Source organism: Prescottella sp. GW823-FHT02E09 (assembly GCF_058797375.1).
The window spans coordinates 624190-737176 of record NZ_JBXAJP010000001.1; the positions used below are offsets into that span (position 1 = coordinate 624190).

General features: G+C 67.4%; 115 protein-coding genes, 5 tRNA genes and 3 riboswitches (1 of these 123 cut by a window edge). Of the genes, 55 read left to right on the forward strand and 65 right to left on the reverse strand.

What is annotated here, in order from left to right; translation table 11 throughout:
* A partial coding sequence (locus AC1RIF_RS03010) for a YncE family protein (RefSeq protein ID WP_492599875.1) occupies window positions 1-560 on the reverse strand: 560 nt, incomplete at its 3' end.
* 253 nt (window positions 561-813) lie between these two features.
* Here AC1RIF_RS03010 and AC1RIF_RS03015 point away from each other — a divergent pair.
* The 9 genes from AC1RIF_RS03015 (at window position 814) to AC1RIF_RS03055 (ending at window position 8255) form a co-directional block, all read left to right on the forward strand.
* Window positions 814-1590, forward strand: a complete 777-nt coding sequence (locus AC1RIF_RS03015; protein ID WP_492599876.1) for a cyclase family protein — start codon at window positions 814-816, stop codon at window positions 1588-1590.
* Complete coding sequence (locus AC1RIF_RS03020; RefSeq protein ID WP_492599877.1) at window positions 1587-3227, forward strand: thiamine pyrophosphate-binding protein; 1641 nt, start codon at window positions 1587-1589, stop codon at window positions 3225-3227. Before AC1RIF_RS03015 ends, AC1RIF_RS03020 begins: the two co-directional genes overlap by 4 nt.
* A gap of 333 nt (window positions 3228-3560) precedes the next feature.
* The gene (locus AC1RIF_RS03025) at window positions 3561-4088 is read left to right on the forward strand and encodes an alternate-type signal peptide domain-containing protein (protein ID WP_492599878.1); all 528 of its coding nucleotides are present in this window, start codon (window positions 3561-3563) and stop codon (window positions 4086-4088) included.
* 40 nt (window positions 4089-4128) lie between these two features.
* Window positions 4129-4623, forward strand: a complete 495-nt coding sequence (locus AC1RIF_RS03030) for a hypothetical protein (RefSeq protein WP_492599879.1) — start codon at window positions 4129-4131, stop codon at window positions 4621-4623.
* A gap of 2 nt (window positions 4624-4625) precedes the next feature.
* Window positions 4626-5264: a signal peptidase I gene (locus AC1RIF_RS03035; protein WP_492599880.1), complete on the forward strand. Its 639-nt coding sequence runs from the start codon at window positions 4626-4628 to the stop codon at window positions 5262-5264.
* Window positions 5265-5277: 13 nt separating this feature from the next.
* Complete coding sequence (locus AC1RIF_RS03040; RefSeq protein ID WP_492599881.1) at window positions 5278-5877, forward strand: SipW-dependent-type signal peptide-containing protein; 600 nt, start codon at window positions 5278-5280, stop codon at window positions 5875-5877.
* An 8-nt stretch (window positions 5878-5885) separates the two neighbouring features.
* Window positions 5886-6479 carry a signal peptidase I gene (locus AC1RIF_RS03045; RefSeq protein ID WP_492600132.1) on the forward strand — a complete coding sequence of 198 codons (594 nt, stop codon included), beginning with the start codon at window positions 5886-5888 and terminating at the stop codon, window positions 6477-6479.
* Complete coding sequence (locus AC1RIF_RS03050) at window positions 6476-7570, forward strand: hypothetical protein (RefSeq protein ID WP_492599882.1); 1095 nt, start codon at window positions 6476-6478, stop codon at window positions 7568-7570. Before AC1RIF_RS03045 ends, AC1RIF_RS03050 begins: the two co-directional genes overlap by 4 nt.
* 85 nt (window positions 7571-7655) lie before the next feature.
* The gene (locus AC1RIF_RS03055) at window positions 7656-8255 is read left to right on the forward strand and encodes an alternate-type signal peptide domain-containing protein (protein ID WP_492599883.1); all 600 of its coding nucleotides are present in this window, start codon (window positions 7656-7658) and stop codon (window positions 8253-8255) included.
* 652 nt (window positions 8256-8907) lie between these two features.
* On the opposite strand, the gene AC1RIF_RS03060 is transcribed toward AC1RIF_RS03055, so the two are convergent.
* Entirely contained in the window at window positions 8908-9528 is a 621-nt protein-coding gene (locus AC1RIF_RS03060; RefSeq protein ID WP_492599884.1) for a hypothetical protein, read from the reverse strand.
* A 113-nt stretch (window positions 9529-9641) separates the two neighbouring features.
* On the opposite strand from AC1RIF_RS03060, the gene AC1RIF_RS03065 reads away from it, so the two are divergent.
* The 3 genes from AC1RIF_RS03065 to AC1RIF_RS03075 all read left to right on the forward strand — a co-directional run bounded on the left by AC1RIF_RS03065 (window position 9642) and on the right by AC1RIF_RS03075 (window position 11431).
* A complete protein-coding gene (locus AC1RIF_RS03065; RefSeq protein WP_492599885.1) occupies window positions 9642-9881 on the forward strand; it encodes a hypothetical protein in 240 nt (79 codons plus the stop codon).
* 34 nt (window positions 9882-9915) lie between these two features.
* Window positions 9916-10320, forward strand: coding sequence for a YccF domain-containing protein (locus AC1RIF_RS03070; protein ID WP_492599886.1), 405 nt, complete (start codon window positions 9916-9918; stop codon window positions 10318-10320).
* A 487-nt stretch (window positions 10321-10807) separates the two neighbouring features.
* Window positions 10808-11431 carry a resuscitation-promoting factor Rpf1 domain-containing protein gene (locus tag AC1RIF_RS03075; RefSeq protein ID WP_492599887.1) on the forward strand — a complete coding sequence of 208 codons (624 nt, stop codon included), beginning with the start codon at window positions 10808-10810 and terminating at the stop codon, window positions 11429-11431.
* Between the two features lie 70 nt (window positions 11432-11501).
* Here the strand turns inward: AC1RIF_RS03075 and AC1RIF_RS03080 are convergent, their stop codons facing one another.
* Window positions 11502-11690 (reverse strand): hypothetical protein, encoded by a 189-nt coding sequence (locus tag AC1RIF_RS03080; RefSeq protein ID WP_127955560.1) that lies wholly within the window; start codon window positions 11688-11690, stop codon window positions 11502-11504.
* A gap of 60 nt (window positions 11691-11750) precedes the next feature.
* Between AC1RIF_RS03080 and AC1RIF_RS03085 the strand changes: the two genes are divergently transcribed.
* Window positions 11751-14054 (forward strand): helicase-associated domain-containing protein, encoded by a 2304-nt coding sequence (locus AC1RIF_RS03085; protein ID WP_492599888.1) that lies wholly within the window; start codon window positions 11751-11753, stop codon window positions 14052-14054.
* Between the two features lie 16 nt (window positions 14055-14070).
* Here AC1RIF_RS03085 and AC1RIF_RS03090 read toward each other — a convergent pair whose 3' ends face one another.
* Both AC1RIF_RS03090 and AC1RIF_RS03095 read right to left on the reverse strand, forming a co-directional pair.
* Complete coding sequence (locus AC1RIF_RS03090; protein ID WP_492599889.1) at window positions 14071-14502, reverse strand: VOC family protein; 432 nt, start codon at window positions 14500-14502, stop codon at window positions 14071-14073.
* A gap of 102 nt (window positions 14503-14604) precedes the next feature.
* On the reverse strand, window positions 14605-14733 hold the full coding sequence (locus AC1RIF_RS03095; protein WP_492600141.1) for a hypothetical protein: 129 nt from the start codon (window positions 14731-14733) through the stop codon (window positions 14605-14607).
* A 130-nt stretch (window positions 14734-14863) separates the two neighbouring features.
* Between AC1RIF_RS03095 and AC1RIF_RS03100 the strand changes: the two genes are divergently transcribed.
* The 5 genes from AC1RIF_RS03100 (at window position 14864) to AC1RIF_RS03120 (ending at window position 17861) form a co-directional block, all read left to right on the forward strand.
* Window positions 14864-14989, forward strand: coding sequence for a hypothetical protein (locus tag AC1RIF_RS03100; RefSeq protein ID WP_492599890.1), 126 nt, complete (start codon window positions 14864-14866; stop codon window positions 14987-14989).
* Window positions 14990-15000: 11 nt separating this feature from the next.
* The gene (locus AC1RIF_RS03105) at window positions 15001-15201 is read left to right on the forward strand and encodes a hypothetical protein (protein ID WP_492599891.1); all 201 of its coding nucleotides are present in this window, start codon (window positions 15001-15003) and stop codon (window positions 15199-15201) included.
* A gap of 19 nt (window positions 15202-15220) precedes the next feature.
* Window positions 15221-15385: a hypothetical protein gene (locus AC1RIF_RS03110; RefSeq protein ID WP_492599892.1), complete on the forward strand. Its 165-nt coding sequence runs from the start codon at window positions 15221-15223 to the stop codon at window positions 15383-15385.
* 136 nt (window positions 15386-15521) lie between these two features.
* Window positions 15522-17180 carry a DNA repair helicase XPB gene (locus AC1RIF_RS03115; RefSeq protein ID WP_492599893.1) on the forward strand — a complete coding sequence of 553 codons (1659 nt, stop codon included), beginning with the start codon at window positions 15522-15524 and terminating at the stop codon, window positions 17178-17180.
* A gap of 12 nt (window positions 17181-17192) precedes the next feature.
* The gene (locus AC1RIF_RS03120) at window positions 17193-17861 is read left to right on the forward strand and encodes a DUF3239 domain-containing protein (protein ID WP_492599894.1); all 669 of its coding nucleotides are present in this window, start codon (window positions 17193-17195) and stop codon (window positions 17859-17861) included.
* 39 nt (window positions 17862-17900) lie between these two features.
* Here AC1RIF_RS03120 and AC1RIF_RS03125 read toward each other — a convergent pair whose 3' ends face one another.
* The 3 genes from AC1RIF_RS03125 to AC1RIF_RS03135 form a co-directional block, all read right to left on the reverse strand.
* Window positions 17901-18044, reverse strand: a complete 144-nt coding sequence (locus AC1RIF_RS03125; protein WP_492599895.1) for a hypothetical protein — start codon at window positions 18042-18044, stop codon at window positions 17901-17903.
* A gap of 191 nt (window positions 18045-18235) precedes the next feature.
* Window positions 18236-19150 (reverse strand): DNA alkylation repair protein, encoded by a 915-nt coding sequence (locus tag AC1RIF_RS03130; protein WP_492599896.1) that lies wholly within the window; start codon window positions 19148-19150, stop codon window positions 18236-18238.
* Between the two features lie 27 nt (window positions 19151-19177).
* Window positions 19178-19471: a hypothetical protein gene (locus tag AC1RIF_RS03135; protein ID WP_492599897.1), complete on the reverse strand. Its 294-nt coding sequence runs from the start codon at window positions 19469-19471 to the stop codon at window positions 19178-19180.
* Window positions 19472-19516: 45 nt separating this feature from the next.
* On the opposite strand from AC1RIF_RS03135, the gene AC1RIF_RS03140 reads away from it, so the two are divergent.
* The gene (locus tag AC1RIF_RS03140; protein ID WP_492599898.1) at window positions 19517-19945 is read left to right on the forward strand and encodes a CGNR zinc finger domain-containing protein; all 429 of its coding nucleotides are present in this window, start codon (window positions 19517-19519) and stop codon (window positions 19943-19945) included.
* On the opposite strand, the gene AC1RIF_RS03145 is transcribed toward AC1RIF_RS03140, so the two are convergent.
* The gene (locus tag AC1RIF_RS03145) at window positions 19942-21192 is read right to left on the reverse strand and encodes an MCE family protein (protein WP_492600133.1); all 1251 of its coding nucleotides are present in this window, start codon (window positions 21190-21192) and stop codon (window positions 19942-19944) included. The genes AC1RIF_RS03140 and AC1RIF_RS03145 overlap by 4 nt on opposite strands.
* A 178-nt stretch (window positions 21193-21370) precedes the next feature.
* On the opposite strand from AC1RIF_RS03145, the gene AC1RIF_RS03150 reads away from it, so the two are divergent.
* Complete coding sequence (locus AC1RIF_RS03150; RefSeq protein ID WP_492599899.1) at window positions 21371-22339, forward strand: sigma-70 family RNA polymerase sigma factor; 969 nt, start codon at window positions 21371-21373, stop codon at window positions 22337-22339.
* On the opposite strand, the gene AC1RIF_RS03155 is transcribed toward AC1RIF_RS03150, so the two are convergent.
* On the reverse strand, window positions 22266-22868 hold the full coding sequence (locus AC1RIF_RS03155; RefSeq protein WP_492599900.1) for a carboxymuconolactone decarboxylase family protein: 603 nt from the start codon (window positions 22866-22868) through the stop codon (window positions 22266-22268). The two genes, AC1RIF_RS03150 and AC1RIF_RS03155, sit on opposite strands and share 74 nt — an antisense overlap.
* A 128-nt stretch (window positions 22869-22996) precedes the next feature.
* Between AC1RIF_RS03155 and AC1RIF_RS03160 the strand changes: the two genes are divergently transcribed.
* Together AC1RIF_RS03160 and AC1RIF_RS03165 are read left to right on the forward strand one after the other, a co-directional pair.
* On the forward strand, window positions 22997-24181 hold the full coding sequence (locus AC1RIF_RS03160; RefSeq protein WP_492599901.1) for a pyridoxal phosphate-dependent aminotransferase: 1185 nt from the start codon (window positions 22997-22999) through the stop codon (window positions 24179-24181).
* Window positions 24178-25194: an AraC family transcriptional regulator gene (locus AC1RIF_RS03165; protein WP_492599902.1), complete on the forward strand. Its 1017-nt coding sequence runs from the start codon at window positions 24178-24180 to the stop codon at window positions 25192-25194. The genes AC1RIF_RS03160 and AC1RIF_RS03165 overlap by 4 nt, the downstream gene beginning before the upstream one ends.
* A gap of 44 nt (window positions 25195-25238) precedes the next feature.
* On the opposite strand, the gene AC1RIF_RS03170 is transcribed toward AC1RIF_RS03165, so the two are convergent.
* The 4 genes from AC1RIF_RS03170 to AC1RIF_RS03185 all read right to left on the reverse strand — a co-directional run bounded on the left by AC1RIF_RS03170 (window position 25239) and on the right by AC1RIF_RS03185 (window position 28525).
* Window positions 25239-26750 (reverse strand): alpha/beta hydrolase, encoded by a 1512-nt coding sequence (locus AC1RIF_RS03170; RefSeq protein ID WP_492599903.1) that lies wholly within the window; start codon window positions 26748-26750, stop codon window positions 25239-25241.
* 18 nt (window positions 26751-26768) lie between these two features.
* A complete protein-coding gene (locus AC1RIF_RS03175) occupies window positions 26769-27170 on the reverse strand; it encodes a WhiB family transcriptional regulator (RefSeq protein ID WP_492600134.1) in 402 nt (133 codons plus the stop codon).
* A 160-nt stretch (window positions 27171-27330) separates the two neighbouring features.
* Window positions 27331-27861, reverse strand: a complete 531-nt coding sequence (locus AC1RIF_RS03180; RefSeq protein WP_492599904.1) for a GtrA family protein — start codon at window positions 27859-27861, stop codon at window positions 27331-27333.
* 55 nt (window positions 27862-27916) lie between these two features.
* Window positions 27917-28525 (reverse strand): TetR/AcrR family transcriptional regulator, encoded by a 609-nt coding sequence (locus AC1RIF_RS03185; RefSeq protein WP_492599905.1) that lies wholly within the window; start codon window positions 28523-28525, stop codon window positions 27917-27919.
* Window positions 28526-28729: 204 nt separating this feature from the next.
* On the opposite strand from AC1RIF_RS03185, the gene AC1RIF_RS03190 reads away from it, so the two are divergent.
* A complete protein-coding gene (locus tag AC1RIF_RS03190; RefSeq protein WP_492599906.1) occupies window positions 28730-29848 on the forward strand; it encodes an alpha/beta hydrolase in 1119 nt (372 codons plus the stop codon).
* Between the two features lie 4 nt (window positions 29849-29852).
* On the opposite strand, the gene AC1RIF_RS03195 is transcribed toward AC1RIF_RS03190, so the two are convergent.
* From AC1RIF_RS03195 to AC1RIF_RS03215, 5 genes are all read right to left on the reverse strand, one after another.
* On the reverse strand, window positions 29853-30278 hold the full coding sequence (locus AC1RIF_RS03195) for a VOC family protein (protein WP_492599907.1): 426 nt from the start codon (window positions 30276-30278) through the stop codon (window positions 29853-29855).
* A 53-nt stretch (window positions 30279-30331) separates the two neighbouring features.
* The gene (locus AC1RIF_RS03200; protein ID WP_492600135.1) at window positions 30332-31363 is read right to left on the reverse strand and encodes a zinc-binding dehydrogenase; all 1032 of its coding nucleotides are present in this window, start codon (window positions 31361-31363) and stop codon (window positions 30332-30334) included.
* Between the two features lie 134 nt (window positions 31364-31497).
* Window positions 31498-33270, reverse strand: coding sequence for a BCCT family transporter (locus AC1RIF_RS03205; protein WP_492600136.1), 1773 nt, complete (start codon window positions 33268-33270; stop codon window positions 31498-31500).
* A gap of 412 nt (window positions 33271-33682) precedes the next feature.
* Entirely contained in the window at window positions 33683-34759 is a 1077-nt protein-coding gene (locus tag AC1RIF_RS03210; protein ID WP_492599908.1) for a 3-deoxy-7-phosphoheptulonate synthase, read from the reverse strand.
* Between the two features lie 241 nt (window positions 34760-35000).
* Window positions 35001-35639, reverse strand: a complete 639-nt coding sequence (locus AC1RIF_RS03215) for a TetR/AcrR family transcriptional regulator (protein ID WP_492599909.1) — start codon at window positions 35637-35639, stop codon at window positions 35001-35003.
* A gap of 183 nt (window positions 35640-35822) precedes the next feature.
* Here AC1RIF_RS03215 and AC1RIF_RS03220 point away from each other — a divergent pair, with 183 nt between their 5' ends.
* Genes AC1RIF_RS03220 through AC1RIF_RS03240 form a run of 5 tightly spaced genes read left to right on the forward strand, consistent with a single transcriptional unit; the run spans window position 35823 to window position 41801 of the window.
* Window positions 35823-37058 (forward strand): cytochrome P450, encoded by a 1236-nt coding sequence (locus AC1RIF_RS03220; protein WP_492599910.1) that lies wholly within the window; start codon window positions 35823-35825, stop codon window positions 37056-37058.
* 14 nt (window positions 37059-37072) lie between these two features.
* Window positions 37073-37882, forward strand: a complete 810-nt coding sequence (locus tag AC1RIF_RS03225) for an SDR family oxidoreductase (RefSeq protein WP_492599911.1) — start codon at window positions 37073-37075, stop codon at window positions 37880-37882.
* Between the two features lie 16 nt (window positions 37883-37898).
* Entirely contained in the window at window positions 37899-39041 is a 1143-nt protein-coding gene (locus AC1RIF_RS03230) for a phosphotransferase family protein (protein ID WP_492599912.1), read from the forward strand.
* Window positions 39038-40138: an Rv3169 family protein gene (locus AC1RIF_RS03235; RefSeq protein ID WP_492599913.1), complete on the forward strand. Its 1101-nt coding sequence runs from the start codon at window positions 39038-39040 to the stop codon at window positions 40136-40138. The genes AC1RIF_RS03230 and AC1RIF_RS03235 overlap by 4 nt, the downstream gene beginning before the upstream one ends.
* Before the next feature lie 49 nt (window positions 40139-40187).
* Window positions 40188-41801 carry an ABC transporter substrate-binding protein gene (locus AC1RIF_RS03240; protein WP_492599914.1) on the forward strand — a complete coding sequence of 538 codons (1614 nt, stop codon included), beginning with the start codon at window positions 40188-40190 and terminating at the stop codon, window positions 41799-41801.
* A 259-nt stretch (window positions 41802-42060) separates the two neighbouring features.
* On the opposite strand, the gene AC1RIF_RS03245 is transcribed toward AC1RIF_RS03240, so the two are convergent.
* Both AC1RIF_RS03245 and AC1RIF_RS03250 read right to left on the reverse strand, forming a co-directional pair.
* On the reverse strand, window positions 42061-42702 hold the full coding sequence (locus AC1RIF_RS03245; protein WP_492599915.1) for a TetR/AcrR family transcriptional regulator: 642 nt from the start codon (window positions 42700-42702) through the stop codon (window positions 42061-42063).
* A gap of 110 nt (window positions 42703-42812) precedes the next feature.
* The gene (locus AC1RIF_RS03250) at window positions 42813-44165 is read right to left on the reverse strand and encodes an MFS transporter (RefSeq protein ID WP_492599916.1); all 1353 of its coding nucleotides are present in this window, start codon (window positions 44163-44165) and stop codon (window positions 42813-42815) included.
* 56 nt (window positions 44166-44221) lie between these two features.
* Here AC1RIF_RS03250 and AC1RIF_RS03255 point away from each other — a divergent pair, with 56 nt between their 5' ends.
* Window positions 44222-44713, forward strand: a complete 492-nt coding sequence (locus tag AC1RIF_RS03255; RefSeq protein ID WP_492599917.1) for a hypothetical protein — start codon at window positions 44222-44224, stop codon at window positions 44711-44713.
* Between the two features lie 362 nt (window positions 44714-45075).
* On the opposite strand, the gene AC1RIF_RS03260 is transcribed toward AC1RIF_RS03255, so the two are convergent.
* Together AC1RIF_RS03260 and AC1RIF_RS03265 are read right to left on the reverse strand one after the other, a co-directional pair.
* Complete coding sequence (locus AC1RIF_RS03260; protein WP_492599918.1) at window positions 45076-46716, reverse strand: flavin-containing monooxygenase; 1641 nt, start codon at window positions 46714-46716, stop codon at window positions 45076-45078.
* Window positions 46717-46750: 34 nt separating this feature from the next.
* Window positions 46751-47695, reverse strand: a complete 945-nt coding sequence (locus AC1RIF_RS03265) for an alpha/beta hydrolase (protein ID WP_492599919.1) — start codon at window positions 47693-47695, stop codon at window positions 46751-46753.
* A gap of 658 nt (window positions 47696-48353) precedes the next feature.
* Here AC1RIF_RS03265 and AC1RIF_RS03270 point away from each other — a divergent pair.
* The 4 genes from AC1RIF_RS03270 to AC1RIF_RS03285 all read left to right on the forward strand — a co-directional run bounded on the left by AC1RIF_RS03270 (window position 48354) and on the right by AC1RIF_RS03285 (window position 54920).
* On the forward strand, window positions 48354-49808 hold the full coding sequence (locus AC1RIF_RS03270; protein WP_492599920.1) for an aldehyde dehydrogenase: 1455 nt from the start codon (window positions 48354-48356) through the stop codon (window positions 49806-49808).
* Window positions 49809-49842: 34 nt separating this feature from the next.
* A complete protein-coding gene (locus AC1RIF_RS03275) occupies window positions 49843-50952 on the forward strand; it encodes an NDMA-dependent alcohol dehydrogenase (RefSeq protein ID WP_492599921.1) in 1110 nt (369 codons plus the stop codon).
* Between the two features lie 408 nt (window positions 50953-51360).
* Window positions 51361-51538, forward strand: a riboswitch (cobalamin riboswitch).
* A gap of 164 nt (window positions 51539-51702) precedes the next feature.
* Window positions 51703-53964 (forward strand): 5-methyltetrahydropteroyltriglutamate--homocysteine S-methyltransferase, encoded by a 2262-nt coding sequence (gene metE / locus AC1RIF_RS03280; RefSeq protein WP_492599922.1) that lies wholly within the window; start codon window positions 51703-51705, stop codon window positions 53962-53964.
* A 110-nt stretch (window positions 53965-54074) separates the two neighbouring features.
* On the forward strand, window positions 54075-54920 hold the full coding sequence (locus AC1RIF_RS03285) for a siderophore-interacting protein (RefSeq protein WP_492599923.1): 846 nt from the start codon (window positions 54075-54077) through the stop codon (window positions 54918-54920).
* 7 nt (window positions 54921-54927) lie between these two features.
* On the opposite strand, the gene AC1RIF_RS03290 is transcribed toward AC1RIF_RS03285, so the two are convergent.
* On the reverse strand, window positions 54928-55842 hold the full coding sequence (locus tag AC1RIF_RS03290; RefSeq protein ID WP_492599924.1) for an NAD(P)-dependent oxidoreductase: 915 nt from the start codon (window positions 55840-55842) through the stop codon (window positions 54928-54930).
* 70 nt (window positions 55843-55912) lie between these two features.
* Window positions 55913-56278, reverse strand: a complete 366-nt coding sequence (locus AC1RIF_RS03295) for an Rv2640c family ArsR-like transcriptional regulator (protein WP_492599925.1) — start codon at window positions 56276-56278, stop codon at window positions 55913-55915.
* 94 nt (window positions 56279-56372) lie between these two features.
* Between AC1RIF_RS03295 and AC1RIF_RS03300 the strand changes: the two genes are divergently transcribed.
* Window positions 56373-56837 (forward strand): ArsI/CadI family heavy metal resistance metalloenzyme, encoded by a 465-nt coding sequence (locus AC1RIF_RS03300; RefSeq protein WP_492599926.1) that lies wholly within the window; start codon window positions 56373-56375, stop codon window positions 56835-56837.
* A 42-nt stretch (window positions 56838-56879) separates the two neighbouring features.
* On the opposite strand, the gene AC1RIF_RS03305 is transcribed toward AC1RIF_RS03300, so the two are convergent.
* The 5 genes from AC1RIF_RS03305 to AC1RIF_RS03325 form a co-directional block, all read right to left on the reverse strand.
* Complete coding sequence (locus tag AC1RIF_RS03305) at window positions 56880-57935, reverse strand: NAD(P)H-dependent flavin oxidoreductase (protein ID WP_492599927.1); 1056 nt, start codon at window positions 57933-57935, stop codon at window positions 56880-56882.
* A 59-nt stretch (window positions 57936-57994) separates the two neighbouring features.
* On the reverse strand, window positions 57995-58399 hold the full coding sequence (locus tag AC1RIF_RS03310) for an arsenate reductase ArsC (protein ID WP_492599928.1): 405 nt from the start codon (window positions 58397-58399) through the stop codon (window positions 57995-57997).
* 3 nt (window positions 58400-58402) lie between these two features.
* Window positions 58403-59497, reverse strand: a complete 1095-nt coding sequence (gene arsB / locus AC1RIF_RS03315) for an ACR3 family arsenite efflux transporter (protein WP_492599929.1) — start codon at window positions 59495-59497, stop codon at window positions 58403-58405.
* A complete protein-coding gene (locus AC1RIF_RS03320) occupies window positions 59494-59865 on the reverse strand; it encodes an ArsR/SmtB family transcription factor (RefSeq protein WP_492599930.1) in 372 nt (123 codons plus the stop codon). The genes arsB and AC1RIF_RS03320 overlap by 4 nt, the downstream gene beginning before the upstream one ends.
* A 120-nt stretch (window positions 59866-59985) precedes the next feature.
* A complete protein-coding gene (locus AC1RIF_RS03325) occupies window positions 59986-60159 on the reverse strand; it encodes a hypothetical protein (protein WP_492599931.1) in 174 nt (57 codons plus the stop codon).
* A 357-nt stretch (window positions 60160-60516) separates the two neighbouring features.
* Between AC1RIF_RS03325 and AC1RIF_RS03330 the strand changes: the two genes are divergently transcribed.
* Complete coding sequence (locus AC1RIF_RS03330) at window positions 60517-60978, forward strand: HIT family protein (RefSeq protein WP_492599932.1); 462 nt, start codon at window positions 60517-60519, stop codon at window positions 60976-60978.
* Window positions 60979-61039: 61 nt separating this feature from the next.
* On the opposite strand, the gene AC1RIF_RS03335 is transcribed toward AC1RIF_RS03330, so the two are convergent.
* Entirely contained in the window at window positions 61040-62464 is a 1425-nt protein-coding gene (locus AC1RIF_RS03335) for a short-chain fatty acyl-CoA regulator family protein (RefSeq protein ID WP_492599933.1), read from the reverse strand.
* Between the two features lie 172 nt (window positions 62465-62636).
* Between AC1RIF_RS03335 and prpD the strand changes: the two genes are divergently transcribed.
* The 7 genes from prpD (at window position 62637) to AC1RIF_RS03370 (ending at window position 71336) form a co-directional block, all read left to right on the forward strand.
* Window positions 62637-64139 (forward strand): 2-methylcitrate dehydratase PrpD, encoded by a 1503-nt coding sequence (gene prpD / locus AC1RIF_RS03340; protein ID WP_492599934.1) that lies wholly within the window; start codon window positions 62637-62639, stop codon window positions 64137-64139.
* 1 nt (window position 64140) lies between these two features.
* The gene (gene prpB / locus AC1RIF_RS03345) at window positions 64141-65055 is read left to right on the forward strand and encodes a methylisocitrate lyase (RefSeq protein WP_492599935.1); all 915 of its coding nucleotides are present in this window, start codon (window positions 64141-64143) and stop codon (window positions 65053-65055) included.
* Window positions 65052-66173 (forward strand): bifunctional 2-methylcitrate synthase/citrate synthase, encoded by a 1122-nt coding sequence (locus tag AC1RIF_RS03350; protein WP_492599936.1) that lies wholly within the window; start codon window positions 65052-65054, stop codon window positions 66171-66173. The genes prpB and AC1RIF_RS03350 overlap by 4 nt, the downstream gene beginning before the upstream one ends.
* Before the next feature lie 97 nt (window positions 66174-66270).
* A riboswitch (cobalamin riboswitch) is annotated at window positions 66271-66456 on the forward strand.
* An 11-nt stretch (window positions 66457-66467) separates the two neighbouring features.
* Window positions 66468-68057 carry an ABC transporter substrate-binding protein gene (locus AC1RIF_RS03355; RefSeq protein ID WP_492599937.1) on the forward strand — a complete coding sequence of 530 codons (1590 nt, stop codon included), beginning with the start codon at window positions 66468-66470 and terminating at the stop codon, window positions 68055-68057.
* The gene (locus AC1RIF_RS03360) at window positions 68054-69013 is read left to right on the forward strand and encodes an ABC transporter permease (protein ID WP_492599938.1); all 960 of its coding nucleotides are present in this window, start codon (window positions 68054-68056) and stop codon (window positions 69011-69013) included. Before AC1RIF_RS03355 ends, AC1RIF_RS03360 begins: the two co-directional genes overlap by 4 nt.
* Window positions 69007-69846, forward strand: a complete 840-nt coding sequence (locus AC1RIF_RS03365; RefSeq protein WP_492599939.1) for an ABC transporter permease — start codon at window positions 69007-69009, stop codon at window positions 69844-69846. Before AC1RIF_RS03360 ends, AC1RIF_RS03365 begins: the two co-directional genes overlap by 7 nt.
* 104 nt (window positions 69847-69950) lie before the next feature.
* Window positions 69951-71336 carry an ABC transporter ATP-binding protein gene (locus AC1RIF_RS03370; protein ID WP_492599940.1) on the forward strand — a complete coding sequence of 462 codons (1386 nt, stop codon included), beginning with the start codon at window positions 69951-69953 and terminating at the stop codon, window positions 71334-71336.
* Here AC1RIF_RS03370 and AC1RIF_RS03375 read toward each other — a convergent pair.
* The 5 genes from AC1RIF_RS03375 to AC1RIF_RS03395 all read right to left on the reverse strand — a co-directional run bounded on the left by AC1RIF_RS03375 (window position 71301) and on the right by AC1RIF_RS03395 (window position 76797).
* A complete protein-coding gene (locus AC1RIF_RS03375) occupies window positions 71301-72275 on the reverse strand; it encodes an LLM class flavin-dependent oxidoreductase (protein ID WP_492599941.1) in 975 nt (324 codons plus the stop codon). The genes AC1RIF_RS03370 and AC1RIF_RS03375 overlap by 36 nt on opposite strands.
* Before the next feature lie 151 nt (window positions 72276-72426).
* Window positions 72427-72647, reverse strand: a riboswitch (cobalamin riboswitch).
* Window positions 72648-72700: 53 nt separating this feature from the next.
* Window positions 72701-73567, reverse strand: coding sequence for a metal ABC transporter permease (locus AC1RIF_RS03380; RefSeq protein WP_492599942.1), 867 nt, complete (start codon window positions 73565-73567; stop codon window positions 72701-72703).
* Window positions 73564-74307, reverse strand: a complete 744-nt coding sequence (locus AC1RIF_RS03385; RefSeq protein WP_492599943.1) for a metal ABC transporter ATP-binding protein — start codon at window positions 74305-74307, stop codon at window positions 73564-73566. The genes AC1RIF_RS03380 and AC1RIF_RS03385 overlap by 4 nt, the downstream gene beginning before the upstream one ends.
* Entirely contained in the window at window positions 74304-75239 is a 936-nt protein-coding gene (locus AC1RIF_RS03390) for a metal ABC transporter substrate-binding protein (RefSeq protein WP_492599944.1), read from the reverse strand. The genes AC1RIF_RS03385 and AC1RIF_RS03390 overlap by 4 nt, the downstream gene beginning before the upstream one ends.
* 109 nt (window positions 75240-75348) lie before the next feature.
* The gene (locus tag AC1RIF_RS03395) at window positions 75349-76797 is read right to left on the reverse strand and encodes an MFS transporter (RefSeq protein WP_492599945.1); all 1449 of its coding nucleotides are present in this window, start codon (window positions 76795-76797) and stop codon (window positions 75349-75351) included.
* Between the two features lie 329 nt (window positions 76798-77126).
* On the opposite strand from AC1RIF_RS03395, the gene AC1RIF_RS03400 reads away from it, so the two are divergent.
* On the forward strand, window positions 77127-78611 hold the full coding sequence (locus tag AC1RIF_RS03400) for an MFS transporter (RefSeq protein WP_492599946.1): 1485 nt from the start codon (window positions 77127-77129) through the stop codon (window positions 78609-78611).
* Window positions 78612-78810: 199 nt separating this feature from the next.
* Complete coding sequence (locus AC1RIF_RS03405; RefSeq protein ID WP_492599947.1) at window positions 78811-79581, forward strand: IclR family transcriptional regulator; 771 nt, start codon at window positions 78811-78813, stop codon at window positions 79579-79581.
* 67 nt (window positions 79582-79648) lie between these two features.
* On the opposite strand, the gene AC1RIF_RS03410 is transcribed toward AC1RIF_RS03405, so the two are convergent.
* The 3 genes from AC1RIF_RS03410 to AC1RIF_RS03420 form a co-directional block, all read right to left on the reverse strand.
* Window positions 79649-80809 carry a 3-ketosteroid-9-alpha-monooxygenase, oxygenase component gene (locus AC1RIF_RS03410; protein ID WP_492599948.1) on the reverse strand — a complete coding sequence of 387 codons (1161 nt, stop codon included), beginning with the start codon at window positions 80807-80809 and terminating at the stop codon, window positions 79649-79651.
* 85 nt (window positions 80810-80894) lie between these two features.
* A complete protein-coding gene (locus tag AC1RIF_RS03415) occupies window positions 80895-81167 on the reverse strand; it encodes a hypothetical protein (RefSeq protein ID WP_492599949.1) in 273 nt (90 codons plus the stop codon).
* Between the two features lie 101 nt (window positions 81168-81268).
* Window positions 81269-82024 (reverse strand): SDR family NAD(P)-dependent oxidoreductase, encoded by a 756-nt coding sequence (locus AC1RIF_RS03420; protein ID WP_492599950.1) that lies wholly within the window; start codon window positions 82022-82024, stop codon window positions 81269-81271.
* 186 nt (window positions 82025-82210) lie between these two features.
* Here AC1RIF_RS03420 and AC1RIF_RS03425 point away from each other — a divergent pair, with 186 nt between their 5' ends.
* On the forward strand, window positions 82211-82792 hold the full coding sequence (locus tag AC1RIF_RS03425; protein WP_492599951.1) for a TetR/AcrR family transcriptional regulator: 582 nt from the start codon (window positions 82211-82213) through the stop codon (window positions 82790-82792).
* 63 nt (window positions 82793-82855) lie between these two features.
* On the opposite strand, the gene AC1RIF_RS03430 is transcribed toward AC1RIF_RS03425, so the two are convergent.
* Window positions 82856-85288, reverse strand: a complete 2433-nt coding sequence (locus AC1RIF_RS03430) for an ATP-dependent Clp protease ATP-binding subunit (protein ID WP_492599952.1) — start codon at window positions 85286-85288, stop codon at window positions 82856-82858.
* A gap of 265 nt (window positions 85289-85553) precedes the next feature.
* Here AC1RIF_RS03430 and AC1RIF_RS03435 point away from each other — a divergent pair, with 265 nt between their 5' ends.
* On the forward strand, window positions 85554-86990 hold the full coding sequence (locus AC1RIF_RS03435) for an MFS transporter (RefSeq protein WP_492599953.1): 1437 nt from the start codon (window positions 85554-85556) through the stop codon (window positions 86988-86990).
* On the opposite strand, the gene AC1RIF_RS03440 is transcribed toward AC1RIF_RS03435, so the two are convergent.
* From AC1RIF_RS03440 to AC1RIF_RS03450, 3 genes are read right to left on the reverse strand one after another with little or no spacing between them, the layout of a single operon-like run.
* Window positions 86991-87530: a VOC family protein gene (locus tag AC1RIF_RS03440; protein WP_492599954.1), complete on the reverse strand. Its 540-nt coding sequence runs from the start codon at window positions 87528-87530 to the stop codon at window positions 86991-86993.
* Window positions 87531-87535: 5 nt separating this feature from the next.
* Window positions 87536-88417 (reverse strand): oxidoreductase, encoded by an 882-nt coding sequence (locus tag AC1RIF_RS03445; protein ID WP_492599955.1) that lies wholly within the window; start codon window positions 88415-88417, stop codon window positions 87536-87538.
* Window positions 88418-88475: 58 nt separating this feature from the next.
* Entirely contained in the window at window positions 88476-89465 is a 990-nt protein-coding gene (locus AC1RIF_RS03450) for an alpha/beta hydrolase (protein WP_492599956.1), read from the reverse strand.
* 377 nt (window positions 89466-89842) lie between these two features.
* On the opposite strand from AC1RIF_RS03450, the gene AC1RIF_RS03455 reads away from it, so the two are divergent.
* On the forward strand, window positions 89843-90736 hold the full coding sequence (locus tag AC1RIF_RS03455) for a pseudouridine synthase (protein ID WP_492599957.1): 894 nt from the start codon (window positions 89843-89845) through the stop codon (window positions 90734-90736).
* 114 nt (window positions 90737-90850) lie between these two features.
* Window positions 90851-91627 carry an SDR family NAD(P)-dependent oxidoreductase gene (locus AC1RIF_RS03460; protein WP_492599958.1) on the forward strand — a complete coding sequence of 259 codons (777 nt, stop codon included), beginning with the start codon at window positions 90851-90853 and terminating at the stop codon, window positions 91625-91627.
* A 19-nt stretch (window positions 91628-91646) separates the two neighbouring features.
* Here the strand turns inward: AC1RIF_RS03460 and AC1RIF_RS03465 are convergent, their stop codons facing one another.
* The 4 genes from AC1RIF_RS03465 to AC1RIF_RS03480 form a co-directional block, all read right to left on the reverse strand.
* Entirely contained in the window at window positions 91647-92213 is a 567-nt protein-coding gene (locus AC1RIF_RS03465) for a TetR/AcrR family transcriptional regulator (RefSeq protein ID WP_492599959.1), read from the reverse strand.
* 11 nt (window positions 92214-92224) lie between these two features.
* The gene (locus tag AC1RIF_RS03470; RefSeq protein ID WP_492599960.1) at window positions 92225-93847 is read right to left on the reverse strand and encodes an FAD-binding protein; all 1623 of its coding nucleotides are present in this window, start codon (window positions 93845-93847) and stop codon (window positions 92225-92227) included.
* A 35-nt stretch (window positions 93848-93882) separates the two neighbouring features.
* A complete protein-coding gene (hsaA, locus tag AC1RIF_RS03475) occupies window positions 93883-95058 on the reverse strand; it encodes a 3-hydroxy-9,10-secoandrosta-1,3,5(10)-triene-9,17-dione monooxygenase oxygenase subunit (RefSeq protein ID WP_492599961.1) in 1176 nt (391 codons plus the stop codon).
* 306 nt (window positions 95059-95364) lie between these two features.
* Window positions 95365-95967, reverse strand: coding sequence for a TetR family transcriptional regulator (locus AC1RIF_RS03480; protein WP_492600137.1), 603 nt, complete (start codon window positions 95965-95967; stop codon window positions 95365-95367).
* Window positions 95968-96271: 304 nt separating this feature from the next.
* Here AC1RIF_RS03480 and AC1RIF_RS03485 point away from each other — a divergent pair, with 304 nt between their 5' ends.
* Complete coding sequence (locus tag AC1RIF_RS03485) at window positions 96272-97030, forward strand: IclR family transcriptional regulator (RefSeq protein WP_492599962.1); 759 nt, start codon at window positions 96272-96274, stop codon at window positions 97028-97030.
* Between the two features lie 39 nt (window positions 97031-97069).
* On the opposite strand, the gene AC1RIF_RS03490 is transcribed toward AC1RIF_RS03485, so the two are convergent.
* The 7 genes from AC1RIF_RS03490 to AC1RIF_RS03520 all read right to left on the reverse strand — a co-directional run bounded on the left by AC1RIF_RS03490 (window position 97070) and on the right by AC1RIF_RS03520 (window position 99590).
* Window positions 97070-97146, reverse strand: a tRNA-Phe gene (locus tag AC1RIF_RS03490).
* Between the two features lie 54 nt (window positions 97147-97200).
* Window positions 97201-97274: transfer RNA gene (locus tag AC1RIF_RS03495), tRNA-Asp, on the reverse strand.
* Window positions 97275-97393: 119 nt separating this feature from the next.
* A tRNA-Phe gene (locus tag AC1RIF_RS03500) sits at window positions 97394-97470 on the reverse strand.
* Window positions 97471-97525: 55 nt separating this feature from the next.
* Window positions 97526-97599 (reverse strand) — tRNA-Asp (locus AC1RIF_RS03505).
* 49 nt (window positions 97600-97648) lie between these two features.
* Window positions 97649-97721: transfer RNA gene (locus AC1RIF_RS03510), tRNA-Glu, on the reverse strand.
* Window positions 97722-97833: 112 nt separating this feature from the next.
* A complete protein-coding gene (locus AC1RIF_RS03515; protein ID WP_492599963.1) occupies window positions 97834-98490 on the reverse strand; it encodes a TetR family transcriptional regulator in 657 nt (218 codons plus the stop codon).
* 239 nt (window positions 98491-98729) lie between these two features.
* A complete protein-coding gene (locus AC1RIF_RS03520; protein WP_492599964.1) occupies window positions 98730-99590 on the reverse strand; it encodes a magnesium transporter CorA family protein in 861 nt (286 codons plus the stop codon).
* Window positions 99591-99868: 278 nt separating this feature from the next.
* Between AC1RIF_RS03520 and AC1RIF_RS03525 the strand changes: the two genes are divergently transcribed.
* Both AC1RIF_RS03525 and AC1RIF_RS03530 read left to right on the forward strand, forming a co-directional pair.
* Window positions 99869-100372: a tyrosine-type recombinase/integrase gene (locus AC1RIF_RS03525; RefSeq protein WP_492599965.1), complete on the forward strand. Its 504-nt coding sequence runs from the start codon at window positions 99869-99871 to the stop codon at window positions 100370-100372.
* Window positions 100373-100775: 403 nt separating this feature from the next.
* Window positions 100776-102041: an RCC1 domain-containing protein gene (locus tag AC1RIF_RS03530; protein WP_492599966.1), complete on the forward strand. Its 1266-nt coding sequence runs from the start codon at window positions 100776-100778 to the stop codon at window positions 102039-102041.
* 206 nt (window positions 102042-102247) lie between these two features.
* On the opposite strand, the gene AC1RIF_RS03535 is transcribed toward AC1RIF_RS03530, so the two are convergent.
* Entirely contained in the window at window positions 102248-103171 is a 924-nt protein-coding gene (locus AC1RIF_RS03535; protein WP_492599967.1) for a hypothetical protein, read from the reverse strand.
* A 401-nt stretch (window positions 103172-103572) separates the two neighbouring features.
* Here AC1RIF_RS03535 and AC1RIF_RS03540 point away from each other — a divergent pair, with 401 nt between their 5' ends.
* Genes AC1RIF_RS03540 through AC1RIF_RS03550 form a run of 3 tightly spaced genes read left to right on the forward strand, consistent with a single transcriptional unit; the run spans window position 103573 to window position 104227 of the window.
* Window positions 103573-103752, forward strand: a complete 180-nt coding sequence (locus tag AC1RIF_RS03540) for a hypothetical protein (protein ID WP_492599968.1) — start codon at window positions 103573-103575, stop codon at window positions 103750-103752.
* On the forward strand, window positions 103749-103955 hold the full coding sequence (locus tag AC1RIF_RS03545) for a helix-turn-helix transcriptional regulator (protein ID WP_492599969.1): 207 nt from the start codon (window positions 103749-103751) through the stop codon (window positions 103953-103955). The genes AC1RIF_RS03540 and AC1RIF_RS03545 overlap by 4 nt, the downstream gene beginning before the upstream one ends.
* Complete coding sequence (locus AC1RIF_RS03550) at window positions 103952-104227, forward strand: hypothetical protein (protein ID WP_492599970.1); 276 nt, start codon at window positions 103952-103954, stop codon at window positions 104225-104227. Before AC1RIF_RS03545 ends, AC1RIF_RS03550 begins: the two co-directional genes overlap by 4 nt.
* A 115-nt stretch (window positions 104228-104342) precedes the next feature.
* On the opposite strand, the gene AC1RIF_RS03555 is transcribed toward AC1RIF_RS03550, so the two are convergent.
* On the reverse strand, window positions 104343-105203 hold the full coding sequence (locus AC1RIF_RS03555) for a putative toxin-antitoxin system toxin component, PIN family (protein WP_492599971.1): 861 nt from the start codon (window positions 105201-105203) through the stop codon (window positions 104343-104345).
* A gap of 360 nt (window positions 105204-105563) precedes the next feature.
* Between AC1RIF_RS03555 and AC1RIF_RS03560 the strand changes: the two genes are divergently transcribed.
* Entirely contained in the window at window positions 105564-105695 is a 132-nt protein-coding gene (locus AC1RIF_RS03560; protein WP_492599972.1) for a hypothetical protein, read from the forward strand.
* Window positions 105696-105818: 123 nt separating this feature from the next.
* On the opposite strand, the gene AC1RIF_RS03565 is transcribed toward AC1RIF_RS03560, so the two are convergent.
* The 9 genes from AC1RIF_RS03565 to AC1RIF_RS03605 form a co-directional block, all read right to left on the reverse strand.
* On the reverse strand, window positions 105819-106325 hold the full coding sequence (locus tag AC1RIF_RS03565; RefSeq protein ID WP_492599973.1) for a GNAT family N-acetyltransferase: 507 nt from the start codon (window positions 106323-106325) through the stop codon (window positions 105819-105821).
* 230 nt (window positions 106326-106555) lie between these two features.
* Entirely contained in the window at window positions 106556-107440 is an 885-nt protein-coding gene (locus AC1RIF_RS03570; RefSeq protein WP_492599974.1) for a hypothetical protein, read from the reverse strand.
* Window positions 107440-109065, reverse strand: a complete 1626-nt coding sequence (locus tag AC1RIF_RS03575) for a hypothetical protein (protein WP_492599975.1) — start codon at window positions 109063-109065, stop codon at window positions 107440-107442. The genes AC1RIF_RS03570 and AC1RIF_RS03575 overlap by 1 nt, the downstream gene beginning before the upstream one ends.
* On the reverse strand, window positions 109058-109783 hold the full coding sequence (locus AC1RIF_RS03580) for a hypothetical protein (RefSeq protein WP_492599976.1): 726 nt from the start codon (window positions 109781-109783) through the stop codon (window positions 109058-109060). Before AC1RIF_RS03580 ends, AC1RIF_RS03575 begins: the two co-directional genes overlap by 8 nt.
* On the reverse strand, window positions 109770-110249 hold the full coding sequence (locus AC1RIF_RS03585; RefSeq protein ID WP_492599977.1) for a hypothetical protein: 480 nt from the start codon (window positions 110247-110249) through the stop codon (window positions 109770-109772). The genes AC1RIF_RS03580 and AC1RIF_RS03585 overlap by 14 nt, the downstream gene beginning before the upstream one ends.
* 3 nt (window positions 110250-110252) lie before the next feature.
* Window positions 110253-110858: a holin gene (locus tag AC1RIF_RS03590; protein WP_492599978.1), complete on the reverse strand. Its 606-nt coding sequence runs from the start codon at window positions 110856-110858 to the stop codon at window positions 110253-110255.
* Window positions 110859-110933: 75 nt separating this feature from the next.
* The gene (locus AC1RIF_RS03595) at window positions 110934-112058 is read right to left on the reverse strand and encodes an LGFP repeat-containing protein (protein ID WP_492599979.1); all 1125 of its coding nucleotides are present in this window, start codon (window positions 112056-112058) and stop codon (window positions 110934-110936) included.
* The gene (locus tag AC1RIF_RS03600) at window positions 112055-112438 is read right to left on the reverse strand and encodes a phage gene 29 protein family protein (RefSeq protein ID WP_175279439.1); all 384 of its coding nucleotides are present in this window, start codon (window positions 112436-112438) and stop codon (window positions 112055-112057) included. The genes AC1RIF_RS03595 and AC1RIF_RS03600 overlap by 4 nt, the downstream gene beginning before the upstream one ends.
* Before the next feature lie 13 nt (window positions 112439-112451).
* Window positions 112452-112987: the 3' portion of a Gp37-like protein gene (locus tag AC1RIF_RS03605; RefSeq protein ID WP_492599980.1), read on the reverse strand. It continues 1039 nt past the right edge of the window; the window shows 536 of its 1575 coding nt (coding positions 1040-1575); the start codon falls outside the window, past its right edge; the stop codon is at window positions 112452-112454.

Below are 112987 nucleotides of genomic sequence, written 5' to 3' on the forward strand. Positions count from 1 at the left end.
ACCCCATCCGGAAACGAGCCGACCGGGACGATCGCAGTGACGACGGGCAGGGTCTGCGTGGTGTCGATCACCGACACCGTGTCGCTGCCCTGGTTGGCGACGTAGGCGCGGTCACCGCTGATCGCCACCCCGACCGGATTCGCACCGACCGGGATGGGTGCACCGGTGACAGCGGGCGGGTTCGTGGTGGTGTCGATCACCGACACCGTGCCGCTGCCGAAGTTGGTGACGAAGGCGCGGGCGCCGTTCGGACTGATCGCCACCCCCGCAGGATTCGTGCCGACCGGGATGGGTTCGCCGATGACGACGGGCGGGTTCTGGGTGGTGTCGATCACCGACACCGTCTTGTCGTGAAAATTGGTGACGTAGGCGCGGTCACCGCCGACCGCCACCCCAGCCGGATTCGCGCCGACCGTGATCGTGTCGGTGACGGTGTCCGCGGCCGCCTGCCCGCCAACAGCGGTGGACAGGGCCGCGGCGAGGGTGAACGCGCCGACACCGAAGGCCGCGGCGGCACGAGACAGTCGCCCACGCGGGCGAGGCCGATCAACGATGGACATAAGGGTGTTCCCTTCCCGATGCAGTCCACACCCATCCAGGGGGTGCGCAGCAGCCACGGTCCGGTAGCCACCCGGCAAAGAACATAACGGACATCCGTCCAGAGGCTGACGGACTGACGTCGCTCTTCACCAACCCTCATTGCTTCTCGACAACCAGCCGGTCGGTCTGTCGACGCCGTGCCCGATACTGTCCCCCACAGTCCTGATGCCCGAATCGGTCATCAGGACACTCGACGACCGATAGGACGCCACCGTGACGACGCTGACCGACCTGCTCACCAAGATCGGCGCCAAGAGCATCGAGGTGCTCGACCTCACTGCGCCGCTCAGTTCCGAGACGCCCGTGCTGCATCTGCCGGAGCCGTTCGCGAACACCATTCCGGCGCGACTCGAGACGGTCAGCAACTTCGACGACGACGGTCCGGCGTGGGCGTGGAACAACCTTCACACCGGCGAGCACACCGGCACCCATCTGGATGCGCCGACGCACTGGATCACCGGGCGTGACGGCGCGAGCGTCGACCAGATCCCGCCGAGCCGGCTCATCGGCCCGGTCGCGGTCGTCGACGTCACCGCCGAGGTCGAGAAGAACCCGGACTTCGTGCTCGAGGTGGAGCACCTCGAGGCGTGGGAGGCCGAGAACGGCCCGCTGCCCGACGGCGCGTGGCTGATCCTGCGCACCGGGTGGGCCGAGCGCGGCGGCGATCCGGTGCGGTTCGCGAACGCCGACGCCGACGGCCCGCACACCCCCGGCATCTCGGCGGCGGCCGCCAAGTGGCTTGCCGAGCAGAGCCCCATCACCGGCCTGGGTGTGGAGACGGTCGGCATCGACGCGGGCATCGCGGCCGGCTTCGACCCGATGTTTCCGGCGCACTACTACCTGCTCGGCAACGACAAGTACGGACTGACGCAGCTGCGCAACGTCGACAAGCTGCCGACGGTGGGCGCGGTGCTGGTGGCGTCGCCGCTGCCGATCGTCGGCGGCACCGGAAGCCCGGCCCGCGTGTTCGCGCTGGTCGAGCGCGCATGAGCAGCTCCGTCGCGCAGCTGGTCGGTCGCACCCTCGCCGATCTCGGCGTCGGTCACGCGTTCGGGGTGGTGGGCAGCGGCAACTTCGCCGTCACCAACGCCCTGATCGCGGCGGGCGTGCCGTTCGTCGCGGCCCGGCACGAGGGCGGGGCCGCGACGATGGCCGACGCGTACTCGCGGATGTCGGAGCTGCCGGCGGTCGTGACCACCCATCAGGGGTGCGGGCTGACCAATGCGTTGACGGGGATCGGCGAGGCCGCCAAGAGTCGCACGCCGCTGATCGTGCTCACCGCCGACACCGCGGGTGCGGCGGTGCGGTCGAACTTCCGGATCGACCAGGACGCGTTGGCGCGCAGCGTCGGTGCCGTCGCCGAGCGGGTGCATTCGGCGGCGTCGGCGGTGGCGGACACGGTCCGCGCGTACCGGACCGCGGTGCGGGAGCGTCGGACGGTGGTGCTGAGTCTGCCGCTGGACGTGCAGGAGCAGGCGGCGCCGGACTCGTGGGCGGTGCCGCTGCTGCCGCCGGTGCAGCGGGTCCGCCCCGACGCGGCCGCGCTGTACGCGCTGGTGTCGGTGCTGGAGAAGGCGCAGCGGCCGGTGTTCGTCGCCGGGCGCGGCGCCCGCGACGCCGGACCGCAGATCGCGGCGCTCGCGGAGGAGGTCGGCGCGCTGGTGGCGACGTCGGCGGTGGCCAACGGCCTGTTCGAGGGAGATCCGTTCTCGCTCGGCATCTCCGGCGGCTTCTCGAGCCCGCTCACCGCGGAACTGATCGCCGGCGCCGACGTGATCGTCGGCTGGGGCTGTGCGCTGAACATGTGGACGATGCGGCACGGGTCGCTCATCGGCGCCGCGACCACCGTGGTGCAGGTGGACGTGGAGGACTCGGCGCTGGGCGCGAACCGTCCGATCGATCTGGGCGTGCTGGGCGACTGCCGGGAGACCGCGGCCGTCGCGCTCGAGAAGGTGCGCGACGGCGGCGACGGCTACCGCACCGCCGAGGTGCGCTCACGCATTGCGGCGCAGGGCCGTTGGAACGACGTGCCGTTCGACGACCTGTCCACCGCGACGACGATCGACCCGCGCCTGCTCTCCCGGGAGTTGGACGCGATCCTGCCGCGGGAGCGGACGGTGTCGGTGGACTCCGGCAACTTCATGGGCTATCCGAGCGCCTACCTGTCGGTGCCGGACGAGTTCGGCTTCTGCTTCACGCAGGCGTTCCAGTCGATCGGTCTGGGCCTGGCCACGGCGGTCGGAACCGCCCTGGCGCAACCGGATCGGCTGCCGGTCGCGGCGCTCGGTGACGGCGGATTCCTCATGGGCATCTCCGAACTGGAGACCGTGGTGCGGTTGGGCCTGCCGATGGTGCTGGTGGTCTACAACGACAGCGCGTACGGCGCCGAGGTGCACCACTTCGACTCCCCCGGCACCGACCATTCGGCGGTCACCTTCCCCGACACCGATCTTGCTGCCATCGCCCGCGGTTACGGCGCCGAGGCAGCCACGGTACGGTCTGTCCGTGACCTCGACGCGGTGCGCGCCTGGGTCGCGGGTCCGCGGACCCGCCCGCTGCTGATCGACGCCAAGGTCGCCTCCGACGGCGGCGCGTGGTGGCTCGCAGAGGCGTTCAAGGGGCACTGAGCAGGCGTTTCAACGGCCGATTCGTGCATTTCCGGCAACTGAACCGATTCGGGACAAAATTCCTTCTGGACAATTGACCAGTTTCGCCTTCAAGTAGGTCACGAAAGTGCTACAACTTACTCCGGCGCAGCTCGGGGGTTGCGCCGATCTGCTCCGCCAGTTCCGTCTGTTCTGCCAGTTCCATCTGCTCCACCAGCTCTGCCAGCGCCGGACAAGCGCCGACCAGGTGTTTGCGTGAAACAAAGTTTTGACTGGTCCAAGTGTCTGAGTGCCGACGCACCACCCCCTTGTAACGACCCCTCTCTCGGGGCCAGAAGAAACGAGAACACCCGCATGAACAAGAAGACCAAGGGCGCAATCGCCGCCGGCGCCGCGGCGCTGCTCCTCGCCGGTGGTGCCGGCACGTATGCCGCGTGGAGCGACACCGAGGATGTCACCGGCGGCACCATCACTTCCGGCAAGCTGCAGTTCACCGGAACAACCACCGGCGACTGGTACAAGGGAACCGACACCAGCGTCGCAGCGAACAAGATCGAAGACATTTCCACCTTCCGGATCGTTCCCGGCGACACCCTCACTTACCAGGCGACCGCGGGCATCCAGGCACAGGGCACCAACCTGAGCGCGACGCTCGACCTCGTCGGCGCCGACGTCACCGACGGCAACGGCTTCGACTGGAGCGACACAACCGTTTCGGTGGACGGTGTGACCCTCACCAGCAACGTCATCACCCCCAACGACGGCACGACCCAGAGTGTCGTCGTCACGAAGACGGTGTCGTTCGCTGCCAATGGCACCGATCATCAGGGCACGACGGCTGACCTCGAAGACCTCCAGTTGACGCTCGCACAGACCAGCTAGAGCCTTGTCCAAGAACCACCGTTGGTGGGCACTCGCAGCGGTGCCGGTCGTTGGGCTGATCTTCTTCTCAGCCCAGCAGACCGGCGCCCTGTGGAGTGACACCGAGAATCTTCCCGGCGGAACCATCACCGCCGGCACACTGGACATCGGCGTCGGCGCCGGCAGCTTCACCCTCAGTAACTTCGGGAAAACCGGCCTCGCAGTGGGCGGCTACTCGCAGACCCCGCTGAAGGTGTCGAATACCGGGGACGTGCCGATGAAGTATCGCCTGTCGAACGTGACGCAGTCCGACTCCGCGCTCCCGTTGACCCTCAAGGTCTGGGAAGTGGCAAGCGAGGCCGCATGCCCGGCGACTGGTGACCCGACCGGCACATCGCTCTACGACGGCGCCATGATCGGTGCCAACACCACGCTTCGCCCCGCACTCCAACCGGGCGACTCCAAGGTGCTGTGCCTGCGCGGAACCGTTGGCGCAGGAGCCGGAGAGGGCGTCGGCTCGACCACCCAGTTCACGTTTGACGCGAGCCAGGTCTGACTTTGAGCCGTGCAGCCGAGGGCGCCGATCAGCCGACCACTGTCTGGTGGTGGGTCAGGTCCGTCGTGTCTTGGCTGTTGCTCATCGCGATGGTCGGATTTCTGGCACTCACGATCGTGATTCCACGGGTCACCGGATCGACGCCCTACACGGTGCTGACCGGTTCGATGGAACCCACATATCCGCCCGGGACACTTGCCGTCGTCAAGCCGGCGGATCCCGCCTCTCTCGGGGTCGGTGACGCCATCACCTATCAGTGGGAGTCCGGCAAGACCGACGTCGTCACGCATCGCATCATCTCGGTGCAGCACTCAGCGAAGGGCGAATTGCGGTTCACCACGCAGGGCGACGCGAACCCGGTCCCCGACGAGAGACCTGTTGTCCCCGAGCAGGTCCGCGGAAAGGTCTGGTACGCGGTTCCGTACGTGGGGTACGTCAATAACTTCATCACCGGCAAGCAGCGCTCAGCCCTCCTCGTAGTGGTCGTCGGCGGTCTGCTGATCTACGCGGTGTCCATGTTCGTCAGTTCGAGCCGTGACAAGGCGCGCCAGCGCCGACACCAGGCGCTGTATGTGGACGACACAGCCGTCACCGCCGTCATCCCAGTGGTCGAAGCCGATGCGTCGACCAGACCGAAGTAAGAAGGGCCTCTTCATGTCTCGCGACGAGATTTCGAACTCGACCCCCTCCGTCGGCGCACGCTTGCGCAGGACGCTCGGTGGCGGCCGAGTGCGGGCTGCCCTCTCACTCGGCATCGTGCTCGGGCTCGGTTCGGTCGGAACCATGGCCGCGTGGAGCAATACCGCGACCGCCACCTCGGGAGAGTTCAAGACTGGCGTGATCGATCTGAAACTGGGACCGACACCCGGCGCCGACACCTACACGTTCAGCGCCTTCTCGGGGTCCGGACTCTTACCTGGCAGCACGGTGCAGGCGTCCCTCGACGTGAGAAACAAAGGTGACGTCGCCTTCAACTACGCGATGACTGCGAAGGCCACCGGAAACGCCAGCGTCCCAGCCCAGATTTCGCTACTGGTGTTCCCCAACTCCGGTTGCACCGGAAACGCGCTCGGAAACAGCACCACACTGTCAACCAGTGCCCAAACACTGATTTCAAACAGGGGCCAAGTGGCTGCCACGACGGGCGTCGACAACATCTGCATTCGCGCAACAGCCGGCAACGGCTTGACCAAGGCAATGCAGAACCAGTCGATCAACATCGTCTTCGAGTTCACGGCTACCTCGGTGGCGTGAGTCCGACCATGTCTGATCACACAAGAACTCCGCCCCACACCAGGTCGTCTGCTGCCCACACAGCCCGCGAAGTTGCACTCACCGTCGGTGCTGTCGCGGGACTGATCTGCATCCTCGCGACCGTGGCCAGCCTGCTGTTCAACATCAAGCCCCTGATCTTCCGGTCAGGGTCGATGTCTCCCGAGATCACCACCGGATCTCTTGCACTGGCACGCACAGTGCCTGTCACCGATCTTTCGGTCGGTGACATCGTGAGCGTAGAGAACACGGACGGCACACGAATCACCCACCGCGTGTATGCGATTCAGGCACAACCCGACGATGCCGCCTCCGTGACCCTCAAGGGTGACGCAAACGCCGATCCCGACGTCGAACCGTATGTCATCACCGAGGCCGACCGCGTCTTTTGGAACGCCGGGGGTCTCGGGTATGTCGCCGCATGGCTGTCCAGTTCGACTGCGACCTTCCTTGGTGGAGCACTCGTCGGCGCACTGCTCGTGATCGTTGCGCGACCGTCTGGGCACCGCGACAACACTGATGAACCCGATTCCACCGACCTGGACAACGAAATGCCCCACGGGGGAAGGACTCAGACGCCGTGAACGAAAAGCACTCACATGACTCCAAGCCGGCAGCTCGCCGGTTCACGCTGAAGTCCGTCCGTCCGGCGCTCGTACTCAGCGCCGTTGCCCTGTCCGTCTTTGGGCTGTCACAGGTCAATGGGACAAGCGCGGCCGGGCAAGACACCAACAACGTGGCGACGAGCGGCGGACTGACCGTGGCCGCGAATGTCCTGCCACCGATCACCGTCACCAATGCGTCTACGTCGGGCGGCATCTCCTACTGCCGCATTACCTGGACTCATCTGAATGCGGCCTACAAATACCGCGTGTACGTGAGGGAAACTACCGGCGGATTCAGAAAGGACTGGACTTACGATCCCACTGCAGACGGCACTCCTGCCGGGGCTTCGATCTACGACGATATCAACAACAGCGACACCACCTTCGCGCCCTGGAGTGACAAGTGGTTCGACATCGAGATTCACACAGTGAATCGCATTACGAACGAGGAGGGGTCTGACTGGCGCGGATACTCCGTTAAGCGCTACCAGTCCGGCCAGAGTGTGGCGTGCGGGTCGGCAGTATCGAATGTCGGTGGCGTCAGCGGCGCTCGGATGGCTGTACCGCATGAGAGCGCCCCCTCGATGACTGCGACCACTGCGCCATCCGATTCTTCGACATCTACCACCAGTGCCACAACGCCGGCTCCGCCCACGTCTACAACGAAGACAAGCCCTGCCACGACGACCACCACACCTCCGACATCGACGACGGAGACATCGGAAGCTACGGCAACCACAACCACACCTCCGAGAACTACGACCACGACGGTCGCCGACACCCCGGTAGGCGCGCAGGAGGAGTCCCAGTCCCGCGACTACTCGGCGCTATTGGTGGAGTCGGCCGAGACCTCACAGACCGAGATCGTGATCGAGGACTCGAACGGCGAAGAGCTCGAGCGGATTCCGGCGTCGGCGTCGGCGCACTACGAGTGGGATTCATCCACAGATGCCCTGTGGATTGTGGATAACGGGAAGCTCTACAAGGCAACAGGTTCCACATGGAACAAGACCGCCGTCGATCCGTCGTCCACCGACGTGCCGGCCTCCATCGCGGCCCTGATCGAATGACACCCTTGTTGCCCGGTCTCACCGCCGGGAGGGCCAATCAGGTCGGGAACCGGGAATCTTGCACGAGGGGAATGGAAGTAGTCCGATGAAGACACAGACCAAGGGCTTCAAGGTCGCTGTCGCGGTGGCGGCGCTCGGCTCCACGCTGACGCTGTCCGCTTGTGACTTCGGCAGCCTCGGCAGCGGTAGCGCCGGTGGCGGAACGACGACGACACCGTCGGCACCCACCACGACCGCACCACCCACCACGATCGGCGGTGGCGGAAACGGTTCGGGTTCCCTCGGCCTCACAGAGGTCACGCTGCCGGGCTGGAGCGATCAGAACGGTCCGATCGACATCGCGACGTTCCGGGTGGTACCTGGCGACGTCTTGACGTACCGAAGCAGCTACAAGGTCACCGTCAACGGCACCGGACTGCAGGCCAGGCTCACCGCCGACAGCATCACCTTCACGGGCGGCGGCCAACTCAAGGGCAAGCTGCAGCCGCAGGTCACCGCGACCATCGGCGGCACCGTCGTCCCGTCCGGCCCCACCGGTATCGTCGTCACCCCGGCACACAACAACGCGGTGGTCGACGTGGCGGCCGAGTTCACCTTCGATCCGCAGACGTCAGGCGTTGTCGGACAGTCTGATTCGGCAACCTTCGGCGACTTCAAGATCCGCCTCGAGCAGATCCTCTCGTAACCCCCGATCTCAGGGCCGCCGTCGGTCCCCCTCCCATCGGGCGGCCCTGATCCCCTACTTCCCGCAACTCCCCGATCCGGCACCGGAGGTCGGGTGGATGACACGCGCGGGGAAACGGGCGCGTGCGTTCCGGGTCGACGCACGCCACACAGCGCCGGTTGTTCTCTCACAGACAGGAGAACAGCCGGCGCTTCTCGTTCAGCAGTGCTGATTCACCCGCCCCTCGGGCCCCGTTGCACTGCATGCCAACGCACACAACTCGAGAGTCAGTCCCACTACAGAACGCAGCGTCCATCCGCCGTGCTGGCGGATCGTTTGCCGCCCGGAGCGAATCCAACGCATGATCTCGATCGGGGTGCTTCTCCTCGCCATCGGGACCGTCGGAACCCATCGGCTCGATCCTGTTCGGAGCCGCATTCGTCGGTCAGTGGGCGATGGCCCTCGCCGTGGTGTTCGTGATGATCGGAGTGACGGGAGCGCTCCTCATCAAGCCGCAACACCGAGACTAGGTGGCAAGTTCCGGTCGCACACGGGCGGCAGGTCCACTGGTAACAACAGTGCCGAACGCAAACAAATGGGCGGTTATCCGACCGTCGGCCGAGAGCCGAGTCGGATAACCGCCCGTTCGTTCGTCGGGGCTACCGGCGCCCGATCAGGAAGCGAAGCTGCCGGTGCCGAGGGAGCCGAGAGAGCCGAGGGAGCCGACGGGACCGGGACCGGTGGAGACGTCTCCGGGCCCGGGAGTGAAGCCGACGGACCACATCGGATTGGCGTGGCCGTTCTGCGTCTGGTTGCCGGCGTCGGCGGGCATGCCGACGACCAGGGAGATCGCCGCGGTCGCGTTCGGTGCGAGATGGATCGAGCCGAGCTCCGTTCCCGGGAGCACCGTGCGGGCCTCGGTCAGCGTCACCGGGGTACCAATTGTGCCGTCGATGTCGACGCGGGCGGTGGCGATCATGCCGGTGTCGAGCGTGTAGGGGCCCACCGAGAAGGCGACCCAGCCCGCCTCGCCGGCTACGTTGCGGACCTGGAAGGTGGTCGCGAGTTCCCGCCCGGGCACCAGCTCACCGAGATTCCAGGCGATCTTCTCCATGCCGCCCCAGGTGGCACCGTTGTCGGACGAGTACTCGACGGCGGGGGCCGGGGCGTCGGCACGAGCGACGGACGGGACCGCGATCACCGCGGCGGCCGCGAGGAAGAGCGCGAGCAGCACGCCGCCCAGAACCTTGCCCTGCCACGCGAGGGCTCCGGACACACGAGTGAAAGCAGTCATGGCGCGGAGCCTAAGCGAGCAAATGTGATCAAGCGTCCAATTCGGAGATTTTTCTCCGGCCTCACTTCGGAAGCGCGTGCACCCCGCCGCCGCGGGTGGCCTACCGTTGTGTTGTGACGAACGATTCGAACCGCAGCGACACCGACACCCCCGGCCGGACCGGCAAGGGACTGTTCTACGCAGCCATCGGCAGCTTCCTGATCGGGATCGCGGCGATCGTCGCCATCTTCTTCGTCCATTCCCTCTCCGAGGGCGACCCGGGTCTGGTGCTGTACTTCCTCACGCTCGCGTGCCCGCTCGGCTTCGTGCTCGCGATCGCCTACGCTCTGCGCTCCGGACGTCGAAGTCGCTGAGCCGGAGACTCCCGGACCACTGGAAGGAACCATCATGAGGATCCTGCTGAACATCATCTGGCTGATCTTCGGCGGCCTGTGGCTGGCACTCGGCTATTTCCTGGCCGGCCTGATCATGTGCATCCTCATCATCACGATCCCGTTCGGCATCGCGTCGTTCCGGATCGGCGTCTACGCGCTGTGGCCGTTCGGCAAGACCGTCGTCGACAAGCCCACCGCGGGCGTCGGATCGCTCATCGGCAACGTCATCTGGCTGATCCTCGCGGGCGTCTGGCTCGCGATCGGCCACATCGTCACCGCGGTCGCAATGGCGATCACGATCATCGGGATCCCCCTCGCGATCGCCAACCTCAAGATGATCCCCATCTCGCTGATGCCGCTCGGCAAGGAGATCGTGGACGTCGACAGCCGCAACCAGTCGCAGTGGACGCCGGCCTGACCGTTCCGAAATCTGGGACAAAGCAGACCACGCGCGTGTGATCTCCCTCACATAACGCGCCGATAACGGACAGGTGTCGAACCGTGACCCGAACGGGCGCGGCGCGACTACCTGGGCCGACGTCGTCTCGATCGAATCCGGCTCTCGACCAACACAAGACGCGCCGCGTTATCAACCGGTGACGTTCGGCGCCCGATCGTCGTACCGTCATGTCCGGCCGGAACCTCGGCCACATCCGGGCCCGCCGCGCCAAACCCCGTCCAGTGGATCCGGAACACCCACGAACCATCCATGGACGGGGACGGGGGACCCAAAGGTCCTCCGGGGAACAGGTCCCGCAAGGGACAACCCCGCAGGGCATCGGGAGAGCAATCTCCCTGGGGGTGAAGCCAGACCCGCTCCATCCATGAGCGGCGAGGCCGGGCGACCTCTCAGTCCGAACCCGACAGCTGACCTCGCAGGCGCGTGCGGAGAGGAACCAACCGACATGAGCGGACGCCATCGCAAGCCGTCTACCACCGGCCGCACCGTAGCCAAGGTCGCCGTCACCGGCGCCATCATGGGCGTGGGCGGTGTCGCTTTCGCCGGCACGGCCAGCGCGGCCCCCGACTCCGACTGGGACAAGCTCGCGCAGTGCGAGGCCGGCGGCAACTGGGGCATCAACACCGGCAACGGCTACCACGGTGGCCTGCAGTTCTCGCCGAGCACCTGGACCAGCCACGGCGGCGGACAGTTCGCCGCGACCGCGAACCAGGCCACCCGCGAGCAGCAGATCGTCGTCGCCGAGCGCGTGCTCGCCAACCAGGGCTGGGGCGCATGGCCGTCCTGCTCCTCCAAGCTCGGCCTGAGCAGCGCACCGACCCAGCGCAACGCCCCGGTCACCGAGGCCCCGAAGGTCGTCACCCCGGCACCGGTCGCCCAGGCACCGGCCCCGCTGCACCCCGCGCAGGGTGTCTTCGACCAGATCGACTCGCTGATCGACGCCGCCGAGGACCACGGCATCGTCATCGACCAGCCGATCCTCGACGCCTACGACGTCGCGAAGACGATCGACCTGAGCAAGCTGAACCTGCAGGACGTCGCCGGCGTGGCGAACCTGTCGCAGAGCTGAGCCGCTCCCCCCGAAACACGAAGTGGGCCCCTCGCCATCGGCGAGGGGCCCACTTTTCTGTGTGTGCGCGTCAGCGGTTGATCACGGTGTGCGGGTGCACGTAGGGCAGAGATTCCACCGGAAGGGGGAACTCCGTCTCCTCGCCGAACGGCGAGAGATTGCCGGCACGACTGGAAGACAACTCGGTCACCGCGTGATCTCCATCCGCAGTTTCCGGCCACCCTGGATCGACATAGCGCTTCTTCGAATTGTTAGCCACGCGCCCATTTTGACAGGAGCGTTCGCCGCGGTACAGCCCAGGTCACTAATCTCATAGTCGATGACCCCCACGCATGGCACCGAGGGCGCCCCGGAAACCGCAAACCCCGTGGCAGCACCCACACTGAACGGCTGGCTGAGCGCCCGCAAGGACGCCGAACTGACCGACCTGTTGCGGCTGCGCCCGGACCTCGCCGTGCCGCCACCGGCCACGGCCGCCGTCCTCGCCGGGCGCGCCGAGCAGCGGGCGTCGGTGATGCGGGCCGCCGACACCCTCGGCTCCCTCGAATTCACCGTGCTCGAGGTCCTGGCGCTGGAGCAGGCCGACCAGATGCCGGTGGCCCGTCGGCACATCGACGACGCCCTCGCCGGCCGGGTGCCCGCCAAGACCGTGGACAAGGCGCTGGACCGACTGCGTGCGCTGGCCCTGGTGTGGGGCGACGACGAGCGGCTGCGGATCGTCCGCGCCGCGGCCGACGCGATCCCCTGGCGGATCGGCCGCATCACCGCCGAGTCCGATGCGATGACCGAGGACGAGATCCGGGCCGCGCTCGACGGGATCGAGCCCGGCGAACGCGACCTGCTGGGCACGCTGGCCCGGTCGTCGCCGATCGGCCGCACCCGGGACGCCGCGCCCGGCACCGCCCCGGACCGACCGGTCCAACGTCTGCTCGCCCGCGGGCTGCTGCACTGGATCGACGCCGAGACCGTGGAACTGCCCGTCCAGGTGGGCCAGGTGCTGCGTGGTGAGGCCGTGTTCGATCCCGCGTCGCCCACCCCACCCCCGCTGACCGGACGCAAGCAGAAGCTCGCCGACGTCAATGCGGCCGCGGCGGGCGAGGCGCTGGAACTGGTGCGGCACTGCGAGGACCTGGTGGCCGCGCTCGGCGACGCACCGGCCCCCGCGCTCAAGGCCGGCGGGCTCGGGGTGCGGGAGTTGCGGCGGCTGTCGAAATCGACCGGCATCGACGAGGCCCGGATCGGCCTGCTGCTCGAACTGCTCGCCGGCGCCGGACTGATCGCGAGCGGGACACCCGACCCCGCACCGCTCACCGACATCGACGACTACTGGGCGCCCACCGTCGCCGTCGACGGCTGGCTCAACTCGGGGACCGCGCGGCGCTGGGCCACCCTCGCCGGGGCGTGGCTGACGCTGCCGCGGCGGCCGTGGATCATCGGCAGCCGCGACGCCACCGACAAGCCCATCTCGGCGTTGTCCGAGGAGGTGCGCGCACCGGGCGCCGCACTGGAACGCCGACTGCTGCTGGAACTGCTCGCCGAGGCGGGCAGCGGCAAGTCGGTGTCCTCGGCGGAGGCCAGTCGGCTGCTCGCGTGGCGTCGCCCCCGCTGGGCGGGCCGGCTCGGCCCGCACGTCGTGGAACGGACGCTCGGCGAGGCGCGCACGCTCGGGCTGGTGGCGCACGGGGGGCTCAGCTCCCCCGGCAAGGCGCTGCTGCACGGCGGCGACCCCGAGTCCGAGATGGACACCGCACTGCCCGCACCCATCGACTACGTGCTGGTGCAGGCCGACCTCACCGTCGTCGCGCCCGGGCCGCTCGTCCCGGACCTGCTCGAGCAGATCACGCTCGTCGCCGACATCGAGTCCGCGGGTGCGGCGTCGATGTACCGGGTCAGCGAGAACAGCATCCGCCGCGCGCTCGACTCCGGGCTGTCCGCGTCCGAGCTGCAGACGCTGTTCGCGACCCGCTCCAAGACGCCGGTGCCGCAGTCACTGACGTACCTGATCGACGACGTCGCCCGCCGGCACGGCCGACTGCGGGCGGGGGTCGCGGCGTCGTTCATCCGCTGTGAGGACCCGGCGCTGCTCGCGGAGGTCCTGGCCTCCCCCGTCGCCGAGCAGTTGGCGCTGCGGGCCCTGGCCCCCACCGTCGTCATCTCGCAGGCGCCGCTCAAGGAGGTGCTCACCGAGCTGCGCGCGGCCGGCTTCGCACCGGCCGGCGAGGACTCGTCCGGCGCGATCGTCGACCTGCGTCCGCGCGGGGCCCGCGTCAAGGCGGCCCGGGTGCCGCGGCTGCGCACCCCGGCCGTCCCCACCGACGAGCAGCTCGCGACGCTGGTGCGATCGCTCCGCGCCGGTGACCGCGCCGCCGCCTCCACCGGTGCCGGACTGCGCAGCGACGGCACCCGCGCGTCCAGCGCGGCGACGATGACGCTGCTGCAGACCGCCGCGCAGGTGCGGCGCAGCGTCTCGATCGGGTACGTCGACGCGCAGGGCATCGCGTCGCAGCGGATCGTGGAGCCGGTCAGCGTCGGCGGCGGTCAGCTCGACGCACTGGACCCGGCGACGGGTGAGGTGCGCCGCTTCACGCTGCACCGGATCACGTCCGTCGCGCTGGTGGACTGACCGCCGCCCCGACCGGTCAGTGCGGGAACTCCTCCCCCGTGTACTCGCGACGCTCCACGAGGACGAGCCAGTTGCCGGAGTTGTCACGCATCACGGCCTCGATGCCGTAGGGGCGGTCCGACGGCGGCTGGGTGAACTCGACCCCCTTGGCCACCAGCTCCCCGTAGGTCTTGTGACAGTCGGTGGTGCTGAGCCCGAAACCGTTCATGGTGCCGGCGGCGAGCGACCGGCGGATCGCCTCGGCCATGTCGGCGTCGAGCGGCGGTCCCGGCTTCATCAGCGTCACCTCGAGCTCCGGGTGGTCGGGGTGCGTGATCGTCACCCACCGGAACCCGTCCCCCATCGAGACGTCGGTGGCCTCGACGAATCCCAGCGTGTCGAGGTAGAACTTCTTGGCCTCGTCCTGATCCGTCACCCACAGCGTGACGAGCGAAACGTTCGTGATCATCGAAATCCCCTCGGGATGGTCGGCGTGTGCGGTTACCCCGAAACCTATGCCGTCGGCCCGGGCGCCCGCTTCTCGAGAATTGCGATGTTCAGCCGCGGTCGCTCACGACACCGCTGCCGATGCGGCCATCGCGTCGAGGTCGAGCGGTTCGGCGTAGTGCCGGTCGGCCAGATCCCGGGCGCGGCGCAGGTGCGGCAGCAGACTCTCGGGGACTCGAACCGGCGTCGTCACACCCCGAGTCTCGCACCGGACCGACGACCGGCACTACCGGAAAAAGCACCCCGAACTGCACGACTGGCTTTTTCCTGGAAATGACGTATGGTCTCGATCGAGTGATTGCCACTTCGAATTAGGAGCGACAATGGCCGAGAAGAAACCTGGAAAAAACCTGAAAAAACCCTCCCAGTCGATCAAGGAAAAGCGGGCGGAAAAGCGCGAGCGCGCTACTGATGCCGGCGAGTTGATCAAAAAGCGTAAGCGCCACTGACGGGACCTGACATGACCCGCGAGGCACCGGCGCGCGACGCGCCGGGCGTTCTGGACCACCTGCACCGGAAACTGGACCACCTGCTCGGCGACAGCACGCTGCCGGAACCCCGCTCCGACGGCTTCCGGTCCGGCATCGCGTCGGCGAAACTCTTCGTGCTCGACGAGCGCGCCCAGCATTCCGGATTTCCTTTCCCGCCGACGCACGAATAAAAGTGAAGGACCACCTACCGTGAAGCGGACCCTGCTCGCCCTGGACAAAATTCAGGCGCGACTGGAAAACGAGCTCGACACCATCTCCGTGAACAGCGAACGGGACGTCGGATATCGCGCCGGAATTTCCGAGGCGCTCGTCCAGGTGATGGAGACAAAGAAATCTCTCACGGCCGGACGCTGATCCGCTCCGGGGCCTGCGGCCCGTGCGTCTTTCCGGTAGGTCCCGCCACCGGAAAGGCGCACGGGCCGCAGGCCTACATGGCGGGACACCGCCGCCGTCTGGACAATGGTCTGGTTACCGTTGCTAGGAGGCGCACGTGACCGACGGCCCGCTGATCGTCCAGTCCGACAAGACACTGCTGCTCGAGGTCGATCACGAGCGCGCGAACGACGCCCGTCAGGCGATCGCCCCGTTCGCCGAACTCGAGCGTGCCCCCGAGCACGTCCACACCTACCGGATCACGCCGCTCGCGCTGTGGAACGCCCGCGCCGCCGGGCACGACGCCGAGCAGGTGGTGGACGCGCTCGTCTCGTTCTCCCGGTTCGCGGTGCCGCAGCCGCTGCTGGTCGACATCGTCGACACCATGGCCCGGTACGGCCGCCTGCAGCTGGTGAAGAGTCCCGTGCACGGGCTGACGCTGATCAGCCTCGACCGGGCGGTGCTCACCGAGGTGATGCGGCACAAGAAGATCGCCCCGATGCTGGGTGCCAAGGTCGACGACGACACCGTGATCGTGCATCCCAGCGAGCGCGGGCACCTCAAGCAGATGCTGCTCAAGATCGGCTGGCCGGCCGAGGACCTCGCCGGCTACGTCGACGGCGAGGCCCACCCCATCGACCTCGCGTTCGAGGAGGGGCACTGGCAGCTGCGCGACTACCAGGAGATGGCGGCCGACTCGTTCTGGGCCGGCGGCTCCGGCGTGGTCGTGCTCCCCTGCGGCGCCGGTAAGACGATGGTCGGCGCGGCGGCGATGGCCAAGGCCAAGGCGACGACGCTGATCCTGGTCACCAACACCGTCGCGGGCCGGCAGTGGAAGCGCGAGCTGATCGCGCGCACGTCGCTCACCGAGGAGGAGATCGGCGAGTACTCGGGCGAGAAGAAGGAGATCCGCCCGGTCACCATCGCGACCTATCAGGTGATCACCCGCAAGTCGAAGGGCGAATACAAGCATCTCGAGCTGTTCGACTCCCGCGACTGGGGTCTGGTGATCTACGACGAGGTGCACCTGCTGCCCGCGCCGGTGTTCCGGATGACCGCCGACCTGCAGTCGCGCCGGCGCCTCGGTCTCACCGCGACACTGGTCCGCGAGGACGGCCGCGAGGGCGACGTGTTCTCGCTCATCGGCCCCAAGCGGTACGACGCACCGTGGAAAGACATCGAGGCGCAGGGCTGGATCGCGCCCGCCGACTGCGTCGAGGTGCGGGTGACGCTCACCGACGCCGAACGCATGGCGTACGCGACGGCCGAGCCGGACGAGCGCTACAAGCTGTGCTCGACGGCGCGCACCAAGCACGCCGTCGTCCGCTCGATCCTGGACCGGCATCCCGGCGCCCCGACGCTGGTGATCGGCGCCTACCTGGACCAGCTCGAGGAACTGGGCGAGGAACTCGGCGCCCCGGTGATCCAGGGCTCGACGCGCAACAAGGAGCGCGAACTGCTCTTCGACAAGTTCCGGGCCGGCGAGATCCAGACCCTGGTGGTCAGCAAGGTCGCGAACTTCTCGATCGACCTGCCGGAGGCGTCGGTTGCGGTGCAGGTGTCGGGCACGTTCGGCTCCCGACAGGAGGAGGCGCAGCGGCTGGGTCGACTCCTGCGACCGAAGCACGACGGCGGTCAGGCACACTTCTACTCGGTGGTCGCTCGGGACACGCTCGACGCCGAGTACGCCGCCCACCGCCAACGCTTCCTCGCCGAACAGGGCTACGCGTACCGCATCACGGACGCCGACGACCTGCTCGGCCCGACCATCGGATAGGACTTCACCCCCGTGCGCCGCTTCGAGTTCCCCGTCGACAAGCATCACGCCAGGTCCGTCAACGAGACCCTCGGCGACCTTCGCCGCCTGCAGTGGTCGGCCGCGCTGATGGCCGTCCTGCTCGGCGGCGGGGCGGCGTGGCTGTTCGTCCTGGGTGAGCCGTGGTCGTACATCCTCGGAGTGGTGCTCGCCGTGTGCGCGCTGACCTCGCTGTTCATGGTCGTGTGGACGCCGCGCAAGGTCGGCAGCATCGACGAGCTGTACGCCAAGGGCAACCTGGTGCCGGCCGTGGTGTCGGAGATCCATCCGCGCGGGTACACGCTGCTCGCGCTGCTCGACATCGCCAAGCCCGACGCCGGCGAACCGCACTACGCGCTCGCGACCCGCACCATCCGCGGTCTGCCGGGCCAGGGCTACACCGTGGGCAAGAAGATCCCGTCGGTGTCGGTGCTGGGTGACCGCAACTCGCGGGGCAACGGCGACACGTGGCAGATGGTGAGCTTCATGCCGATCTCGTGGGGCACCCGTGACAGCAAGGTGCTCACCCAGGCCACCGCCCGCATCACCGATGTGGAGTGGAATCTGCTGCGCAAGAACATCTCGATGTCGGAGAAGGTGCGCGGCTCGGAGAACCAGTTCGTCCTGCTCGATCCGGCCGAGCTCCCGAAGGAATTGCACTGATGTGATTCGTCCCCGGCGCGCGCCGGGGTGGTGACGGCGTCAGATCATCAGGGCCGCAAGGCCGACGCCGCCGACAGTGACCAGAGCCATGACCATCGCGAGGGTCACCGAACCCATCAGCACGACCGTCGCGAGAGCCGGGACCACGGCGACCAGGAGCATCAGGGCAACCCACCACAGCACCGCTGGAATCGGGCTCGATCTCCTAAGATCGAAGTCCTGCAACAACGCTGGTCGAATATCTCTGGGTGTAGACCCATTCGATCGGAGTTCCATACGAGGCGACCTCCTGCTAGGGGTCACCTCAGTCTCTCGCACATCGACGATTTTCGCCGGCCAGTTCCGCATTGACCGCTGTGTCTCGTTGCGGCTCCTCACCGCTCAGGTGCGGGGAACGGCGAATCGGCGGCGGTGAGCTCGAACTCGGCCATCCCGTGCTGCACACCATTGACCTGAATCTGAACGTATTGCATCCCTGGGTAATAGCGCCTCGTCGTGATCGGTGCGAAGCTGTGGCGGCGGACGATGGACCACTCGGCTCCGGCCGCGAGGGTGCGTGTCGAGAGTTCGAACACCTTCGCCACATGGGATCCGTTGGCCCGAAGGAAATGTACGGAATAGTCCACGAGGTAGGTGGCCGGGCCGGGCCCGGTGTTCGTGACGGTGCAGTCGAATTCGAGGCCCTCACCGATCGAGACGAGCTCCGTCCGCACCGCGGGTCCCGCGACGTGCACCGGCGAATCAGTGGAGTACCCCAACAGCCCCAGAGCTCCAGGATGCCCGTTCTCGACCAGCGTTCGCAGGCCGCGGCGGAGGACCCGGGCGGTGGAGGTAGCGGGTACGAGCGCCCATCGAGTGGCGACGGCGACAGCCAGTTCCGGATGGTCGTGGCTGATGTCGTTGAGGTGGTTGGCCACCGAGCGCCGCACGTACTCGGAGTCGTCGCGATACAGGGCATCGAGGATCGGCAGCGTCGGCCGGGGATCGGCGATCAGGCCGGGGACCCGAACAGCCCATGGCAACCGGGGTCTGGTGGACTCGCTCGCGAGGCGCCGAACATGGGCATCGGGATGACGTGTCCACGATTCGACCACGGCCAGCGTGCGGTCCTGGGCGATCCGCAGGAAGGGACGAACGGCCGTCTCCGCGGTCAGCCGCGGCGTCAGTTCAGCCAGGAGTCCGAGTGCCGGTTCGACGAACTCGATGCCTCGCACAGCGACCGCCTCGGTTACCGGGAAGATCAACCATCCGGCGAACTTCTCGTCGTCGAGCCGCTGTAGGCACGGCACCGAACTCCCTTCCCTGGTTTGCCGGACCTATGCGGTGTGCAGGACGGTCGCGTGCCGCATCTCGTGGACGTCACCGATCTCGCGGAAGAACCCCCGAGCGCTCTCCTCCTCAGGCATCTCCCGCGCCGCACGCTCTGCGGCCTCCGGCGAGGCCCAGATCAGAAAGTCCATCAGCGATCCGTCATCGAATCGGGCGAGGTGCGCGCCCAGGAGGTCGCTGCCGTAGCGCTCCCCGAGAACCGACACCAGCAGGCCGCGGGCTGCCACCAGGGCGTCCGGGTCGGCAGCCTCGAATCGTACGTACTCGATCGTGGTGCTCATGCTTCTTCCAAGCGCTCTTTGTCACGGTTTTATACGTTCAAAACCATGACGTGGAGGCAACAGGTGTCGGATGGTCGACTGGCCGAGATGCCGCTGGACCGGCTCGTCGAACTCCGTTCCGTCGTGCGCGAGGCCCTCGAGGCGGCCGGAAACTCGGAACCGCTGTCGCAGCACCTACGTGCGCGGGTCAACAAACTGGCCTCCGATGCGCCATTGGTGCTCGAACTCGACCGGTCCGGCGTCCTCCGCCAGGTCGGATGCGGGGGCCCGGTCGACGCGGAAGTAGCGCGAGAGACGTTGCAGCTCATAGCCGCGCCCGATACGTTCACCGTCCGCCGTTGTCCCGCACCCAGTTGCGGGATGTTTTTCGTTCCGCGCCGCAGAAACCAGGACTGGTGCACCGTGCGATGTGGCTCCCGCGCCCGCTCGACCCGCCGCCACCGCAGCTCCAGTCGCGACGACTCCGGGAGCTAGCGCGCCGGAGCGATGCCCATCAGCGTCGCGATCGCGGACGCAATCGGGTTGAGGTTCAACGACTCCGGGGCCTGCTTCGGCTTCTGATCCCACGGCTGCGACACCGTCGGGTCGGCGAGAACCGCACGCTCGGCGTTGCGGACACCGGTGACGCTGCCCTGCGGAACGAGGCACCGCACGTCCGACGAGAACGGGAAGTCGTCACGGGTGTCGTCGAAGTCCGGGTCGCGGCGCTTCATCTCGGCGAGCGTCTCGTGGGTGCTCTCGTAGCCGATCGTGCACGCCGGCGGGTTGTTGGTCTCGAGGACGATGCCGAAGTGGATGGTGCCGTCGCCCGGCGCGACGGCCCGCGCCGCCACCGGCAGCGCCGGCAGCAGCTGCAGCGCGGTGCGCAGGTACGCCTCCCGGCCCGGCGCGAGCGCGGTGATCTGCCGGGTGTTCGACAGCACCTCGGTGAGGTCGGCGCCGCTGTCGCGGACCAGCGCCCCCACCTGGTCACTGGTGGCGGCGCCGGTGCCGATCAGCCTGCGCACGTCCGGGTCGCTCGAGCGCAGCTGCGCGGCGAGCGCGTCGAGGTCGGCGCTGAACGACCGGATCGACGACGCCTGGTCCGCCTGGCTGTCGAGCACGGTGCGGCCGTCGGAGACGAGGTCGAGGGTCTGCGGCAGCGCGGCGGAGGCCTCGCGGGTGAAGTCGGACAGCGAGTCGACGACGGTCCGCAGGTTGTCGCCCTGGCCGTCGAACGCCTTGCCCAGCTCGGTCGCGACGGTGTGCAGGCTGTCGGTGGGGACCGAGCGGGCGAGCGAGTCGACCGACGCGATGAGGTCCTCGACCGGGACCGGGACGCCGGCGTCGTCGACGGTGATCACCGAGCCGTCGGCCAGGTACGGCCCGGAATCCCGGTCCGGGCGCAGATCCACGTACTGCTCACCGATCGCCGACCGATTGGCGACGACGGCGGCCGCGGACGCGGGCACGTCCGGCCCGTCGTCGTCGAGGTGCAGTTCCACCCGGACCCCGTCGGCGGTCAGCGTGAGGTCGCCCACCCGGCCCACCGGCACGCCCCGGTACGTCACCTCGGCGTTGGTGAAGATGCCGCCCGACGACGGCAGATCCACGTAGACCGAGTACTGCCCGAAACCCATGAGGTTGTCGAGGCGGACGTAGCGACCGCCCACGAAGATCACGCTCAGGATGGCCAGCACCACGAACGCGCCCAGCTGCCACCTGGCCAGCTTCGACACCATGTTCAACGTCGACGGCCCTCCACCACTCGCCACCAGAGCATGTCGGCGAGATCACGCGAACCGCCCTGCTGTTACCCGGACAACACGCTATCGGTATCCGTTACCGATGTTCACATCAATGTGATCCGGCTTACAAAATGGACATTTGTCCGGCCCGGGGCGGACGTAGGATCGCGGCATGAGCGTCGCGCCACTCGCGGAATCGTTCGAGTCGCACCGCAGCCACCTGCTGTCCGCGGCGTACCGCCTCACCGGCAGCGTGAGCGACGCCGAGGACGCCGTGCAGGACGCGTGGCTGCGGCTGGCCGACGCCGACACCGCGGCCATCCGGGATCTGCGCGCGTGGCTGACCACCGTCGTCGGCCGGATCTGCCTGGACCGGCTCCGGTCCGCGACCGCGCGCCGCGAACAGTACGTCGGACAGTGGCTGCCCGAGCCGATCGTCACCGACCTGACACCGTCGAACATGCCGGATCCGCTGGAATCGGTTGTCCGGGAAGAAGCGAACCGGATGGCGGCGATGGTGGTGCTCGACGCCCTCTCCCCCGATCAGCGGGTGGCGTTCGTCCTGCACGACGGCTTCGCGGTGCCGTTCGACGAGATCGCCGCGGTGCTGTCGGTGAGCGTTCCGTCCGCCCGGCAACTCGCGTCCCGTGCCCGGCGCGCGGTCGCCGCCGCACCGCCACCGGTCGCCGACGCCGAGCACACCGCGGCCGTCACCCGCCTGCTGACCGCGATGTCGGCCGGCGACCTCGACGCGGTCCTCGCCGCGCTGCATCCGGACGCGACCACCATCGGCGACGCGGGCGGCACCACCCGCACTGCGGTCAACGTCATCACCGGCGCCGACCACTCGGCCCGGTTCTTCCTCGGCCTCGCCCACAAGTACGGCCTCGAGACGTTCCTCGCCGCGACGCCGGTACTGGTCAACGGCCAGCTCGGCTTCCTCAGCCACGGTTCCCCAGGCGACGACACCCACCCCGGATTCCCGGGTCGGGTCACCGCGTTCACCGTCCGGGACGGCAAGGTGTGGGCCGCCTACGACATCGCGAACCCCGAGAAGCTGCGCGGGATCAGGCTTTCCGTTCCCGATCCGCCGTCTCCTGATCCGTCGCCCACGGCACCCGGCACGCGTCACCGGAGTTGAAGCCCTGGTCGTGTATCCCGAGCGCCGAGTTCATCCGGGACCGCATGTTCTCGATCCCGATCTGGTAGGTCAGTTCCACGACCCCGTCGCGACCGAACCGCCGTTCGAGGTCGGCCACCTGGTCGTCGGTCGCGGTGGTGGGCGTCTCGGTCATGGCGTCGGCGTACGCGATCGCGGCCCGCTCGTCGTCGGAGTACAGCGGGGAGTCGGCGTACTCGCCGATGTGCTGCAACCGTTCGATGTCCAGGCCCTCGAGCCGCTGGAGCATGGTGCCGAAGTCGACGCACCACGAGCACCCGACCGTCCACGCGACCCGGTACACCGCGATGTCGCGGACGTTGGGCGGCAGCACGGTCGACGCCTTCTCGGTGCCCATCTCGTGCGCGGCCGACACCGCGAACAGCTTGCGATGGTTGGCGACCACCGCGAACGGCTCGGGCACCTCGCCGAACCGGCGGGCGGCGAACTTGTATGCAGCCTTGACCAGGGGGCCGGCTTCCTGCGGGGTCACCGGGGCAATTCGAGGCATGATCTCCTCCGTCGTCTCGACCGTCGGCGGGCACCGGGGTGCGCCCGTCCACCCCTAGGACGAGGCAGCCCCCGAGAACGTGACACACCGGGTTCGTTCGACGACGTCCACGCCGCTACGCTGGACAAATGCCCGCAGCGCCACGTTCCCGCACCGTCTCGCGACTGCAACCGTTCGCGTCCACGATCTTCGCCGAGATGACGGCGCTCGCCACCGAGCACGACGCGATCAACCTGGGCCAGGGCTACCCGGACACCGACGGACCGGCCGAAATGCTCGAGACCGCGCGACGCGCCATCGCGGACGGCCTCAACCAGTACCCGCCGGGCCCGGGCATGCCGGTGCTGCGCCAGGCCGTCGTCGCCGACCGCGCCGCCCGATACGGCATCGCGCACGACCCCAACTCCGAGGTCCTGGTCACCGTCGGCGCCACCGAGGCGATCAGTGCCGCGATCCTCGGACTCGTCGAACCGGGCGAGGAGGTGGTGCTGATCGAGCCGTACTACGACTCGTACGCGGCCGCCGTCGCGCTGGCCGGGGCGGTCCGCCGGGCCGTGCCGATGGTGCGCGACGGCGACAGTTTCGCCCTCGACCTCGATGCCCTGCGGGCCGCGATCACCCCGAACACTCGGATGCTGGTGGTCAATTCGCCGCACAACCCCACCGGGACGGTGCTCACCGAGGCCGAACTGCTCGCCGTCGCCGAGTTGGCGTGCGAGCGAGATCTGTTGGTGCTCAGCGACGAGGTGTACGAACACCTGGTCTTCGACGGTCGCACGCACACCCCGATGGCGTCGCTGCCGGGCATGTCCGAGCGCACCGTCACCGTCTCGAGCGCCGCGAAGACGTTCAACGTGACCGGATGGAAGACCGGCTGGGCGCTCGGCCCCGCCGCACTGATCGACGCGGTCCGCGCCGCCAAGCAGTTCATGTCGTTCGTGGCCGGCGGCCCGTTCCAGCCCGCCGTCGCGTACGCGCTCGAACACGAGCAGGCGTGGGTGCTGGCCATGCGCGACGAACTGCAGGGCAAACGGGACCTGCTCGCGACGGCGCTGCGGGACACCGGGTTCGACGTGTACTCGGGCGGCGGCACGTACTTCCTGTGTGCCGACATCAGCGCGTTCGGCACCCGCGACGGCGTCGAGTTCTGCCGGACGCTGCCGCAGAGGGTGGGCGTCGCGGCGGTACCGATCAGCGTGTTCACCGACCGCCCCGATCAGTGGAATCACCTGGTGCGCTTCGCGTTCTGCAAGCGTGAGGACGTGCTGTCGGAGGCGGTGTCGCGCCTACGCCGGCTCGAGGTGCCGCGGTGAGCCTGGCGACGATCCCGGCCGATTTCCTCCGTCGCGCCCTGCACCTCGCCGAGACGGCCGGAGCTGACCTGTCCGCGACGCTCGAGGCGTCGGGGATCGACGTCGCCTCGCTCGACAATCCCCGCACCCGGCTGACACCCGCGCAGGTCACGGCGTTCACCCAGGCCGCGTGGCAGCTCACCGACGACGAACTGTTCGCCATCGGTGCGTCACCGGTTCCGCGCGGGACGTTCCGGCTGATCTGTCTGTCGCTGATCCACCGCCCCGATCTGGGCAGCGCCCTCGAACGGATGACGGACGTGACGCGGGCACTGCCGGTGCCACCGCTCACGCTCATCCCCGGCGACGAGTCGACGCGGCTCGAGGTTCGGGTGGATGTGCGCGACGACACCGTCTCCCCCGAATTCGCCGACGAGGCGTTCCGGCTGGTCACCGACTTCGAACTGATCCTGCTGCACCGCTTCGCGGCGTGGCTGGTGGGCCGGCGGGTCAAGCTGCGGTCCGTGCTCATCCCCTACCCACAGCCCGAGGCCCAGTTCGCCAAGCACTACGACAGCATCTTCGGCGTCCCCGTCACGTTCGGCGCCGGCGTGGCCACCCTCGAGTTCGACAACTCGATCCTGCGCGCGCCGCTCATCCAGGACGAGCAGAGCCTCGCCGAGTACCTGCGCGAGTCGCCGAACCTCCTTCTCTCCGAACGCGACTACGACAGCACGGCGTCCGCCCAGGTGCGGCGGGTGCTGGAGATGGGGGTGCGCGGGCGGACCTGCACCGCGGAGGAGATCGCGGAGATGCTGTCGATCAGCGTGCCGCACCTGCGCCGGCTGCTGCGCCAGGAGGGCACCTCGCTCAACACCCTGCGTGAGGAGGTGCTGCGCGACGCCGCCGTCGCCGCCCTGCGCCGCAGCGAACCCGTCGACGAACTCTCGGCCCGCCTCGGGTTCTCCGAGCCCAGCGCCTTCCGCCGGGCATTCAAACGTTGGACGGGCTCGACTCCAGGCGCCTACCGCTAGAAGGCCGGATCTGGAGGCGGGATCGGCACACTGTCGGCCCCGTTCTAGTCGTCCGTGCAGACCGAGTTCTCGGGCGGCAACTCGCCGTCGAGCAGATATGCGGTCGCGACGTCGTCGGCGCACGACGAGCGGTCGGCGAACGAGGCGCCGTGCCCGGTTCCCTCGAGTGTGAGCAGTCGGGCGTTGCCGAGCTGCCGCACGAGCTCCTGTGCGCCCTCGTGGGGAGTCGCGTGGTCACCGGTAATGCCGATCACGAGGATCGGGGCGTCCGGGGAACCCGAGAACGAGTCGGTGATGTCGTCCCCGCTGTTCGGTAGTGCGGCGCAGGAGAGGTCGACGAAATCTCGCAGCGTGTCGTCGTTGATCTCGGGGCCGCCCAGCAGCTCGGGCAGCCCGGTCTCCTCGATGTGCTCGACCAGCCGCGGCAGACCCGGATCGTCCGGGAAGGAGTGGCACTGCACGATGCTGCCGTCGAACCGGACCGCGGCCCCGCCGCCCGTCATCTCCCCTGCGATCGTGTCGATCTGCTCCTGGCCACCGGTGATCGCAGTGCCGACGGTCTCGAGCACCAGTTCCCGTCCCGCCGATCGCTGGTAGAGAGCCGTGACGAGATACGCGTACAGCGTCTGCCCGCTGACCTCGGTGCCGTCGCTCGCAATCATCGGCTGATCGTCGAAGCGAGCCACCGTCTCCACGAGCGCGGACTGGCCACCGATGGGGCAGGCGGTCGCCTGATACAGGCTGCCGCACCCGTCGAGGAGCGCGCTCGTCTCCCGAGCGATGGCCGCCGACTGATTGAACCTCCCTACCGGACTGGCCCAGTCGCTGGCCGAGGCACTGTCCAGGAGCATGCGCCCGACCCGCTCCGGGAAGAGCGTCGAATAGGTGGCGCCGAGCATCGTGCCGTAGGAGTAGCCCAGGTAGTGCATCGAATCGTCTCCCGTGAGGGAGCGGAGCAGATCCATGTCGCGGGCGACCTGCGAGGTTCCCATCGACAGCGCGATCGGCTGGTCGACGGCACAGACGGCGAGGTTCAACTCCCGAATGTCCGACACCTCGTCACAGTCCACCGGCGTGCTCCGTCCGATCCCGCGCGGATCGAAGCCGAGCAGGTCGTACCGCTCCAGGATCGACCCGAATCGTTCCACCGTCGGCAGACCGAACGCCAAGGCCAGCCCGCTCTCCCCGGGTCCGCCGGGGTTGCTGAGCAGCGTGCCGATCGGTTCACCGGGGCCTGTTGCCGGAACATGCATGACCGCAAGCTCGATTGTCTCCCGGTTGCCGGGGTCGTTCCAGTCGAGCGGAGCCGTCACGGTGGCGCACTCGTACGTGTCGACCGGGGCGCCGTGTGCGGCGAGCCGCTCGGCGCGGGCGTCGCCGAGACCGAAATCGTCACCACACGCACCCCACTCGATCGTCTGCGCGTAGATCTCGGGGAACGCCGCGGCCTGTCTCGCGCTTTCCGATTCGTCGGGCGCGGCCGAGCACCCACTCACGACCAGTGTCACCGTGGCCGCGGCGAGCGCCGAACTCCACAACTTGGAAAACCTCGACACGGGACCCCTCCAGTCGGACTAGCGGAGATCGTAGCCGTTTTGGGCGATTCGCGCGCTTTGTGACGGAGAGTGTCCGGTGGCCGCCGTTATCCCGATTCCGTTGCACCCGATCGCGGGGTTCTTGCGCGGCCGACCGCGGGATCGCTTGTGGGCGACGACGACACCCGATCGGAGAATCTCACCGCCCCACACGCCCCACGGCTCGGCGCGGTCGAGCGCATCGGCCAGACAGCGGGAACGGATCGCGCATCCCCCGCACAGCCCCTTGGCCCGTTCGAGATCGTCCGACGACTCGGCGAACCACAGATCGGGATCGCCCGTCCGGCAGGGCAATCCTCGACCGGCCGACCCGGCGTCGCTCCGCCCGGCCGGAAGGGCGCAGTTCCCGCGGCGTACTCGGCCTGCCTCGATGACGATCATGTCGACCCGTGCCTCCTCGATTCGCGGCACGGGGTGCTCCCGTGTCCACCGGTACCGACCCGGTTCGGCCACGAAACTCATCACGTCCCACGACCGGGTCGAGGGAGAGGTCGAGGGAGAGAAGGTCGCAGGCGTCCGACGAGTAGCGAACACCTCGACGTCAGTGTTCGGCCTCCAGCACCGTTTCGTCGCATTCCGGTTGCGGCGCCACCGGATCCGGGAACACGAACTTGCGCATCGCCCACCAGCGGAACACCGTCGCGAGGAGGGTACCGACGACGGTGGCACTGATGAAGTCGGCAAGGTTCTCCACGACGATCGACACATGCGGTGCCTGGAGCGCGAAGACATACCGTGATACCGCCAGCGGTAGCTGGTTGATCGCCAGCCCGACACCGGCAACGACGAAGAACAGGGCTGCCTCGTGTCGGCGCTCTCGACCTCCACGGGCAGTGAACGCCCACTCTCGGTTGAGCACGTAGGACACAACGGTGGCCAGGAGCACCGCCACAACGTTGGCCGTCACCGGTTTGCCGTCCAGGATCGTCCACTTCAGACCGAAGAACAGCACGCACGTGACGACGAATGCGATCGATCCCACTGTCAGGAACTTCACCAGTTCCGCGTTGCGCACGAACACGGACAACAACCGGTTCGGCATCCGCTCGGCGACGATCCGGGTGAGGAACATCGGGACAGGCTAACCGACACCTCCGGACAACTCCCGGACGTTCGGAAGACGCGCCCTACGCGACCACCACGGGCCGAGCCGCCAGTCCGGCGAACATCTCCGCGAACGCCTCGAGTGACGCCTCGACCTCGTCGGCGCGGCGATCGGCCAACCAGCCGAGGATGAGTCCGTCGATGGCGGTCGTGACCATCCGGCTGAGCACCGGAATCGGTACGGACCACTCGATTCCCGCGGTCTCCGCGAGACGCGCGAGGAAGGTCCCGGTCGACGCGTAGTACTCGCGGTACTGCCACTCGGCGATGTCGCTGCGATTGGGTTCGCGCAGGGCGCCGACCGTCAGTTCGTAGAACACCAACTGCTTCTCGGGCTGCACGCTCACCGTCTGCCACAACCCGTACAGGCCCTTGTGGATCGATTCCCGGACGTCGGCGCCGGGCGACAAGCTCGCGACCGCGCCCTCGACCATGCTCGCGACCACCTCACGAGTGAGCTCCCGCAGCAACTCCTCCTTCGAGGAGAAGCAGTAGTGGAACACGCTCTGCTGCACGCCGGCCTCGGCACAGATCGCTCGGGTGCTCGCGGCGGCGAGCCCCACGTCGGCCGACACACGAATCGCCGCATCGATGAGATCCTTGCGTCGTTGTTCGACCGAAACGTATGGCATCGCAACCCTTCCCGACCATCACACACCCATGTTGTCGGCAGCGTAGTGTCCGATCGGTTCGAGGACCAGAATTAAGATCACTGAATGTGCCGGGCCCGCCCCATCTCCACTTTCACCCTTGTTTCCAAGTCGGTCAGTTGACAGACTTCGCTTGCATACCCGGGCGCACGACGGTCGGGCCCCGCTGCGAGAGGACGAATACCGATGAAGACGACTCTGCTCGAGTCAGTGCTCGAATCCGCGGTCCGCACAGCTGCCACGATCGCCGGCTCGCTGCCCTCCCCGATTCAACGGATCCTCTCCGGCCGCCCCGTCCGCGTCGACGGCCAGGAGCTGAACACCGAGATCCAGCTGATGCTGCGCATGCTTGCGCTGCTGCCGGACTCGGACTTCGAGGAACTGCCCCTCGAGCAGTCCCGCGCCCAGATCGACATGGAGGCACGGCTGGTCAGCGGACGCCCGATCCCGATGGCGTCGGTCGAGACCGTGACGATCCCCGGTCCCGCGGGCCAGGTCCCCGCGCGCATGTACCGACCGGAGGGCCTGCCCCCGGCGGCGCCGCTGCTCGTGTACTTCCACGGTGGCGGCTTCGTGCTCGGCAGCCTCGACAGCCACGACTCGCTGTGCCGGTTCCTCGCGCGGCACGCCGAGGTCGCGGTGCTGGCGGTGGACTACCGGCTCGCGCCCGAGCACGCGTTCCCGGCCGCGGCGGACGATGCGGTGGCCGCGTTCCGGTTCGCCGTGCAGAACGCCGCCTCGCTCGACATCGATCCGGATCGTGTCGCGGTGGCCGGCGACAGCGCCGGCGGCAATCTCGCCGCGGTGGTCTCCCAGATCACCCGCGCCGACGCCACTCGACCGGCGTTCCAGATGCTGTTCTTCCCGTGGCTGGACATGACTGCCAAGCGTCCGTCGTACGGCCTGTTCAGTGACGGCTTCTTCCTCACCGAAGCCCAGATGGACTGGTACACGGGCCACTATGTGCCCGACGAACAGGACCGCACCGATCCGCGCGCGTCGCCGATCCTCGCCGAGGACCTCACCGGGCTGCCGCCCGCCTACGTCGCGATCTCGGGCTTCGACGTGTTGCGCGACGAGGGCCTCGAATACGCCGAACGACTCCGCGAGGCAGGCGTGCCGACGACCCTGCGCGTCCACCGTGGTCTGGTCCACGCCTTCGTCAACCTCACCGGCTACGGGCGCGCCGGCGTCGACGCACTGCTCGAAGCGGCCGGTGCGCTGCGGGTGGGACTGTCGTTCGCGCCCCGCACCTCAACGGCACCGGATCTGGAGGCCGCGGACGCCCTGGAGACCCTGGACTGACCGCTCAGGCCACGCAGAACTCGTTGCCCTCCGGGTCGGTCATCGTGATCCAGACGCTCGGGCCCTGCTGCCCGCGGTGAAGGATCGACGCCCCGGCGGCAACGAGTTCGGCGGCCACCTCCTCGCGGCGATCCCCCACACGGACGTCGAGGTGCAGCCGGTTCTTCACCGACTTGCCCTCCGGGACCAGCTGGAAGAGCATTCGCGGGCGTTGCGGATGCTCGGGATCGCGGATGGCCGCGCCCTCCCGCCAGACGAGTACGCCCTCGAACACCAGGGTGTCCGACTCCTGCGCGTGACCGGCGTCGACGAGACCGCGGATGAACTGCTCGTCGCTGGGCTCGACCTGCCAGCCCAGCGTGTCGGCCCACCACTTGGCCTGCTGGTGCGGGTCCTTCGAATCGACTGTGATCTGAATTTCGTATCCCATGCGCCGACGCTACTGCCGGGCACCGACAGGATCGGGCCGTACGGGAACGATCGTCAGGGCTGCACGAGAATTCGGATCGGATTCCCTTCGTGGTTCTGCAGCTTCGCGATACCCTTCGCGACGTCCTCGAGGGGGATGATCTCGCTCACCGATCGGGACAGGTCGAGGCGGCCGCGGGACACCAGTCGGGCCAGCGTCTCGATGTCGGCCGTCTGGTAGCCGAGGTGACCCATGACGTGCTTCTTGGACAGCACCAGGGCCGCGGTCGATCCCAGGGAGACGTCCTGGCCGCTCATCCCGACCACCACCAGTCGGCCGCCGACGTCCAGGCAGTGCAGGGCCTGCTCGGAGGTGACCTTGAGGCCGGCCGCATCGAACGCGACGTCGAGCATCCTGCCGTCGGTCGCCGCCTTCACCTTCTCCCGCAGATCCTCGTCCCGCGAGTCGAACGCGTAGTCGGCGCCGAGCTCGAGGGCCCGCTCGCGCACCACCGGATTGATGTCGAAGGCGATGATCGGAACCGCACCGACCAACCGCGCGAGTTGCACGATGTGTGTGCCGATGCCGCCGACGCCCCACACGCCGACCGACTCACCGACCCTGACCTGACCGGTCCCCATCACGGCACCGAACGGCGTGGAGACCGCGTCGGCCAACAACGCCGCCTGCTCGAGCGGAACGTTGTCGGGCACCCTGGTGAGCCCGCCGGCCTGCGCCACCGTGTACTCGGCCCAGGCGCCGTCGTATGCGAATGCCATCAGCTGGATGTTCAGACAATGGGTGAAGTCACCACGACGGCAGTTGCGGCACTTCATGTCCGGCCTGCCGGCGGACGGGATCACCCGATCGCCCACCTGCCAGCCCCGCACGCCCGGACCCAGGGCTGCGATGGTGCCCGACGATTCGTGCCCCTGGGTCACGACAGGCAGCATCGCCGGGAAGGTGCCGTCGAGCAGGCTCAGGTCGGAATGACAGATGCCGCAGAACGCAACCTTGACCAGGACCTCACCCGGCCCGGGCTCGGGGATCGGAACATCCTCCACCACATTGGTTTTCGTATCCGCATGAAAACGCGCCGCGCGCATCGTCCGCTTGCTCTCCGCCACCGTGCATCCTTTCCGAATCACGGGCGCGTGGCACGAGATGGGTGATGCACGCACTCCGTGGAGTCGACAGACCCGAACGGTGCTCACCCTACGCCGATGGTTCCCGTGTCAGGCTAGGGCGTTTCGACTCCGACAGGCTGCCGGTTCTGCCCCTCGGCGGAGTCCGCGAACTCCGGGGTGTCGAACACCTCGCCGCCGAGCGGGTCGGTCGCCCTCGCATCGTCGTCGAGGGTGACGACACCCGACTCCGGATCGACGCTCACCGCACCGTTCGGAACCTCGTGCACGGCAATGATCCGGTGCCGATCCTCGCCCGGGCCGGATCGCCCGGGCGGGGACGTCGCCAGCCCGGCCAGCGTCGACGAGACGGCGGACCGTCGCCCACGGTCCCCGGCCGACCGGTCCGCGCCGGCCGACGAGATGCGGATGTAGCGCGGCGCGGCGGCGACCTCGTACCGGAACGCTCTGAGCATCGAGAGACAGGCGAGGACCAGCACCACCGAGAACGGCACCGCCGTCGCGATCGACGCCGTCTGCAACACCGTCAACGACCCACTGCCACCGATCAGCAGGAGCACCGCCGCGACCACACCCTGGAGCACCGCCCAGTACACGCGCGTCACCACCGGCGTCGCCGTGTCGCCGCCCGTTGCCAGGGTGTCGATGACCAGCGAGCCCGAGTCGGCCGACGTCACGAAGAAGAAGATCACGACCACGATCGCCAGGAGACATGTCACCGTCGCCAGCGGCAGCCCGCCGAGGAGCGTGAACAGGCTCGTGTTGGTGTCGACGGCACCGTCGGCGGCGAGCATGTCACCGTCGTTGCGCTGGCGGAGGATGCCGGAGCCACCGAAGATCGTGAACCACAACGAGCCGACCAGGGTCGGGGCGAGCAGCACACCGAAGACGAACTCGCGGATGGTGCGGCCCCGGGAGATGCGGGCGATGAACATGCCGACGAACGGAGCCCAACTCATCCACCACCCCCAATAGAAGATGGTCCAGGCGCCGGCCCACCCGTCCTCCGCGAACGGAGACGTCCGCAGCGCCATCTTCGGTAGCGCCTGGACGTAGCCACCGAGGTTCTGGACCCACGACTGCATGATGAACAGGGTCGGTCCCAGCAGCAGCACGAAGACGGCCAGCGCGACGGCGAGCAGCATGTTGATGTTGGACAGCCACTTGAGCCCCTTGGACACCCCGGACACCACCGAGAACGTCGCGAGCGCGGTCACGCCGACGATCAGGGCGATGACCAGCCAGTTGTCGACCTCCACCCACCCCAGGTACTCGAGACCCGCGGTGATCTGCTGGATACCGAACCCCAGCGAGGTCGCGATACCGAACAACGTGCCCACGATGGCGACGACGTCGATCGCATGCCCGATCGGCCCCTCGATGCGACGTCGGCCCAGCAGCGGCTCGAGCAGCCATCGCACCGACAGCGGCCGGCCCTTGCGGTAGGTCATGTACGCCAGGCCCAGGCCGACGACGACGTAGATGGCCCACGCGTGCAGACCCCAGTGGAACAGGGTCAGCTCCATGGCCTGGTTCGCGGCGGCGTCGGACGAGCCGTCGAGCCGTCCGGCCTCCGGCGGATTCACGTAGTGCGAAAGCGGTTCTGCCACGCCGTAGAACACCAGCCCGATGCCCATGCCTGCGCTGAAGAGCATCGCGAACCAGGACAGGATCGAGAACTCGGGTTCCTCGTCGTCGCGGCCGAGCCGGATGTTGCCGATCCGGCTGATGCCGCAGTACAACGCGAACACCACGAATCCGGTGGCGACGAGGATGTACCACCATCCGACACCGTCGGCGATAACCCGATTGAGCGACTCGAATGCGCCTTCCGCGGCGCCCGAGTAAACGACCGCGAACGCGATCATCGCGAAGATTGCGATCGACGCCGGCACGAACACCGGCTTCCTCAGCGCCCGCCAGGCATTGCGCACATTCACTTCCGCGAACTCCCTTCCGCACGATCTGCACGCCGGAAGAGGTGACAGACGGCAGAAGGCACTTGTCCAACGTAGGGGTCCGTCGCCGGATCTGCCCGATTCGATCGACGTACCGACCACCCCGGACCACCGATATCCGCAGGTCTGCGCCGCGCCAACGGCCAATGGTGTCGTCCGCCACCGGAGGGCGCAGGGACCGTGTCAGCCCCGACGGGGGAACCGAGAGAGCCCAACGAGCCGGACGACTCCGAGCTCGGCACGAAGTCGACCGATTCCACATGCGCGCGGGGCGCGCCATCCCCGAAGGGAGGACGCGCCCCCGGTCGATCTGCCGCTGAGATCAGTTGCGGCGAGCGGCAACTGCGCCTGCGAGGCGATCGAGAGTCGCCGCGGTGGTGTCCCAGTCGATGCACGCGTCGGTGATGGACTGACCGTAGGTGAGCTCGTCGGCCTGCCCGAGGGTCAGGTCCTGACGCCCGGCCTCGATGAAACTCTCGAGCATGATGCCGACGATGCCCTTCTCGCCGGCCTCGATGCGCTCGGCGATGTCGGTGACCACGTCGACCTGCTTGTTGTGGTCCTTGCGGCTGTTGCCGTGGCTCGCATCGACCACGACCCGCTCCGGCAGGCCCGACTTACGCAGCCGCGCAAGGGTATCGGCGACCGTCTCGGAATCGTAGTTCGGCCCGTCGGTGCCACCGCGCAGGATCACGTGACAGTCCGGGTTGCCGACCGTGTGGATCAGCGCCGCCTGGCCCTCGAGATCGGTGCCGGGGAACACGTGGCTCGCCGCCGCCGCGCGGGTGCCGTCGACCGCCACCTGAACGTCGCCCTCGGTGGAGTTCTTGATGCCCACCGGCATCGACAGCGCGCTGCACAGCTGACGGTGCACCTGGCTGGCCGCGGTCCGGGCACCGATCGCGCCGTAGGTCACCAGGTCCGCGATGTACTGCGGGATGATCGGGTCGAGGAACTCGCAACCGACGGGCAGGCCGAGACGGGAGATGTCGAGCAGCAGCTTGCGCCCCATCCGCAGTCCGGTGTTGATGTCGTAGGTGCCGTCGAGGTGCGGGTCGTTGAGCAGGCCCTTCCAGCCCAGCGTCGTGCGCGGCTTCTCGAAGTACACGCGCATCACGATCTGCAGGTCGTCGCGCAGTTCCTCGGCCTTCGCGGCCAGACGGCGCGCGTAGTCCATCGCGGCCTCGGGATCGTGCACCGAGCACGGGCCCACCACGACGACCAGGCGGTCGTCCTCACCGTTGAGGATGTTGACGGTGTCGGCGCGCCCCGAGCGCACGGTGGCGGCGGCCACCTCGTCGGGGGTGTGCTCGCCGCGCACGACGGACGGCGCGACGAGCGGGCTGATGCTGACGGTGCGCTGATCGTCGAGACGCTGATCATTGGCGATAACGGTCATGGGGTTCGGTTTCCTGTTCTCAGGCCGACCCTCGAAGACTGTGAAGAATCCCAGCGAGCCGGTCTGTCATCCGGCTCTGGGGTGGATTGTCAGCGCGTGGTTACGCCGACCGACCCACCCGGGGCCGGCCTGCTAAACCAGAAATAGGTCGCTGACACGTCCGCCAGGATAGCGGGTGTCCGCCGGGGACGCACATCGCCCGCGGCGCGGGCCGTCGAAGACGACTCACGGTGCGCCGACGTCAGTCGGGGAAGAGCGGTCCATCAGGCAGTTCGGCCAGGCATGCCATCGTGCCCATCTCGACGAGGTTGACGACGAAGGTGTCGTGGTCGAGGGGGAACTCACGTTCGGCGTCGTAGGCCCGGGCTCGCGCGGCCATACCCGAGACCATGAAGTTGATCGCCAGGCGGTAACGCTCCTCCCGCACGGCGTCACTCATCCCGATCATGGATCGACGAACGAGGTCCTTCGCGATCTCACTGGCAGGTATGTACTGCGCGTCGGCCAGACCGCCACGCCGCTCGTACACCTCGGCCACGATCTGCATGAAGTCGCGCCCCCGGTCGTCGAGGAGCTTCGCGGCGAACGGGACCGTCAGCGCACCGATCGAGTCGCGCAGAGCGGACTTCGAAGGTTCGCGGCCCACGCAGTACCGCTCGACCATCTCCTCGATGCGATCCTTGATGTCCCCCATGTGGCGCATCACGATCGCTTCGAGCAGGCCCTCCCGGGAGCCGAAGTAGTAGTGCACCGCCGAATCGTTCCGAACCTCAGCCAGATCGTTGAGGTCCCGAATGCGAGCCCGATCGATACCTTCGCGCGCGAAGAGGTACTCCCCCGCCCGCAGCAACCTCTCCCTCGCGGGAATGTCCGCAGCCATGCTTGACAGCCTAACGAAGTCGGTTAATGTGTTGCACATCACTCTTAACGAATTCCGTTAAATGCTTGTTTGTCCCGGGTCGACGCCCTGGTCAGGGCCGGTCGACCCGCACTTCACACTCCCGTTCTCGCCGCTCTGCCGCTCTCCCTGCACTCCCTTTTCCGATCACGCGGAAGGAACTTCATGGGACTACCCGAAGGAATCGACTTCACCCACCCATCGACATTCGAGAACGGGATCCCTCACGACTTGTTCGCCGAGCTGCGCCGGACGGCGCCGATCTGGTGGAACCCGCAGCGTCGCGGCGCCGCCGGCTACCAGGACGACGGGTTCTGGGTGGTCTCCACGCATGAACTCGTCCAGGAGGTGTCGCGGTCCGACGGGATCTTCTCGTCGTGGGAGAACACCGCGATGGTCCGCAACGCGGACGACATGCCGCGCGAGCAGATCGAGGCCGGCCGGGCGATCATGTTGAACAAGGACGAACCCGAGCACGCCGCGCTCCGGCGGGTCATCTCCCGGGGATTCACCCCACGGGCGATCAACGGGCTTCGGGACGCCCTCGCCGCGCGTGCACGGGAGATCGTGCGCGACGCAGCCGCTTCCGGTGCGGGGAACTTCGTCGACCAGGCGGCGTGCGAGCTGCCACTGCAGGCGATCGCCGACCTCCTCGGTGTGCCCCAGGAGGACCGGCGCAAGCTCTTCGACTGGTCCAACACCATGACCGGGCGGGACGACCCCGATGTCGACGGCGATCCGCTCGTCGCCGTGCAGGAGATCATGGGCTACGCCCACGGCGTTGCGAGCGAACGCCGTGCCTGTCCCGCGGACGACATCGTCACGAAACTGGTGCAGGCCCAGGTCGAGGACGGTGCGCTGACACCCGAGGAGTTCGCGTACTTCATGATCCTGCTCGTGGTGGCGGGCAGCGAGACCACCCGCAACTCGATCACCCACGGCCTGATGGCGTTTCACGACAACCCGGACCAGTGGGAGCTGTACAAGCGCGAGCGTCCCGCGACGGCGATCGACGAGATCATCCGCTGGGCGAGCCCGGTGCTGTCGTTCCAGCGGACGGCAACCCGCGACACCGAACTCGGCGGGCAACACATCCGCAAGGGTGACCGCGTGGTGATGCTGTACGCCTCCGCGAACTTCGACGAGCGGGTCTTCGACGAACCCCGACGGTTCGACATCACGCGCTCACCCAACCCGCACCTGGCGTTCGGGGGCACCGGTATCCACTACTGCATCGGCGCCAACCTGGCCCGGCTCGAGATCGACCTGATGTTCGGCGCGATCGCCGATCAGGTCCCGGACATCACGATCCTCGGCCCACCGGTCCGCATGCGCTCGGCGTGGCTCAACAGCATCAAGGCGCTGCCCGTCGACTACGGGACCTGTCCCGTCGCCCACTGAACAGGAGACTCATCGTGCACAGCTTCGAAGGCAGAACCGTCGTCGTCACCGGTCATGCGTCGGGTATCGGGGCGGCGACAGCGACCAAACTGACCGATCTCGGCGCCACCGTGATCGGCGTGGACCGCGCGACACCCGACTCCGCACCGCGCGTGGCCCGCGCAATCGTCGGTGACCTCTCCACGCACGACGGTGTGCGCGCGATCGCCGATGCGATCGACGGGCCGATCGACGTGCTGGTCAACAACGCCGGTGTCGCGGCCACACAGCCGTGGCGAACGGTCCTGGCCGTCAACACCCTCGCGCCGCGCGATCTGACCCGGCTGCTGCTGCCCAAGTTCGGACCACGGCCCGCCGTGGTCACCACGGCATCCCAGGCCGGCTTTCAGTGGCAGCGGAACTACGCCCGCGCCGACGCGTTCCTGGCGATCGACGACTGGGACGAGGCGCTGGACTCGATCGCGGACCTGCCCGACATCGATCGACTCTGCTACTCGCTGTCCAAGGAAGCGGCCATCGTGAACTCGGGCAGCCTGGCGGTGGACGGCAAGCCCCTAGGACTGCGCTCCAACACCGTCTCCCCCGGCACGGTGGGTACGCCGCTGCTGCCGGAGTTCACCGCGACGATGGGCGAAGCGGTCATCGACGGCGCGGCGGCGTGGGCCGGCCGGCACGCGGCACCCGAGGAGATCGCCGACGCCATCGTCTATCTCGCGTCCGACGAGGCCTCGTGGATCAGCGGCGTCGACCTTCCCGTCGACGGCGGCTACGGATCTCTCGTGTTCCGCACGCTCGTCGCGCCCGCCACGAGCACCGCGCAGTGAACCGGAAAGTACTGCGATGACAAGCAATCCCGCTCCGCCGCAGGGCGTGAACACCGTCGTCACGACCACCGCAACCGATGTCGCCGACCTGCACGACGGGCTCGAGCGCTGGATCCGGGATCGGCTCTCCGACCCCACCGCAGCGGTGTCCGGACTACGCAAGCCGTCCGAGTCCGGCATGTCGAGCGTCTCGGTGCTGTTCACCGTGGACTGGCTCGAGGACGGGGCGCGGCACCACGCCGATCTCGTCGCCCGCCTCGCCCCCGAGGCCACCGCTCTACCCGTGTTTCCCGGCTACGACCTCGAGTGTCAGGCCGCCGTCATGCGTGCCGTCGCGGCCCACACCACGGTGCCGGTGCCCCGCGTCCGGTGGATCGAGCAGTCGTCCGAGGTGCTGGGGCGACCGTTCGTCGTGATGGACCGCGTCGAGGGTGTCGTCCCGGTCGACAATCCCCCGTACGTCTTCGGTGGTTGGCTGCACGAGGCCACGCCGACGCAGTGGCACGTCCTGCAACGCAGTTCGATCGAGGTGCTGGCAGGTATCCACTCGGTTCCCGAACCTCGTTCGCTGGTACCGGAACTCGGCGGCACCGCCGACGACGCCCTGCGCCGGCACGTCGACGACGAACGTGCGTACTACGAGTGGACGAGGCGCGAGGACGGGTTGCGGATCCCCCTGCTGGAGAGGGGCTTCGACTGGCTCGAGGAGCACTGGCCGGACGAGCCGTCCGAACCCGTGCTGTGCTGGGGGGACTCCCGGATCGGCAACATCATGTACCGCGACTTCGTCCCCGCGGCCGTCCTCGACTGGGAACTCGCCACGCTGGCCCCGCGAGAACTGGATGTCGGATGGTTCATCTTCTTCCACCGGATGTTCCAGGACATGGCCGAACAGTTCGACCGTCCCGGCCTGCCCCACCTGTTCCGGCGCGAGGACGTGGTGGCCCGCTACGAGGAGGCGACCGGCGTGAAGCTGCGCGATCTCGACTTCTACCTCGTGTACGCGGCGGTCCGCCACGGCACCATCATGGCCCGGATCAAGCGTCGTTCCATCCATTTCGGCAACAGCCCGGCCCCGGCCGACCCCGACGAGTACATCCTGCATCACCGCATGCTCCGCCAGATGATCGACGACGAATACTCCTGGGAGGCAACGTGAACCCCGATCCGCTCGACGAGTACCCCATCCACCAGTCGCCGCTGTCCATGGCGCGCGTCGCCAGCAGCGACCGCAACTTCTACGATCGCTACTACTTCAACGGCCACGACCGCACCGGCGACATCTTCCTCGTCAGCGGGTTCGGCGTGTACCCGAACCTCGGTGTGCGCGACGCCTTCGTCACCGTGAGGCGCGGCGAGATCCAGCGGTCGGTCCGGTTCTCCGACGCACTGGACGCCCGCTCGATCGAGGCCGAGGTCGGCGGGTACCGACTCGAGATCGTCAAACCCCTGCAGACGGTCCGTCTGACCTGCGACCACCCGGACCTGTCGGCCGACCTGGTCTGGGAGGGTGCCTTCCCCACGGTGCTCGAGGAACACCACGAACTCATGGCGGGCAACCGGCCGTCACTCGACGCGAGCCGCTTCGCCCAGGTCGGCAGTTGGTCCGGGACCCTGAGTGTGGACGGTACCGAGTTCGCCGTGGACCCTGCGGTGTGGACGGGCACCCGGGACCGGTCGTGGGGCATCCGCCCCGTGGGTGAACGCGAGCCGCTCGGGCGGATGGCCGACGAACCGGTCGGCGGATTCTGGTGGGCGTACGTCCCGCTGCGGTTCGACGACTACGCGTTGATGATCATCGCCCAGGAGGGCCCCGACGGTCATCGGACGCTCAACCATGCGACCCGCACGTTCGCCGACGGACGCGTCGAACAGCTCGGCTGGCCGCGTTTCGAGATCACCTACCGCAGTGGCACCCGCACCCCCGAGTCGATACGTATCCACCTCACCACGGCGACCGGCGATCCCCTCGTGGTCGACATCGATCCGCTCGGCTTCGTCGTCCTGCAGATCGGATCGGGCTACGGCAGTGATCCGGAATGGAACCACGGGCAGTGGAAGGGCCGCCGCTGGAGCTCCTCCTCGATCTACGACCTGACCGATCCCGCACTCGCGCCCCGCATTCCGCACGGCACCGTCGAACACATCGCCCGCGCCACCTGCAACGGCGACGAGGGCTGGGGAATGTTCGAGCACGGCGTCGCCGGCCGCCACGATCCGTCCGGGTTCCACACGGCGCAGACGATGGCGCCGTAGAACACGCGTGAATCTTGCCCCCTCAGCCTCGAAACGGAAGAAGGTTCGAATGAAGCGCTCGTCTCTCGCACGTGCCGGAACGTTGTTGACCGCAATCGCCACCACCACCGTGTTGTTGGCCGGATGCGCCGGCGGCGGATCCGGTTCGGCGACCGACGCCTCCGACGTGCGGACCGGGGTCGTCGGCGAACAGTCGGACGGTGGCGATCCGCAGTCGGGCGGCACACTCTCGTACGCCACCTACAACGGCGTGAGCAGTCTCGATCCCGCTGACCGTCAGGACGGCGGCGCCACCGGCGGCAGCGAGATGGCGGCGATCTACGACCTGCTGGTGCGCTACGACGCCGAAACGAAGGAGTACCAGCCGCAACTCGCGCAGTCGCTGACCGCGAACGCCGACAACACGGTGTGGACGTTGACGCTGCGGCCGAACGCGAAGTTCAGCGACGGCACGCCGCTCGACGCCGCCGCGGTGCAGTGGAGCATCAACCACTACCTGGAGAAGAAGGGCACCCACAGCCAGGTGTGGAAGGCGAGCGTCGCCGACGTCCAGTCGCCGGATCCGGCCACAGTGGTGTTCACACTGAAGCAGGCGTGGAACGAGTTCCCGATCATGTTCACCACCGGGCCCGGCATGATCGTGGCGCCGTCGTCGATGGCGACCGGCACCTTCTCCCCGGTCGGCGCCGGCCCGTTCCGGGTCGAGAAGTTCGCCTCCCAGGACGAACTGGTCCTGACGGCGAGAGCCGACTACTGGGACGGCAAGCCCAACCTGGACAAGCTGCGCTTCCCCGCCATCGTCAACGAGCAGGCCAAGGTCGACGCCCTGCACACCGGAGGCGTCCAGGCGGCGTACCTGCGTGCGGCCGATGTCGTGCACGGCGCCCTCGAAGCGGGCGACCCCGGTTACGTCTACACCGCCAACATGGGCGGCATCGGGCTGATCAACCAGCGCGAGGGCCGGGCAGGCTCGGACGAACGGGTGCGCAAGGCGATCGTGGCCGCCTTCAACCCCGAGTCCTACAACGAACGCTACGAGGGCGGATTCGGGCTGCCCGGTAGCGACATGTTCCAGACCGGGTCGACGTGGCACGGCGATGTGGCCGGCCCCGGCTACGACCCGGAGGCGGCGAAGAAGTACCTCGCCGAGGCCAAGGCCGACGGCTACGACGGCAGACTCACCTACGTCGGACTCAACGATCCGGCGGCCCAGCGCGGCGCCCTCGCGTTCCAGTCGATGCTGCAGGCGGTCGGGTTCACCGTCGACATCGTCTGGGCGACCAACATCAACGATCTCGTGAAGAAGACCTTCGCTCAGCACGACTACGACGTCTCGTACTCCGGATTCAACGTGCTCGACGAGTCGCCGTTCGTGCGCCTGTACGGCAACCTCTTCAGCGAATCGCCCTCCAACGCCCTCGGGTACGAGAACCCGGAGATGGACGCGCTGCTCGGCAAGCTGCAGACCGCCCCGACGGACGAGGCCCGCCTCGGAGTCGTCGAGGAGATCCAGACCCTCGTGAACGAGACGGCACCGATGGTCGTCACGGGTTCCGGCAAGTACTTCATCCCGTGGAGCAAGAACGTCCACGGCATCACGCCCAGCGCCGACGGCATCCTGCTGTTCGGAAATGCCTGGCTCACCGAGGATTCGGACTCCTGAGACCGGCACGACACGTGAGCGTCACTGTCCGCTCGGGCGGGCCCGTCACCGGGCCCGCCCGAGCGCTGCGGTTCGAGGGACGTCGCCGGCACGCACCGCATCGAGTTGGGCGCGGGGAGGCCTGGCCGCAACTCCGACCTGCCGTGCAGTGACCCAAGCCTAGGTGGTGTCGGCAACCTCCATCGGCGATACCCCGCCGGATGACACCACGAGGTCCATCAGCCGAGTTGATCTCGAGCTGAACGAGTTTCGTGCTCCATCAACGAATACCGAAGGTGGCACACCAGATATCGGTCAGCGAGTCGAGGTACGCGTCGTACTCGGGATTGGACCGGTCCCGCAGCCAACTGCGCCGGCCGGCGGGACCCACCTGGAGCATCAGCAGTTCGATCTTGCGACGCGCGTCCGCCCTCTCCTCCTCCGACCCCAGCTGCCCCAGGTACTCCTGACACTCGTCGAACAGCGTGTCGGGGATCTGCGACAGCACAGGCAGCGCCGCCTCATCGACCCGCAGAGCCTCGTCCCAGGCGGACACCATCGTGCTGTGCGTGGACCACCATTTCGCGACATCGGCGATGAACTCTCGTATCGCCGCCCTCGAACCGGATACCAACGCCTTGTCCATCGCCCGCCAGTAGTCGAGCACCGTCCGGTTCAGCAGGCGCGCCATGGCGACCTGGAGCACGTCGGTCTTGCCCGTGAAGTGGAGGTAGAACGTCGCTCTGTTGACATTCGCCGCCGTGGAGATATCACCGACCGACACCGCGGAGTATCCGGACTGCTCGAACAGTCGCGTCGCAACCTTCACGATCCGATCGTGGGTGGCGCGCTTCTGCTCCTCGCGCAGCGAGATGCGCGGCTTCGCAGCCTTCGACACTTTCGACCCTGCAGGCACGGTCATGAATCCTACCCGCCCGGTCGGGCGGTTCCGGCGTTCTCCCACACCCGAAGGTGGCGTCGGCCTCGACCCCGTCGCGGAACGACGGAGTCGAGGCCGACGGTCTGCGTAGATCAGTTGACACCCTCCGCCATAGCCGGGCACTCATCGGAATCGTCACGCCGCCGTGGAGCGGTTCGGATCAGCGAATCCCGGTCCGGCTGGATGAGAAGCATGCTGACCGCGGCGCCGATGATCATGAGAAGGCCCAGCACGATGAATCCCTGGCGATAGCCTGCGGCCGGATTCGCCGCGCCACTCAGGATGTAGCCGAGCACGATCGGTGCGATCACACCGGACATGCTGTACACGACCACGATGAAGCCGAGCACGGAACCTCGGCGGCTCGGCGGCACGATATCCGATACCACCGTCAGGATGATGCCGGCGCCGGCGCCGGCGAGTGAGGCTCCCACGATGATCAGCAGAAGGTTGGGCAACCCACGGCCGAGAACGGCGAACCCGATCGTACTGATCCCGGCGAACACCAGCATCGCGGTAGGCAGGACGCCGCGCGAGATACGGTTGGGCACACCCCGCTTGGTCATCATGTGTGAGACCACACCGGCTGCGACCATCAGCAGCGCCGTGACCGCGAAAGGTAACGCGACCAGGGTCCCGATCGCCTCCTTCTCATAGCCGAGTCCGGTCTGCAGGTAGAGCGGCAGCCAGCTGACGTTGACAGCGGTGCCCGCGTATGCGCTGAACATGAAGACCGAGACACCCAGGATGGTGCGGTTCCGCAGCACAGCACCCCACGGGACGTTCGCCGAGCCGTCGGAGACACTTGCCGACGGCGCGAGCGGTACGTTCCCCTCATTTCCTTCGCGACCCCAGTACAGCCACAGCGGCACCCACAGCAACCCGGCCACCACCATGACCGCGAATGCGGCGTGCCACGAGTGGTTGAGGATGACGTATGTGAGCACCGGCGCCGCGATCACAGGGCCCAGCCCCGCGCCCGCGCCCACCACGGACGTCGGAATCGTGCGACGCTCCGCGGTGAACCAGGTGTGCGCCACCGACATCGCCATGGCCGTCGCGGGCCCCTCGACGAAGCCGAGGAGCATTCGGGACGCGATCAGCACCGCATAGCTCTCGCTCCAGATCATCGGCATCAGGCTCAGCGCCCACATTGTCGCGACGCCCGCAAGCAGGTACTTCGCCTTCACCCGACCGATCAGGAGGCTGCCGATGATAGCGCCGGCAGCAAAGCACCAGAAGAAGCTGCTCTGCACGATGCCGAACTGCTTCGCGCTGATCTGCATGTCCTGCATCAGATCGGCGCCGGCAAGACCGACTATCACCTTGTCGGCGAAGTTGATGATGAGGAACACCGAGAGTAGGGCGACGACGATCCAGGCGCGGCCTGGCGAACGAGCGGCGCCGGCGTTCCCGGCCGGCGACGTTGACATGCTGATACTCATCGAACCTCCTGGTTTCCAGCCTCGACTGGAATCGGATTGGCTTACAAGAGAACCTGATGGATGATCAAGATCGAGCGTTCCGGGCAGTCGTGCCCGACCGTTCAGCGGACAGGGAGGCAGCCGTCGACGAGTTGATCGGCGCCGTGCACGAAAGACGCCCGGTGGGGCGGCACGAACGCGGCGATCTCGGCGAATTCAACTGCCGTGCCCGACTTTCCGATGGGATGCTGCGTAACGAAGTGAGCACGGGCGGCTTCACTGATCATCGGGATTCCGACGAAGCCGGGCCCCACCGCATCGACCCGGACGTGCTCGTCCGCGACGTCGGGCCACCGCCGACCCGATCCCCGAAGCACTGCCGGGGATCAGCGCATCCCGGCGCCGAACTGACCATCGATGCCGGTAGGCATGTTGCTCAACTCCTTTCGATCATCGAATGTTCGCTGCATCGAGCCTGGAGCGGCGATTCGGATCCGCCCCGGACTGACGAGGCCGCAAAGGCATCGACGAATGAACGTACCTTCACGGAAGCTCGGCGCCCGTCGTGATCCAGGACACATTTTCACACGACAGCATGTTGAGTCAATAGTTTGGTCAGACCGCTTCGCAAATTCGGATCTATTGCCGGAGAGTCACATCGGCAGACCAGCGGAGGATGGCGCCGACGCCGGACACCGGGACCGCAGGCCCGCGAGGTCCGGAATCGACGACGCAGCCGTCCCGGCCCTGTGCCTGGACAGACAGCGGTGCGGCTCGCCGGATCCCACAATCGGGACCCGGCGAGCCGCACCGGTTTTCAGTTTCTACTCAACCGTTCGGGAGGATGACCGCCCGACCCTCGACCTCGCCGGCTCGCAGCCGCTCGAACGCGAGTGGAGCGTCGTCGAGGGCGTAGGTCTCGGAACCCGGCCTAGGCCGAGGTGTGGGCCAGAGCCCGCTCGGTCTTGTGGAACGACTGGTACTCCTCGGCGGCGGCGTTGGCCGCGTGACCGCGGTAGGCCTCGAGGCCACCGATGTAGGTCAGCAGGACACGCGGCTTGCCGGGCACGTTGGCACCGGTGTACCACGACTCCGCATCGGCGAACAGCGATTGCTCACCGGTCTTCGCCACCAGGTCGATCCATTCGTCCTCGGCGGCGGCGGTCGGCTCGATCGCGGCGAGGTCGTTCGCGCGGAGGTGTGCGATGCAATCGGTGATCCACTGGACGTCGTGCTCGATCGGGACGTACATGTTGCTGAGCACGGCCGGCGAGGTCGGGCCCGTCACCATGAAGAAGTTCGGGAAGCCCGACGACATCAGACCCAGCAGAGTCCGCGGTCCGTCCGCCCACTTGTCCCTCAACGCCTGTCCGCCCCGGCCACGGACATCGATCTGCGACACCGCGCCGGTGATCGCGTCGAAGCCGGTGGCGAAGACGACGGCGTCGAACTCGTACTCGCGCTCACTGGTCCGGATTCCCCGCGTCGTCATCTCCTCCATCGGGGTACGCCGCAGGTTGACGAGGTGGACGTTGTCTCGGTTGAAGGCCTCGTAGTAGAACGCGCCGAGGCACGGTCTCTTGGCGCCGTACGCGTACCCCTGCGGGCACAGGTCCTCCGCCACAGCCGGATCGGCGACGATCTCGCGGATCTTCTCCCGCACGAACTCCGCGGCGAGTTCGTTCGCGTCGGCGTCGGTCTGGATGTCGGTGTAGGACCGGACGAGACCCCACAGGACCCCGGAGTTCCATGCCGCCTCGAAGCGCTCGAGCCGCTGAGCCGGCAGCACGTCGAGGGCCGACTCCGTGGGCATGGTGGGGTTGTAGCCGCCGTGCGAACGCTTCTGTTCCGCACGCCACGCCGGGTAGCTCGCCTTCACCTCGGCAACCTCCGCCGACCTCAGCGGTCGATTCCATGCCGGGAGCGCGAAGTTCGCGGTGCGCTGGAAGACCGTCAACTCCGCGGCGTCCTGCGCGATCAGGGGAATGACCTGGATTCCGGTCGAACCGGTGCCGATCACCGCGACCCGCTTGCCCGTGAAGTCCACGCCCTCGTGCGGCCACCGCGCGGTGTGAAAGGTATCCCCCGCAAAGTCGTCGATGCCCGGCACCTCCGGCCGCTTGAACTTGGTCAGCGAGCCGGTCGCCATGACAACGTAGGTCGCCGTGAGGGTCTCGCCGGTATCGGTCTCGATCGACCAGACATTGGCGCGCTCGTCGTAGATCGCCGAGGTCACCCAGGTCTCGAACGTGTAGTGCTTACGCAGGTCGAATCGGTCGGCGACGTGGTTGAGGTACCGGAGGATCTCCGGCTGGGTTGCCAGCTTCTCCGACCACGTCCATTCCTGATCGAGCTCCGGCGAGAACGAATACGAGTAGGAGATGCTCGGCACGTCGCACCGCGCACCGGGGTACCGGTTCCAGTACCACGTCCCGCCGACGTCCGATCCGCCCTCGATCCCCCGCACCGAGAGACCGAGCTCCCGAATCCGGTAGATCTGGTACAGCCCGGCGATGCCGCCGCCGACGACGACCACGTCGACATGGTTGCTTCCAGTGGTGTTGTTGTTCATGAGTTCCTCGCTGCTGGGTGGACCGGCCGACCGGTCAGTTCTGAAGTGCCGCGGTCCGGTGACGGACGATCTGGGCGCCGATCCACTCGGTCGCCGCGGTGGCGCCGGGGAGGACGCCGTACATCGTGAAGAAGCCGTGCATCTGGCCGTCGAATCGCCGATGGGTCACCTCGACGCCTGCGGCCCGGAGCGCATCGACGTACGCCTCCCCCTCGTCCCGGAGCACGTCGTGCTCGGCCGTCAGCACGATGGCAGGCGGCAGACCGGACAGGTCGGTAGCCCGCAGGGGTGCCAGCGCGGGAGTGCGCCGATCGTCGGAGTCCGGCGCGTAGTGGTCGCAGAACCACTGCATCGTCGCCCGGCTGAGCATCAGCTGGTTCCCGGGATCGAGATAGCTTTCCCGAGCGAAGTCGGTGTCGGTGACCGGATAGACCAGGACCTGCAGCGCGATATCCGGGCCACCCTCGACCAGTGCACGTTGAGATGTGACCGCCGCAAGGTTCCCTCCCGCGCTGTCACCCGCCACCACCAGGGGCACCGACCGTCCGGCGAGGCGTTCGACATGCCGATGCGCCCAGTTCACGGCAGCCCAGGCGTCCTCCGTCGCAGCGGGGAAGCGATGCTCGGGAGCGAGACGGTAATCGACCAGCACCACCACCGAATTTGTCTGTGCTGCAAGGAACCGTCCGGTGGCGTCGAAGCCGTCCAAGGTGCCGAGCACCCAGCCGCCGCCATGGAAGTAGACGAGGATCGACTCGGGTTCGCCGTGCGGAACGAGAACACGGACGTCGAACTCGGCGCCGTCTCCGGACCGCACCCGCTCGGTGGACGAGGACATCACTTCGGGACCAGGTAGGTACCGACCGCCACTCGACGCCAGTTGCGCGCGTGCCGCGACAGGGTCCTGCGAGTGAATCGGCGGCACACCGGCCGCGCCCATCTGGTCGACCAGGGCGGCGGTTGCTTCATCGAGTGCCATTTTCGTACACCTCGTAGATGGATGCGGGACGCCGCAGCGTCGCCGCATAGCGGAGCGTGACCGTGACACCGCGCACGGTCCCACCACATTTCGGATACCGGCGTACAGGAAACGGCCACAACGAATTACGACGCCAGGGCGTCGAGAGCATGGCCCCGGACCGACTCGAATCCGGCCCGAATCCACACTTGCCCTCGAATGGACTCGGACACATCACACCTGCCCGAGCCGATCGAGGATCACGAACGCCCACCGGGCGCGCGAGCACCGGAATCGAGGTGGCGCGCGATTGGCGCCTCCGTTTCCCATACGCTCTCCCGCCACCCGGATCGCATCCGTGATTCAGGACACAATTTCACACAACAGTGTGTCGAGTCAACCATCAATCTGCCGTGCGAGTCCTCGGACGCGGCGCGCGCCGACACCTGCCCCTTTACATCTCGATCATCAAGGGCCACCATGGTTCCCGCGGGCCGGTTGAAAAGCCGATTCCACGCATCACGCAGAACATTCACTGCTCGACTCGATCTTCGGCTTCAGCCGACCACCCCGACCGGACCGGCATGCGAGCGATGGTCGGCGTCCCCGGAGCGCGCGGGAGCAGAGCGCGCGTCGCCCGGAACCGATCGCGACAGACACACACGACAAGGAGTGAACGATGACAGGCATGGTGGACTACCCGGACCTCTTCATCGGAGGCCGTTGGGTCGCCCCGTCCGGATCGGCGCGGATCGAGGTCACCAATCCTCACACCGGCGAGACGGTCGGTAGTGTCCCGCATGCCGGCCGCGACGACGTCGACATGGCAGTTGCACAGGCGCGGACGGCTTTCGACTCCGGACCGTGGCCCCGGATGCCTGTCGAGGAGCGGATTGCGATCGTCGAGCGCCTCGGTGCGATCTACAAGGACCGGATTCCCGAGATGGCCCGGCTGATCAGCCTGCAGAACGGGACGCCGATCACCGCCAGCCTGCAACTGCAGGCTGGCGCACCCGCGGCGATGTACACGTTGACCGCACAAGCCGCGCGGGACTTTCCGTTCGAGGAACGCCGGGACGGCGTACGCGCCCCGGTGATCGTCCGGCGCGAGCCGGTCGGCGTCGTGGCCGCGGTGGTGCCGTGGAACGTCCCGGAGTACGTGACGTCCCTCAAGCTGGCCCCTGCCCTGGTCGCGGGCTGCACGGTGATCATCAAGCCGTCCCCCGAGACTCCGCTGAACGCCAATCTGCTCGCCGAGATGGCGACCGAGGCGGGAGTGCCGGAAGGCGTGCTGAGCGTGCTGCCGGCCGACCGAGAGGTCAGCGAGTACCTGGTGACCCATCCCGGGGTCGACAAGGTCTCCTTCACCGGATCCGTGGCCGCCGGCAAGCGCATCCTCGAGACCTCGGCGGCGAACCTGACCCGCACCACGCTCGAGCTCGGCGGCAAGTCCGCCGCCATCGTCCTGCCCGACGCCGACCTCGACAAGGCCATCGCAACGATCGTGGCGGCGTCGTTCGCTCTCAACAGCGGAATGGCCTGTGTCGCACTCACTCGCGTACTGGCACCGCGCGAGCTCTACGACGAGATCGCCGGCCGACTGGCGGAGGCGGCCGCCAAGCTGGTGGTGGGCGACCCGTCCGACCCCGCGACGCAGGTGGGCCCGATGGTCACTCGGGCTCATCAGCAGCGGGTTCTGGACTACATCCGCGTCGGCCGCGAGGAAGGGGCCACCGTGCTGACCGGCGGTGGGGTGCCGGCCGGCCTCGAGTCCGGGACGTATGTCGAGCCGACTCTGCTCGGGAACGTGCGCAACGACATGCGAGTCGCGCAGGAGGAGATCTTCGGCCCGGTGGTCTGTCTGCTGCCGTACGAAGACGAGGAGGACGCGGTGCGCATCGCCAACGACTCCGACTTCGGCCTCTCCGGCGCGGTGTTCACAGAGGACACCGAACGCGGTGTCGACATCGCACGCAGGATCCGGACCGGCACCATCACCGTCAACGGCTTCGCCACCGAACCGACCGCACCGTTCGGCGGTTACAAGCGCTCCGGCATCGGCCGCGAGATGGGTGTCTACGGCCTGGCCGGCTACCTCGAGCTCAAGTCGATCGCAGTGCCGAACCCAGCCTGAAAACTCACATCAGTTCATTTGAACAGGAGAGAACATGAAGACACGAGCTGCTGTACTGACCGGTCCCGGGCGGGATTGGGAGGTACACGAATTCGACCTCGACGAACCCCGGCCCGGTGAGGTGCTGGTGCGAGTCGTGGTTGGCGGGCTCTGCCATTCGGACAAGCACCAGCAGCACGGCGCCGCCCGCTACCCGCTCATCGGCGGACACGAGGGCGCCGGAATCATCGAAGCCGTCGGGGAAGGCGTGACAGCCTTCGCTCCCGGTGATCATGTTGCGTGCTCGTGGATCCCGAGCTGTGGAGCGTGCCGCTTCTGCATCAACGGGCAGAGCTACCTCTGCAATCTGGGCATCAATGTCGCGACCGGCGAACTCGCGTCGGGCGGGTACCGGTTCCACCGGGAGGGCCAGGACGCCGGCGGCTTCGCTGCGCTGGGCACCTTCTCCCAGTGGATGGTCGTCGATCAGCGCTCGCTGGTGAAGGTCGACAAGGACATTCCGTTCGAGTGGGCGTCCCTGGTGACGTGTGGTGTCGCGACCGGATGGGGCTCGGTCCTCCGATCCGGAAATGTGCGGGCCGGCGACACCGTGGCCGTCTACGGGAGCGGAGGCATCGGCGCGAACGCGGTAAGCGCCGCAGTGAGTGCCAATGCCGGTCTGGTTGCGGTCATCGACCCTGCCCCGTCCAAGCGCGACTTCGCGCTCAAGCTCGGAGCCGATCACGTGTACGCGACGGCCGAAGAGGCTCACGCCGACATCTGGGACCGCACTCACGGTGTGGGCGTGGACGTCTCGGTGGTCACCGTCGGTGTCGTCACCGCCGAGGTGGTGCAGTCCGCGTACCACCTGACCCGCAAGGGCGGTACGGTCGTCCTGACAGCGATCGCCGACGACAACACCGATGAGACTCTCCGGTTGTCCAGCTCGCACGTAACCAGCTTCAACAAGCGGATCGTCGGCTCGCTGTACGGCGAATGCAACCCGCGCACCGACATCCCGCGACTGCTGAAGATGGCCCAGGCCGGCAAGCTCGACCTCGACTCCCTGGTGACCCGCAAGTACGCCCTCGACGACGTCAATCAGGGCTTCGCGGACATGCTCGCCGGTGAGAACATCCGCGGCGTCATCATGCACGAGCACTGACCGTCCCAACGAAACCGCGCCGGCAGTACCCAGCGACGGTGGACCGAGTTGCCCTGTGCACCGGTCCGCCGTCGCTCGCGTCCACGTTCGGCACTGTACGAGCCGATGCCGGACAGAGCCCGATGCCCAGCACACACGCGGGCGGTGTCCCGACCAGGCCTGGGCAAGGACGGCAGCGCCGGCGATGAACTGGACGGACTGCGCTTTCCCCCGACGTTGTCGTAGAGCGGTAGGTCCAGTCGCTACTTCGCACGACCCGGGCCTTGCCGGACCAGGCATCGGTTTCGAACTCCTCGACGATGAGGTGACAAGCCTTCTCTTCGAGGGCTTATGCTGGACGGTGCAGCTGGTTCGCCAGGCGCGGTCGTGAGGAGCCCCGAAGACCACCGCCCGGCGTCGAAGCATCCGCGGTCGCGAGACCTCGAATGTGAGAGGGAACCCGGTGAGAATCCGGGACTGTCCCGCAGCGGTAAGTGGGAACGACCGCCGTCACATGCACTGGACCGAGAAGGTCTGGGAAGCGACGGCCAGTAGGTTCCGGTGGGTCCTACCCCGCCCGAGTGTCCACGAGTCCGAAGACCTGCCGACTGTGTCGGGCACGCCGTGCCCGACGGTCCACCGCCTCGTGGAATGGGCGAGTAGATCAGCTCGGTACTTCGTGCTGCCCCGTTGGCGGACGCACACCAGGGGCTCGGTCTGTTCTCGTCTGCCGGTGGTGGCCATCCACGCTGTGAGCAACTGGAGAACACCGTGACATTCGCTTTCACCGCAACCGTGCTGGGCTCCCCGCGCATCGGGCCCCGGCGCGAACTGAAGAAGGCCGTCGAGTCCTACTGGGCCGGGAACCTCGACGCCGCCGCCCTCGAGTCCGTCGCGCAGGATCTGCGGCGGCAGACCTGGACCGAACTGGTCGACGCCGGCATCGATTCCGTGCCGGTCAACGTCTTCTCGTACTACGACCAGATGCTCGATACCGCGGTCATGCTCGGAGCACTGCCGGAACGGGTCGCCGGGGTCGGTGACGCCCTGGACCGCTACTTCGCCGCCGCCCGCGGCAATGCGACCGTGATGCCGCTCGAGATGACGAAGTGGTTCGACACCAACTACCACTATCTGGTCCCCGAGATCACACCCGACACCGTCTTCTCACTCGACGCGGCGAAGGTGCTCGGCGAGGTGGACGCGGCTCTGGCGCTGGGCATTCCGGCCCGACCGGTAGTGATCGGGCCGGTCACGTTCCTGCTGCTGTCCAAGCACGAGGACGGAGCGCCCCTCGCCCGACTGGACGAACTCGTTCCGCTGTATGCCGACCTGCTGACGCGCCTCGCGGACGCCGGCATCGACTGGGTGCAGATCGACGAACCGGCGCTGGTCGCGGACCGCAGCGACGCCGAGATCGCCGCCGCGGGCGTGGTCTACGACCGGTTGTCGGCACTCGAGCACCGCCCGGCGATCCTGCTGGCGTCGTACTTCGGCGACCTCGGACCGGCACTGCCCGTTCTCGCCGAGACCGGAGTCGAGGGACTGGCCGTCGACCTGGCCGCGGGCTCGCTGGGGTCCGTCCTCACGACACCCGGTCTCGAGCGCAAGCACGTCGTCGCCGGTGTGGTGGACGGCCGCAACATCTGGCGTAACGACCTCGACGGATCCCTCGACTCACTCGAAACCCTGTGCGAGCGTGCAGGCTCGGTGGCCGTCTCGACGTCGTGCTCGCTGCTGCACGTGCCCTACACCCTCGACGGCGAGGACGGCCTCGATCGCGCGCTGCGGTCGTGGTTGGCGTTCGGCGCCGAGAAGATCCGGGAGGTCGGCACCCTCGCGACGGCGCTGCGCACCGGACGGGACGCCGTGGCCGGGGAACTGGCCGACGCCCGTGCCGCTGCCGCCACCCGCGCCGCCGACCCGCGCCTGCACGACGACGCGATCCGCGACCGCCTCGCCGCCCTGACCGAGGCGGATCGTCGCCGCAATCCGGCCGCCGAGCGGCGCGCCGCCCAGTCCGCGGTGCTGCCGCTGCCCCCGTTGCCGACCACCACGATCGGTTCCTACCCCCAGACCACCGCGATCCGGGTCGCACGCGCGGCGCTGCGCAAGGGTGACATCGACGCGGCCGAGTACGTGCGGCGGATGCAGGCCGAGATCGCCGACGTCGTTGCGCTGCAGGAGGATCTGGGCCTGGATGTGCTGGTGCACGGCGAGCCCGAACGCAACGACATGGTGCAGTACTTCGCCGAGCAGCTCGACGGCTTCTCCGCGACCGTGAACGGGTGGGTGCAGTCGTACGGCAGCCGCTGCGTGCGCCCGCCGATCCTGTTCGGCGACGTCCGCCGTCCGCGACCGATGACCGTCGAGTGGACGTCGTACGCACAGTCCCTCACCGCCAAGCCGGTCAAGGGCATGCTCACCGGTCCGGTGACGATCCTGGCGTGGTCGTTCGTCCGCGACGACCAGCCGCTGTCGGAATCGGCCGATCAGATCGCCCTCGCGATCCGGGACGAGACGGTCGACCTGGAACGCTCGGGCGCCCAGGTCATCCAGGTCGACGAGCCGGCCCTGCGTGAACTGCTGCCGCTGCGCGCGGCGGACCAGCCGGACTACCTGGACTGGGCGGTCGGGGCGTTCCGGCTGGCGACGTCGGGCATCGCGGACTCGACGTCCCTGCACACCCACCTCTGCTACTCCGAGTTCGGCGAGGTGATCGGGGCGATCGCCGGGCTGGACGCCGACGTCACGTCGATCGAGGCCGCCCGCTCGCACATGGAGGTGCTCGACGACCTCAACGCCGTCGGCTTCGACCTCGGCGTCGGTCCGGGTGTGTACGACATCCACTCGCCGCGTGTCCCGTCGGTGGACGAGATCGCCGGGGCTCTGCGTGCCGCGCTGAAGGCGGTGCCATCCGAGCGACTGTGGGTCAACCCGGACTGCGGCCTCAAGACCCGTGGCCGCGTCGAGGTGGAGGCGTCGCTGCGCAACCTCGTCGAGGCGGCACACGTGGTGCGCGCCGAAATCTAGGCGGTTCCGGGCGCATCGCCGAGCGGATCGGGGATGCGCCCGGACATCCAGTTATGGCAGGCTCGCCTAAGTGCCCCGGGCTTCGGGTGTCGACGCTGCAGAGGAGTGCCATGACCGCGCCGTTGGAGTTCCAGCTCATCGAGGTGAAGGAAACACGCCTGATCACCCCGCACATGGCCCGGATCACCTTCGGTGGCCACGAACTCCACCGATTCGTCACGGTCTCCCCCGACCAGCAGGTCAAGCTGTTCTTCTCGCGCACCGACAGCGACCCGGAGGTCCCGCCGCGCCCCGAGGACGGCGACATCATGACCTGGCACCGCGCGTACCTCGCGATGCCCGACGATGTCCGGCCGTGGATGCGCGCCTACACGATTCGGGCGCACCGCCCCGACTCCGCCGAGATCGACATCGATTTCGTGCTGCACGGCGACGAGGGACCGGCGTCCGCGTGGGCGGGACAGGCACGACCCGGGCAGATTCTGGGGATGCTGGGGCCGTCGCCCAGCCACTACGCGACCGTCGGCGAGCACGACTGGCGACTGCTGGTGGCCGACGAGACCGCACTACCCGCGGTCGCAGCCCTGCTGGAGTCCCTGCCGGCCGGGAGCCCGGCCGTCGCGTACATCGAGGTCCCGAACCCGGACGAGGAGCAGACCCTCGACACCGCCGCGGACGTGCGGGTGCGCTGGATCCACCGCGACAGCCAGGGCCGGGACGCGCTGCTCGACGCCCTCACCGCCGCCGCGTTCCCGGAGGGCCCCGTCTTCGCGTGGGTCGCGGGCGAGGCGGGTCTGGTGCGCTCGGTGCGCCGGCACCTCGTGAACGACCGCGGCATCGACAAGAGGGCGATCGCGTTCACCGGCTACTGGCGCCGCAATCTCGCGCAGGACGCGGCGCCCACCACCGAGGACGTCGCCGACGTCCGGGAAGCGCAGGCCGCGACCGTCGGCTGACGGTCGTTCAGTCCCGGACCAGACCGGCCCGCCGACGGGTCGACTCGGTGATCGCGGACCAGTCCTGGTGGGCCTGTCCGTGCGCGAGCGCGTCGAGGAACACGTCCTCGAGCACGCTACCGAAGGGCAGGCCCACGTTCACCTCGTGCGCTTGCGACAGTGCGAGCCGGACATCCTTGAGGCCCAGTGGAAGCCGGAATCCGGCGGGCTCGTAGTCGCGCTGCGCGATCATCTTGCCGTAGCCGCCGTAGACCCCGCCCGGAAACAGGCTGTCGTTCATGATCTCCATGAGCAACTCGGGCGAGCCGCCCACCTTCTCCGCCACCGTCGTCGCCTCGGCCATCGCCTGGATCGCGTTGGCGATCAGATAGTTTCCGAGGATCTTGACGACGTTGGCTTGCTTCGGGTCGTCACCGATCCGCCACGTCCGACGCCCGATCGCGTCGAGCAGCGGCGCCACCTCGTCCACTGCCCCGGCCGCACCGGCCGCCAGCACCGTGAGCTCAGCCGCCTCCGCTACCTCCGCGCGCCCGAACACCGGCGCGGCGACGTAGCGGATCCCCTTCTCCCCCAGCACCGTTCCCGACTCCGATGCCATCGCCGGGCTCACGGTCGCCAGGTTGACGTGCACCGAACCGGGCTGCGCAGCCTGCAACGACGGCGCCGACAACACAGCTTCCGCGAACGCCCGATCATCTGCGAGCGCGCTGAACACCACCGGATGGTGCAGCGCATCGGTGACGGACTCCACCTCGGTGGCGCCACACTCGACCACGGACTCGGCCTTGCCGGGACTTCGATTCCATACCTTCAGGTCATAACCGGCGCGGGCAAGATTGCGCGCCATCGGGCGACCCATCGTGCCCATACCCAGAAATCCGATGTCCACAGCAGACTCCTCGAGATCGAGAAACGCAGTCACACGGCTCGATCCACTCTATCGCGAGGCGACGGCGGCCCGGGGCTCGACGATCGTCCGCGGAACCCGGCGGTCAGGGTCCGACGCAGCAGTTCGGGTCCAGCACCACTCGCAGTGCGTCGAGAGCCTCCCGTCGCGCGCTGTAGAAGACGTTCATGCCGCGGCGAGTGGCCTCCACCATCCCGGTCTTCTTCAGCTGCCCCAGGTGATGACTGACGGTCGATTCCGCGAGATCCACCCCCGATGCCAGGTCGCACGTGCACACCTCGCCGCCGTCCGCGGTGAGCAGGATCGACATGAGCTTGATCCGGACCGGGTCCGCAAGTGCCTTCAACCGGAGCGCCAACTCCAGCGCCGCCGCGTCGCTCATCGGACCCGCGGAGACGGGCGCGCAGCAGATCGGCGCGCTGACATCGACGATCGGAAGTGTCTTCGGCATGACAACGATGCTATCGGCCTACTTGACTTATGTCGAAAAGGTGAGGACCCTGGAGTCGAGAAATTCGATATAAGCCGAATAGCTGGAGGCCGTCATGTCCCGTGCCCAACTCGCCCTCAATGTCGACAACCTGGAGGAATCGATCACGTTCTACTCCAAGCTCTTCGGCACCCAGCCGGCGAAGGTCAAGCCCGGCTACGCGAACTTCGCGATCGCCGAACCACCACTCAAGCTGGTCCTGCTGGAGAATCCCGGCAAGGGCGGCAGCATCAACCACCTCGGCGTCGAGGTCGAGTCGAGCTCTCAGGTGCACGCAGAGATCGCCCGACTGACGGGCGAGGGCCTGTTCACCGACGAGGAGATCGGAACCACCTGCTGCTTCGCAACGCAGGACAAGGTATGGGTCACCGGCCCGGCCGGTGAGAAGTGGGAGGTCTACACGGTCCTCGCCGACTCGGAGACGTTCGGCTCGAGCCCCCAGCATCCGTCCACCACCGACGGCGGGGCGTGCTGCGGCACCGCCGCCGAGGAGCCGGCCGGCGGATCCACCTGCTGCTGAACGCGTATCGGACCGGAAAACGGCGCCGCCGTTTCCCTCGACCTAACGGACCTTCGCCAGTTCGTCGAGGCATCGCTCGGCTCGACTCACGATCTCGTCGATCAGGTCGGCCACACTCGGAAGATCTTCGATCAATCCGACCACCTGACCGGAGGCGAGGACGCCTGCGCGAGCGTTGCCCTCGACGAGCCCTGCTCGCAACAGCATCGGACTGTTCGCCGACATCATCAACTGGGACAGGGTGCGGTCACCGGATCGCACCATGGTGAGGCCCTCGGTGATCATCGATCGCCACGAGATACCGGTCAGTTTCCGGAACCTGACGGTGTTGACAGCCGCGTGCGCCAATGTGCGGACGCCCCGGGTCCGCTCCAGGGCATCGACGAGTTCGGTGCGCAACACCCGGTGCGGGATCCCGTCGACCTTCGTCGTGACGACGGTGTCATCGAGTCCACGGACCAGGTACTCCCGTTTCACGGACTCCGGGACGGTGCTCTCCTTCGTCAGCAGGAATCGCGTCCCCATCGCGATACCCGAGGCACCACAGGCCAACGCGGACGCAAGCCCGCGTCCGTCGAAGTAGCCACCCGACGCGATCACCGGTATGTCCACGGCATCCAGCACCGACGGCAGCAGGAGGCTGGTGGCGACCCCACCAGTGTGGCCACCACCCTCGCCGCCCTGCACGATCACCGCATCGGCACCCCAACGCGCCACCTTCTCAGCGTGGCGCGCGGCGCCGACGGACGGAATCACCACGACGCCGGCCTCTTTGAACTGGGCGATCATCTCCTCACGCGGGGCCAACGCGAACGACGCCACCCGAACGCCCTCGCGGATCATCAGGTCGACCCGCCGCTGTGCGTCCTCGGCGTCGGCGCGCAGATTGACGCCGAACGGAGCGTCGGTGCGTTCCTTGACATCCCGGATCGCCGTAGCCAGCTCGTCGTAGGTCATCGTGGCGGACGCGAGAATGCCGAGCCCACCGGCCTGAGCGGTCGCGGTGACCAGTCGGGACCCGGACACCCACCCCATGCCGGTCTGCACGACCGGATGCTCGATACCGACCAGTTCGGTGATTCCGGTGCGCAGTGTCACGACCGCACCTCCGCTGCCACGCGAACGCGTCACGCACCGGGATCAACGGACGACTTCAGCTATCCCGGGAGCAGTTCGGCGATCAGCTCCTCGATGCGCCGGCGTATCTCGTCACGGATCGGCCGCACCGCGTCGACACCCTGACCGGCCGGGTCGTCGAGCGCCCAGTCGCGGTAGCTGACACCGGGGAACACCGGGCAGGTGTCACCGCATCCCATCGTGATCACGACGTCCGAAGATTCGACGGCATCGGCGGTGAGGATCTTGGGGCTCCGACGGGAGATGTCGATGCCGACCTCCGCCATCGCCCGGACGGCTGCGGGATTGACCGTCGCAGCGGGAGAGGAACCCGCCGACCGCACCTCGATCTCGTCGCCCGCCAGGTGCGTGAGGAACGCCGCGGCCATCTGCGATCGGCCGGCGTTGTGCACGCAGACGAACAACACGCTCGGGGTCGTGGACATGATTCAGGATTCCTTCCGTACCGGTGCGGGCGCGTGCCGCGCGAAGCGTGTGCGGAGCGCGAGGGACACGTAGACGAGGCCGACCAGCACGGGCACCTCGATCAGCGGTCCGACGACACCGGCGAGCGCCTGCCCGGACGTCGCACCGTACGTCGCGATGGCCACGGCGATCGCGAGCTCGAAGTTGTTGCCGGCAGCGGTGAACGCGAGCGTGGTGGTGCGCTCGTAGCCGAGCCCCATCGCAGCACCGAGCGCATAGCCGCCGCCCCACATGATCGCGAAGTACGCCAGCAGCGGCAGCGCGATCCGCACGACGTCCAGGGGCCGGGAGGTGATCTGTTCGCCCTGCAGCGCGAACAGGATCACGATCGTGAACAGGAGACCGTACAGGGCCCACGGCCCGATCTTCGGCAGGAACGTCGACTCGTACCACTGACGCCCCTTGGCCTTCTCGCCGAAGTGACGAGTGAGGAAGCCGGCGAGCAGCGGGATACCGAGGAAGATCAGTACCGACTTCGCGATCTGCCACGGCGAGGCGTCGATGGTGGTCCGTTCCAGGCCCAGCCAGCCGGGCAGGACCGAGAGATAGAACCAGCCGAGCACGGCGAACATGATCACCTGGAAGACGGAGTTGATCGCGACCAGCACCGCCGCGGCCTCGCGATCGCCGCAGGCGAGGTCGTTCCAGATGATCACCATCGCGATGCAGCGGGCCAGGCCGACGATGATCAGCCCCGTCCGGTACTCCGGGAGATCCGGCAGCATCAGCCATGCCAGCGCGAACATCAGCGCGGGGCCCAGTACCCAGTTCAGCAGCAGGGATCCGACCAACAGTTTCCGGTCTCCGGTGACGGTGTCGAGTCGGTCGTAGCGCACCTTCGCGAGCACCGGGTACATCATGATCAGCAGGCCGAGCGCGATCGGCAGCGAGATGCCGTCCAGTTCGACGGCGCCGAGCGCGTCGCCGAGGCCGGGGATCATCCGGCCCAGCAGCAGACCGGCGACCATCGCGACGCCGATCCACACCGGCAGGAACCGGTCCAGCGTCGAGAGCCTGCCGACGACGGCGGGCGCCTCGATGCTCGTCGCCCCGCTCACGCGGTGACCTCCGCACACTCGCGCGACGGCCCACCCTGCGCCACGAGTACCGCCGACAGCTGCTGCAGCGCAGCGGGAATCACCCAGTAGTACACCCACGTACCGCGCCGCTCGCTGCCCAGCAGCCCCGCCTCGCGCAGCACCTTGAGGTGGTGCGAGATGGTCGGCTGCGACAGGTCGAACGTCTCGGAGATGTCGCACACGCACGCCTCACCGCCGGCATGGCTCGCCACCAGGCTCAGCAGCCGCAGCCGCACCGGGTCGCCGAGTGCCTTGAACATCCGGGCCAGGTCGTCGGCCCGCTCACCTGTCAGCGGCGCGTGCGCGAGAGGTGACCAGCTCGCCCCGCCCGGATCCTGATTCGACATTCTTCGATATTGACAGATATCGAATCAATTGTTCAAGTGGTCGTCCTCGGCGAGCTGACCGGTGACCCGCACGGCACGGTCGCATGTCGAGCCACCGGGTGACGTGCCGCTGAAGCGACATCAGGTATCGAGTAGCCGCGCGCACCACGGATGATCTGGAGATGTCAGCGAAAGCGCCTTGTGCAGCCAGGAGCGGCGACCGGCATCGAGGAACGGCAATGTCGCGGTGAAGTCGGCTTCGTCTTTCGCCCGTAGGCCGGCGGCCTTGTAGAGCAGCTGGATCTCCGGTTGCAAGTACGCGATCCCTTCCCTGCGCCAGAGTGCTCGCCATCGGCATCGTGATCCTCGGGTCGCGCTTGTAGACCCACAGCGTCGATGACCCCGGAGACAGCAGGAGGTCGTACTCCCATGCAGCCTGAGCATGTTCCCGCATCCATATCTGTCCGCACTGTGCAGGCAGCACGGCGTCGGCTGCCGCAGACGGATCATCCACAGGAAGCAGCGGTTTCAGGGATCCCGAGGTAGCTGTCCACAGATCGAACCGGCCGGAGTTCGCTGTGTCCAAGGGCCGTACAGCCGAATGAACTCGGCCTCGTCCGAACAGTCGGTCACCGGACGAGCCTATCGGAGCTTTGCGGGGACAATCGGGTTGTGACCGACTGGAGAAATGCACGAGTGGAATCCGCACTTCGCGACGAGAACCCGACAATTCTCGCTCGATTGCCGCAAGCATTCGCAGCGATCGGTGACGTCCAATGGTTGCCCGGCTACTGTGTGCTGCTCACCGACGACCCCGTCGTCACGCGACTGAGCGATCTCCCCAGGCCTCGCCGCCTCGCGTACCTCGAAAGCATCGACCGACTCGCCGGCGCCGTCGAGCATGCGTGCAAGCAGATCGACAGCCAGTTCCGACGGGTGAACATCGAGATCCTCGGAAACACCGATGCCTTCCTCCACACCCACATCTGGCCCCGGTACGAATGGGAGCCCGAGCAGTATCGCCGGATGCCTGTCTGGCTCTATCCGCGAGAAAACTGGACGAGTCCCACCCACGCACTCACTCGCGCCCACGCTCCACTCCGAACCGCGATCACGAACGCCCTCGACATGTGACGCGATCGATCGGACAACGAGTTCGGCCGGTCAGATGCACGAGACGTACGGAACGGTGCCGTCAGGACGCCGGCGGATACGGCAACCGACTGCTGAAGTCGACATCGACGCGAACCGGGCGTCCGATCTGCGGAAACGCGCGCTGCGCACAGTCGGTGCGCTCGCAGATCTTGCAGCCCGCCCCGATCGGGACGGCGGACACCTCCTCGTCCAACCGCAGCCCGCGCGAATAGACGAGCCGGTCGGCGTGCGTGATGTCGCAGCCGAGCCCCACCGCGAAGCTCCGCTCGGGGGTCCCGTACGGGTGCGCGCCGTCGTCGGTGGTTCTCGCGATCCACAGGTAGGTGCGCCCGTCTGGCATCTGTGCCACCTGCGTGAGGATGCGGCCCGGCCGACTGAAGGCGTCGTGCACCACCCACAGTGGGCAGCTGCCACCCACCCGCGAGAAGTGGAAAGCCGTGGCGGACTGCCGCTTCGAGATGTTCCCGGCACGATCGGTGCGGACGAAGAAGAACGGCACCCCACGGCGGTTGGGGCGCTGCAGCGTCGACAGCCGGTGGCAGACCGTCTCGAAACCCACCTCGAACTGCAGCGCGAGCATCTCGATGTCGTAGTGCAGGTTCTCCGCCGCATCGAGAAACTGGTTGTAGGGCAACAACAGTGCGCCGGCGAAGTAGTTGGCCAGGCCGATCTTCGCGAGCTCGCGCGCGTTGTCGCTCAGCGTGCTCGCCGCTGCCAGGAGCTGCTCGATCGTCTCCGATTGTGTGAGAAACGCGAGCTGGGTGGCGATCTGGAACGCCCGCTGCCCCGGCGACAGGTGTCGCGACAGGGTCAGGATGCGACCGGAGGCGTCGAAAGCCCGCTTGGCCCCGGGCCGGTCGGGTGGATCGGTCCGGATACGGACGACGATGTCGTGCTCGGACTCGAGCAGCGCGGTGAGCTGCACGTCGAGGGAGCCGATCCGTAAACCGCTGTCCGCGAACATCTGCTCGGCGGCGTCGTCCAACTCCGCGATGTGATTGTGCCTGTCGTAGAAGAAGTCCCGAACCTCCTCGAACGGCATCGGCACGCTCTCGCCCACCCCGATGTCGGACGGCGTCGCCAGGTGCGCGCCGTACTGATCGAGTTGCTCGGTCGCCGCGAGCAGCCGGCGATGGACGTTCACCAACGCGTGGCCGATCTCCGGCATACGTGCGACGAACTCCTCGACCACGGACGGGCTCGCCGCCGAAGACCCCAGCGCCGTCAGCACATCCTGCAGGTCGGCAGCAAGGCGTGCATCCGACTCCGCGGCAAAGAAGTGCACGTCCAGATCGAACATGGCATTGAGCTTGAGCAGGACGGGCACGGTCAACGGCCGCTGATCGTTCTCGAGCTGGTTCACGTAGCTCGCCGACAGGTCGAGGATGCGCGCGAGCGCGAGCTGCGTCAGACCGCGCTCCTCGCGGAGCCGACGCAACCGCGGACCGCCGTAGATCTTCTGCACCCTCGTGTCCCTTCCGATCGAGTCCACCCAAGCACAGTCACCGACATTCGCACCATTCGCAAAAATGGCCGATCCACACCACAAAACTACGCATATTCAGGGACTTTACCGCCCACACGGTCGTGCATACGCTGCGAGACACAGCAGCACCAGCTCACCGGAGGACACCGCGTTGAAATCACATCCCGTTCGTACCCACCGCTCCGCAGAGAACTTCCCGAAGGACGAACACCTGGCATGGAAGGTGGCCGAGGTCGCCACGGATGCGGTCGAGGTTCCTGCCGACACCGCGGAGATGATCGTGAATCGGATCATCGACAACGCGGCCGTCGCCGCCGCGTCGGTGACTCGTCGTCCGGTGGCGAACGCCCGCGCGCAGGCCCTCGCCCATCCGTACGGCCCGGGTTCGACGGTGTTCGGTGTCGGTGGCACGTTCTCGCCCGAGTGGGCGGCGTGGGCCAACGGTGTCGCGGTGCGTGAGCTCGACTTCCACGACACGTTCCTGGCCGCGGAGTACTCGCATCCGGGCGACAACATTCCGCCGATCCTCGCGGTCGCCCAGCACACCGGTCGCGGCGGCGCGGATCTGATCCGTGGTCTGGCCACCGGTTACGAGGTCCAGGTGGATCTGGTGCGGTCGATCTGCTTGCACGAGCAGAAGATCGACCATGTTGCTCACCTCGGCCCGTCCGCCGCGGCCGGCATCGGCACGCTGCTCGGGCTCGACACCGAGACGGTGTATCAGGCGGTGGGCCAGGCGCTGCACACCACGACGGCGACGCGTCAGTCCCGCAAGGGTGAGATCTCGAGTTGGAAGGCGTACGCGCCGGCGTTCGCCGGGAAGATGGCCGTCGAAGCGGTGGATCGTGCGATGCGCGGCGAGGGTGCCCCGTCCCCGATCTGGGAGGGCGAGGACGGCGTCATCGCATGGCTTCTCGGCGGGCCGGAGGCGGAATACGCTGTGCCGCTGCCCGGTCCGGGTGAGGCCAAGCGTGCGATCCTCGACACCTACACCAAGGAGCATTCGGCCGAGTACCAGAGCCAGGCGCCGATCGATCTGGCCCGCCGGATGCGTGAGCGCATCGGCGATCTCGATCAGATCGCGTCGATCGTTCTCCACACGAGCCACCACACGCACGTCGTGATCGGCACCGGCTCGAACGATCCGCAGAAGTTCGATCCGACCGCGAGCCGCGAGACACTCGACCACTCGGTGATGTACATCTTCGCGGTCGCGCTGCAGGACGGCACGTGGCACCACGAGCGCTCCTACGCCGCCGAGCGTGCGCAGCGTCCCGACACCATCGAACTGTGGAAGAAGATCTCCACCGCCGAGGATCCGGAGTGGACGCGCCGCTACCACTCGACCGACCCGGACGAGAAGGCGTTCGGCGCTCGCGCCGAGGTGACGCTGAAGAGCGGCGAGGTGATCGTCGACGAGCTCGCGATCGCGGACGCACATCCGTTGGGCGCGCGCCCGTTCGCCCGCGACCAGTACATCGCGAAGTTCCGCACCCTCGCCGAGGGCGTCGTCGCCCCGGACGAGCAGGACCGGTTCCTCGAGGCCGCGCAGCGCACCCCCGAGCTGAAAGCCGGCGAGCTGGACCAGCTCACCTTCACCGTCACCGGCGACGTCCTCGCCCGCGCTCCGAAGTCGCCGAAGGGACTGTTCTGACATGCCCGGTCTCATCGCCGCCACCACCTCGGCCGCCGACAAGCGGATCGCGTTCCGTGCCGGCCTCACCTCGGGCAAGATCCAGCGCCTGCCCGGCGCGATCAATCCGTTGACCGCCAAGCTGATCCAGGAGATCGGCTTCGAGGGCGTCTACGTCTCCGGCGGCGCGTTCTCCGCCGGGCTCGGTCTGCCCGACATCGGTCTGACCACGCTCACCGAGGTCGTCGCGCACAGTTCGCAGATCGCCGGAGTCACCGATCTGCCCGTACTGATCGATGCCGACACCGGGTTCGGTGAGCCGATGTCGGCGGCACGCACCGTCCTGGCCGCCGAGGACGCCGGCATCGCCGGTCTGCACCTCGAGGATCAGGTCAATCCCAAGCGCTGCGGTCACCTCGACGGCAAGGCCATCGTCCCGACCGAGGACATGGTGCGCCGCCTGCGGGCCGCCGTCACGGCCCGACGCGACCCGAACTTCGTGATCTGCGCCCGCACCGACGCCGCGGGAATCGACGGGATCGATGCCGCGATCGAGCGAGCCGAGGCCTACGCGGGCGCCGGCGCCGACATGATCTTCACCGAGGCCCTGCACACCGAGGCCGACTTCGAGAAGTTCCGTGGCGCCGTGGATATCCCGCTGCTGGCCAACATGACCGAGTTCGGCAAGTCCCAGCTCGTCCCCGCACAGACCCTCGAGGACATCGGCTTCAACGCTGTCATCTATCCGGTCACCACCCTGCGGCTGGCGATGGGCGCCATCGAACGGGGCCTGCGCGAAATCCACACGACCGGAACGCAGGAGGGGCTGCTCGACAAGATGCAGACCCGCTCCCGGCTGTACGAGCTGCTCGAGTACGAGCGCTACAACGAATTCGATTCCGGAGTCTTCAACTTCACGCTCGGAGGGAACCAATGACAAATGCAGTCCCGACGATCTACAAGGGCCTGGCCGGCGTCGTCGTCGACACCACCGCGATCTCCAAGGTGGTCCCCGAGACCAACTCGCTGACCTATCGCGGCTACGCGGTCCAGGACCTGGCGGCCAACTGCAGCTTCGAGCAGGTCGCGTACCTGTTGTGGAACGGGGAGCTGCCCACCGACGCCCAGCTCGAGCTGTTCTGTCAACGTGAGCGTGCGAGTCGCCGCGCCGATCGTTCTCTGCTGGCGCTGGTCGCGAAGATGCCGGACAACTGCCATCCGATGGACGTGGTGCGGACCGCGATCAGCTTCCTCGGTGCGGAGGACCCGGAAGAAGCCGACAACTCACCGAAAGCCAACCGCGAGAAGTCACTCCGGATGATGGCAGTGCTACCGACGATCGTCGCGGCCGATCACCGTCGCCGCCACGGTCTGGACCCGATCGGCCCGCACAGCCACCTCGGTTTCGCCGCGAACTTCCTGAACATGTGTTTCGGCGAAGTCCCGGCACCGGAACTGGTGAAGGCCTTCGAGGTTTCCCTGATCCTGTACGCGGAGCACAGCTTCAACGCCTCCACCTTCGCCGCCCGTGTCGTGACCTCGACGCTGTCGGACATCTACAGCGCCGTCACCGCCGCGATCGGAACCCTCAAGGGCCCACTGCACGGCGGCGCCAACGAGGCCGTCATGCACGACATGATCGAGATCGGCGAACCCGAGCGCGCCGCCGCCTGGCTGAAGGACAAGCTGGCCCGCAAGGAGAAGGTGATGGGCTTCGGGCACCGGGTCTACAAGAACGGCGACTCGCGCGTCCCGACGATGCGCCAGGCCTTCTTCGACGTCGCCGCACAGACCGGCGGCGACAAGTGGGTCCAGATGTACGAGATCCTCGAACGCACCATGAACGAGGCCACCGGCATCGAGCCCAACCTCGACTTCCCCACCGGACCCGCCTACTACCTGATGGGCTTCGACATCGAGGTATTCACACCCATCTTCGTGATGAGCCGCATCACCGGATGGACCGCGCACATCATCGAACAGGGCGAGTCCAACGCCCTGATCCGACCGCTCAGCGAGTACACCGGCGTGCCGCAACGCTCGGTGGTGGCCTGAGCCCACGATCAGCGCCCCGGGGTTGGTCATTGGCATCACCGTCTCCTGCACCCCGGGGCGCTCCCTTCTCGAATCGCGTCCTTCCGTCGGGCCCGACCTGTCCGGATCGCGATCTTGTACTGTGCCACTCGACGCAGGGAACACCGGTGCGAATCCGGGGCTGTCCCGCAACTGTCACCGAGGAGCGAACCCCCAACGCTCGGCCACGACCCCACCGGGTTGGAAGGCCGGGGGCGAGTGCTGATCCGGGAGCCAGGACACCTGCATCGACGCCAGGACACCACGAGGATGGAAATGAATAGTTCGATATCTACCGCCCGTCAGGGGCGGCGCTCACTGCTGCGTGCCGGTGTGTTCACCGTCGTGGCCGCCATGGCGGTCACCGGCTGCTCGTCCGGTGCGTCCGATGCCGCCGGCGGCATCACCGACGATCATCTGACGATCTACAACTCCTACAAGATCGCCGGGCTCGATCCGGCCGCGACGGGCACCAACTGGCTGTTCGACTGGGGCGTCGCAGAGAACCTGCTCCAGGTCGAGGAGGACGGGCAGATCACGCCGTGGCTCGCCGAGAGCGTCGAGCGTCGGGACGACCTGACGTGGGTGATTCAGCTTCGCGACGGGCAGACCTTCCAGAACGGCAAGCCCGTCACCGCGCAGGCCGTCGCCGCAGCACTGAGTCGCCAGATCGAGAAGTCCAAGGCGGCACGGGTGTACCTCGAAGAGGGCACACAGGCCGTGGCGGAGGGTGCCACCGTGGTGCTACGCACCCCGAAGCCCAACGCGATGGTCCCGGCCGGTCTGGCAGCGCGCGACAACTCGCTGCAGATCTACGACGTCGAAGCGATCGATGCCGCCGGCGGCGACTCCGCGAAGATCGTCGGATCCGGCGCGTACACCGGGCCGTACGCCATCACGCAGTGGACGCCGACCGATCTCGAACTCGCCCGCTACGACGCGTACTGGCAGGGCACGCCCGCGCTGAGCGGCATCAGTGTCGACGTCGTACCGGACGAGCAGGCGCGCATCGCCGGAGTCGAGAGCGGCGAAGCCGACATGGCGTTCTACCCGTCCACCGGCGCACGACTCGCCCTCGACGGTCGTCCGGGTGTCGCGGTGAAGAACTCGCCGAAGGCTCTGCAGTCGCTGCTGATCGAGATGAACCTGAAGGAAGGCATCTTCACCGACGTCGAGGTGCGCAAGGCGTTCACACAGGCGATCGACTACCAGGGCGTGGCCGACAACATCGGCAACGGCTCCTTCGACGCGGCCGAGGGCCTGTACCCCGAGGGCCTGCCGTACGCACTCGACAGTCAGAAGTTCGACCTCGAGGCCGCGAACACGACCCTGGACCGGGCCGGTTGGGCCGTCGGCGCCGACGGCGTCCGCACGAAGAACGGGCAGCGCCTCACCGTCCGATTCGTCACGCAGGCACAGGGTCCGGAGACCACGGACGTGGCGATCGGCATCCAGGATCAGGTCGCCAAGGCCGGGTTCGAGCTGAAGATCGACGTCGCCGAGGATTCCGCCGCGGTCAAGGAGAATCCGTCGGGCTGGGATTCGTCGATCGCACTCAGCGGTTCGCTGTCCGGCACCGCGGACCCCGTCCAGCCGTTCCTCGTCCGGTGGACCACCGGCGGGTCCTCGAACGCGCAGGGCCTGTCCAACCCGGAGATCGACGCGATCGGTGAGAAGCTGCGCGGCACCTTCGACGAGGATGAGCGGAACGAGCTGCTCGAGCGTGCGCAGGAGATCCTCGTCGCCGAGCAGGCGTACGTCGTCGCCGGCACGTTCAAGTACTTCACCGTGGTGACGTCGGACGAGTGGTCCGGATACGAGGTGTCCAACGTGCGCCGGCACATCCGGTACGACACCGGGGCGTGAACGCCACCTTCCGTGCGGCCGGTGGACGGCTGATCCAGGCAGTGGCGGCGGCATGGGGAGCGAGCCTGCTCATCTGGATGCTGCTGCCACTGGCCCCGGGAGACCCTGCCCGCCTGACACTGGGCGCACAGGGCATCCCGGAGCCCACCGACGAACAACTGTCCGCAATGCGTGAACAGTTGGGACTGGATCTGTCTCTGCCGCAGCAGTATCTGCACTGGCTGGCCGGTGTCGTGCGCCTCGATTTCGGGCTGTCGTACGTCACCGGCCGGCCGGTCACCACTGAGTTCGCGGAACGCCTCGGCCCGACGCTGCGTCTCGCGATCGCCGCGCTCGTGCTGGCCGTCGCCCTGTCTCTCGTGCTCGGTCTCGTTGCGGCCCGGTACCGCGATCGGTGGCCGGATTCCGTTGCCCGGGCGATCGCGCTGATCTCGGCGTCCACCCCCGGCTTCGTCGTCGGCCTGGTACTGATCCAGGTGGTGGTGATCGACATGGGCATCGGCAAGGTGGTGCTCGACGGTTCCTGGTCGATGGTCGCGATGCCCGCGATCTGCCTGGCGTTCGGGCTGTTCGACACGTGGTCGCGGCTGCTGCGATCCAACCTGGTCGAGGTGATGGACAGTTCCGTCGTCGACGTCGCTCGCGGTCGCGGCGCCACCACGCGACGCGCACTCCTGCGTCACGCCCTGCCGCACAGCATGCCGACCTATCTGCACGCGGTGGCCGTCGGCGCGGGCGCGGTCCTCGGTGGGGCAGCGATCGTCGAGACGGTCTTCACGTGGCCGGGTATCGGCGCCTACGTCGTGTCGTCCGTCGCCACCCGTGATCTCCCCGTCGTCCAGGCGTTCGCGATGCTCGCGACCGTCGTCTACGTCGGCGTGAATCTGGCGGCCGACGGTGCTGCGGCACTGATCGATCCGCGACTTCGATCGAAGGGACACCGATCGGGATGCTGATGCGTACGCGCGGGCGGGTGTCGTGGGCGCAGGACCGGGCGTTGTTGGTCGGTGTCGTGCTCGCAGTGGTCGTCGCGGTCGTAGCGGCGGCGGGGCCGCTGGTTGTCGGCACGGACGCGAACCTGCCGGACTACGCCGCCAAACTCCGCCCGCCCAGCGCCGAACACTGGCTGGGCACAGACCAGTACGGCCGGGACCAGGCGGCGCGACTGGTCGTCGGCCTGCGCCGGTCGCTGCTCTCCGCGCTGATCGTGCTCGCCGGCTCGATGACGGTGAGTCTCGTGGCCGGAGTGCTGGCGGGCCTGTCACCCCGCTGGTTCGATTCGTTCCTCGGACGCGTCATCGACGTCCTGCTGGCCGTCCCCAGTCTCGTGCTCGCCCTGGCGATCGTGGGGCTTCTCGGTCCGGGATACGTGAATCTCCTACTGGCGCTGATCGTGTCGTCGTGGGCCGCGGACGCACGTCTGGCCCGATCGTTGACGATGGACCTGACCCACCGGCCGTACATCACCGCTGCCCGGCTTTCCGGGGTCGGCACCGTCGGGATCGCGTTGCGCCACATCGTGCCCGCGGTCGTTCCGCGGCTGTCGATCGTGGCCACCCTCCGCCTCGGCGGGATCGTGGTCTCACTGGCCGGATTGTCGTTCCTGGGGCTGGGGGTCCAGCAGCCCGACGCCGAACTCGGCGCGATGCTCGGTGACGCCCGCAAGTTCCTGACGGCCGCGCCGTGGCTGCTGTTGGTACCGGCCGCCGCGATCCTGACGATGACGACCGCGGCCAACCTGATCGCCGACGGCCTGCATCGGCGCACCGCAGTGAAGGGACGACAGTGACCACAGGGACCACAGGGACCACAGGGACCACAGGGACCACAGGGACCACAGGGACCACAGGGACCACAGGGACCACCGAAACCGGAACACTGCCGGACGAAGCCGTGACGGCCGTATCCGCTCTGTCCGTCACGTACGCCGACGGTCGGCGCGCCCTCCGATCGGTGTCGCTCTCGGTGGCCCCCGGTGAGACGGTCGCCGTCATCGGCGAGAGCGGTTGCGGCAAGAGCACCCTGATCAAGGCCCTGCTCGGAATGCTGCCGTCGGGCGCGTCGGTGGAGGGAGAGATCCGCATCGGCGGATGCGACGTGACCACCGCATCGGAGACACAACTGCGCGGGATCCGCGGCAGCCGGGTGGGATACGTCGCGCAGGACGCCTACGGCGGGCTCGACCCGCTGATGCGGATCGGCGGGAACATCGAGGAGGCGTGGCGCTCGAAGTCGCGCCCGGTCCCCCACGACGCGGCGGCGCGCCGGCTCACCGCGCTCGACGTCGCCGACAGCGAACGGCGGGTTCGGGATTGGCCCCACACGTGGTCCGGAGGAATGCAGCAGCGTGCGGGTATCGCCGCGGCAACGGCGCTCGCGCCCGCGCTCGTGGTGGCCGACGAACCCACGTCCGCGTTGGACTCGGTCACCGCCGAGACGGTGCTGACCCGGTTGGTGGCGGAGTCTCGGAGTCTGCTGATCGTCAGCCACGACCTCCCACTCGTGGCGAAGTTCGCCGACCGCATCTACGTCCTGAAGAACGGCGAGATCGTGGAGCGCGGCGACGCCGAGCGTGTTCTCACGATTCCTCGGGATCCGTACACACTCGCCTTGATCCATGCCCACGATCCGCTGGTCGACGCGTCGACCGCGGCGCCCGTCGGCGAGGTGGTGCTGGACGTGGATGCCGTCAGCCACAGTTACGGGAATCGTCAGGTGGTGCCGACAACATCCCTGCGGGTGCGCCGCGGCGAGATCCTCGGAATCCGTGGGCCTTCGGGCTCGGGGAAGAGCACGCTGCTCCGAATTCTCGCTGGCCTGGAGAAGCCCGGGACCGGCACCGTCACGTGGTCGGGCGCACCCGCCCCCGCGCGCGGAGCGGTCCAGGTGGTGTTCCAGGACGCGGTGGGCAGCCTGGATCCACGGTGGCCGATCTGGAAATCGGTGGTCGAACCCCGCCGATTGCGGGGCGCGCACGGCCGCGCGGCCGCCTCGTCGGCGCTGCGACGACTCGGGCTCGAGGCGGTCCACCTCCGGGCACGGCCCGCCGCCCTGTCCGGCGGCCAGTGCCAACGGGTCGCGCTCGCCCGGGCACTCGTCTCCGGCGCCGAGTTGGTGCTGGCCGACGAACCCACCGCGGCCCTCGACCCGACCGTCGGCCGACAGGTCCTGAAGGCGCTGCGCGACCTCGCCGACGCGGGCACGGCGGTCGTGATGGTCAGCCACGACGACCGTGCCCTCACGTCAGTGTGCGACCGCGTCCTGACGATCGGCCAGTAGCGGGCGCAACTGCGTGGCGATGTTCTCCAGCAACGGTTCCCACTGCGCTGCTGTGAGATGTACCGGTTGCACGTGGCACAGCAGATCGGTGGCGAACGGCAGGCCCGCGTCGCCGCGCAGTCCGGAGGCGATCGTCTCGGCCGAGCCGTGATAGATGTGGTTGCGGTCGAGATAGTCGGCGGCGCTGAACCCCTCGGGAAATCGTCCGGTTCGGATTCCGCGCTGCACCCAATCCGTGACCCCGTCGGCGAGCAGCCTGCGCGCCGACGCGGTGTCCTCGGTGCAGATCACCGGACGGGACAGTCCGACACGTGGATTCGTGGCACGTTGCGTGTACTCGTCGAGCATCCGCGCCGAGAGCGCATCGTCGGGTCCCTGCGGCGACGAGCTACGACCGGACAACACGCCCGCGCCGAGCCGGGCGGCCAGCTCCATACCTGATCTCGACGCGGTGCCGAGCCAGATCCGCTCGCGCAGACCGCGCTCGTCGGGCACGATCCGTCCGCCCCCGATCAGGTCGATCAGCACCTCGACCGTGTCCCGCAGGTCCTCGCGGCGCCGGTCGTGATCCTTGCCGAACCTGCGGGCGGTGTCCGCGTCGGCGCCCGCACCGAGACCCAGTTCGAGCCGCCCACCGCTGAGCGCGTCCACCGTCGCCGCGTCCTCGGCCAACCGGATCGGATCCTCGAGCGGGGCCACCATCACCGCGGTGCCGAGCCGAAGGTGCTCGGTGCGTTCCGCGACGGCAGCGAGCACGACCAGGCGCGAGGGCGAATGACCCCGCTGGACGCCGAAGTGATGCTGTGCGATCCAGAACGAGTCGAAGCCCAGTTCCTCGGCACGGCAGGCTAGTTCGACGGTGTCGCGAAGCTCCTCGCGCGAACTGCGCGCGCCCGCGCAGTGGCTGATGACTCCGAAACGAGTCGTCTGCGATCTCATGGCGATCCGTGGGCGTCCTTCTGCTCGATCCGAGAGGCCGCCCACGGCTGCACACGCCTGCCGCGCCCCTCGCAGCGCGGTTGACGCGCGCTCGGTGATGCCCGATCAGGTCCGCGCACCCAGTCCTCGAGGCGGCACACCGCCGAGCGCGGCGCACTCGACACAGCGGGCAGGTCTTCGGACTCGCAGGCGCCCGCGCCCATCGGACGCGAACCTGGTGGCCGTCGCTTCCCAGGCGGATGCACAGTGCTGGTGACGGCGATCGTTCCTGCATACCGCTGCGGGACAGTCCCGGATTCTCACCGGGTTCCCTCTCGTACCTCGTCGGAGGCACTTCGACGCCGCACCACGACCCACCGGGTTCCGAACGGTCGAGCGGGCGAACCAACTGCACCGGCCAGTCTAGGCCCTCCTCGCGCCGGTCTTCACCGGCACACGCGCCGGTGGCGCGCTGCCATGATTCGACGGCCGATGATTCCGTGGCGCGGTGCGAAGAGGTAGACCACCACGAACGCGACACCCTGCGCGAGAACGATCATGGCGCCCGACGCGGTGTCGAGGTGGTAGCTGGTGTACAGACCGACCACAGCACACCCCGCGGACAGCGCCGGTGCGATGACGAGCATCCGCCCGAACCGATCGGTGAGCAGGTATGCGGTGGCACCGGGAATGACGAGCATGGCGACCACCAGCACCACGCCCACTGCCTGCAGCGCGACAACGGCGGTGAGCGCGAGGAGCCCGAGCAGCGCGCCGCCGAGCATCCTGGGACTCAGCCCGATTGCATGGGCGTGTGTCGGATCGAACGCGTAGAGCGTGAAGTCGCGGCGTTTGAGGACGAGCGCGACGAAGACGATCGCGGCCAAGACGAGCACCTGGATCAGATCGGAACGTGAGACTCCCAGCAGGTTCCCGAAGATGATGTGATTGAGGTCGGTTTGACTGGGGGTCACCGAGATCAGCACCAGACCGAACGCGAACAAGGTGGTGAAGACGATGCCGATCGCGGCGTCCTCCTTGATCCGGCTCGTGCTCCGGACCACGCCGATCAGCGCGACCGCGAGAAAGCCGAAGATCACCGCCCCGAGCGCGAATGGCGCACCCACCACATAGGCAAGCACCACCCCGGGAAGTACGGCGTGCGAGACGGCATCACCCATCAGGGACCAGCCAACCAGAACCAGCCAGCACGACAGCATCGCGCACACGACGGAAGCGACGACGGTGGTCGCGAGCGCCCGAATCATGAAGTCGTAGCGCAGTGGATCGAGGAGGAAGTCTGCCACGGTCACGTGTGAGTCTCGTTCCGATTCATGACGTCCAACCCGAAAGCACGGGCGAGATTCTCCGGCAGAAGAACTTCGTCGGGGTCGCCCTGCATCAGGACGCTCCGCATCAACAGGATCGCTTCGTCCGCAAGCCGTGGCAGCGCATTCAGATCGTGCGTGGACACCAGAACCGTCGCTCCGCCTGCGGCCATCTCGCGGAGCAACCTGGTGATGGTCGCCTCGCTGCGCTTGTCGACACCGGCGAACGGTTCGTCGAGCAGAAGAACCGTCGCCCCCTGCGCGATTCCGCGCGCCACGAACGTCCGCTTCTTCTGGCCCCCGGAGAGCTGACCGATCTGCCGGCCGGCGAACTCCGCGAGTTCGACGCGGTCGAGCGCCTCGTCCACGGCCCGACGGTCCTCGCGGGTCGGCCGACGTGTGAATCCCATACGCCCGTAGCGGCCGGTCATCACGACGTCGCCGACCGAGAGAGGAAACGCCCAGTCGACGTCCTCACTCTGCGGCACGTAGCCAATCGCACCGGATTTCCTTGCCCGAGAGGGCAACTCACCGTCAATGAGCACCCTTCCGGTGTCGGGCGTCACGATACCCATGATCGTCTTGAACAGCGTCGACTTACCCGATCCGTTCATACCGATCAGTCCACACACCCGGCCGGGCCGGAGGGACAGCGAAACCCTCTCGAGCGCAAGCACATCGCCGTAGCGAACGGTGACATCCTCGACCCGGATCACGTCGGTCATCGCGGCGCCTGCCCGGTCAGCCCCGTGATGATCGTCGCGGCGTCGTGACGAATGAGGTCCAGATACGTCGGCACTGGACCGTCGGCGGTGGAGAGCGAGTCCACATACAGCGTGCCTCCGAACCGGACGCCGGTCGCCTCCACCACCTGCTTCATCGGCGCATCCGCGACGGTCGACTCGCAGAACACGGCGGGGACGTTTCGCGCCTTGACGAATTCGATCGCCGAGGCAATCTGCTTGGGTGTGGCCTGCTGTTCTGCGTTGACCGCCCAGATGTACTTCTCGGTGAGCCCCGCGTCGCGGGCCAGGTAGGAGAACGCGCCCTCGCACGTCACCAAGGCCCGCTCGTTCTCCGGGAGCACGCTCAGCGACATGACCAACTCGTCCTGCACCGTCTCGAGATCCGCCTTGTAGGCGGCACCGTTCGCCTCGTAGACAGAAGAGTTGCCCGGGTCGAGGTCACTGAAGGCGGTCACCATGTTGTCGACGTACCGCTGCACGTTGACCGGCGACATCCACGCATGCGGGTTCGGCAGGCCCGAGTAGGCATCCTCGGTGATGCTCACCGGTGCGACACCGTCACTGACGACGACGTGGGGAACGTCGAGACCCTCGACGAACTGCGCGAACCAGGCCTCCAGATTGAGCCCGTTGTCGAGAATCAGATCCGCCTGTGCGGCCTTCCTGATGTCACCCGGCGTCGGCTCGTAGCCGTGGATCTCGGCACCGACCTTGGTGATCGATTGGACGACGAGACGGTCGCCGGCGACATTCTCCGCGATGTCGGCGAGCACGGTGAAGGTCGTCAGCACGACAGGCCTGTCTGCGCTTTCCGCTCCACCCGCGGTTCCACACGCGGCGAGCGAGAGTCCCAGAGCGGTGAGGATCGCGGCCGCCCGTAGGCGCACCGTTTCGAGCTGAAGTTTCGGCACACCGAAATATTATGATCGTGGTTCTCGAACAATCAAGTTCGTCGATCCGACTCGGGGCTCGGACCGCAGTTGCGGTCCGAACCCCGAGCTGGTGCCGAATCGTGTGGGACTACAGGTCCTGGCCACGCCGTCCGACGGTGATACCGAAGGCCAGGAGTCCGCCGAGCAAGGCCGCGCCGGCGGCGACCATGAAGGCGACGAAGAAGCCGTCGGAGCTGTACACCGGGCCGGCGGGGCCGACGGTGAGCACGTGCTGGGCCAGCAGGGCGAAGCCCACCGAGGACAGCATGCCGCCGAACATCGACTGGGACAGTCCGGTGAAGTTGGCGCCGATCGCGCGCTGGTCGGCCGGAAGGGCCATCATCACCAGGTTCGGGATGGCGGCGTAGATCATCGAGCCGAAGCCGATCAGGCCGTAGCCGAAGACGACCTGCCACGCCTGGTCCGGGGTGGTGGCGAGAAGGGCCGCACCCAGTGCAATCAGGACCGATCCGCCGATGAGGTGCTGCCGGAAGCCGATTCGCTTCGAGGTGGCACCGACGAACACGCCGCCGAGCACGATCAGGATGCCGCCGGGCAGCATCCACAGCGCCATATCGGTGACCGACAGGCCGAATCCGTAGTCCGCGGCCTCCTGGGGCGTCTGCAGCAGCATCGGGATCAGCGTCGCGGTGAGTGTCGTTGCACCGTAGGCGATACCACCCGCAAGCAGCGTGATGCCGACCTTGCGGCTGGCCAGGACGTCGATGCTGATGAGCGGCTCCGGGCAGCGACGCTCCCACACCACCCATCCGACCGCGAAGATGACGGTGACGGCCAGCGTGCCGAGAGTCCTGCCGCTCAGCCAGCCCCAGCCGGCACCCAGGGACAGGGCCAGCATGACCGTGAAGAGCGCGACGGTCAGCAGGAAGGCTCCCAGCCAGTCGACCGAAACCTTGGCGCGCACCGGAGTTTCCGGGACGAAGAACAGCGTGAGCAGACCGCCTGCAGCACACAGGGCGAAGGAGAACCAGAACACCGAGGACACGTCGGTCCGGTCGACCATGAAGCCGGTGATCAGCGGGGCGACGACGGTGACGACACCGACACCGGTGTTCGCGATGCTGATGGACATCGCCTGCAGTCGAGCCGGGAAGACGTCACGGATCAGCGAGTAGCCGAGCGCGGTGAAGGCGAACCCGACACCGGACAGGAAGCGGCCGACCAGCAGGATCGGGAACGTCGGGGCGATCGCGGAGATGAGCGCGCCCAGGCTCGCGATCGCCGCGGTCACGACGAGCATGCGCTTCTTACCGTAGACGTCGGCGAGCTTGCCGAGGATCGGGGACGAGATCGCGGCAGCGAGCACCAGCGCGGTCATCACCCAGACGACCTGCGTCGTCTCGTATTTCGCGGCGATCTTCGGCAGAGCCGGGGTGAAGAGGGCGAAGGCCAGCGCCGCCTGCTCGGTAAGCAGGACGAGGATCAGCAGAACGCGGATCCAGTACCCGTTCGAGCCGCCGGAATCACCGGCGCCCCGGACGGGGGCTTCGTCGCCCTTTGAGACGGTGACTGACATTTCCCTACCTACATTCCAGTCGCGTGTCCAACAGTGACCGGAAGCACATTAGGAGTCGAGACGCAGCTCACCTCCATCGTTTCCCGGTGAGCGGAAAACCACTCCGAACAGAAAGGCGCACCTCGGCGGTGCCGCACGAACACCCCGGGCGCCCGAACGTGTCGGCACACCTCACACGGGGGAAATCGACTGCAGCAAGTGACAATTCGCGAACTGGACACCCATGTTCCGCTGAGCTGAATCCGCTTGCACAGTTCGCCGCCCCCTGCCCTGTAATGGCCGTCACACATCAGATCGAAGTGCATCGTCCACCACAGGGAGGCTCGGATATGGCAGGGCTCACAGACGCCGCAACGGACAAGATCGGGGGAGGTGGCTGGTCACCGAGACTGGCGATGTCGCTGATCGCGATGACCCTCGTCCTCGAGGTCATCTCCATCAGCTCCTACATGACCGGCACCGCACTCATGCCGATCGGGGAACACTTCAAGACCGATCAGCTCGCCTGGGTCATGACCGCGTTCCTGCTCGTGGGCGCGATCGCTTCGCCGCTCGCCGGCAAGCTCGCCGACATCTACGGCAAACGTAGGCTGTTCCTGTCCTGCCTGTCCATCGCGATCGTGGGCGCCCTGATGTCCGCGCTGGCGCCGACGTTCCTGCTCCTCGTCGTGGGGCGCGGCCTGTTCGGCTGCCTCATCCCGTGCATGTTCCTGGCGTACTCCCTGATGCGCGACATCTTCCCGCCCTCGACCCTCGCCCTCGCTGTGAGCATCACCGCCGCCGGCATGGGCTTGATGTCCGTGCCGTCGCCGTTCATCGCCGGAATCCTGCTCGACAGCTTCTCGTTCCGCAGCCTGTTCTGGTTCTACGGCATCGCTCTGACCATCCTGCTACCGATGGTCCTGCTGACCACCCAGGAGTCCCCGGTACGCACTCCGGCCCGAGTCGACTTCGTGGGCGCGGTCCTGTTGGGCGCCGGACTGGCCGCGATCCTCATGGGCGTGAGCTTCGGCCCGACGTGGGGATGGACGACCACCAGCACGCTCGGCCTGCTCGTCGGCGGCGTGGCACTGCTGACCGCCTGGGTCCTGACCAGCCTGCGCGGCCGTGAGCCGCTGATCGACCTCCGGTTCTTCCGCGAGGGCCCGATGCTGAAGATCTGCTCGGCAGCCGGCATGGGCTACGGCACCATGACGCTCTACACGACGATGCTCCCGATCATGTGCATGGCACCGGCCACGCTGGCGTTGGGCTACGGCTTCGGCATCGACGCCAAGGAGTTCGCCATCCTGCAGGCCCCCATCGGCGTCGGCAGTGTCATCGGCGGGCTCGCCGTCGGACGCATGATCCGCACCGTGAACCCGGCCATGACCAAGATCGTCGGTGTCTCGCTGATGCTGGCCGCCTCGATCCTCACCGCGTTCTGGCACACCGACAAGGCGACGCTGCTGGTGTGGGTGCTGATCTTCGGCCTCGGCATGGGCGCCTTCACCGCGTCGATCCCCAACCTGGTGATCGCGTCGGTCCCCGCGACCGTGCAGGCGTCGATGTCGTCGATGGTCCAGGTGTCGCAGTCGCTCATCTCCTCGGTGTTCCCGGTCGTCGCCTTCGCGGTGCTGAACTCGCACGTGGCGACCGTCGTCGACGGCTACGCGTTCTACACCGACAGCGGCATGACGATCGCGTTCGGGCTGTCCGCGGTGGGCGCCGCGGTGTCGATCCTGGTGGCGGCCACCCTGCTGCTTCGCCGCAGGTCGGAAGGGCCCGGCGCGCCGACGTCCGCGAACACGGGCAAGGAAGCGGTCACGGCCTGACTCGCATCGATCCCTCTCCCGACGCCGGGGCCGCGCACCGCGGCCCCGGCGTCGTCGCACCCGAACACACGGCGCGCGTTGAAACGAATTCTCGTCGGGTGCTGGAGCGACGCGGCTCACGCTGCTACAGTTCGCATCACTTGATTGAACGCTTGCTCAATCACCCGGAACGCGCGCACCCATGGAGGTTCGGAACGTCATGACGACGGCAGATGCAAGCTCCCCGATCGCAGTCATCGACCGCGTCGCGTTCCTGCTGGACGCGTTCAGGGAAGCGGAAAGACTGACGCTCTCGGAACTGTCGCGCCGCACCGGGTTTCCCCGGTCGTCGACGCACCGCATGCTGCTCCAACTCGTCCGGATCGGGTGGGTCCGCCGGCGCGGGCACGCGTACGAGCTCGGTATGAAGATGCTCGAACTCGGCTCGCTGGCGCAACACCATGACCGAGTGCACCAGGCGGCTCTGCCCGTACTGCACGAACTGCACAACGCCACCGGCCTCGTGGTCCACCTCGCGGTACTCGACGGAGCCGACGCGCTCTACCTCGAGAAGATCGGTGGGCGGTTCACACTCGCGGTCCCCTCCCGCGTCGGCGGACGCCAGCCGGCCTACCGCACCGCGATCGGCAAGGCACTGCTCGCGCACTCGCGCGTGGATGCCGAAACCGTTCTTCCCGAGTCGATCTCAGGTCCGACACAGAACTCGATCGGCGATCCGGCGCGCTTGCGGGTCGAACTGGCCCGCATCCGCGAGCAGAGCATCGCGCACGATCGTGACGAGACGACCGTCGGAGTCTCCTGTGTCGCAGCAGCTATCGGGGACGGAAAGAACACCGTGGGCGCGATCTCGGTGTGCGGACCGACCAACGGCATGAACAGTTCCGCACTGGTCGCCCCGGTGCGGATGGCCGCGCTCGCGACGTGGCGGCACATGACCAGCAGCCGCACGCTGCGACCGATCCCCGCCTGACCGACCGCGGAACGAACTGTGCCCCTGCCGAATCATCGGCAGGGGCACAGTCGTTCAACCGGCAGACCTAGACGTCCGCGACCAACTCGACCGGCTTCACGCCGTTCGCGACGTTGTCCGCGACGACGCCTCGCCAGTTCTCCTGTGCGCGGGTGGTGTCGACCTCGAACTCGAATCGCTTGGTCATGTCCTCGGTGACGTCCTCGACGTCGACGTAGAACTGCTGGTACCAGCGGCGCAGTTGGTAGACCGGGCCGTCCTCCTCGGTCAGCAGCGGGTTCTCGATCCGGCTCTTGTGGTTCCAGATCGCGATGTCCTGCTTGAACTGGTGCTCGACACCCTCAGTGAACTGCTCCGCCATCGCCTTGGCGTCGTCGTCCGACAGACCCTCGGTCCGCTTGACGACGGTTCCCCACTGCAGCAGGAAGGAGTTGTTCGTGATCGGGTAGTGGCAGTTCGCCAGCTTGGTCTCGACCTTGATGTCGCCCGCGACCGTGTAGACGGTGTCCAACATGAAGGACGGACCGAAGTACGAAGCGTCCGAGATCGTCTCGGCCTCGGCCATACCCAGCTGGACGCCGGTCTGGATGTCGTCACGACCACCCGAGCGCATCACCTGGGTCGCGACGTGACCCTCGAAGATGTTCTTGAAGTAGGTCGGGATCTGGAAGTGCACGTAGAAGAAGTGCGCCATGTCCACCACGTTGTCGACGATCTCGCGGCAGTGCGAGCCCTCGACGTAGTAGGTGTTCCAACTCCAGTCGCTCCACTCGCCCTCGTCGTAGCCCTCGATCTGCGGGATCGTGACGTCGGCCGGCGGCGGGTTGCCCTGCGGATCGTTGTAGACGAAGAACAGGCCGTTGCGCTCGAGCTTGACCCACGCCTTGGTCTTGGCGACCGGCGGAACGCGCCGGGCGTAGGGAATCTCGGTGCACTTGCCCTTGCCGTTCCAGCGCCAGTCGTGGAACGGGCACGCGATGGTGTCGCCCTTGATCTCGCCCATGGCGAGGTTGCCACCCATGTGACGGCAGAACGCGTCCAGAACCTGGAGATCACCCTTGCTGTCCTCGAACACGACCAGGTCGGTGCCGAATATCTTGACCTGGTGCGGCTTCCCGTCACGGAAGTCCTGGGCACGGCCGATGCAGTGCCATCCGCGCGCGAAACGATCGGGGTTCTTCCCCGCCTCGATCTCCCGAACCGCGACGTCGTCGGCGATCTCGGTCATCTTGCCTCCTCGAATGATGTGTTGGCCTGCCCGCCCGGTGCGAGCAGCACGAAAAACTCCGGAACTGCGAATCCGCTTCCGCTGTCTAGGTGTACGAGCGGACTTCCTGCGTCGAACCGGCGACCGGCACGGTGCGGTAGGACTCCGCGATGTCGCCGTTGGCGACCGCCTCGTCGATGGTGCTGCGCAGCGAGTAGCACGTGCGCACGTACATGCTGTGCACGCCCTTCTCCGCCTGGGCGCGGAACTCGGCGCAGTTGCTCTCCGCGTCGTCGACCCACTGGGTACTGGTGTGAGTGGGGCTGAACTTCTCGACGAGAACCCGGTTACCGCACGATCCGCATTCGATCGGTTGCATTGTGCGACCCTTCCATTGGAACTGTATTCACCGAGCGTACGAGTCGACGGCGCGCTATTCCTGCCCCATTTCCGTTGAGCGGTAAAGAATTCGGCCGCTCGTCACCTGAGGAAAGCCTGCCCTCCGTCGACCGGCAGCGAATGGCCGGTGATGTACCGGGCGGAGGGGCCGCACAGGAAGACCACGGCCGGCCCGATATCGGTTTCGGCGTCCCCCAGGCGCCCCAGCGGCACGCTCCGGAGGTACTCCCCGTACGCCTGCGGATTCAGTTCGGCCCACTCGTCCATCAGGGGCGTCGACGCCAGCGGCAGGATGGCGTTGACCCGGATACCGTCCGCGCCCCACTCACAGGCCGCCGTCCGGGTCAGCACACGGACGGCCTCCTTCGCCGCGGCGTACGCGCCTGTCCCGGTGGGATCCCACTTCAGGCCGGCGGCCGACCCGAGGTTGACGATCGACCCACCACCGGACAGGTGCGGATGGCACGCCCGCATCATCCGCAGCGTCGCCAGCGGGCCCGAGTTCATGCTGCCGTGATAGTCGTCCTCACTGACCTCGAGCAGCTTGCCGTGGGCCGGAGTCTGAGCGTTGTTCACCAGAATCGACAGGCCGCCGTACTGCGCCACCACGGCGTCGACCACGGCATCGATCTCGACGGGGTCGGTGACGTCGCACCGGAGCGCGACCGCATCGCCTCCCCTGCGGACGATCTCGTCGGCGGTGTCGGCCACCTTCGACAGGGTCCGGCCGACGACCGCGACGCGCGCGCCTTCGGCCGCGAGAGCGAGGGCGATCCCCCGCCCGATTCCCTGTCCGGCACCCGTCACCAGCGCGACGTCACCCTCGAGTACACCCATCGATCACTCCTGCTGCTGCTCGCTCGGTCACAAGTCGCCGATCATTGTGATCCAAGACACCGAATTGAGCAAACGCTCAATCAATGTAGGATTGCGCCGACGGGTCGGGTACCGGCTGCGTGGGCACGGGTAGCATGAGGCGCCTCGCCCGACACAGAATCGACCCAGGTACAGGGGGAAGTCCGAATGGATCCGCAGGAACGTCGGCGTCAGATACTCGAACGTTCCGGTGAGATCTTCGCGACGAAGGGCATCTCCGCGACGACGGTCCGCGAGATCGCCGACGCGTGCGGGGTCTACTCCGGCACGCTCTACCACTACTTCCCGTCCAAGGACGCCATCGTCACCGAGATCATCCGGGTGTACGTCGACGAGCTGTACGAGAAGTGCTCCGAGGTGATCGCCGGGGGCCTTCCGCCGATCGAGCGGCTCGAGGCCCTCGTCCTCGTCGCGATCGACTCCGCCGAGAACCACCGCCACGCGACCGCGATCTGGCAGGTCGAGACGGACTACATGCGCGATCAGATGCTCGAGGCGAGCCTCGACGACAAGGGCGATTTCGCAGCGACGTTATGGCTGCAGTGCATCGAGGAGGCCCAGGAGTCGGGCGATCTCCGCAGCGACGTCGAATCGGCGACCTTCTACCAACTGATGCGCGACGCGGTGTGGCTCACCAGTCGGTGGTTCCGGAAGTCCCCGACGAAGTCGAACGCGCAGTTCGCACACGAGATCACGTCGATCTTCATCGACGGACTGCGAGTCCGCTAGATACACGAGAGGGGCGGTACAGGCGAATCGAATTCACCTGTACCGCCCCTTCTTCTACCGCGATCAGCTCACGACGAGGTCCAACTCGTCGTCCGCTACCGTCACGATGATCCGTCCACCCGCGTCCAGCACGTCGTCCAGCAGCAGATCGGCGATGCGATCGTCGACCTCGCGGGCGATGGTCCGGCGCAGCGGCCGCGCCCCGAACTCGGGCTGGTGCCCGTGCTCGGCAATCCAGTCCACCGCATCGGGCGTGAACTCGATGTCGATGTCCTTGGCCCGCAGCCGGTCCCGGCTCTCGCTCAGCAGCAGATCGGTGATCCGGTGCAACTGCTGGGCTTCGAGCTTCCGGAAGATGACGATCTCGTCGATCCGGTTGAGGAACTCCGGCCGGAACGACTCCCGCAGACGGCCCATCACCCTGTCACGCAACGGCTTCTCGGCCGCGGCGGCGTCACCGGTGGTGAAACCGAGTGCTCCACCCTTGCTCGAGATGATGTCCGAGCCGAGGTTGCTGGTCATGATCAGGACGGTGTTCTTGAAGTCCACCGTCCGGCCCTGACCGTCGGTCAGCCGTCCGTCGTCGAGCACCTGCAGCAGCACGTTGAACACGTCCGGGTGCGCCTTCTCGATCTCGTCGAGCAGGATCACCGAGTACGGGTGCCGGCGCACCTGCTCGGTGAGCTGACCGGCCTCACCGTAGCCGACGTACCCCGGAGGGGCGCCGACCAGTCGGCTCGCCGTGTGCCGCTCGCCGAACTCGCTCATGTCGAGCCGCAGCATCTTGCTCTCGTCACCGAACAGCGACTGCGCCAACGCCTTCGCGAGCTCGGTCTTGCCGACGCCGGTGGGTCCCAGGAACAGGAAGCTGCCGACGGGCCGACGCGGATCGCCCATGCCGGTCCGGCTGCGGCGCACCGCACGCGCGATCGCCTTGACCGCATCCTCCTGGCCCACGACCCGCTGGTGCAGCTCGTCCTCCAGTCGGCGCAGACGCTCCTTCTCCTGCTGCGTCATCCGGCTGGCCGGGATACCGGTCGCCCGGGCGACGATCTCGGCGATGTCCTCGGCGGTCACCGACGGGGTCCCGTCCGTGGCCGGAGTTCCGTCGCGAGACTCCGCGAGCCGCTTCTCCGCACCCGCGATCTCGTCCCGCAGCTGCGACGCACGCTCGTACTGCTCGGCCTGCACCGCGCTGTCCTTGTCCCGCTCGAGCCGGGCGATCCGCTGCTGCAGCGCCTTCGCATCCGGGTTGGATGCACCGAGCTGCAGGCGCTTTCGCGCACCCGCCTGATCGAGGAGGTCGATCGCCTTGTCCGGCAGGAACCGGTCGGCGATGTACCGCGACGACAACTCGACCGCAGCGCTGATCGCCTCGTCGGTGTAGCGGACGCGGTGATGCTCCTCGTACCGCTCCCGCAGGCCCGTCAGGATCGCCTCGGCGTCCTCGGGGCTGGGCTCGTTCACCGTCACCGGCTGGAAACGTCGCTCGAGGGCGGAGTCCTTCTCGATGTGCTTGCGGTACTCGTCGAGCGTGGTGGCGCCGACGATGTGCAGGTCGCCCCGTGCCAGCTTGGGCTTGAGGATGTTCCCGGCGTCCATCGCCCCCTCACCGCCGGCACCCGCACCCACGATGGTGTGGATCTCGTCGATGAAGACGATGACCTGTCCGTTCTGCGCGACGATCTCGTCGACGGCCTTGGTCAGCCGCTCCTCGAAGTCCCCGCGGTAACGGGTACCGGACAGCATGCCGGCCAGGTCCAGCTGGACGATCTTCTTGTCCGCCAGCACTTCCGGAACATCTCCGTCCACGATGCGCTGCGCCAGGCCTTCGACGACGGCAGTCTTGCCGACACCGGCCTCGCCGACCAGGACCGGGTTGTTCTTGGTCCGGCGGGCGAGGATCTCGATGGCCTGCTCGATCTCGTCGGCGCGCCCGATGACCGGGTCGACGCCGCCGGAGCGGGCACGATCGGTGAGATCGGTGCCGTACTTGTCGAGAGTCGGTGTTGCCGAATCCTGCTGGGGTTCGGCAGGACCCGCGTTGACAGCGGATTGCATCGACTCGGGAGTCACGCCGGCCGAGGCCAGCACACGTCCGGTCGCGGAGTCTCCGTTGGAGACCAGCGACAGGAAGATGTGCTCGGGGTCGATGTAGGTCGAGCCGAGTGCGCGTGCGATCTGGTGAGCGTCGAGCAGCGCCCGACGTCCCGCGGCAGTCACCGTGGGAGGCGTCGAGATCGCCACACGGCCGCGCGGCAGGTGGGCCTCCGCGGCCTTCGAGATCGCCTCCGGGTCCCCGCCCACACGCTTCACCATGTCGCGAACCGGGTCCTTGACCGCGGCCACGTGCAGGATGTGCAGTGCGTCGAGGCCCGCATCACCGCGTCCGGCCGCAAACTGTGCAGCCTCCGCCATGAGCACCTGAGCTTCGTTGCTCATCAGCCGGGTGATGTCGATGCGCCCGGGCCCCTCGGGCCCGAAGAATGCCGGCATTCGCAGCCTCCTCCAAAGTTGAGTCTTATCGACTCATGGAACATGCCTGGATCGGATTCAATTCCCGACCGTCCAGAATCTTTCGCCCGAGGGCGTCCGACGATCCGCGCGCACCACGCCCATCGCCTCCGCCGTGGCCCTGACCTCGACGTTTCCCGGGAGTCCCGGCCGAGGACCCGACGACTGTGAGAGCCGACACACTCTCGGCGCCGGACACCGGATCCGCCTTGACCTCGAGCGCACTCGAGCTTCTACCTTCGGGTCCATGAAGACCCGACCCGAGACCGCCGGTACCTGGGGTCAGCTGCTGACCGGACGACATCTCGGTGTCGCCGTCGTGTTGGCCGGCGGCGAGGCGTTGTACGCGACCAACGTCTATCTGACGAGCAGCCTGCTGCCCACCGCGATCGCCGACATCGGCGGGCTCCGCTACTACGCCTGGACGTCGACCGTCTTCCTCATCGCATCGGTGTTCTCCTCGATGACCGTCAGCCGCACGCTCGCCGCCCGCGGCCCCCGTGGCGCCTACCTGATCGGCCTCGCGCTCTTCGCGTTCGGAACCGCGGTGTGTGCGCTGAGCCCGACGATGGAACTGCTGCTGGTCGGGCGTGCCGTGCAGGGTTTCGGCGGCGGTCTGCTCGCCGGTCTCGGCTACGCGGTGATCAACTCCGCATTGCCCCGACACCTCTGGACCCGCGCGACCGCGCTGGTCTCCACGATGTGGGGTGTCGGCACCCTGGTGGGTCCCGCGGTCGGCGGGGTGTTCGCGCAGTTCGGCGCGTGGCGCTGGGCCTTCGGCGCGCTGATCGTGTGCACCGTCGCGGTCACCGTCCTCGTGCCGATCGTCCTGCCACCGCGCACCGGTGAACGCGACCGCGTCGTCGCGCCCGTGCCGATCCTCCCGCTGACGCTGCTCACCGCGGCGACCCTGCTGGTGAGCGTCGCCGGCCTGATGTCCGATGCCGCGATCGCCGGTGTCGCGGTCGCCGGCGGAGTGGCGCTGGTCGTGTGGTTCGTGGCAGCGGACCGGCGCAGCTCCCACGGGGTGCTGCCGCCGTCGACGTTCACCCGGTCGCCCCTGAAGTGGATCTACCTGACCATCGCGGTCCTCGCGATGGCGTCGACGGTCGAGACGTTCGTCCCACTGTTCGGGCAGCAACTCGCGGGGTTGGCCCCCGTCACGGCCGGATTCCTCGGTGCCGCACTGGCACTCGGCTGGACGGTGGGCGAGATCCCGAGCGCATCGGCCGCCGCGCCCCGGGTGGTCCGCCGGATCGTGCGGTCCGGACCGATCCTCGTCGCCGCCGGGCTCGCGATCATGGCGGTGGTCCTGGCCGAGCAAGCCGACAGCGGACGCGTCGCGCTCTGGGCGGCCGGACTGATCGTCGCCGGCGCGGGCATCGGCATCGCGTGGCCGCACCTGGCGGTCGGCGCCATGAGTGCCGTGGCCGAACCCGCCGAGGGTGCCCGTGCGTCCGCCGCGATCAACACCGTCCAGTTGATCGCCAACGCGTTCGGCACCGCGCTGGCCGGTGTGCTGGTGAATCTCGGCGGCCGGTCCGAGATGCGCTCGGCGCAGCTGCTGCTGTTCGGCTTCGCAGCGCTGGCGCTCGTCGGCGGCTGGACCGCGTGGCGGGCCGCGCCGCGGGACGCCCCGACGAGCGGGGCCGCTCGTCGAGACGTCGAGGCAGTCGCGGGCTGATCAGCCGCGAGCGCGCGCCGCGTGCACCCGATCCCAGAGGTGCCGGTCAGTGCGCGGGCCGCCGTGGGTGTCCGCGCCGTAGCGGGCGATCTCGGCGGCGATGTCGAGCGGACGGGTCGGCGGCCGGGCCGGAACCAGTTCGTCGATCGCGAGGGCGTCGGGCACCAGCCAGCACACCTCGAACTCGATGCCGTCCGGGTCCGCCCCGTACAGCGCCTTCGTGGAGCAGTGGTTGCTGGCGCCGGTCAGCGCACCCGCGGCCAGCAGGCGGTCCCGCATCTCGGCCAGTCCGGCGAGCGTGTCGACCTCCCACGCCAGGTGGTACAGGCCGACGTTGCCCGGGGTGACGCCGCTGCTGGGGTTCGGGCTCTGGAACAGACCCAGGTCGTGGTCGTTCGCCGAGTCCGCTGCCTGCAGGAAGGCGGCGCCGGGGAATCCCCCGGGAAGTGCCTTGAACCCCAGCACATCCTGGTAGAACGCCAGGCTGCGCTGCAGGTCCGACACGAACAGGACGGCGTGGTTGAGTCGCTCGATCGCCAACGCGGTCAGCCTCCGAAGTTGTAGTTGACGCCGGTCAGTTGCTCCGACAGCGTCCACAATTGTCGCGCAACGCTCCGGTCGTGCGACTTCCGGTTCGATCCGACCACCTTCGGGTAGCCGCGGCTCTCGAACATCGACGACGGTCCGAGGTAGCTGCCCCCGGCCGCGTCGGGGACGGTGGCCGCGTACAGCATCGGCAGCGCACCCATCTCGGCCGACTGTGCGACGAACGGGTCGACCAGAGCCATGATCCGGCTCGAGATCGACTCGGTGTGCGACTGCAGATTGGTGGACGAGTACCCGGGGTGCGACGCGAGCGACTTGACGGTGGACCCCGACGCCGCGAGCCGTCGTTGCAACTCGTACGCGAACAACAGATTCGCGAGCTTCGACTGCCCGTAAGCCGGCCAGCGGCGGTACGTCCGCCGCTCCCAGTTGAGGTCGTCGAGGTCGATGCTGCCCATCTTGTGCATGTTGCTCGACATCGTCACCACCCGGTCGCGCACCTTGCCGAGCAGCAGTCCGGTGAGTGCGAAGTGGCCGAGGTGGTTGGTGCCGATCTGCATCTCGAAACCGTCGACGGTGCGGCGCAGCGGAACCGCCATCACCCCCGCGTTGTTCACCAGGACGTCGAGACCGTCGACCGAGTCCGCGAACTCGCGTACCGACGCCAGATCCGCGAGGTCGAGCTTGCGGACCTCGGCGTTGTCCCCCAGTTCGGCCGCGACGGCACGCCCCTTGTCGACGTCGCGGCACGCGAGCACGACATGCGCACCCGCCTTCGCGAGCGCCTTGGCGGCCTCGGCGCCGAGGCCGCTGTTCGCGCCGGTCACGACGAACGTCCGGCCCCGCTGATCGACGATGTCCCGTGCGGTCCATGTGGTCATGGCCACAGACTACGGAAATCACGATCAGCGGGGCGGCAGTCTTACACGTGTCGTTCGCTCACCACGCGTTGAGGGCGTTCAGAATCTGCGGCCGGGCCTGCCACAGTTCCGCCGACCAGTACGGCCACGCATGAATACCCGTGGCGTTGAACTTGAAAGTCGCAGGGATGCCGAGCGTGTGAAGTCGCACCTGGAATGCCCGCGAGGTGATCATCGAGATGAATTCGAGGCCCATCCCCATCGTGGTGTTCCAGTAGCCGATCGGGTCGGACGGATGGTCGTACACGCCCGGGAGTCCGCTGCCCGCCGAGACGTACAGCGACAATCCTTGCAATTGCGGCGCCGACACGAACGGGTCGTTGCGGAGCCACGCCGGGTCCCACGGGAAGCCCCACATCGAATCGGCGTTGTACCGGCCGGCGTCGTACATCGCCAGCCTGATGGCCTCCCGCATGCCGGGGGCCGTCGTGTTGAGGTAGCCCGACAGCGAACCCGCGAACTTGAACTGGTCACGGTGGTAGGCGGCGAGCGTCATCGCGGCCGTTCCGCCCATCGAAATTCCCAGAATTCCGGTATTGGTCCGGTCCACACCGAATCTGGCGAGATAATCCGGAAGTTCACGGGTCAGGAACGTCTCCCACTTGTAGGTGACCTTCTGGTTGTTGAAATTGCTGGGGTTGTACCAGTCCGAATAGAAACTCGCCTCGCCACCGACCGGCATGACAACGGTGACATTGTCGAGTGCGAACTGTTCCATTGCGTTGGTCTCGAAGGTCCAGGCATTGCGATCGTTCCGGGCACGCATGCCGTCGAGCAGATACAGCGACGCACTGCCTCCCCGCGCGGCCCACTGGACCTGAACCTTGATGTCACCCATCGAGGACGGGACCCACAGTTCCTGGTAGCCGCCGCGCTGCACCTGCCGACTCGTCTCGGTCGCCGCGATCGGCGCTGCACCCACCGCCACCCCGGCGAACACGAGCAGCGCGGCGAGCAGAACCGCCACGGGGTTTTTCCAGATTCTCTGTCGATTTACGGCGAGATACATCCAAACTTCTTCCTACACGAGCCGCCGATCTCGACGAACAAAACGAATCCGACCACACGGTTGATCTTCGCAGTGCGGCGCTTCGTTAACACCCACACAGTGTGGCGAACCTCTCGAAATTCGCATTCATGAGAACTTCATGAGAATTTCGGGGAATCTGCAGAATTCGTGCTAGGCCCTACCGGCCCCTCGGCAGCGCATGCGGTCGCGATCTCGCGACCGCAGCGCACCGGCGTGACGACAGCGCCACCACCCACCCCTCGAGGGCGGCCGACGCTGCAACTTACCGAAGGGTAAGTTATGGAGGTGTGCACGTCAACGAGCTGCGTACAACTCGCGTCGGCACCGGCCCCCGACCGTGCGGGTACCGTCGGAACGTGCCCGCCGCTCCCCTGCCCGTCCGCGACGGCCTCAACCCCACCAGGCTCCGGTTGCCGAACGACGCGACCTGGCCCACCACGGTCGCCTATCTACTGGACCGCTTCCCCGACGATGCGACGCGACTGCTCGAGAAGATCGGTACCGGCGAGATCGTCGACGAGCACGGAACCCCGGTCACTCGCGACACCGAGTACCGTCCGCACGGGTTCGTCTACCTCTATCGCGATCCCCCGATCGAGAAGCGGGTGCCGTTCGAGATCGAGATCCTGCACCGCGACGAGAACCTCCTCGTCGTCGACAAGCCGCACTTCCTCGCGAGCACCCCGCGCGGGGCCTACGTCGTCGAGTCGGCGCTGGTCCGCCTGCGCCGCGACCTCGACCTGCCCGAACTCACCCCCGCGCACCGCCTGGACCGGATCACCGCGGGCGTACTGGTGTTCACCGTCCGACAGGAGGCGCGCCGGGCCTACCAGTCGCTGTTCGACGAGCGCCGCGTGACGAAGGAATACGAGGCGCTGGCCCGCCACGATCCGACCGTGCAGCTGCCCGTCACCGTTCGTAGCCGAATCATCAAGGAACGCGGAGTCTTACAGGCTCGCGAGGTCCCCGGAACCCCCAACGCCGAGAGCCGGATCGAACTGGTCGGGACACACGACGGCATCGGCCGCTACCGACTCCTGCCGCGCACGGGCAAGACCCACCAGCTGCGACTGCACATGAGTTCGCTGGGCATCCCGATCCTCGGCGACAACTTCTACCCGACGTTCCACGACGTGGCGGGCGACGACTATTCGGCGCCCCTGCAACTCCTCGCGCGCAGCATCGAGTTCGGCGACCCGTTCTCGGGCGCACGACGCCGCTTCGAGAGCCGTCGCACGCTCGAGGCCTGAAAGCGGCCTTCTCCCATCCTGCGGGTGAACCCGAGTCGACGAAACCAAGCAAGTGCTAGGTTGCCTAGGGATTCGCGAGAACGCCCTTACCCCCACGACACCCGGGAGCACACCGTGACCACATCATCGTCGAGTTCGACGCCCACCACCGCCCTCGTCACCGGCGGCACCGGCGGCATCGGCGCCGCCGTCGTCCGCCGGCTAGCCGCGGAGGGGCACAACGTGGTGCTCACCTACCGGTCCAATGCCGAGGCCGCAGCCAAGCTGGTCACCGAGATCGAAGAACTCGGGGTGCGAGGCGCCGCGCACCGTGTCGACCTGTGCGATGTCGACCAGTTGGGCGAGCTGGTCCGCACCACCACCCCCGATTTCGGCGACCTCTCGATCCTGGTCCACGCGGCCGGGCCGCACGTGCCGATGGTCCACCTGTCCCGTGTCGAACCGTCCACGTACGCACAGCATCTCAACGACGAGGCGACCGCGTTCTTCGCCGTCGTGCAGGCATGCCTGCCCGCATTGCGGGAAGCGTCGGGTTCCGTGGTCGCGGTGACCACCGCCGCCACCGACCGCTACCCGGTGCGCGACGGCCTGTCCGCCGGCACCAAGGGTGCCGTCGAGGCCCTGGTGCGCGGATTCGCGGCCGAGGAGGGGCGGTACGGCGTCCGCTTCAACGCCGTCGGCCCGGGCATGCTCACCGACGGGATGGCCGAGCGCCTCATCAGCTCGCAGAGCCTCGACCAGCGGGCACTGGACGTCACGATGAGCCGCATTCCGTTGCAGAGGTTCGGCACGGCCGTCGACATCGCGGAGGCCGTCCACTTCCTCGCGAGCGACAAGGCCGGATTCGTCACGGGTCAGAAGCTCAACGTCGACGGCGGCTACACCGTCTGAGCGCGGAACCGGCTCGGGGTCACGGCAGGATCATCCGGGCCGCACCCTCGAGCCGGTCGGCAATGTGCCCGTACGAGTCGTAACCCATACCGGCGCGCAGCAGTGCGCCCGCGTACAGCATCTCGAGCGCCTCGAGCAGTTCGTCGTCGGGCTCCGGACCGAGGGCGTCGAGCAGTCGCTTCCGGATCTCGAGTGCGATCCGCACCCGCAGGTGCATCACGTCCGGGTCCCGGCCGAGCAGCGCGGTGGTGACCGCGGCCGCCAGTTCGGGCTCGTCCGACACCAGGAGCGCGACGCTGCGCAGCACCCCGACGACCCGCGTCGTGCGGTCGTCCGACGGCACGGCATCGCTCGTCATGGTGGACAGCCGACGCCAGAACACCTCCGCCACCAGGTGTTCCTTCGACGAGAAGTAGGTGTACGCCGTTGCCGGCGCGACGCCCGCCCGCGCCGCCACCAAACGAACAGTCAGTCCGGCGAAACCGTTCTCCCGTAGTACCTCCACCGCACACCGGGTGAGCCGGGAGACCGTCTCCGCCTGCTTGGACGTCAGACGGCGGCGGGTCGATTCGTAATTGCCAGACACATGTCCGGAGGCTACGCGACCGTGGAGTTCCGGGCGACGACGGCCCCCGCGCGACGACCCGAGTACACGCAGTCCGCGATCGACAGACCGCTGACGTACGACTGCGAGCAGATCCCCACCGCGTTGCGACCGGCCGCGTACAGGCCCGGGATCGGACGGCCGTCCTCTCCGGACACCGCCCCGGTCCACTCGTCCACGACGAGACCGCCCAACGTGAGCACCGGGCACGGAAAACCGGCCTGCACACGGATCGAGCAGTCGAACGCGTAGAAGGGACCGTCGACCAGCGGCGTGACATGAGCGGAGTCCTTACCCATGGCGTCGGGTCGACCGTCGCGCCGGTCCGCGTTGTACCGGTCGAGGGTGCGTGCCAGCCCGGCCGGATCGATCCCGGTGCGGCGGGCCAGGTCCTCGGCGGTGGCCCCCTTCTTGTGCCCGGTGCTGAAGAGATACGTGGTCTGCAAGCGCTGGAACCACAGCGTCTGCTCGGGCACCTGACGCTTGGCGTCGGCCAGGACACGGGAATCGACGACCAGGTACGCGGCCACATCCGTCTGCTCGGCGATGTGCTCACCGATCTTTGCGCCGTAGTACAGCTCGTTGCAGATGCGCTCGCCCTCCTTGTTGACGAGGATGCCCTCGGTCATCGCGATCGGCGGATTGAAGAACCGCCACGCCGACACCCGCTCCATCCGGTCGGTCGCGCCACCCACCGACTGCCCCAGCCGGATGCCGCTGCCGTCGTCGCCGATCGTGCCCAGCGCGGTGCCGCCGAGGTACCTCGGCGCGTGTTCCTTCAGCATCTCCCGGTTGAACGCGAACCCGCCGGCGGCGAGGATGACGCCCTTGCGGGCCCGGTACCGCCGCACCACCGAGTGCTCGCGCTCGATCCGGCCGATCGGACCGTCCATGAGCCGGCCGATGGGGCGGTAGTAGAGGTTCATCTTGCGGTTCCACGAACCGAGCAGCCGGTGCAGCGCACGGCGCACGGTCGCCCGCGGATCCACCTCCCGGCACTCGATTCCGATCACGGTGCCGGCGTCGTCGGTGACGAGCGACGTGACCGTGGTCTGCCGGCGCACGTCGATCCGCCGCTTGCGTGCGGCCTTCTCCATCGCGGAGAAGAAGACTTTGCCCGACGTCCCTCTCCCCTTCGTGCGGTGACCGCGCGGCGCGGGCTCGGCGACGTCCTTGTACGGCGGCGCCAGTTCGTTGCCCGAGTAGTACAGGTAGTAGTCGTTGGTCGGATACGACGTCTTCCGCGGCGCCATGCTGCCCTCGAACGGCACCCCGAGCCCCTCGAGCCACTGCAGGTTCTCGACGCTGCGCTCGCAGAAATCTCCGAGCAGTTCGTCCGAGACCACACCCGACGTCTCGAGCTCGAGGTAGTCGAACATCGTCGCCGGGGTGTCGTGGTCGAATCCGGCTTCCTTCTGCTGCGTCGTCCCGCCGCCCGCGTAGTAGATGCCGCCACTGATGGCCGTGGCACCGCCGCCGTCGAAACGCTCCACCACCAACACCTGCGCGCCCCGGTCGGACGCCTCGATCGCCGCGCTCGCGCCGGCCGCACCGAAGCCGACCACGACGACGTCGGCCTCACCGTCCCAATGCTCGGACCCACTGCGTACCTGCATGTTCCGCCTCCTCCTCGATCCGATCGCCCGACGCGTCACACCCACGCGTCACGAATGTCATGTCCCAGTTCGCTACGCCCGAAGAGCGCCAGCGCTTGATGCGGGTCGTTGATCACATGTGCCCGTCCCGCGTGCGCGTCGCGCCAGAACCGCTGCATGGGCGTCCCCCGCCGCAGCGCCGCACCACCCGCATGGTCGAACAACCGGTCGATCGCCGCGACCGCCATTCCCGTCGCGCTCACCTGATCACGACGCACCTTCGCGCGCAGGGACAACGGCAGCCGGTCGCCGCTCTCCGCGAGCGCGGTCAGCCTGGAAACGTTGCTGTCCAACTGCATCCAGGCGAGCTCGATGTCGCGGGCAGACTCGGCGAGGGCCACGTGCACATGGTTCCCGTCGGCGCCCCGCCCACCGATCGGCGTCTGCACCCGCTCCGCGGTCAGCGCGGTGAAGGCGGAGTACATCCCGTCGGCCATCCCCACGATCGGCGCCGAAATGGCGGTGGAGAACACGACGGAGAACGGAAGACGGTACAGCGGAGACGGATTGACATCCTGCCCCGGGCCGGTGCACTGCACGGTCGAGGCAAAGCTCAGCGTCCGGTACTCGGGGACGAAGGCGTCGTCGATCACGATGTCGTTGCTGCCGGTGCCCCGGAGTCCGACCGTGTCCCAGACGTCGTCGATCGAGTAGTCACGCGCCGGCACCAGAAAGGTGCGGAAATCGATCGGATCCCCGGCATCGTCGACGACCAGACCGCCCACCAGAACCCAGTCGGCATGCGCCGACCCGGACGAGTAGCTCCACCGCCCCGAGAAGAAGTACCCACCGTCGGACGCGATCGCGCGACCCATCGGCGCGTACGCCGAGGACAGCAGGGTGTCCGGGTTCTCGCCCCACACGTCGTCCTGCGCGCGGGGATCGAACAGCGCCAGATGCCACGGGTGTACCCCCACGACCGATGCGACCCACCCCGTGGAACCGCAGGCGCTCGCGAGGCCCCGCACCGCCGCGTAGTAGTCGCGCGGATCCGCCTCGTGACCACCGAACCGACTCGGCTGCAGCAGTCGGAAGTGTCCGGCATCGGTGAGGGTGCGAACCACGTCGACGGACACCTGCCGCGCGTCCTCGACCTCCTGGGCGCGCTCGCGCAACTCCGGCCGGAGCGCCTCGATGTCGCGCAGTACATCCGCGACTTGCCGGTCACCCATCGAGCCCCAATCCCCGCCGAGGTCACCCGCGGCCACGTCCGAACCGACCGATAACTCGGACGATCACTCCACTGGCCCAGAGATTAGAACAGGGTACAGATTTTGTCGATGATCAGTGCGAGCGCCCACCTGAAGATCGCTGCCGGCCGACCACCGATCCGCGACGCTTCACACCGCCGAACTGGGAGAACAGCCCGGACAGCGCACAGAGCCAGCACCGCGGGCGTCCGCCTGAGCGCACCGCAGAAAGGTGGTGGAATCTGTTCTAGATTCCTGCTTCGAAGTGAGGGCGCCCCCGCCCGGAGCTCAGCTGTGGTCGGCGAGCACCAACCGGGCGACATCCTCGACGTTGCGCACGGCCTGCGCGTAACTGATCCGCCCCGCGATCCAGAACGTCATGGCCGACAGCATGGCCCCGTCGATCGCAAGGATCGCCGTGCGCGCCACGTCGTCGGGGACCCCGTCCATCAACTCGCGCACCGCGGCGTGATTGTCCGCGGCCCGGCACTGCATGGACGCACGCACGAAGGGATCCGACGACGTCGCGAGTTCGAGGTCGAGTCGCGCGAAGTTGGGCCCGCGCTGAAAGGCCCGCAGCTGCCGCCGATACAGTGCCACGACCCGCTCGACGACGCTGCGAGGATCGGTCGCCCCGGATTCGCGGGCTCGTCGACGCTCGGCGTCGAGCTTGCGCGACAGCCGATCGTTCCAGGCGACCATGGACGCGGCCATCAAGTGCGCTTTGGTCGGGAAGTACCGGTACAGCGTGCCCAGCGCCACCCGCGACCGCTCGGATACCTCGCGCATCTGGATCCGGTCCGGCTCCACCTCCTGCAGCAGCTCGATCACGGCCTCCGTCAGCGCCGTGCGCCGTGCCCGTTGGCTCGCCGTCATCTCCGCGGTCGGCATCGGGGCCTCACAGTCAGGTCGCACCCGCTCACGGTAGCCGAGGCGCGCCCCCGCTCGACGACTCCGCCCCAACCGTAGATTTGAAACATTGTTCTCGTTTACTCTGAAAGGCGGTTCGCCGATATAAGTTTCGCCAACCACTTCGTACCGATGGGTAACCGGCCGACGGACACCCTCAGTCGCCTCCAGCTTGGCGCGACGGCTCAGAGGTGGGTATAACTCAGGTATTACTCGACATTGCTCGGTATTGATCGGTATTCGTCAAAGGCCCGGATCCGCGACTCGGCCGGCGATTGGAGGGCACGTGACTGTCATCGACGACGACCTGGGCGTCTCGGCTTCGAGCGTGCCACCGACCATGGCGGAACGGATCACACTCATCCTCGATCAGTTCGACGGCGCCGGCACCCGGCTGACCGCGGAAGACCTGGTCCAACTCACCCATATTCCCCGGTCCACGACACACCGGATCCTGGACCAGCTCACTCAACTGAACTGGCTTCGCCACAACGGATTCGGATACCGCCTCGGCTGGCGGGCGATGGCCCTCGGACGCAGCACCGAACGCGACGAACTACGCGCCGTCGCCGCCCCCCACCTGCATCAACTGCACCTGCGGACGCGACTGATCACGCACCTGTCGGTGCTGGACGGCCGCGACATCGTGTGGCTGGACAAGGTGGGTGGACGCTGCGCGGACACCATCGCCACCCGGGTCGGCGGCCGCAGCAGGGCCGATCGCACCATCGAGGGTCGGTCCATGCTCGCCCTGCTGCCCCCGGAGCACGTGGACGGGCTCTATCGGGATCTACTCGCCCCGGCGGCACTGTCGGACCTGCATCGGTCGCTGGGGACCATCAGGACGCGCAGCGGCCGCGCGTGGGACACCGACCCGTCGGGAGTGCTGTCCGTTGCCGCGGCCATGCACTCCGGCGAATCCGATTCGGCCCAGCTGGGTTGCATCTCGCTGCGCGGACGCGTCCACACCGACCAGTTGCAGCGGGTGCTGCCACTGCTGGCGGGGGCTACGCGGATGATCTCGACACGACTCGCCGAGGGATGAGGGATGAGGGAAGACCGAGAAGGAGCTCGACACTCGAAGTGGTGGCCAGAGCCGGGATCGAACCGGCGACCTTCCGCTTTTCAGGCGGACGCTCGTACCGACTGAGCTACCTGGCCGGAAGGCACCCGAACGAATGCCTGTCGCATCGAATCGTTTCCGACTCGAGTGAGCGACCCTGACGGGACTCGAACCCGCGACCTCCGCCGTGACAGGGCGGCGCGCTAACCAACTGCGCCACAGGGCCTTGCTGTTACTGCTGGTGGAACTGTACTGCCATCACGGGAGCCGGTGCACGCAAGGGCTTGCATGCGAAGACTCCGCGATCGAGTTGTCATCCTCGTTGCGGAGTCCATCGACTTCCTGTGGTGGCCAGAGCCGGGATCGAACCGGCGACCTTCCGCTTTTCAGGCGGACGCTCGTACCAACTGAGCTACCTGGCCGGACGGCACCCGAACCGAATGCCTATCGCGCCCCACCGTTTCCGGTGGGACAAAGCGACCCTGACGGGACTCGAACCCGCGACCTCCGCCGTGACAGGGCGGCGCGCTAACCAACTGCGCCACAGGGCCATGCTGTTACTGCTATTCAACTGTACTGCGCACTTCGACGAGCGAAGTGTACCCCCTACGGGATTCGAACCCGCGCTACCGCCTTGAAAGGGCGGCGTCCTAGGCCGCTAGACGAAGGGGGCCCGCCGAATTGCTCCGGCCAGTACCCCAACGGCGTTCCGTTGGGAGCTTGCATAGCTTAGGGCACCGATTTCGCAAACCACAAATCGCCTGTTCAGGCCCCACAAAGCGGAATCACTCCGGCGCCGCGGCGACCGTCTCCACCGGCCAACCCTCACGACGCCACTTCTCCAGCCACGCCTCCGACGCCATGCCGGCCAGCACCACCTCGAGCGTCTCCTCGAACCGCGCCCGCAGGTCGACCTCCTGCGCCGTCAGATCGGACATGTACCGCTGGCCGGCCAGACCGGCCGCGAGGACACGCGTGAACTTCTCCGTGTCGGCACCCTCCCGCACCAGACCGTCACGACTGGCCCTCTGCACCAACTCGCGCGCGGACCCACCCCACACGCTCGCCCCGCCGTTCTGCACGTCGGAGTAGAACTCCGGCTCGATGATCAACCGGAACTCCGCCTGCACGATCGCGTCGGACAGGAACATCCGTGCCACGTCGTCGATGAGACCGTGCAGGATCTCGAAGGGGTCGAGATCCGTCCGGCTCATCCACCGGTCCGTCGTCTCCTTGAACTTTTCGAGGGCGGCGCCCAATACCGCGCGCCCCAACTCCTCCTTCGATTCGAAGTGGAAGTACATCGCGCCCTTGGTCGCGTGCGAACCCTCGAGGATTGCATTCACCGACGCTGCCGCGTATCCGCGCTTGCTGAACTCGACTGCGGCCGCTTCCACGATCGCAGCGCGAGTCCGCCGCGCACGTTCCTGTTGACGTGCCATTGCGCTACTCGCCTCCGAAAGCCGTAACGCCGGCCGATTTGTCGACCAGCTGCCACCCGCCCGAAAACCAGACTAGTCCCCTTGTGCCGGGGTCCGAAACAACAAACCCCTGACCTCGGACGTCGACGACAAAGCCCAAAAACACACCGAGTGGTATAATTTTCCCGGCTCGGGTGTGGCGCAGGGGGTGCACACCCGAGCCGTTCTCCGTTCCGGATCGGGCAGCTCGGGTCGAGCGCCTACAACCATCCACGTCGTTTGAAACTCACCCACAGACCGGATGCCAGACCCACCAACAGCACGGCACTGAGCCAGAAGCCCAGCGGATCGGAATATCCGGGAAACGGGATGTTCTGCCCGAAGTACCCCGTGACGCCCGTGGGTATCGCGATGATCGCCGCCCACGCAGTGAGTTTCTTCATGATCTCGTTGAGCGAATTGCCCTGCATGGCCAAGCTTGTCGAGAGGATCGACTCGATCGTGTCCCGGAGTCCGTCGATGCGCTCCATCGCGCGCAACGCATGGTCGTACACGTCCTGGTAGTACGGCACGATCTCGGCGGACATCGCATGGACGCCCGGCCGCAGCAGTGCGCTCAATGCCTCGTTCATCGGGAGGACGACGCGGGAGAGCTTCACGACGTCCTTGCGCAGCGCGAAACTCTGCAGCTGGATGGCCCGGGTCGGGCCCGTGCCCTCCGACGATTCGTCTTCGAGGGCCTGGATCCGATCGTCGAGAACGTCCAGGACCTCGAAGTAGCCGTCGACCAACTGATCGAGCAGCGAGTGCAGCAGGTACCCGACGCCGCGTTCGCTGAGCGCCCCGATGTCGTCCCACTCCGCGAGCAGCGGCCCCAACGGGAACCCGTCGTCGGAACGAATGGTGATCAGCGCCCGCTGCACGATGAACGCGGCGACACGCGTCGAAGCCGGGGTTCCGTCGTGACCGTCGACACGTACCGCCCGCGCGTGCAGCAGACTGTGATCGCGGTACCGCACCAGCCGAGGACGCTGGCTACCCTCGGCCGCATTCTCGATCGCCAGGGGATGCAACTCGGCCTCGCCGTCCACCAGCGGCGCGAGGGCGAGCAGATCGGCCAAACGTCGGCGCGAGGAGGTCCACCCAGATCACCGCATCGGGGTCAGTTCGGTGCTCGGCGAGCTTCTCCAGCGGTAGATCCGATGCGACCAGCATGCCGTTCCGGTACAGCCGGTTGCGATGGGCGCAGCTCACCTGGACGGAATCGCGCGCCCCTGCCGAACGGTCGGGTTCCTGCCGTGTCGTTTCACCCACGTCCCGATCATCGCGCACATCGGTCACGGATCCACCGCTCCGACACCTATCGGCGCCGGACGGAAAAAAGCGAAACCCCTCACTGATGCGCCTGCTGTCGACCAACATGCACCACCGGACGCGAGTGATGATCCTGCTCGGCGCCCTGCAGGGATTGCGTGTCCACGAGATCGCGAAGTTCCGCGGCGAGGACATCGACCACGAGCGCGAGATCGTCACCGTGCACGGCAAAGGCGGGAAGGTGAAGCCCCTCCCCCTCCATCGGATCATCGCCGCCACGTGCCCGACGATGCCGGCGCGCGGGTGGTGGTTCCCAGCGAACGCCACGCGCCCCGGCGAACACATCCATTCGAAGTCGGTCAGCCAAATTATAGGGAAGGCTATGCGGCGCTGCGGGCTTCAGCGCACAGCTCACGGCCTTCGCCACTGGTACGGCACGACACTGCTTGACGATGGTGCCGACCTCCGCGTTGTCCAGGAACTGCTGCGCCACGCGTCGCTATCGACAACACAGATCTACACGAAGGTTCCCGACGGCCGGCGGCGGGTTGCGGTCGAGGCACTGGATCCGTGGAGGGCGATCGCGTAGTCCTACTGCTGGCCCCTACTCGTCCGCGTGAGGGGCGGGAGAGCGCCGCCACGAGGCCCGTTCTCATATCCGATCACGTGGTTGCTGATGCAGTATCCGCCCGCATTCGGCGGGTCCCTGGTGTGACACCTCCGTCAGCCGCCCCATTTTCGGAGCGAGACAGAACGGCAGGGTCCGCCCGATTTCTCAGTTACAGTGCCATTCTGCAGTGGGCCGACCATCCGGTTTCTAAAGTTCCGTGTGGTGTACCCACCAGGACCATCAGCTCGCAGCCGACGGTCACTACCCCTACACAAAGGAACCGATGACGATGGTGCTCGCCGCCTCGACCTCACCGCATGGTGGGGATGCTCCGCCTCAACACTCGATCGGTCGCCGCACGCCCCGATTCCGGCGTGCCGTGGTGACAGGACTCGCCGCGGTCGGGGTCGTGGTCGCACTGGCCACCCCCGTAGCCGCGGCCCCGGTCGGGGTCCCGGTTCTGCCCGGCGGCCAGGTGATCACCTGGGGCGCACCGTGGTGGCTGGCCGACGAGCCAGCGCCGCCTACCGGGCAGACCTACACCGCGATCGCCGCCGGCCTCTCCTATTCGCTGGCACTGACCTCCTCCGGGCAGGTCGTCGCCTGGGGAGAGAACGGCAAGGGCCAGAGCGCCGTGCCGGCGCCGCCGGCCGGGCAGACCTACACTGCCGTCGCCGCCGGCGCCTTCCATGCTCTGGCCCTGACCTCCGCAGGGCAGGTGGCTGCCTGGGGAGACAACGGCGCTGGTCAGACCACCGTGCCGACGCCGCCGGCCGGGCAGACCTACACCGCCGTCGCCGCCGGCGGCTACCACTCGCTGGCCCTGACCTCCTCCGGGCAGGTCATCGCCTGGGGCGCCTGGGGAGGCAGCGGCAACGGTCAGACCACCGTGCCGACGCCGCCGGCCGGGCAGACCTACACCGCCATCGCCGCCGGCGCCTACCATTCGATGGCCCTGACCTCCTCCGGGCAGGTCATCGCCTGGGGAGACAACCGCGACGGGATGACCACCGTGCCGGCGCCGCCGGCCGGGCAGACCTACACTGCCATCGCCGCCGGCGCTGCCCATTCGCTGGCCCTGACCTCTGCTGGCCAGGTGATCAGCTGGGGAGTCAACCTCTACGGGCAGACCGACGTGCCGGCGCCGCCGGCCGGGCAGACCTACGCCGCGATCGCCGCCGGCGGCTCCCATTCGCTGGCACTGACCTCCTCCGGGCAGGTCGTCGCCTGGGGAAAACCCGACAACGGGCGGACCGACGTGCCGGCCCCGCCTACCGGGCAGACCTACACCGCCATCGCCGCCGGCGACGTCCATTCGATCGCCGTCGCGTCGACGCCGCTGCAGGCCCCCGCGATCACCGGCACACCACCCGCCGCAACCACCGGGAAGCCCTACACCCACGCCTTCACCGTCACCGGCAACCCGACCCCCGTCGTCACAGTGATCGACCCGGCCATGTTGCCGCCGGGCATGACGTTCACCGACGGTGTGCTGTCCGGAACACCCACCACAGCAGGGGAATACACGTTCATCCTCAAAGCATCCAACGGCGTCAATCCTGATCCGACACTGGCCGTAACCGTCACTGTCACCGATGCTCCGAACACAGGAGTCGGAGGGTCCGGATCGCTCGGATTCGGCAGCTGATCCTTCTGCCTGCAGCAGACATACCGAGTCGACGTTGCCTCCACCCTGTGGGCGGAGGCAACGTCGACTCTGGGTCGCCCCACCGATTAAGGCCCCAATATCAGCCTTGAACGAAACCGCCCCGACAAGGGTGAGGGGACCCTTGGAAGGCGAGCGACCGCGTCCACGGGTACGTAGCAGACTCACGACACCGACTGTCGTGCTTGTCACCACCACCGGCGCCTGAAGTGGCGCCGCTCTGGAGGGGCTGGCACGTCCCACCAGCCGAGTGGACGTTCGACAACTGGCCGGATGTTCTCGGGTGTAACCCGGTCCTCAACGTGTTCGCGTGTGAAGACCCGCGCATTGTTCGAGTCACCGGCGGATTCAAGGCAATCTAGGGCTCTCGTCAGCAGTTCGTCGAGCCGTTGCACCTCCGCTTCGGCCGCAAGCAGCCGCTCCTGCAACACGACCGGGCGGTGACCGCACCACTGCCGGAGGATCTCGTGTCGTGGACGAGTCCACTGGAGGTACCATTCGTGCTCCTCCTCAGCCGAGTAGCGTTTCTCGTCCTCGCCACCGCGTCCAGGCTCATTTCGTCCATGCTTCGAGTGGTGGCGAGCCTTCTTCTCCTCCTCGATGACGTTGTCGAGGATCGGCATTGGGTTCTTTCTGCATGCGAGTTCAGCGATAAGCAACGTCCCTCGCGGCGAGACAACCGTTGCCCCTTCATCGTCGACCAACCACTCACAACGGCCCAGCACGAAGTCGAGAGGTTCGGCGAGTAGCCCCTCCAACGCTTCTCGGTCCGTCACGACCGTCATCGCCTCAACCGGCCCGTAATGATGCTCGGCAATCTCTGGCGGAATCAGCCTCTCCAGCGCGACGATCGCCGCATAGTCCTCCACCGGAGTCAGCGTGATCTCGCGAAGGCGCTCCCACTCCGCCATTCGGTGGTCATACGCAGCAACATCGCTCCACAGCGCCTTGAGGCGCCGGCCCGGGACGTTCTCGCGCACCCCGACGCGCTCGTCGAGGAACTCCACGTCGGCCCGAAAGCCCTGTCTCTTCTCCTCTATCGCAAGGATGCGAACGCGCTCCGATGGATCCTGATCGCGTTTCCGATAGACCCACTCCTCTCCAATCTCCACGCAGACCCCCTCCGAAATCGCCAGCCGCAGTTGTCGACCCAACTTAGACGGAAGTCCATGTCGAGTAGTCGCCCAAGGGTAGACATTAAACCCTTAAGGGGGTAATGTATTCCCTGTAAGGCAAACAGCCTCACAACAATTCAAGAGGGTGGGAGCAGAGATGCCCGACAAGTCGGATATCTACTTCGTAGTAGCAATGGCCACCGCGTGGTGGTTCGCCTACCGGGAAGGGATAAAGCATCGACTCCGACAGTGGAGGTCAAAGCGCCGCAAACGCCGAGGCAAACACTGGAAGAGATAGCCGAAAGGGGACCGGCCCGGAAGGTAGCCGGGCCGGTCCCCCACCGGTCAGTCTCCCGCTCTCTCGGATGACACGCAACAATCGAACAAAGGAGGACGACATGAAACGACTGACCCCGCCCGTCGCGGGCCTGATCGTGTTCACCGGCCTGGCCGCCGCGCTACTCGCGAACGACTTCACCCCCACCCGTGCAGCGGTATGGGGCACCGCGTGGGCGATCACCGCCGTCGCGATCGTGCGGCACGAACTCAAGCGCCCCGCCGTCCGGTCGGAACGATGATCGAGTACCTGAGCCGCGGTGAGATCGCCGAGCGGTACGGGTACAGCCTCGACACGATCAAGAGCTACGACCGACGCGGCTACCTCCCAGCGCCGGACGCGAAGGTCGGCCGGAACTACGGTTGGCTGCCCGCAACGATCGACGCCTGGCACGAGAATCGGCCCGGCCAAGGGTCACGCACCGACCTGGACGGTGCGGAGTGACGCGCCAACGCGGGACCGTCGACGTCGTCGCGTGCTTCGTGCTCGCGGTGGCGGCCCTCGGATTGATCGGCTGCCTGACGATCGGCGCGTACGGCGGCGCACTTGTGTGGATCATCGTCGGCGGCGTCGCCGGGCTGACCCTCGCAGAGCGTCGACGGCGCCGATCGGCGGCTGCTGCCGCCGAGGTCGCGGCTCGTGCCGACCGTGAGAATGAGCTCTACCTCGACGGCGACAGCACGGGCTTGTACGGGCAGCATCGGCCGCCGAGCTGAGTTGTCGGCCGGTACGCGTACTGAACACGTCATGGAGCGAGGAAGCGCCACCCGAACGCCCCGGCAACCCCGGGGTGTTCGGCGTTTTGCCTCCAAGCCCAGTTACGTGCTGCTGTCAGCTGCTGGGAGGGCGCTGACGTATCAGCTCCGGTTCGCACGGTCGGCCAATCGAAAAGACCCGCCAACCACCAAAATCCGCGTTCACAATGTCCGGGCATCGCTGCATGGTCGCGAAGATAGTGTCCGGCGGCAAAGGGGTCGGGCCGGTCGCACGGAGCTGGATGCCAGGGTCTGGAGGCAGCTTCACGTAGGCGATATCCGGAGCTGCGTAGTGCGGGCGCGTCGTCATTCCGCGAGACTCGAGGTCTCCACGGATGGCGCGGAAGTCCCTTTTGAAGTGATGAACCGTTTCTGGAACGACAATGGTATGCAACAGATGCCTATCACCGCGGCCAACGATATGGGCGAACCGCGAATACGCACGAATGACGTTGGCTGCCCCCTCTGCTTCGACCTGACTCCACATGTCGCCGTGGCCGGGCACATAGCCCTGGCCCCACTCATGCCGGAAATTTAGGGCCGCAAGCGCCGCCGCCGGCGTGTAGATGAACACGCCGGGGTATTCGATCTGCTGCACAAGCTTGTCGCCGGTGACGAGCATTGTGCTGTCGGAATCGAGATAGAGCGCTACGAGAAAGTTGTCGTCTGGATCTGCGCAAACCTGCGGAACCTGATCGGATGGACGGTCCGAGACCTCGGTGGCCAGGAGTTCGATCGCGGCGACAAAGTCATCTACCTCGTCGAGGGTGAGCCATCTGCGGAACTTCTCGCGCTGCAGACGTGAGTGCAGTTCATCAAGGAGTGCCGCTGATACGAAGAGCTCGACCAAGCCATCGATTGCGAGGTCTAAGAATTTGGATGCGGAACCCTTCGGACTGAGGGCGGCCGAGATGTATACGTTGGTGTCCAGAACCATCTTCGGGCGATGAACTGGACCCTGGCTAGGGTCTTCCACTTCTAGCGCGACCCACTGCCAACCGAATCACGGGAACGTTTTTCGATTCGCATAAGGCGAGTCTCGGCTTCCGTGAGGGCCTCGGCTTCGGCGTCAGTTAGGGGCTGCCGTTCAGCCACGCGGGAGCGGAGTTCAGTCAGCGCGCGGGCAGCTGCCACGCGATCATCGGCAGAGGCGCCGTACCGCCTCAGTCGACGGCGGGCACTCGTACGCCGGGATTCTTGATCGCGGGACATTTCCTTCACCTCTTCCTCAGTCCAGTTCGACGATACCTGCACGGCATTCCTGGCGGTAGGCCTGCCGCCGCTGCCTCCGGCGCTCGTGCGGATCATCGTCAGCGGTATCGCTGGGCTGAGCCTCGCCGAGCATGGGCGGCGCGAGCACGAGAACGAGCTCTACCTCGACGCCGACAGCACGGGCCTCTACGGGCAGTATCGGCCGCCGTCGAACTGATCTGTCAGATCCCGCGCGTACTGTGCGCGTCGTGGCTCGAGGGAAGCGCGCCACACACGAACGCCCCGGCTATCGACCGGGGCGTTCGTTCGTTGTTGGGCGATCTGTCAAGCTTCCTCGGCGTCACGGGCGGACGCGCTGCAGGCCGCGGAGGATGTCGTCGACCTTCCCGCCCATCGCGCTGCCGCGGTCGTCATCGACGAGGACGTCGAAACCGAGAGCGCGAAAGAACGCCGTGCGCTCGGCGATTGAGGCATCGTCGTCTGATTCATCGACGTTGAAGGCTACGAAGGTACAGCCTTTTCCCCTCGCGACTTCTACGAAGTGCTGCACCAGAGCCGTGCCGACACCCATCCTGCGGCTGTCGCCGCGAACTGCGAGCGTGTAAATCCAGCCCTGCGGCCACTTATGGTCCGGAACACCGAGACGTTCGGCGTATTCGGAATTGAAATGCCCCTCGACAATGCCGTGCAGCACTCCGGCGTCGTCGGACGCGACGAAGAAGGGGAACGCAGTCTCACCGTTTCGCCCGATGTCGTGAATCTGATCGGGTTTGTCAGCGTCTTCGAACACGATCTGGCGCGCCTGCTCAGTATCGCGCGGTTCGAATGGTCGCACGGTAATTGTCATGACCGAGATGGTCGCATGACGGTAGTCGGCCGCGATCGATCATGGCGGCGGCTCGCCGTGCTCGCGCATCCACTCGTCCATCTCGAGCTGCCAGAGCGCGAGATCCCACGCCGCTGTCTCGTCCGTACTCCGATTGGACGCGGAGCGGGCTCGTTCGGTTCCACGAACGACGAAAGCCCCCACCCTCGCAAGGGTGGGGGCTTCCTCATTCCAGCTGCGCGTGCCGCGCCTCAAATTTTCGAGATGAACAGGTTGAGTCGGCCCGCGTCGATGGTGAGCTCGCTGCTGTTGCTGGTCTTCACGGTCGGCACGACGAATTGAGCGGACGGCACCGTGATCGTCTGGACGGGCCGGTTCCATGAGTTGCTGCTCGCCGCGCCCGCGACGACCTGGTTCTGTTCTGCGCTGACCCGGCAGCCGACGGACCAGTACGCACCCCAGCCGATCGTGTAGAGGTTCCAGATCAGCTCGTAGGTTCCGGCCTCGAGGTAGATGCCGGAGCCCGGTACGCGCGGCCACTCCGTGGCAGCGTTGGCCGTCAGGGTCGCCTCGGTGATCTGGTCGCGGACCAGGGTCCGCGGGGTGAGCTGCTCGTAGTATCCGCCCGTCCGGTAGGACAGCTTCGTCGTATCGGCAGCGAGGACGCGGTACGAGGTGATGGACGATCCCGCGCTCGCGTACAGCTCGAGCAGGACGTCGGTACCGTCCGGAACCACTACCTTCGCGGTCCGCGAGCTCGTGGCGCTCGTTCCGTCTGTCGTGCCGAGGACCGTGCCGCTGCCGCGGAGCTGGACGCCTCGGCTCTGGTTGGCGGTGGAGGACGTCGCTATCGCGCCCTCGGCGACGAAGGCCGCGCGGCCACTGACCAGGAGCCCGTTCGCCGCCGCCGCGGCTGCGATGTCGGTGTCGGGGTACTCCGGGTCGATCTTGAATCCGGTCACCTTCTCGTAGTTGTTCTGCGAGAGCTGCTGGGTGCCGGACTTGAGCACGCCTTGCCGCGGAATGGATGACGTCCACAGCACGGCGCCGCCGCTGCTGATCTTCTTGACCGCCATCCCACCGGCGCTGGCCTTCTTGATCTGGCCGACTCCCGGAAAGCTGATCTTTCCGGCCATCACGCACCCCGCAGGTAGATCGTGTTGGCGGCCTCGTTCGCACCGTTGTTCGTTGCCGCGTTGTACTGGGCTTCGGTACCGACCCATACCGTGAGCGCGGCCGGCGTGCCGTTCTTCGATCCCTGCATGGCGGTCGCCGCCTTGTTGAGGTCGTCGTGCACGTCCTGGGTGAAGTTGTCGCGCGTCCAGCCGCCGTTCACATCGAAGGTGGTCAGGATCTCGGCAGCGAAACCGACCGCGGCCTTGACCGACGGCGTCGCCGGATACGGCTCGACGTCCGACAGCTGATCGAGATCGACTGCGCCGATCGCCAGGTCGTCACCGGGGATCCCCATCCCCGGCTTGATGTACGCGAACGCCGCACGGGCAACGGCATCCTGAATGTCCTGACGGAACAGCCCGATCGGTAGTCCGACGTACTCGTCGATGTCGTTCTCGTCATACGACGCTCCTCGGAGTAACGCCGCGAAGTAGACAGCGCGACCCATCTCCTCGGTGAAGTGGCCGAACTCGATCACTCCGTTGGCGATGCGCGGATCCGACGCGGTGCCGGCGAGGTGTCCGGCGATCTTGATTGCGCCCGGCGCTTCCGGGGTCGCGACGGGCATCTCCTGCAGCGCCGTTCGAGCGCGCTGCAGATCGTCCTGCACCGCTTGCTCGAGGTGGGCGCGCAACCACCCGCCCGACGGTGCGCCCTGCTGCGCGTTCTCGGCAGCGTCCTCGGCGAGCTGGCGCGCGGCGTCGGCGGCCTGAGCCGATGCGCCGGCGGCCGCCGCGAAGCCCTCGGCCGCGTCCTCATGGCCGGCCGCCGTCGTCGCCGCTGTCTCCGCCCCGCCGCGCGCGGTCTCCGCTGCCTGCCGATCCGCTGCGACGGCCTGCTGCAGCGTCGTCGTTACGTCGGCGGTCGCATCGATCGCGGCGGACTCTGCCGCGGCCTGTGCCGCCAGCGCAGCGTCTTTCGCTGTCGCCGCACTATCCCGTGCTGCCTCGCTGCCCTCCCTTGCCACCTGGGCGGCATCCTTATGAGAGCCAGCTTGCCCTGCAGCCGAAGACGCGTACGTCGCGTACTGGACCGTCTCCTGTCTCGACGTGTGCGCAGCCGCTGCGGCCTCAGCCGCCGCGACGCGATCGGCCACCGCCTCCGCCGCAGCCTGCTGTGCGCGATCCGCGTCCGACTCAACCAACGCGCGAACCCCGTCCGCGGCGGTGCCCATCACCTCGGCGACGTTGTCCGCGGCAGCGTCGGCGCGATCGGCCGCGTCTTCGGATCGAATCGCGCTCGTCTCTGCACGGTCCGCGTGTGCGCGGACCTCGGAGATGACACCTGGTTCGTGTTCGATGTAGTTGTCGAGCAGCGTCTTAAAGGTGATCGGTTCTGACGAGTCCGGGATGTTCACCGGCCACTCTTCGTCCCAAGCGCCCATCCGAATCCCGAGTTTCGCGGGACCCGGATCGAGGTTGGTCATTGTGAACTTGCCGTCGACGATCTTGACGGTGTGACAGAGTACGGGTGCGATGGTGCCCGGCCGCGAGTTGGCCGGCCGTAGCACGGTCGACGTCATAGTCGCGTATCCGTCGCCGCGGCCGCCACCGATGTCGGTGATGTCGGCGTGAAGATCAGTCATAGTTGCCTCCGTTCTCGGTGGCGTCTCCTGTGCCACCCATACGGCCGCCGCCGTCAATGTCCCAGCGACTCACTGAAAGTCGCGACAGGCGGTCACCGCCGAGGATCGGCCACCACAGCGCACCGTGCGCAACCGAACTGCACACGACGTATCGATTGGCCTCCGGAACGATGAAGCTCTGCATGACGGTGTTCGATCGCCAACCACCGCCAGACACGGTCGAAGTGGCGTGCATGCCCTCCGACGCGAGGGATCGAGTTTCGAGATCCCACAGGGACAGGTAGATCTCCATCTTCGTTCCACCCGACAGCGGTCCGGCGGGCCCTGCCGTGACGCGCGTGTCCGCTTGCCAGGTGCCCGGCGCCTCGAGGAGTATCCCGTGCCGCTCCTTGTTCGACGGCGTGAATCGCCCCTTGTATGGCCGCGCGTTCTTGAACTGGCCCAGGTGATCGTCGAACGGGATCGGTGTCGCCGAGTTGCCTCCACCTGCGACTGTCCAGTTCTTCTTCATCACGAGGTTGCAATAGCCGGACACGTTCTTGAGGTAGTCGATCTGTGCGTCGAGTTCACGCTGGAAGTCCCGAAACGTGTCCGTCGACGTGAAGTTGGTGTTCAGCCAGTTCCCGAGAAACTCCTTGATGAACTCGTCGGCCATCCCTCCCATGTCGCCCCAACCGGGATCCGGCCGGCCAGAGGACCAGCCGTCAGGTGACGTCACCGTGCACCCCCTTCCGCAGGTTCGCGGGAGCCTCGGGCGGCGATTGGCCCGGTATCCGGGCCTCGATCCACTCGAGGAGCGTCCGGATGAAATCGAGTGCCGACGTGAGCAGTGTTCGGGTCTCGGCGTTCTCGGACTTGATGTCGGCGTTCTCGGACTTGATCTCTGCGTTCTCCGTTCGCAGTTCGCCGACCTCAGTCTCGAGTCGCGTCACTCGCTCGCCGAGTGGCGCGACGAGACGCACCGCGGTGTCCGCGATGATCTCGGCAGCTTCGGCGTCGAGCTTCGTTTCCTCGGTGCCGGCGCGGGAGGCTTCGGCCGCGGCCTTCGACGCTTCCGCGGCGTCCTTCGCGGCGGCCGCGGTCGTCGCTCGGCGCGCGAACATCCCGTTGACGACGGCGCCGACGACACCACTCGCGCCGGAGGCTGCGAGCAGCGCCGCCGCGTCCACCGCGCTCAGGCCCACCGGTTACCGCCCGTCGTAGCGGAGGCTGCGATGCCGGCCCGCCAGTTGGTCGGCCTGCGCGCGCGACAGCACCTGCTCGGGATCGATGCCGACGGTGATCGTGGTGTCAGAGCCGCTCGAGGTGGCCGGCAGAGCGATCACATCTGGTTGGACCGGGGCGAGGGAAGGCAGCCCCTTCGCAGATCCGAGGTTGGTCGACAGGATCGAGGTGATTGCGGAGACGACCGCGGTCGTTGCGGCGATGGACAGTGCCGCCTGCCAGTCGATGTCGGCGAGCGTGCCGGTGGCGGGGATCGCGCCGACGAGGGCGCCGACGAATGTTCGGCCGACGCGGTCGGCGAGGTCGATCAGGAAGTTGCCCGAGCTGATCGCGGTCGCGGTCGACAACGCCAGCAGGAACGAGACGAGCGCGGCGAGCGCGGCCGACGACAGCGCGGTCGTCCAGGACACCTCGAGGATCGTCGTGCCGACGCTGAGGAAGACGAGGACGTTCTGCAGGAATGTCCGGACGGTGCGGTCGGTGAGGTCGAGCCAGAACGCGCGGGAGTCGATCGAGTGGGCGCCGACGACTTCGACGCCGACGGTGATGGATGCGTCCGAGGTGGTCATGAAAGTCCCTTCGACGGCCAGGCCCCGGCGTCGACCGGGGCCCGGAATGGGTTCGGAGTGGTAGTGCCCGCGGCGTCAGTGCGAGATCGGGAAGTGCTGATCGGGGCCGTCGGCCGGCTTGAGCGCAACGGTGCCAGTGGGCGACCAGTAGATGTCGCCGCCTTCGAAGTGCTGGACCCGGTCGCCGTTGTCGAGCACGACCTCGTCCGAGGTCGGCCAGCCGAGCGGGCCGTTCTCGAAGCCGCTGCGCCGCCACGTCGCGTAGATCAGTCCGTGGACCCACCAGCCGCGGTCGGCGCTGTATCGGCGGTACAGGGTGCCGCCCTCGAAGTGCTGGACGTCGCCCCACGCCGTCCCGGTCGCAGGTTCGGTGAGGACGGTGTGGTCACCGATCGGGTAGCCGAGCGGGCCGACCTCCCAGTCGTAGAGGCCGTACGTATCGAGCAGCGCGTTCGGGACGATCTTCGCGCCGGTCTGCGCCGACCAGTACGCCTGGCCATTCTCAAGTTTGACCCACTTGCCTCCGCGGTCGCCGCGGCAGTCGTTCTCGCCGACGGTGATCCGGGCGCCGAGCCAGTCGTTCACCTCGCGGACCCGGCGGATCTCCTCGTCGATCGCGGGCACCACGGGCGCCGGCAGCGGTGCCGGGGCGAGGTACTCGGCGAGGACCTGCGCGGCGAACCACCACGGGAAGTTCATGCCGAGGTCGGTGTGATTGCCGATCCCGAGGACCTTGGTCACGTAGTAGTGATCGGCGATGCCGGACATCCGGCCGCGGTACCGGCCGCCGCCGAGCGCGATGATCTCGGTCGCGATGGTGCCCTTGCGGCGGGCGACCTCGAGCGTCAGCCACACCGCGATGCGGATGTCGTCGGCGCGGGCCATCCACTGCGCCTCAGTCCAGGCAGCGCGCGACCCTGCGAAACACAGGTTGTAGGTGTACGGGTTCGCCGCCAGCGCAGACCACGACGCGAAATCGTCGTCGACGACGTGCGCGACAATCCGGTCCCGGACGATGTCGTGGTACGACGCATTGTTCGCCGGGTTGCCGCAGTACAGGGCGAGGGCGACGGCGGTCGCGTTGCCTTCCTCGGTGTGCCACAACGCGTTTGTGACGGCCGCGCCGAATCGGCTCGATCGGGACAGGCTGAGCATCCACTTTTCGTCGAACGCCGGGCGCGGGGGCAAGGTGACGGTCATCCGCTGGTCTCCTTCGAATCGGTCAGCGACGCAATAACTTCGGTGCGGTCGCCCTCGGGTAGTTGGCCGATCGCCGCGACGAACCGTTCGGCGACCGTCGGGGCTGCCGCCGAACGCGGCCGGGACTTCGGGATCCACTTGCCCGGGTTGTGGGGGTGGATCGGCCCGGACTTCGGCGGCTCGTATCGGTCGAGTTGCTCGGCGACGGGCCGGAATCCCAGCCGTTCGAGGTGCCGGCCGAGCGCGTTCATCTCGTCGGGCTCGAATTTCGGGGTGACGCCTTCCATCGACGGGTGCATGAATACGTACGCGTACGGGTGCATGTCCGGTGGGATCGCGGCGAGCAGTTCGGCATTGAGATCGGGATCGGGTTCGGGCACGTGGACGCTCCTGTCAGGTTGAGCTCGAGATCTGCCGGACCGCGCCGGTCAGGGTGCCGATGTAGCGCAGTGCGCGGGTGCCGTCCGGCTCGAGGGCGCGGTAGTCGCCGACTGCGATCTGCCATGCCGGCGCCTGGGTGCGGGACCACGAGCGGCGGCCGGCGGAGATGTTCGACAGCCAGATGCGATTGCCGACCTCGAATCCGGCGCTGATACCGACGTCGATATGCCGGCCCATCACGTGTGGGGCTGCGTCGTCGACCTCGGCGGCGAAGCTCACGTATCCGCGAGCCTTGTGGAGCCCGACGCGGCCGACCTGCAGCCCGGATGGGGAGACTGCAACGCCGCCGCCGGTCTCGAATCCGGACTTGTGTGAGTAGCGACCCATGCGGGCCTTGCGTTGATGGTCGGTGAAGATCGCCCACGCGAGGATGACGTCCTCGACGGCCTTGTCGAAGATGCCGAGCGTGAGCCATGGCATGCCGATCGCGGTGCCGAGCAGCCCGAGCAGGATGTTCGACAGCAGTTTCGCGCCCTGGTTGATGGCGT

Coding starts and splice junctions, on each gene's coding strand:
- AC1RIF_RS03020 (WP_492599877.1), top strand. CDS start 1,587: ATGAGCAGCTCCGTCGCGCAGCTGGTCGGTCGCACCCTCGCCGATCTC.
- AC1RIF_RS03025 (WP_492599878.1), top strand. CDS start 3,561: ATGAACAAGAAGACCAAGGGCGCAATCGCCGCCGGCGCCGCGGCGCTG.
- AC1RIF_RS03040 (WP_492599881.1), top strand. CDS start 5,278: ATGTCTCGCGACGAGATTTCGAACTCGACCCCCTCCGTCGGCGCACGC.
- AC1RIF_RS03045 (WP_492600132.1), top strand. CDS start 5,886: ATGTCTGATCACACAAGAACTCCGCCCCACACCAGGTCGTCTGCTGCC.
- AC1RIF_RS03055 (WP_492599883.1), top strand. CDS start 7,656: ATGAAGACACAGACCAAGGGCTTCAAGGTCGCTGTCGCGGTGGCGGCG.
- AC1RIF_RS03060 (WP_492599884.1), bottom strand. CDS start 9,528: ATGACTGCTTTCACTCGTGTGTCCGGAGCCCTCGCGTGGCAGGGCAAG.
- AC1RIF_RS03070 (WP_492599886.1), top strand. CDS start 9,916: ATGAGGATCCTGCTGAACATCATCTGGCTGATCTTCGGCGGCCTGTGG.
- AC1RIF_RS03075 (WP_492599887.1), top strand. CDS start 10,808: ATGAGCGGACGCCATCGCAAGCCGTCTACCACCGGCCGCACCGTAGCC.
- AC1RIF_RS03085 (WP_492599888.1), top strand. CDS start 11,751: ATGACCCCCACGCATGGCACCGAGGGCGCCCCGGAAACCGCAAACCCC.
- AC1RIF_RS03090 (WP_492599889.1), bottom strand. CDS start 14,502: ATGATCACGAACGTTTCGCTCGTCACGCTGTGGGTGACGGATCAGGAC.
- AC1RIF_RS03100 (WP_492599890.1), top strand. CDS start 14,864: ATGGCCGAGAAGAAACCTGGAAAAAACCTGAAAAAACCCTCCCAGTCG.
- AC1RIF_RS03105 (WP_492599891.1), top strand. CDS start 15,001: ATGACCCGCGAGGCACCGGCGCGCGACGCGCCGGGCGTTCTGGACCAC.
- AC1RIF_RS03135 (WP_492599897.1), bottom strand. CDS start 19,471: ATGAGCACCACGATCGAGTACGTACGATTCGAGGCTGCCGACCCGGAC.
- AC1RIF_RS03140 (WP_492599898.1), top strand. CDS start 19,517: ATGACGTGGAGGCAACAGGTGTCGGATGGTCGACTGGCCGAGATGCCG.
- AC1RIF_RS03145 (WP_492600133.1), bottom strand. CDS start 21,192: ATGGTGTCGAAGCTGGCCAGGTGGCAGCTGGGCGCGTTCGTGGTGCTG.
- AC1RIF_RS03150 (WP_492599899.1), top strand. CDS start 21,371: ATGAGCGTCGCGCCACTCGCGGAATCGTTCGAGTCGCACCGCAGCCAC.
- AC1RIF_RS03155 (WP_492599900.1), bottom strand. CDS start 22,868: ATGCCTCGAATTGCCCCGGTGACCCCGCAGGAAGCCGGCCCCCTGGTC.
- AC1RIF_RS03160 (WP_492599901.1), top strand. CDS start 22,997: ATGCCCGCAGCGCCACGTTCCCGCACCGTCTCGCGACTGCAACCGTTC.
- AC1RIF_RS03175 (WP_492600134.1), bottom strand. CDS start 27,170: ATGATCGTCATCGAGGCAGGCCGAGTACGCCGCGGGAACTGCGCCCTT.
- AC1RIF_RS03180 (WP_492599904.1), bottom strand. CDS start 27,861: ATGTTCCTCACCCGGATCGTCGCCGAGCGGATGCCGAACCGGTTGTTG.
- AC1RIF_RS03185 (WP_492599905.1), bottom strand. CDS start 28,525: ATGCCATACGTTTCGGTCGAACAACGACGCAAGGATCTCATCGATGCG.
- AC1RIF_RS03190 (WP_492599906.1), top strand. CDS start 28,730: ATGAAGACGACTCTGCTCGAGTCAGTGCTCGAATCCGCGGTCCGCACA.
- AC1RIF_RS03195 (WP_492599907.1), bottom strand. CDS start 30,278: ATGGGATACGAAATTCAGATCACAGTCGATTCGAAGGACCCGCACCAG.
- AC1RIF_RS03200 (WP_492600135.1), bottom strand. CDS start 31,363: ATGCGCGCGGCGCGTTTTCATGCGGATACGAAAACCAATGTGGTGGAG.
- AC1RIF_RS03205 (WP_492600136.1), bottom strand. CDS start 33,270: ATGATCGCGTTCGCGGTCGTTTACTCGGGCGCCGCGGAAGGCGCATTC.
- AC1RIF_RS03210 (WP_492599908.1), bottom strand. CDS start 34,759: ATGACCGTTATCGCCAATGATCAGCGTCTCGACGATCAGCGCACCGTC.
- AC1RIF_RS03215 (WP_492599909.1), bottom strand. CDS start 35,639: ATGGCTGCGGACATTCCCGCGAGGGAGAGGTTGCTGCGGGCGGGGGAG.
- AC1RIF_RS03220 (WP_492599910.1), top strand. CDS start 35,823: ATGGGACTACCCGAAGGAATCGACTTCACCCACCCATCGACATTCGAG.
- AC1RIF_RS03230 (WP_492599912.1), top strand. CDS start 37,899: ATGACAAGCAATCCCGCTCCGCCGCAGGGCGTGAACACCGTCGTCACG.
- AC1RIF_RS03240 (WP_492599914.1), top strand. CDS start 40,188: ATGAAGCGCTCGTCTCTCGCACGTGCCGGAACGTTGTTGACCGCAATC.
- AC1RIF_RS03245 (WP_492599915.1), bottom strand. CDS start 42,702: ATGACCGTGCCTGCAGGGTCGAAAGTGTCGAAGGCTGCGAAGCCGCGC.
- AC1RIF_RS03250 (WP_492599916.1), bottom strand. CDS start 44,165: ATGAGTATCAGCATGTCAACGTCGCCGGCCGGGAACGCCGGCGCCGCT.
- AC1RIF_RS03255 (WP_492599917.1), top strand. CDS start 44,222: ATGGATGATCAAGATCGAGCGTTCCGGGCAGTCGTGCCCGACCGTTCA.
- AC1RIF_RS03260 (WP_492599918.1), bottom strand. CDS start 46,716: ATGAACAACAACACCACTGGAAGCAACCATGTCGACGTGGTCGTCGTC.
- AC1RIF_RS03265 (WP_492599919.1), bottom strand. CDS start 47,695: ATGGCACTCGATGAAGCAACCGCCGCCCTGGTCGACCAGATGGGCGCG.
- AC1RIF_RS03270 (WP_492599920.1), top strand. CDS start 48,354: ATGACAGGCATGGTGGACTACCCGGACCTCTTCATCGGAGGCCGTTGG.
- AC1RIF_RS03275 (WP_492599921.1), top strand. CDS start 49,843: ATGAAGACACGAGCTGCTGTACTGACCGGTCCCGGGCGGGATTGGGAG.
- AC1RIF_RS03285 (WP_492599923.1), top strand. CDS start 54,075: ATGACCGCGCCGTTGGAGTTCCAGCTCATCGAGGTGAAGGAAACACGC.
- AC1RIF_RS03295 (WP_492599925.1), bottom strand. CDS start 56,278: ATGCCGAAGACACTTCCGATCGTCGATGTCAGCGCGCCGATCTGCTGC.
- AC1RIF_RS03300 (WP_492599926.1), top strand. CDS start 56,373: ATGTCCCGTGCCCAACTCGCCCTCAATGTCGACAACCTGGAGGAATCG.
- AC1RIF_RS03310 (WP_492599928.1), bottom strand. CDS start 58,399: ATGTCCACGACCCCGAGCGTGTTGTTCGTCTGCGTGCACAACGCCGGC.
- AC1RIF_RS03320 (WP_492599930.1), bottom strand. CDS start 59,865: ATGTCGAATCAGGATCCGGGCGGGGCGAGCTGGTCACCTCTCGCGCAC.
- prpB (WP_492599935.1), top strand. CDS start 64,141: ATGCCCGGTCTCATCGCCGCCACCACCTCGGCCGCCGACAAGCGGATC.
- AC1RIF_RS03350 (WP_492599936.1), top strand. CDS start 65,052: ATGACAAATGCAGTCCCGACGATCTACAAGGGCCTGGCCGGCGTCGTC.
- AC1RIF_RS03355 (WP_492599937.1), top strand. CDS start 66,468: ATGAATAGTTCGATATCTACCGCCCGTCAGGGGCGGCGCTCACTGCTG.
- AC1RIF_RS03365 (WP_492599939.1), top strand. CDS start 69,007: ATGCTGATGCGTACGCGCGGGCGGGTGTCGTGGGCGCAGGACCGGGCG.
- AC1RIF_RS03375 (WP_492599941.1), bottom strand. CDS start 72,275: ATGAGATCGCAGACGACTCGTTTCGGAGTCATCAGCCACTGCGCGGGC.
- AC1RIF_RS03385 (WP_492599943.1), bottom strand. CDS start 74,307: ATGACCGACGTGATCCGGGTCGAGGATGTCACCGTTCGCTACGGCGAT.
- AC1RIF_RS03395 (WP_492599945.1), bottom strand. CDS start 76,797: ATGTCAGTCACCGTCTCAAAGGGCGACGAAGCCCCCGTCCGGGGCGCC.
- AC1RIF_RS03400 (WP_492599946.1), top strand. CDS start 77,127: ATGGCAGGGCTCACAGACGCCGCAACGGACAAGATCGGGGGAGGTGGC.
- AC1RIF_RS03405 (WP_492599947.1), top strand. CDS start 78,811: ATGACGACGGCAGATGCAAGCTCCCCGATCGCAGTCATCGACCGCGTC.
- AC1RIF_RS03410 (WP_492599948.1), bottom strand. CDS start 80,809: ATGACCGAGATCGCCGACGACGTCGCGGTTCGGGAGATCGAGGCGGGG.
- AC1RIF_RS03415 (WP_492599949.1), bottom strand. CDS start 81,167: ATGCAACCGATCGAATGCGGATCGTGCGGTAACCGGGTTCTCGTCGAG.
- AC1RIF_RS03420 (WP_492599950.1), bottom strand. CDS start 82,024: ATGGGTGTACTCGAGGGTGACGTCGCGCTGGTGACGGGTGCCGGACAG.
- AC1RIF_RS03425 (WP_492599951.1), top strand. CDS start 82,211: ATGGATCCGCAGGAACGTCGGCGTCAGATACTCGAACGTTCCGGTGAG.
- AC1RIF_RS03430 (WP_492599952.1), bottom strand. CDS start 85,288: ATGCCGGCATTCTTCGGGCCCGAGGGGCCCGGGCGCATCGACATCACC.
- AC1RIF_RS03435 (WP_492599953.1), top strand. CDS start 85,554: ATGAAGACCCGACCCGAGACCGCCGGTACCTGGGGTCAGCTGCTGACC.
- AC1RIF_RS03445 (WP_492599955.1), bottom strand. CDS start 88,417: ATGACCACATGGACCGCACGGGACATCGTCGATCAGCGGGGCCGGACG.
- AC1RIF_RS03450 (WP_492599956.1), bottom strand. CDS start 89,465: ATGTATCTCGCCGTAAATCGACAGAGAATCTGGAAAAACCCCGTGGCG.
- AC1RIF_RS03470 (WP_492599960.1), bottom strand. CDS start 93,847: ATGCAGGTACGCAGTGGGTCCGAGCATTGGGACGGTGAGGCCGACGTC.
- hsaA (WP_492599961.1), bottom strand. CDS start 95,058: ATGGGTGACCGGCAAGTCGCGGATGTACTGCGCGACATCGAGGCGCTC.
- AC1RIF_RS03480 (WP_492600137.1), bottom strand. CDS start 95,967: ATGCCGACCGCGGAGATGACGGCGAGCCAACGGGCACGGCGCACGGCG.
- AC1RIF_RS03515 (WP_492599963.1), bottom strand. CDS start 98,490: ATGGCACGTCAACAGGAACGTGCGCGGCGGACTCGCGCTGCGATCGTG.
- AC1RIF_RS03525 (WP_492599965.1), top strand. CDS start 99,869: ATGCGCCTGCTGTCGACCAACATGCACCACCGGACGCGAGTGATGATC.
- AC1RIF_RS03540 (WP_492599968.1), top strand. CDS start 103,573: ATGAAACGACTGACCCCGCCCGTCGCGGGCCTGATCGTGTTCACCGGC.
- AC1RIF_RS03545 (WP_492599969.1), top strand. CDS start 103,749: ATGATCGAGTACCTGAGCCGCGGTGAGATCGCCGAGCGGTACGGGTAC.
- AC1RIF_RS03555 (WP_492599971.1), bottom strand. CDS start 105,203: ATGGTTCTGGACACCAACGTATACATCTCGGCCGCCCTCAGTCCGAAG.
- AC1RIF_RS03565 (WP_492599973.1), bottom strand. CDS start 106,325: ATGACAATTACCGTGCGACCATTCGAACCGCGCGATACTGAGCAGGCG.
- AC1RIF_RS03570 (WP_492599974.1), bottom strand. CDS start 107,440: ATGGCCGGAAAGATCAGCTTTCCGGGAGTCGGCCAGATCAAGAAGGCC.
- AC1RIF_RS03575 (WP_492599975.1), bottom strand. CDS start 109,065: ATGACTGATCTTCACGCCGACATCACCGACATCGGTGGCGGCCGCGGC.
- AC1RIF_RS03590 (WP_492599978.1), bottom strand. CDS start 110,858: ATGACCACCTCGGACGCATCCATCACCGTCGGCGTCGAAGTCGTCGGC.
- AC1RIF_RS03595 (WP_492599979.1), bottom strand. CDS start 112,058: ATGACCGTCACCTTGCCCCCGCGCCCGGCGTTCGACGAAAAGTGGATG.